This window comes from Gemmobacter nanjingensis (assembly GCF_014652195.1).
Classification (GTDB): domain Bacteria; phylum Pseudomonadota; class Alphaproteobacteria; order Rhodobacterales; family Rhodobacteraceae; genus Gemmobacter; species Gemmobacter caeni.
Genome location: NZ_BMYI01000001.1, coordinates 519,829 through 628,151, shown reverse-complemented (window position 1 = coordinate 628,151; position 108,323 = coordinate 519,829). Strand labels below are relative to the sequence as shown.

121 protein-coding genes and 3 tRNA genes (2 of these 124 only partly in view) are annotated in these 108,323 nt (G+C 64.6%); 58 read left to right on the top strand and 66 right to left on the bottom strand.

Features of this window, described 5'->3' with window-relative positions:
• The 5 genes in view from IE126_RS03235 to IE126_RS03215 are tightly spaced (at most 12 nt apart) and all read left to right on the top strand, a layout consistent with a single transcriptional unit that may run on beyond the window.
• Positions 1-148 carry the final stretch of an NADH-quinone oxidoreductase subunit M gene (locus IE126_RS03235; protein WP_054302295.1) on the top strand. Its footprint begins 1,394 nt before the window's first position, so the window shows 148 of its 1,542 coding nt (coding positions 1,395-1,542); its start codon lies off the left edge, out of view; its stop codon occupies positions 146-148.
• A gap of 10 nt (positions 149-158) precedes the next feature.
• Positions 159-1,595 carry an NADH-quinone oxidoreductase subunit NuoN gene (gene nuoN, locus IE126_RS03230; RefSeq protein ID WP_054302294.1) on the top strand — a complete coding sequence of 479 codons (1,437 nt, stop codon included), beginning with the start codon at positions 159-161 and terminating at the stop codon, positions 1,593-1,595.
• A complete protein-coding gene (locus IE126_RS03225; RefSeq protein WP_108128219.1) occupies positions 1,585-2,349 on the top strand; it encodes a biotin--[acetyl-CoA-carboxylase] ligase in 765 nt (254 codons plus the stop codon). Before nuoN ends, IE126_RS03225 begins: the two co-directional genes overlap by 11 nt.
• 12 nt (positions 2,350-2,361) lie before the next feature.
• On the top strand, positions 2,362-3,141 hold the full coding sequence (locus tag IE126_RS03220) for a type III pantothenate kinase (RefSeq protein ID WP_054302292.1): 780 nt from the start codon (positions 2,362-2,364) through the stop codon (positions 3,139-3,141).
• On the top strand, positions 3,138-4,817 hold the full coding sequence (locus IE126_RS03215) for a ribonuclease J (RefSeq protein WP_054302291.1): 1,680 nt from the start codon (positions 3,138-3,140) through the stop codon (positions 4,815-4,817). Before IE126_RS03220 ends, IE126_RS03215 begins: the two co-directional genes overlap by 4 nt.
• A 51-nt stretch (positions 4,818-4,868) precedes the next feature.
• Here IE126_RS03215 and IE126_RS03210 read toward each other — a convergent pair whose 3' ends face one another.
• The 4 genes from IE126_RS03210 to IE126_RS03195 form a co-directional block, all read right to left on the bottom strand.
• Positions 4,869-6,410 (bottom strand): DEAD/DEAH box helicase, encoded by a 1,542-nt coding sequence (locus IE126_RS03210; protein WP_189380137.1) that lies wholly within the window; start codon positions 6,408-6,410, stop codon positions 4,869-4,871.
• Between the two features lie 118 nt (positions 6,411-6,528).
• Positions 6,529-7,557, bottom strand: a complete 1,029-nt coding sequence (locus IE126_RS03205; RefSeq protein ID WP_054302289.1) for a glycosyltransferase family 2 protein — start codon at positions 7,555-7,557, stop codon at positions 6,529-6,531.
• Between the two features lie 64 nt (positions 7,558-7,621).
• Positions 7,622-8,239: a hypothetical protein gene (locus IE126_RS03200; protein ID WP_189380136.1), complete on the bottom strand. Its 618-nt coding sequence runs from the start codon at positions 8,237-8,239 to the stop codon at positions 7,622-7,624.
• Entirely contained in the window at positions 8,236-9,834 is a 1,599-nt protein-coding gene (locus IE126_RS03195) for a peptide chain release factor 3 (RefSeq protein ID WP_108128223.1), read from the bottom strand. Before IE126_RS03195 ends, IE126_RS03200 begins: the two co-directional genes overlap by 4 nt.
• Positions 9,835-9,980: 146 nt before the next feature.
• Here IE126_RS03195 and IE126_RS03190 point away from each other — a divergent pair, with 146 nt between their 5' ends.
• Positions 9,981-11,339, top strand: coding sequence for an esterase-like activity of phytase family protein (locus IE126_RS03190; protein ID WP_189380135.1), 1,359 nt, complete (start codon positions 9,981-9,983; stop codon positions 11,337-11,339).
• Between the two features lie 15 nt (positions 11,340-11,354).
• Here IE126_RS03190 and IE126_RS03185 read toward each other — a convergent pair whose 3' ends face one another.
• Together IE126_RS03185 and IE126_RS03180 are read right to left on the bottom strand one after the other, a co-directional pair.
• Positions 11,355-11,780: a hypothetical protein gene (locus IE126_RS03185; RefSeq protein ID WP_145693525.1), complete on the bottom strand. Its 426-nt coding sequence runs from the start codon at positions 11,778-11,780 to the stop codon at positions 11,355-11,357.
• A 77-nt stretch (positions 11,781-11,857) separates the two neighbouring features.
• Positions 11,858-12,862 carry a Hint domain-containing protein gene (locus IE126_RS03180; RefSeq protein ID WP_229825195.1) on the bottom strand — a complete coding sequence of 335 codons (1,005 nt, stop codon included), beginning with the start codon at positions 12,860-12,862 and terminating at the stop codon, positions 11,858-11,860.
• A gap of 184 nt (positions 12,863-13,046) precedes the next feature.
• Here IE126_RS03180 and IE126_RS03175 point away from each other — a divergent pair, with 184 nt between their 5' ends.
• Both IE126_RS03175 and IE126_RS03170 read left to right on the top strand, forming a co-directional pair.
• Positions 13,047-13,826, top strand: coding sequence for an SDR family oxidoreductase (locus IE126_RS03175; RefSeq protein WP_189380134.1), 780 nt, complete (start codon positions 13,047-13,049; stop codon positions 13,824-13,826).
• Positions 13,827-13,943: 117 nt separating this feature from the next.
• A complete protein-coding gene (locus tag IE126_RS03170; protein ID WP_054301698.1) occupies positions 13,944-15,035 on the top strand; it encodes an ABC transporter ATP-binding protein in 1,092 nt (363 codons plus the stop codon).
• Here the strand turns inward: IE126_RS03170 and IE126_RS03165 are convergent.
• Positions 14,983-15,708: a helix-turn-helix transcriptional regulator gene (locus IE126_RS03165; protein ID WP_108128226.1), complete on the bottom strand. Its 726-nt coding sequence runs from the start codon at positions 15,706-15,708 to the stop codon at positions 14,983-14,985. The two genes, IE126_RS03170 and IE126_RS03165, sit on opposite strands and share 53 nt — an antisense overlap.
• Before the next feature lie 33 nt (positions 15,709-15,741).
• On the bottom strand, positions 15,742-16,068 hold the full coding sequence (locus IE126_RS03160; protein ID WP_108128227.1) for an antibiotic biosynthesis monooxygenase family protein: 327 nt from the start codon (positions 16,066-16,068) through the stop codon (positions 15,742-15,744).
• A gap of 156 nt (positions 16,069-16,224) precedes the next feature.
• Between IE126_RS03160 and tatA the strand changes: the two genes are divergently transcribed.
• From tatA to IE126_RS03140, 4 genes are read left to right on the top strand one after another with little or no spacing between them, the layout of a single operon-like run.
• Positions 16,225-16,446, top strand: a complete 222-nt coding sequence (gene tatA / locus IE126_RS03155) for a twin-arginine translocase TatA/TatE family subunit (protein WP_054301700.1) — start codon at positions 16,225-16,227, stop codon at positions 16,444-16,446.
• Positions 16,447-16,485: 39 nt separating this feature from the next.
• Positions 16,486-16,977 carry a Sec-independent protein translocase protein TatB gene (gene tatB, locus IE126_RS03150; protein WP_108128228.1) on the top strand — a complete coding sequence of 164 codons (492 nt, stop codon included), beginning with the start codon at positions 16,486-16,488 and terminating at the stop codon, positions 16,975-16,977.
• On the top strand, positions 16,974-17,837 hold the full coding sequence (gene tatC, locus IE126_RS03145) for a twin-arginine translocase subunit TatC (protein WP_054301701.1): 864 nt from the start codon (positions 16,974-16,976) through the stop codon (positions 17,835-17,837). Before tatB ends, tatC begins: the two co-directional genes overlap by 4 nt.
• Positions 17,834-18,673 carry an ATP-binding protein gene (locus IE126_RS03140; RefSeq protein ID WP_054301702.1) on the top strand — a complete coding sequence of 280 codons (840 nt, stop codon included), beginning with the start codon at positions 17,834-17,836 and terminating at the stop codon, positions 18,671-18,673. The genes tatC and IE126_RS03140 overlap by 4 nt, the downstream gene beginning before the upstream one ends.
• Before the next feature lie 189 nt (positions 18,674-18,862).
• Here the strand turns inward: IE126_RS03140 and IE126_RS03135 are convergent, their stop codons facing one another.
• The 11 genes from IE126_RS03135 to IE126_RS03085 all read right to left on the bottom strand — a co-directional run bounded on the left by IE126_RS03135 (position 18,863) and on the right by IE126_RS03085 (position 27,316).
• On the bottom strand, positions 18,863-20,110 hold the full coding sequence (locus tag IE126_RS03135; protein ID WP_189380133.1) for a M23 family metallopeptidase: 1,248 nt from the start codon (positions 20,108-20,110) through the stop codon (positions 18,863-18,865).
• 69 nt (positions 20,111-20,179) lie between these two features.
• Entirely contained in the window at positions 20,180-20,845 is a 666-nt protein-coding gene (locus IE126_RS03130; RefSeq protein WP_054301704.1) for a protein-L-isoaspartate(D-aspartate) O-methyltransferase, read from the bottom strand.
• Complete coding sequence (gene surE / locus IE126_RS03125) at positions 20,842-21,630, bottom strand: 5'/3'-nucleotidase SurE (protein ID WP_054301705.1); 789 nt, start codon at positions 21,628-21,630, stop codon at positions 20,842-20,844. Before surE ends, IE126_RS03130 begins: the two co-directional genes overlap by 4 nt.
• A 105-nt stretch (positions 21,631-21,735) precedes the next feature.
• The gene (gene ureG, locus IE126_RS03120; RefSeq protein ID WP_054301706.1) at positions 21,736-22,356 is read right to left on the bottom strand and encodes an urease accessory protein UreG; all 621 of its coding nucleotides are present in this window, start codon (positions 22,354-22,356) and stop codon (positions 21,736-21,738) included.
• The gene (locus IE126_RS03115) at positions 22,353-22,994 is read right to left on the bottom strand and encodes an urease accessory protein UreF (RefSeq protein ID WP_189380344.1); all 642 of its coding nucleotides are present in this window, start codon (positions 22,992-22,994) and stop codon (positions 22,353-22,355) included. Before IE126_RS03115 ends, ureG begins: the two co-directional genes overlap by 4 nt.
• Entirely contained in the window at positions 22,987-23,496 is a 510-nt protein-coding gene (gene ureE / locus IE126_RS03110) for an urease accessory protein UreE (RefSeq protein ID WP_189380132.1), read from the bottom strand. The genes IE126_RS03115 and ureE overlap by 8 nt, the downstream gene beginning before the upstream one ends.
• A 59-nt stretch (positions 23,497-23,555) precedes the next feature.
• The gene (gene ureC / locus IE126_RS03105; RefSeq protein ID WP_108128233.1) at positions 23,556-25,262 is read right to left on the bottom strand and encodes an urease subunit alpha; all 1,707 of its coding nucleotides are present in this window, start codon (positions 25,260-25,262) and stop codon (positions 23,556-23,558) included.
• Positions 25,263-25,568 (bottom strand): urease subunit beta, encoded by a 306-nt coding sequence (locus IE126_RS03100; protein ID WP_189380131.1) that lies wholly within the window; start codon positions 25,566-25,568, stop codon positions 25,263-25,265.
• 4 nt (positions 25,569-25,572) lie between these two features.
• Positions 25,573-26,151, bottom strand: coding sequence for a HupE/UreJ family protein (locus IE126_RS03095; RefSeq protein ID WP_054301711.1), 579 nt, complete (start codon positions 26,149-26,151; stop codon positions 25,573-25,575).
• A 23-nt stretch (positions 26,152-26,174) separates the two neighbouring features.
• The gene (locus tag IE126_RS03090) at positions 26,175-26,477 is read right to left on the bottom strand and encodes an urease subunit gamma (protein WP_054301712.1); all 303 of its coding nucleotides are present in this window, start codon (positions 26,475-26,477) and stop codon (positions 26,175-26,177) included.
• Positions 26,474-27,316, bottom strand: a complete 843-nt coding sequence (locus IE126_RS03085; RefSeq protein ID WP_054301713.1) for an urease accessory protein UreD — start codon at positions 27,314-27,316, stop codon at positions 26,474-26,476. The genes IE126_RS03090 and IE126_RS03085 overlap by 4 nt, the downstream gene beginning before the upstream one ends.
• A 238-nt stretch (positions 27,317-27,554) precedes the next feature.
• Here IE126_RS03085 and IE126_RS03080 point away from each other — a divergent pair.
• Positions 27,555-27,630 (top strand) — tRNA-Thr (locus tag IE126_RS03080).
• Between the two features lie 38 nt (positions 27,631-27,668).
• Here the strand turns inward: IE126_RS03080 and IE126_RS03075 are convergent.
• A complete protein-coding gene (locus tag IE126_RS03075) occupies positions 27,669-28,190 on the bottom strand; it encodes a gamma-glutamylcyclotransferase (RefSeq protein WP_054301714.1) in 522 nt (173 codons plus the stop codon).
• A gap of 61 nt (positions 28,191-28,251) precedes the next feature.
• On the opposite strand from IE126_RS03075, the gene IE126_RS03070 reads away from it, so the two are divergent.
• The gene (locus tag IE126_RS03070) at positions 28,252-29,247 is read left to right on the top strand and encodes a DUF2125 domain-containing protein (protein ID WP_054301715.1); all 996 of its coding nucleotides are present in this window, start codon (positions 28,252-28,254) and stop codon (positions 29,245-29,247) included.
• Here IE126_RS03070 and IE126_RS03065 read toward each other — a convergent pair.
• The 3 genes from IE126_RS03065 to gloB form a co-directional block, all read right to left on the bottom strand.
• Positions 29,224-30,171, bottom strand: coding sequence for a M23 family metallopeptidase (locus tag IE126_RS03065; RefSeq protein ID WP_189380130.1), 948 nt, complete (start codon positions 30,169-30,171; stop codon positions 29,224-29,226). The genes IE126_RS03070 and IE126_RS03065 overlap by 24 nt on opposite strands.
• Entirely contained in the window at positions 30,168-32,489 is a 2,322-nt protein-coding gene (clpA, locus tag IE126_RS03060; RefSeq protein ID WP_054301717.1) for an ATP-dependent Clp protease ATP-binding subunit ClpA, read from the bottom strand. The genes IE126_RS03065 and clpA overlap by 4 nt, the downstream gene beginning before the upstream one ends.
• A 178-nt stretch (positions 32,490-32,667) precedes the next feature.
• A complete protein-coding gene (gene gloB / locus IE126_RS03055) occupies positions 32,668-33,432 on the bottom strand; it encodes a hydroxyacylglutathione hydrolase (RefSeq protein WP_229825191.1) in 765 nt (254 codons plus the stop codon).
• A 63-nt stretch (positions 33,433-33,495) separates the two neighbouring features.
• Between gloB and IE126_RS03050 the strand changes: the two genes are divergently transcribed.
• The 7 genes from IE126_RS03050 to IE126_RS03020 all read left to right on the top strand — a co-directional run bounded on the left by IE126_RS03050 (position 33,496) and on the right by IE126_RS03020 (position 39,862).
• Positions 33,496-34,263, top strand: coding sequence for a class I SAM-dependent methyltransferase (locus IE126_RS03050; protein ID WP_189380128.1), 768 nt, complete (start codon positions 33,496-33,498; stop codon positions 34,261-34,263).
• 297 nt (positions 34,264-34,560) lie between these two features.
• Positions 34,561-35,121 (top strand): F0F1 ATP synthase subunit delta, encoded by a 561-nt coding sequence (locus IE126_RS03045; RefSeq protein ID WP_054301720.1) that lies wholly within the window; start codon positions 34,561-34,563, stop codon positions 35,119-35,121.
• The gene (gene atpA / locus IE126_RS03040; RefSeq protein ID WP_108128239.1) at positions 35,121-36,659 is read left to right on the top strand and encodes a F0F1 ATP synthase subunit alpha; all 1,539 of its coding nucleotides are present in this window, start codon (positions 35,121-35,123) and stop codon (positions 36,657-36,659) included. The genes IE126_RS03045 and atpA overlap by 1 nt, the downstream gene beginning before the upstream one ends.
• 23 nt (positions 36,660-36,682) lie before the next feature.
• Positions 36,683-37,552, top strand: coding sequence for a F0F1 ATP synthase subunit gamma (locus IE126_RS03035; RefSeq protein ID WP_054301722.1), 870 nt, complete (start codon positions 36,683-36,685; stop codon positions 37,550-37,552).
• 21 nt (positions 37,553-37,573) lie between these two features.
• Positions 37,574-38,998 carry a F0F1 ATP synthase subunit beta gene (gene atpD, locus IE126_RS03030; protein ID WP_054301723.1) on the top strand — a complete coding sequence of 475 codons (1,425 nt, stop codon included), beginning with the start codon at positions 37,574-37,576 and terminating at the stop codon, positions 38,996-38,998.
• Between the two features lie 10 nt (positions 38,999-39,008).
• Complete coding sequence (locus tag IE126_RS03025; RefSeq protein ID WP_054301724.1) at positions 39,009-39,401, top strand: F0F1 ATP synthase subunit epsilon; 393 nt, start codon at positions 39,009-39,011, stop codon at positions 39,399-39,401.
• 110 nt (positions 39,402-39,511) lie between these two features.
• Positions 39,512-39,862 carry an H-type lectin domain-containing protein gene (locus tag IE126_RS03020; protein ID WP_054301725.1) on the top strand — a complete coding sequence of 117 codons (351 nt, stop codon included), beginning with the start codon at positions 39,512-39,514 and terminating at the stop codon, positions 39,860-39,862.
• Positions 39,863-39,897: 35 nt separating this feature from the next.
• Here IE126_RS03020 and IE126_RS03015 read toward each other — a convergent pair whose 3' ends face one another.
• Positions 39,898-40,917, bottom strand: coding sequence for a ribose-phosphate pyrophosphokinase (locus tag IE126_RS03015; protein ID WP_189380127.1), 1,020 nt, complete (start codon positions 40,915-40,917; stop codon positions 39,898-39,900).
• Between the two features lie 109 nt (positions 40,918-41,026).
• On the opposite strand from IE126_RS03015, the gene IE126_RS03010 reads away from it, so the two are divergent.
• Together IE126_RS03010 and IE126_RS03005 are read left to right on the top strand one after the other, a co-directional pair.
• Entirely contained in the window at positions 41,027-41,623 is a 597-nt protein-coding gene (locus IE126_RS03010; RefSeq protein WP_108128240.1) for a 2-hydroxychromene-2-carboxylate isomerase, read from the top strand.
• Positions 41,623-42,405: an alpha/beta fold hydrolase gene (locus IE126_RS03005; protein WP_189380126.1), complete on the top strand. Its 783-nt coding sequence runs from the start codon at positions 41,623-41,625 to the stop codon at positions 42,403-42,405. The genes IE126_RS03010 and IE126_RS03005 overlap by 1 nt, the downstream gene beginning before the upstream one ends.
• Here IE126_RS03005 and IE126_RS03000 read toward each other — a convergent pair.
• From IE126_RS03000 to IE126_RS02970, 7 genes are all read right to left on the bottom strand, one after another.
• Positions 42,402-43,421, bottom strand: coding sequence for a threonine aldolase family protein (locus tag IE126_RS03000; RefSeq protein ID WP_189380125.1), 1,020 nt, complete (start codon positions 43,419-43,421; stop codon positions 42,402-42,404). The genes IE126_RS03005 and IE126_RS03000 overlap by 4 nt on opposite strands.
• 22 nt (positions 43,422-43,443) lie before the next feature.
• Complete coding sequence (locus IE126_RS02995; RefSeq protein ID WP_189380124.1) at positions 43,444-43,890, bottom strand: YcgN family cysteine cluster protein; 447 nt, start codon at positions 43,888-43,890, stop codon at positions 43,444-43,446.
• Positions 43,887-44,810 carry a bifunctional riboflavin kinase/FAD synthetase gene (locus IE126_RS02990; RefSeq protein ID WP_189380123.1) on the bottom strand — a complete coding sequence of 308 codons (924 nt, stop codon included), beginning with the start codon at positions 44,808-44,810 and terminating at the stop codon, positions 43,887-43,889. Before IE126_RS02990 ends, IE126_RS02995 begins: the two co-directional genes overlap by 4 nt.
• Positions 44,811-44,839: 29 nt before the next feature.
• A complete protein-coding gene (locus IE126_RS02985; protein ID WP_054301732.1) occupies positions 44,840-45,283 on the bottom strand; it encodes a MaoC family dehydratase in 444 nt (147 codons plus the stop codon).
• Between the two features lie 116 nt (positions 45,284-45,399).
• Positions 45,400-46,281 (bottom strand): TIGR01459 family HAD-type hydrolase, encoded by an 882-nt coding sequence (locus IE126_RS02980; RefSeq protein ID WP_189380122.1) that lies wholly within the window; start codon positions 46,279-46,281, stop codon positions 45,400-45,402.
• 125 nt (positions 46,282-46,406) lie between these two features.
• Positions 46,407-47,324, bottom strand: coding sequence for a manganese-dependent inorganic pyrophosphatase (locus tag IE126_RS02975; RefSeq protein WP_108128245.1), 918 nt, complete (start codon positions 47,322-47,324; stop codon positions 46,407-46,409).
• Between the two features lie 102 nt (positions 47,325-47,426).
• Complete coding sequence (locus IE126_RS02970) at positions 47,427-47,801, bottom strand: GFA family protein (protein ID WP_189380121.1); 375 nt, start codon at positions 47,799-47,801, stop codon at positions 47,427-47,429.
• A 146-nt stretch (positions 47,802-47,947) separates the two neighbouring features.
• Here IE126_RS02970 and IE126_RS02965 point away from each other — a divergent pair, with 146 nt between their 5' ends.
• Complete coding sequence (locus IE126_RS02965) at positions 47,948-48,490, top strand: hypothetical protein (protein ID WP_189380120.1); 543 nt, start codon at positions 47,948-47,950, stop codon at positions 48,488-48,490.
• A gap of 147 nt (positions 48,491-48,637) precedes the next feature.
• Here the strand turns inward: IE126_RS02965 and IE126_RS02960 are convergent, their stop codons facing one another.
• Positions 48,638-49,654, bottom strand: a complete 1,017-nt coding sequence (locus IE126_RS02960) for a TraB/GumN family protein (RefSeq protein WP_189380119.1) — start codon at positions 49,652-49,654, stop codon at positions 48,638-48,640.
• A 181-nt stretch (positions 49,655-49,835) separates the two neighbouring features.
• Here IE126_RS02960 and IE126_RS02955 point away from each other — a divergent pair, with 181 nt between their 5' ends.
• The 3 genes from IE126_RS02955 to IE126_RS02945 all read left to right on the top strand — a co-directional run bounded on the left by IE126_RS02955 (position 49,836) and on the right by IE126_RS02945 (position 52,829).
• Positions 49,836-50,123 carry a co-chaperone GroES gene (locus IE126_RS02955; protein ID WP_054301737.1) on the top strand — a complete coding sequence of 96 codons (288 nt, stop codon included), beginning with the start codon at positions 49,836-49,838 and terminating at the stop codon, positions 50,121-50,123.
• 72 nt (positions 50,124-50,195) lie between these two features.
• Complete coding sequence (gene groL, locus IE126_RS02950; RefSeq protein WP_189380118.1) at positions 50,196-51,833, top strand: chaperonin GroEL; 1,638 nt, start codon at positions 50,196-50,198, stop codon at positions 51,831-51,833.
• Positions 51,834-52,004: 171 nt separating this feature from the next.
• Positions 52,005-52,829, top strand: a complete 825-nt coding sequence (locus IE126_RS02945) for a DMT family transporter (RefSeq protein ID WP_189380117.1) — start codon at positions 52,005-52,007, stop codon at positions 52,827-52,829.
• Between the two features lie 130 nt (positions 52,830-52,959).
• Here the strand turns inward: IE126_RS02945 and IE126_RS02940 are convergent, their stop codons facing one another.
• The 3 genes from IE126_RS02940 to IE126_RS02930 form a co-directional block, all read right to left on the bottom strand.
• On the bottom strand, positions 52,960-54,027 hold the full coding sequence (locus tag IE126_RS02940; protein WP_189380116.1) for a 5-(carboxyamino)imidazole ribonucleotide synthase: 1,068 nt from the start codon (positions 54,025-54,027) through the stop codon (positions 52,960-52,962).
• Positions 54,028-54,073: 46 nt separating this feature from the next.
• Positions 54,074-54,559, bottom strand: a complete 486-nt coding sequence (gene purE / locus IE126_RS02935) for a 5-(carboxyamino)imidazole ribonucleotide mutase (RefSeq protein ID WP_054301741.1) — start codon at positions 54,557-54,559, stop codon at positions 54,074-54,076.
• A 68-nt stretch (positions 54,560-54,627) separates the two neighbouring features.
• Positions 54,628-54,846, bottom strand: a complete 219-nt coding sequence (locus IE126_RS02930) for a YdcH family protein (RefSeq protein WP_054301742.1) — start codon at positions 54,844-54,846, stop codon at positions 54,628-54,630.
• Positions 54,847-55,050: 204 nt separating this feature from the next.
• On the opposite strand from IE126_RS02930, the gene IE126_RS02925 reads away from it, so the two are divergent.
• Both IE126_RS02925 and IE126_RS02920 read left to right on the top strand, forming a co-directional pair.
• Positions 55,051-55,506 (top strand): Hsp20 family protein, encoded by a 456-nt coding sequence (locus tag IE126_RS02925; RefSeq protein ID WP_054301743.1) that lies wholly within the window; start codon positions 55,051-55,053, stop codon positions 55,504-55,506.
• A 12-nt stretch (positions 55,507-55,518) separates the two neighbouring features.
• Positions 55,519-55,746, top strand: a complete 228-nt coding sequence (locus tag IE126_RS02920) for a DUF1150 family protein (RefSeq protein ID WP_108128250.1) — start codon at positions 55,519-55,521, stop codon at positions 55,744-55,746.
• Positions 55,747-55,864: 118 nt separating this feature from the next.
• Here the strand turns inward: IE126_RS02920 and trxB are convergent, their stop codons facing one another.
• Positions 55,865-56,803 (bottom strand): thioredoxin-disulfide reductase, encoded by a 939-nt coding sequence (gene trxB, locus IE126_RS02915; protein WP_108128251.1) that lies wholly within the window; start codon positions 56,801-56,803, stop codon positions 55,865-55,867.
• 193 nt (positions 56,804-56,996) lie between these two features.
• Between trxB and IE126_RS02910 the strand changes: the two genes are divergently transcribed.
• The gene (locus IE126_RS02910; RefSeq protein ID WP_054301746.1) at positions 56,997-57,497 is read left to right on the top strand and encodes an Lrp/AsnC family transcriptional regulator; all 501 of its coding nucleotides are present in this window, start codon (positions 56,997-56,999) and stop codon (positions 57,495-57,497) included.
• Between the two features lie 483 nt (positions 57,498-57,980).
• Here the strand turns inward: IE126_RS02910 and IE126_RS02905 are convergent, their stop codons facing one another.
• The 4 genes from IE126_RS02905 to lgt form a co-directional block, all read right to left on the bottom strand.
• A complete protein-coding gene (locus tag IE126_RS02905; RefSeq protein WP_161805989.1) occupies positions 57,981-58,127 on the bottom strand; it encodes a hypothetical protein in 147 nt (48 codons plus the stop codon).
• A gap of 225 nt (positions 58,128-58,352) precedes the next feature.
• Positions 58,353-59,108, bottom strand: coding sequence for a peptidoglycan editing factor PgeF (gene pgeF / locus IE126_RS02900; protein ID WP_189380115.1), 756 nt, complete (start codon positions 59,106-59,108; stop codon positions 58,353-58,355).
• A complete protein-coding gene (locus tag IE126_RS02895; RefSeq protein WP_189380114.1) occupies positions 59,105-60,184 on the bottom strand; it encodes a class I SAM-dependent methyltransferase in 1,080 nt (359 codons plus the stop codon). The genes pgeF and IE126_RS02895 overlap by 4 nt, the downstream gene beginning before the upstream one ends.
• A complete protein-coding gene (gene lgt, locus IE126_RS02890; RefSeq protein WP_189380113.1) occupies positions 60,171-61,064 on the bottom strand; it encodes a prolipoprotein diacylglyceryl transferase in 894 nt (297 codons plus the stop codon). Before lgt ends, IE126_RS02895 begins: the two co-directional genes overlap by 14 nt.
• A 138-nt stretch (positions 61,065-61,202) precedes the next feature.
• Between lgt and IE126_RS02885 the strand changes: the two genes are divergently transcribed.
• Together IE126_RS02885 and IE126_RS02880 are read left to right on the top strand one after the other, a co-directional pair.
• Complete coding sequence (locus IE126_RS02885) at positions 61,203-61,448, top strand: accessory factor UbiK family protein (RefSeq protein WP_054301750.1); 246 nt, start codon at positions 61,203-61,205, stop codon at positions 61,446-61,448.
• Positions 61,449-61,506: 58 nt separating this feature from the next.
• Positions 61,507-61,580: transfer RNA gene (locus IE126_RS02880), tRNA-Gly, on the top strand.
• Between the two features lie 85 nt (positions 61,581-61,665).
• Here the strand turns inward: IE126_RS02880 and IE126_RS02875 are convergent.
• The 3 genes from IE126_RS02875 to fabA form a co-directional block, all read right to left on the bottom strand.
• Entirely contained in the window at positions 61,666-62,454 is a 789-nt protein-coding gene (locus IE126_RS02875; protein WP_054301751.1) for an enoyl-ACP reductase FabI, read from the bottom strand.
• A 26-nt stretch (positions 62,455-62,480) separates the two neighbouring features.
• The gene (fabB, locus tag IE126_RS02870) at positions 62,481-63,710 is read right to left on the bottom strand and encodes a beta-ketoacyl-ACP synthase I (protein WP_054301752.1); all 1,230 of its coding nucleotides are present in this window, start codon (positions 63,708-63,710) and stop codon (positions 62,481-62,483) included.
• 277 nt (positions 63,711-63,987) lie between these two features.
• Complete coding sequence (fabA, locus tag IE126_RS02865) at positions 63,988-64,497, bottom strand: bifunctional 3-hydroxydecanoyl-ACP dehydratase/trans-2-decenoyl-ACP isomerase (protein ID WP_108128256.1); 510 nt, start codon at positions 64,495-64,497, stop codon at positions 63,988-63,990.
• Positions 64,498-64,635: 138 nt separating this feature from the next.
• On the opposite strand from fabA, the gene IE126_RS02860 reads away from it, so the two are divergent.
• The 8 genes from IE126_RS02860 (at position 64,636) to IE126_RS02825 (ending at position 71,202) form a co-directional block, all read left to right on the top strand.
• Entirely contained in the window at positions 64,636-65,895 is a 1,260-nt protein-coding gene (locus IE126_RS02860; RefSeq protein ID WP_108128257.1) for an MFS transporter, read from the top strand.
• 85 nt (positions 65,896-65,980) lie between these two features.
• Positions 65,981-66,409, top strand: a complete 429-nt coding sequence (gene irrA / locus IE126_RS02855) for an iron response transcriptional regulator IrrA (protein WP_054301755.1) — start codon at positions 65,981-65,983, stop codon at positions 66,407-66,409.
• 195 nt (positions 66,410-66,604) lie between these two features.
• Positions 66,605-67,501, top strand: a complete 897-nt coding sequence (gene rpoH, locus IE126_RS02850; RefSeq protein WP_054301756.1) for an RNA polymerase sigma factor RpoH — start codon at positions 66,605-66,607, stop codon at positions 67,499-67,501.
• Between the two features lie 205 nt (positions 67,502-67,706).
• Positions 67,707-67,883, top strand: a complete 177-nt coding sequence (locus IE126_RS02845; protein WP_158640453.1) for a hypothetical protein — start codon at positions 67,707-67,709, stop codon at positions 67,881-67,883.
• A gap of 195 nt (positions 67,884-68,078) precedes the next feature.
• Positions 68,079-68,777, top strand: a complete 699-nt coding sequence (locus IE126_RS02840) for a phosphatidylserine decarboxylase (protein ID WP_189380343.1) — start codon at positions 68,079-68,081, stop codon at positions 68,775-68,777.
• Positions 68,778-68,780: 3 nt separating this feature from the next.
• Complete coding sequence (locus IE126_RS02835) at positions 68,781-69,539, top strand: CDP-alcohol phosphatidyltransferase family protein (protein WP_054301757.1); 759 nt, start codon at positions 68,781-68,783, stop codon at positions 69,537-69,539.
• Positions 69,529-70,146: a class I SAM-dependent methyltransferase gene (locus tag IE126_RS02830; RefSeq protein ID WP_054301758.1), complete on the top strand. Its 618-nt coding sequence runs from the start codon at positions 69,529-69,531 to the stop codon at positions 70,144-70,146. Before IE126_RS02835 ends, IE126_RS02830 begins: the two co-directional genes overlap by 11 nt.
• Before the next feature lie 72 nt (positions 70,147-70,218).
• Positions 70,219-71,202: a Gfo/Idh/MocA family protein gene (locus IE126_RS02825; RefSeq protein WP_189380112.1), complete on the top strand. Its 984-nt coding sequence runs from the start codon at positions 70,219-70,221 to the stop codon at positions 71,200-71,202.
• A gap of 128 nt (positions 71,203-71,330) precedes the next feature.
• Here the strand turns inward: IE126_RS02825 and IE126_RS02820 are convergent, their stop codons facing one another.
• Entirely contained in the window at positions 71,331-72,293 is a 963-nt protein-coding gene (locus IE126_RS02820) for an NADPH:quinone oxidoreductase family protein (RefSeq protein ID WP_189380111.1), read from the bottom strand.
• 330 nt (positions 72,294-72,623) lie between these two features.
• Here IE126_RS02820 and IE126_RS02815 point away from each other — a divergent pair, with 330 nt between their 5' ends.
• The 4 genes from IE126_RS02815 (at position 72,624) to IE126_RS02800 (ending at position 75,743) form a co-directional block, all read left to right on the top strand.
• Positions 72,624-72,986, top strand: a complete 363-nt coding sequence (locus tag IE126_RS02815) for a helix-turn-helix domain-containing protein (protein WP_054301761.1) — start codon at positions 72,624-72,626, stop codon at positions 72,984-72,986.
• A gap of 114 nt (positions 72,987-73,100) precedes the next feature.
• Positions 73,101-73,904, top strand: a complete 804-nt coding sequence (locus tag IE126_RS02810; protein WP_189380110.1) for an inositol monophosphatase family protein — start codon at positions 73,101-73,103, stop codon at positions 73,902-73,904.
• 121 nt (positions 73,905-74,025) lie between these two features.
• Complete coding sequence (locus IE126_RS02805; RefSeq protein ID WP_189380109.1) at positions 74,026-75,366, top strand: 8-oxoguanine deaminase; 1,341 nt, start codon at positions 74,026-74,028, stop codon at positions 75,364-75,366.
• Between the two features lie 59 nt (positions 75,367-75,425).
• Positions 75,426-75,743, top strand: a complete 318-nt coding sequence (locus IE126_RS02800) for a ribonuclease E inhibitor RraB (RefSeq protein ID WP_054301763.1) — start codon at positions 75,426-75,428, stop codon at positions 75,741-75,743.
• A 71-nt stretch (positions 75,744-75,814) separates the two neighbouring features.
• On the opposite strand, the gene guaD is transcribed toward IE126_RS02800, so the two are convergent.
• Positions 75,815-77,092, bottom strand: coding sequence for a guanine deaminase (gene guaD, locus IE126_RS02795; protein ID WP_189380108.1), 1,278 nt, complete (start codon positions 77,090-77,092; stop codon positions 75,815-75,817).
• Between the two features lie 122 nt (positions 77,093-77,214).
• Here guaD and mgtE point away from each other — a divergent pair, with 122 nt between their 5' ends.
• Together mgtE and IE126_RS02785 are read left to right on the top strand one after the other, a co-directional pair.
• Positions 77,215-78,591: a magnesium transporter gene (gene mgtE, locus IE126_RS02790; RefSeq protein WP_082400754.1), complete on the top strand. Its 1,377-nt coding sequence runs from the start codon at positions 77,215-77,217 to the stop codon at positions 78,589-78,591.
• Complete coding sequence (locus tag IE126_RS02785; protein WP_054301766.1) at positions 78,588-79,139, top strand: 5-formyltetrahydrofolate cyclo-ligase; 552 nt, start codon at positions 78,588-78,590, stop codon at positions 79,137-79,139. Before mgtE ends, IE126_RS02785 begins: the two co-directional genes overlap by 4 nt.
• 152 nt (positions 79,140-79,291) lie before the next feature.
• Here the strand turns inward: IE126_RS02785 and IE126_RS02780 are convergent, their stop codons facing one another.
• The 13 genes from IE126_RS02780 to IE126_RS02720 form a co-directional block, all read right to left on the bottom strand.
• Positions 79,292-80,605 carry a P-loop NTPase family protein gene (locus IE126_RS02780; RefSeq protein WP_054301767.1) on the bottom strand — a complete coding sequence of 438 codons (1,314 nt, stop codon included), beginning with the start codon at positions 80,603-80,605 and terminating at the stop codon, positions 79,292-79,294.
• Positions 80,606-80,668: 63 nt separating this feature from the next.
• Positions 80,669-81,157: a prepilin peptidase gene (locus tag IE126_RS02775; RefSeq protein WP_054301768.1), complete on the bottom strand. Its 489-nt coding sequence runs from the start codon at positions 81,155-81,157 to the stop codon at positions 80,669-80,671.
• A 7-nt stretch (positions 81,158-81,164) separates the two neighbouring features.
• Entirely contained in the window at positions 81,165-82,013 is an 849-nt protein-coding gene (locus tag IE126_RS02770) for a tetratricopeptide repeat protein (protein WP_054301769.1), read from the bottom strand.
• Positions 82,014-82,049: 36 nt separating this feature from the next.
• Positions 82,050-82,616 (bottom strand): tetratricopeptide repeat protein, encoded by a 567-nt coding sequence (locus IE126_RS02765; protein WP_054301770.1) that lies wholly within the window; start codon positions 82,614-82,616, stop codon positions 82,050-82,052.
• A gap of 12 nt (positions 82,617-82,628) precedes the next feature.
• Positions 82,629-83,600, bottom strand: coding sequence for a type II secretion system F family protein (locus IE126_RS02760; protein ID WP_054301771.1), 972 nt, complete (start codon positions 83,598-83,600; stop codon positions 82,629-82,631).
• Between the two features lie 9 nt (positions 83,601-83,609).
• Positions 83,610-84,578 carry a type II secretion system F family protein gene (locus IE126_RS02755; protein ID WP_054301772.1) on the bottom strand — a complete coding sequence of 323 codons (969 nt, stop codon included), beginning with the start codon at positions 84,576-84,578 and terminating at the stop codon, positions 83,610-83,612.
• A gap of 9 nt (positions 84,579-84,587) precedes the next feature.
• The gene (locus tag IE126_RS02750; protein ID WP_054301773.1) at positions 84,588-86,045 is read right to left on the bottom strand and encodes a CpaF family protein; all 1,458 of its coding nucleotides are present in this window, start codon (positions 86,043-86,045) and stop codon (positions 84,588-84,590) included.
• A gap of 24 nt (positions 86,046-86,069) precedes the next feature.
• Complete coding sequence (locus IE126_RS02745; protein ID WP_054301774.1) at positions 86,070-87,335, bottom strand: AAA family ATPase; 1,266 nt, start codon at positions 87,333-87,335, stop codon at positions 86,070-86,072.
• Between the two features lie 242 nt (positions 87,336-87,577).
• Positions 87,578-88,237 carry an OmpA family protein gene (locus IE126_RS02740; RefSeq protein WP_054301775.1) on the bottom strand — a complete coding sequence of 220 codons (660 nt, stop codon included), beginning with the start codon at positions 88,235-88,237 and terminating at the stop codon, positions 87,578-87,580.
• Positions 88,238-88,240: 3 nt separating this feature from the next.
• Positions 88,241-89,632, bottom strand: coding sequence for a type II and III secretion system protein family protein (locus tag IE126_RS02735; RefSeq protein ID WP_189380107.1), 1,392 nt, complete (start codon positions 89,630-89,632; stop codon positions 88,241-88,243).
• A 205-nt stretch (positions 89,633-89,837) separates the two neighbouring features.
• Positions 89,838-90,701, bottom strand: a complete 864-nt coding sequence (cpaB, locus tag IE126_RS02730; protein WP_054301777.1) for a Flp pilus assembly protein CpaB — start codon at positions 90,699-90,701, stop codon at positions 89,838-89,840.
• Positions 90,702-90,752: 51 nt separating this feature from the next.
• Entirely contained in the window at positions 90,753-90,929 is a 177-nt protein-coding gene (locus tag IE126_RS02725; protein WP_158640454.1) for a hypothetical protein, read from the bottom strand.
• Between the two features lie 111 nt (positions 90,930-91,040).
• Positions 91,041-91,226: a Flp family type IVb pilin gene (locus IE126_RS02720; RefSeq protein ID WP_054301778.1), complete on the bottom strand. Its 186-nt coding sequence runs from the start codon at positions 91,224-91,226 to the stop codon at positions 91,041-91,043.
• Between the two features lie 372 nt (positions 91,227-91,598).
• Here IE126_RS02720 and IE126_RS02715 point away from each other — a divergent pair, with 372 nt between their 5' ends.
• A complete protein-coding gene (locus tag IE126_RS02715) occupies positions 91,599-92,477 on the top strand; it encodes a lytic transglycosylase domain-containing protein (protein WP_054301779.1) in 879 nt (292 codons plus the stop codon).
• Here the strand turns inward: IE126_RS02715 and IE126_RS02710 are convergent.
• The 3 genes from IE126_RS02710 to IE126_RS02700 form a co-directional block, all read right to left on the bottom strand.
• Positions 92,474-92,764, bottom strand: coding sequence for a GNAT family N-acetyltransferase (locus tag IE126_RS02710; protein ID WP_189380106.1), 291 nt, complete (start codon positions 92,762-92,764; stop codon positions 92,474-92,476). The two genes, IE126_RS02715 and IE126_RS02710, sit on opposite strands and share 4 nt — an antisense overlap.
• A gap of 61 nt (positions 92,765-92,825) precedes the next feature.
• A complete protein-coding gene (locus IE126_RS02705) occupies positions 92,826-93,455 on the bottom strand; it encodes a CoA transferase subunit B (RefSeq protein WP_108128268.1) in 630 nt (209 codons plus the stop codon).
• Positions 93,455-94,159 (bottom strand): CoA transferase subunit A, encoded by a 705-nt coding sequence (locus IE126_RS02700; RefSeq protein WP_108128269.1) that lies wholly within the window; start codon positions 94,157-94,159, stop codon positions 93,455-93,457. Before IE126_RS02700 ends, IE126_RS02705 begins: the two co-directional genes overlap by 1 nt.
• A gap of 161 nt (positions 94,160-94,320) precedes the next feature.
• Between IE126_RS02700 and IE126_RS02695 the strand changes: the two genes are divergently transcribed.
• Together IE126_RS02695 and IE126_RS02690 are read left to right on the top strand one after the other, a co-directional pair.
• A tRNA-Leu gene (locus IE126_RS02695) sits at positions 94,321-94,404 on the top strand.
• A 102-nt stretch (positions 94,405-94,506) separates the two neighbouring features.
• Entirely contained in the window at positions 94,507-95,259 is a 753-nt protein-coding gene (locus IE126_RS02690; protein ID WP_054301783.1) for an SDR family oxidoreductase, read from the top strand.
• 32 nt (positions 95,260-95,291) lie between these two features.
• Here the strand turns inward: IE126_RS02690 and IE126_RS02685 are convergent, their stop codons facing one another.
• The 5 genes from IE126_RS02685 to IE126_RS02665 all read right to left on the bottom strand — a co-directional run bounded on the left by IE126_RS02685 (position 95,292) and on the right by IE126_RS02665 (position 99,403).
• Positions 95,292-95,852, bottom strand: a complete 561-nt coding sequence (locus IE126_RS02685) for a GNAT family N-acetyltransferase (RefSeq protein WP_189380105.1) — start codon at positions 95,850-95,852, stop codon at positions 95,292-95,294.
• Complete coding sequence (locus IE126_RS02680; RefSeq protein WP_108128271.1) at positions 95,849-97,168, bottom strand: TRAP transporter large permease; 1,320 nt, start codon at positions 97,166-97,168, stop codon at positions 95,849-95,851. Before IE126_RS02680 ends, IE126_RS02685 begins: the two co-directional genes overlap by 4 nt.
• Positions 97,161-97,670 carry a TRAP transporter small permease gene (locus tag IE126_RS02675; RefSeq protein ID WP_054301786.1) on the bottom strand — a complete coding sequence of 170 codons (510 nt, stop codon included), beginning with the start codon at positions 97,668-97,670 and terminating at the stop codon, positions 97,161-97,163. Before IE126_RS02675 ends, IE126_RS02680 begins: the two co-directional genes overlap by 8 nt.
• Before the next feature lie 53 nt (positions 97,671-97,723).
• On the bottom strand, positions 97,724-98,746 hold the full coding sequence (locus IE126_RS02670) for a TRAP transporter substrate-binding protein (RefSeq protein WP_108128272.1): 1,023 nt from the start codon (positions 98,744-98,746) through the stop codon (positions 97,724-97,726).
• 168 nt (positions 98,747-98,914) lie between these two features.
• Positions 98,915-99,403, bottom strand: a complete 489-nt coding sequence (locus IE126_RS02665) for a MarR family winged helix-turn-helix transcriptional regulator (protein ID WP_054301788.1) — start codon at positions 99,401-99,403, stop codon at positions 98,915-98,917.
• Between the two features lie 142 nt (positions 99,404-99,545).
• Here IE126_RS02665 and IE126_RS02660 point away from each other — a divergent pair, with 142 nt between their 5' ends.
• From IE126_RS02660 to ftsZ, 9 genes are all read left to right on the top strand, one after another.
• On the top strand, positions 99,546-100,496 hold the full coding sequence (locus IE126_RS02660) for a PDR/VanB family oxidoreductase (RefSeq protein ID WP_229825190.1): 951 nt from the start codon (positions 99,546-99,548) through the stop codon (positions 100,494-100,496).
• Positions 100,497-100,507: 11 nt separating this feature from the next.
• Positions 100,508-101,848, top strand: coding sequence for an aromatic ring-hydroxylating dioxygenase subunit alpha (locus IE126_RS02655; RefSeq protein WP_054301789.1), 1,341 nt, complete (start codon positions 100,508-100,510; stop codon positions 101,846-101,848).
• A complete protein-coding gene (locus IE126_RS02650) occupies positions 101,845-102,324 on the top strand; it encodes an aromatic-ring-hydroxylating dioxygenase subunit beta (RefSeq protein ID WP_054301790.1) in 480 nt (159 codons plus the stop codon). The genes IE126_RS02655 and IE126_RS02650 overlap by 4 nt, the downstream gene beginning before the upstream one ends.
• Entirely contained in the window at positions 102,321-103,049 is a 729-nt protein-coding gene (locus tag IE126_RS02645; protein WP_189380103.1) for an SDR family oxidoreductase, read from the top strand. The genes IE126_RS02650 and IE126_RS02645 overlap by 4 nt, the downstream gene beginning before the upstream one ends.
• Positions 103,050-103,091: 42 nt before the next feature.
• Positions 103,092-104,018: a UDP-N-acetylmuramate dehydrogenase gene (gene murB / locus IE126_RS02640; RefSeq protein WP_189380102.1), complete on the top strand. Its 927-nt coding sequence runs from the start codon at positions 103,092-103,094 to the stop codon at positions 104,016-104,018.
• A gap of 38 nt (positions 104,019-104,056) precedes the next feature.
• Positions 104,057-104,980, top strand: a complete 924-nt coding sequence (locus tag IE126_RS02635) for a D-alanine--D-alanine ligase (protein ID WP_108128276.1) — start codon at positions 104,057-104,059, stop codon at positions 104,978-104,980.
• Positions 104,968-105,924 carry a cell division protein FtsQ/DivIB gene (locus tag IE126_RS02630; RefSeq protein WP_054301794.1) on the top strand — a complete coding sequence of 319 codons (957 nt, stop codon included), beginning with the start codon at positions 104,968-104,970 and terminating at the stop codon, positions 105,922-105,924. Before IE126_RS02635 ends, IE126_RS02630 begins: the two co-directional genes overlap by 13 nt.
• Entirely contained in the window at positions 105,921-107,255 is a 1,335-nt protein-coding gene (gene ftsA / locus IE126_RS02625; protein ID WP_054301795.1) for a cell division protein FtsA, read from the top strand. The genes IE126_RS02630 and ftsA overlap by 4 nt, the downstream gene beginning before the upstream one ends.
• 213 nt (positions 107,256-107,468) lie before the next feature.
• Positions 107,469-108,323, top strand: the 5' portion of a protein-coding gene (gene ftsZ / locus IE126_RS02620) for a cell division protein FtsZ (RefSeq protein ID WP_108128278.1). It continues 795 nt past the right edge of the window; the window shows 855 of its 1,650 coding nt (coding positions 1-855); it begins with the start codon at positions 107,469-107,471; its stop codon lies beyond the right edge, outside the window.

Here is a 108,323-nt window from a genome sequence, read left to right as displayed (position 1 = left end):
CGCGCCGCTGGTGGTGATGACCCTTCTCCTCGGCGTCTATCCGTCGCTGGTGACCGATATCATCGGTCCTTCGGTCGAGACGCTGGTTTCCGACTACCATGCTGCCCTGCCTGCGTCTGCCGACGTGGCGGAAGCGGCTTCGCACTGAGGGCCCGCCCATGACCGGCACCGATTTCAACATCCTCCTGCCCGAGGTCGCACTTTCGATCTACGCCATGGCGGCGCTTCTGTTCGGGGTCTACACCACCAAGGACAAGGCTGCGGGCCTGATCACCTGGGTGACGGCGGGGGTTTTCCTCGTACTTGCCTTCTGGATCGGCACCAACGGCGAGGGCGCGCGCACTGCCTTCGGCGGCATGTTCAACGACGATCCCTTTGCCCGCTATGCGAAAATCACCATCCTGCTGTCGGCCGCCGCCGTTCTGGTGACGAGCTTCGACTACATGAGCCGTCGCGATCTCGCGCGGTTTGAATATCCGATCCTCGTTTCCCTGTCGGTCGTCGGCATGATGATGATGGTTTCGGCGGGCGACCTGATGGCGCTGTATCTGGGGCTGGAGCTTCAGTCGCTGGCGCTTTACGTCATCGCGGCCCTGCGCCGTGACAGTGCCAAATCCACCGAGGCGGGCCTGAAATACTTCGTCCTTGGCGCGCTGAGCTCGGGCCTGCTGCTGTACGGCGCCTCGCTGACCTATGGCTTTGCCGGCACCACGCTGTTCTCGGGCATCCTTTCGACGCTGGGTGGCGAGATCCCGCTGGGCCTTCTGTTCGGTCTGGTGTTCATGCTGTCGGGTCTGGCCTTCAAGGTTTCCGCGGCGCCCTTCCACATGTGGACGCCGGACGTTTATGAAGGCGCGCCGACCCCGGTGACGGCCTTCTTTGCAACCGCGCCGAAGGTTGCCGCCATGGCGCTGCTGGCCCGTCTTGCCTATGATGCCTTCGGTGCCATTCCGGGCGACTGGCAGCAGGTCATCGCGGTGATGTCGCTCTTGTCGATGTTCGTCGGTGCCATCGCGGCCATTGGCCAGCGCGACCTGAAGCGCCTGATGGCCTATTCGTCGATCGCGCATATGGGCTATGCGCTGCTTGGCCTCGCGGCGGGCACGGCGGCCGGGGTGCAGGCCATGCTGATCTACATGGCGATCTACGTCACCATGAACATCGGCACCTTCGCCTTCATCCTGTCGCTGGAGCGTGACGGCAAGCCGGTGACCGATATCGCGGCGCTGAACATGTTCGTGAAGCGTGAACCCATGAAAGCCTATGCCGTGCTTGCGCTGATGTTCAGCCTTGCGGGTGTGCCGCCCTTCGTCGGCTTCTTCGCGAAGTTTGCGGTGTGGCAGGCGGCGCTTTCGGCGGGGCTGACCTGGCTTGTGGTGGCCAGCGCCGTGGCTTCGGCCATCGGGGCCTTCTATTACCTGCGCATCGTCTACTTCATGTTCTTCGGGAAGGACGGCGAAACCGTTGAAAGCCGGATGAGCGCGCCGCAGTGGATCGCTTTCGTGGCGGCGGCGCTGATCATGCTGGTCGGGGCGGTCAACCTGTTCGGGATCGACCCTGCGGCGGCCGTGGCGGCCGAAGCCCTTGTCCGGTAACGCGGACCCGGTCTGGCCCGAGGGCGTGGCGCGCCATGCCCTCGATACGGTCGACAGTACCAATGCTTATGCGCTTTCCCTCGTGCCGGGCCTGACAGGTCCGGCATGGGTCATTGCGGGAGAGCAGACAGCGGGACGCGGGCGGCGCGGGCGGCCCTGGTCCAGCCCGCGCGGCAATTTCTACGGCAGTCTGGTGATGCGCCCCGAGGGGCGGCCCGAAACGGCGGCGCTGCGCAGCTTCATCGCGGCGCTGGCGCTGTATGACGCCTGTGCAGGGCTGACCGATCTGCCCGGTGCCTTCGCGCTGAAATGGCCCAATGACGTGCTGCTGAATGGCGGCAAGCTGGCGGGTATCCTGCTGGAAAGCGGCGGGGCAGGCGGGCGTGTCAGTCATCTGATCATCGGCATCGGCGTCAACCTGATCGGCGCTCCGCCGGTTGAGGCGGTGGAACCCGGTGCCGTGACGCCGGTCAACCTGCTGGCGGAGACCGGCCTGCGCATCACACCCGAACGGTTTCTGACCCATCTGGCTGCGGCCTTCGCGCTGTGGGAAACCCGCTTTCAGGCCGAGGGCTTCGCGCCCATCCGCGCCGCGTGGCTTGACCGGGCAGCGCGGCGCGGCGAGCGCATCCGTGCGCGCACCGGCACGACCGAACGGCACGGGATTTTCGAGACAATCGACGACAGCGGTGCGCTGGTCCTGAACATCGACGGACGGCGGGAGGCGATCCCCGCCGCCGAGGTCTTTTTCTGAAAGGCACCAGCCATGCTTCTGGCCATCGACTGCGGCAATACCAATACGGTGTTCTCGATCTGGGACGGGCGCGAGTTCATCGCCACCTGGCGCATCGCCACCGATCATAAGCGCACGGCGGATGAATACTTCGTCTGGCTGTCTTCGCTGATGATGCTGACGAAGACCGAGGCGCAGATTGACGAGGCCATCATCTCATCCACCGTGCCTCGCGTGGTGTTCAACCTGCGCGTGCTGTGCAACCGTTATTTCGATTGCCGCCCTCTGGTGGTGGGCAAGCCGGAATGCGCGCTGCCGGTGGCGCCGCGCGTCGATCAGGGCACCACGGTGGGGCCGGACCGGCTGGTGAATACCGTGGCAGGCTTTGACCGTCATGGCGGTAACCTGATCGTGGTGGATTTCGGCACCGCCACCACTTTCGACGTGGTGGATACCGATGGCGCCTATATCGGCGGGGTCATCGCGCCGGGTGTGAACCTGAGCCTTGAGGCCCTGCATATGGCCGCCGCCGCCCTGCCGCATGTGGATGTCACCAAACCGGCAACGGCCATCGGCACGAATACTGTGGCCTGCATGCAGTCGGGCGTGTATTGGGGGTATATCGGTCTGGCCGAAGGCATCGTCCGGCAGATCCGCGCCGAACGTGACCGGCCGATGAAAGTGATTGCCACGGGGGGGCTTGCACCTCTCTTTCAGCAGGGCACCGACCTGTTCGATTCGGTGGAGGACGATCTGACCATGCATGGGCTCGTTCTCATCCACCGCCATAACAAGGAACTGGAAACCGCATGAGCGTGAAGAACCGCCTGATCTATCTGCCCCTCGGCGGTGCCGGCGAAATCGGGATGAACTGCTATGTCTACGGCTATGGGCCGGAAGGGCGTGAGCGGCTGATCGTCGTCGATCTGGGCGTGACCTTCCCGGACATGGACACCACACCGGGCGTCGATCTGATCATGCCCGATATCGCTTGGCTGGAGGCGCGTGCCGACCGGATCGAGGCGATCTTTATCACCCATGCGCATGAGGATCACATCGGCGCGCTGGGGCATCTTTGGCCCAAGCTGAAGAAGCGGGTCTATGCCCGGCGCTTCACTGCTGCAATTGGTCGCCTGAAGTTCGAGGAACAGGGCCATCCGCTGGATGTGATCCATACGGTCGAGCCGCGCCCCGCGGTGGTCGAGGCCGGGCCGTTCCGCGTGCAGTTCGTGCCTATCGCCCATTCGATCCCCGAAAGCTCGGCGCTGGTGATCGACACGCCCGCAGGGCGGCTGGTGCATTCGGGCGACTTCAAGCTGGACCCGACCCCCATCGTTGGCGAGGGCTGGAACGAAGCCGCGTTCCGCGCCATTGCCGACGAAGTGCCGGTGAAGGCGCTGATGTGCGATTCCACCAACATCTTCTCGCCTGCGCCGGGCCGGTCGGAGGCGACGCTGGCCGATCCGATCCATGGCCTGATTGCCAATGCGGGTGGCATGGTTGTGGCGACGACCTTCGCGTCGAACGTCGCGCGGCTGAAAACGCTGGCTGAGGCCGGGCGGGCAGCGGGCCGGTCTGTCTGTCTGCTGGGCCGCGCGATGCAACGCATGGTCAAGGTGGCACAGGAAACCGGCGTGCTGACCGATTTCCCGACCATCATCCCGTCGGAACAGGCCACGGAAGTCTCGCGCCAGAACCTCATGCTGATCGTCACCGGCAGTCAGGGCGAGCGGCGTGCGGCGACGGCGCAGCTGTCGCGCGGCAAGTATCTGGGGCTGGAGCTGAAAGAGGGCGACATGTTCCTGTTTTCGTCCAAAACCATTCCGGGGAACGAACGTGATGTGCTGCGCATCATGAACAGCTTCTCGGAAATGGGCGTCGATGTGGTGGATGATACGGGCGGGCGCTACCACGTTTCGGGCCATGCCAACCGCCCGGATCTGGAAAAGATGCATGAAGTCCTGCATCCGCAGATGCTGGTGCCGATGCATGGGGAACACCGCCACCTGCGCGAGCATGTGAAACTGGCGGAGGCGCGCGGTATCGCCGGTGAGATTGCCACCAATGGCATGATGCTGGATCTGAGCGGTGATGCCCCCGAGGTCGCGGAATATATCGAGACCGGGCGGCTTTATCTGGATGGATCGGTGCTGATCGGTGCGATGGATGGCGTGGTGCGCAACCGCATCCGCATGGCGCTGAACGGGCATGCCATGGTCAACGTCATCCTGGATGAACAGAACGAGCCGCTGGGCGAGGCCTGGGTGGAACTGATGGGCCTGCCGGAAACCGGCAAGCGCGGGCAGCCGTTGGCCGAGGCGATGGAGGCGGAGCTGACGCAGTTCCTTGAAACCGCGCCACCCAAGATCATGCGCGACGATGAAAAGACCGAAGAGGCGATCCGTCGGATCGTGCGTCAGGTCGCGGTCGAGGAGATCGGCAAGAAGCCCGAGGTCACCGTTGTGGTCAGCCGCCTGTCAGAGGAATGACAGGCGCTGCCAGACCGGAAATGAAAAGGGGCGCCGCGCGGCGCCCCTTTCTTATTCTGCGGTGGCGTCTTCCACCTGCGGCTCTGCCGTCTCGTCTGCGGGGCGTTCCTTCAGCTTGAAGCTGCGCATCAGGAAGTCCGGCACATGATCGCCCATACCGACAACACGGTCGTCGCGGTCATTGCGGCGGCGGTCGTCGCGACGGTCCTCACGGTGGTGATGGTGATGATGCCCGGTGCCATGGGTATGGACCTGCGCCGGGGCAGGGGCGGGCGCCGGGCTTGCGGGCTTGCGGTCTTCCACCACCTCGGGTTCGCGCGGCGATGCCTCACGCGGAGTGGCCTCGCGCTGCGGCTTCGGCCCCTTGCCCTTCGGGCCACGGTCGTCGCGGCGGCGGTCATCCTTGCGGCGGTCATCCCGCTCGCGCGGTTCGGGCAGGGTAAAGCCCTCGGGCAGGCTGCCGCGCGGGATTTCCTGCTTCACCAGCAATTCGATATTTGTCAGGTATTTCTCGTCATGCGGCGTGGCAATCGAGAACGCCTTGCCCTTGCGCCCGGCGCGGCCGGTACGACCGATGCGGTGGACGTAATCCTCGGGATGCGAGGGCAGGTCGAAGTTGAACACATGGCTGACCGATGGAATATCCAGCCCGCGCGCCGCCACATCCGAGGCGACCAGCAGTTGCAGAGACCCGTCGCGGAAGCCATCCAGCGTTTTCATGCGCTGCGACTGGTCCAGGTCGCCATGGATCGGGGCCGCGTTGAACCCATGCGATTTCAGCGACTTGGCGACCACATCCACATCCATCTTGCGATTGCAGAAGATGATGGCATTGGTGCAGCTCTCACCCTCGGCCCGGATCAGGGCGCGCAGGACGGCGCGCTTTTCGGCAAAGCTGCGGTCCTTGCGGCTGGGCGTGAACTGCACCAGCGCCTGTTCGATGGTTTCCGAGGTGGTCGATTGCCGCGCCACTTCGATCTTCACCGGGTTCGACAGGAAGGTCTTGGTGATCCGCTCGATCTCGGGCGCCATGGTGGCCGAGAAGAAGAAGGTCTGCCGGGTGAAGGGCGTCAGATTGAAGATGCGTTCGATATCGGGAATGAACCCCATGTCCAGCATCCGGTCGGCCTCGTCCACCACCATGATCTGCACGCCGGTCAGCAGAAGCTTGCCGCGTTCGAAATGGTCCAGCAGACGGCCAGGGGTGGCGATCAGCACGTCCACGCCGCGGTCGATCAGCTTGTCCTGTTCGCCGAAGGCCACGCCGCCAATCAGCAGCGCCTTGGTCAGCTTGGTGTGCTTGGCATAGGTGTCGAAGTTTTCGGCCACCTGCGCCGCCAGCTCACGCGTCGGGCACAGCACGAGGCTGCGCGGCATCCGGGCGCGGGCTCGGCCCTGACCCAGCAGCGTGATCATCGGCAGCGAGAAGCTCGCTGTCTTGCCGGTGCCGGTCTGGGCGATGCCCAGCACGTCGCGGCCTTCAAGGGCGGGCGGAATGGCCTGCGCCTGAATCGGGGTGGGAGTTTCATAGCCGGCTTCGGCGACGGCTTGCAAAACGCGCGGATCGAGCGCGAGATCGGAGAACTTGGTCATCAACGTCCTGTCACAGCGGGATCGGCCCGCGGGGAGGTGGAGGGACGCTGCTTGTCCGGGCGCCCCGGCGTCATGGCATACTTTGCCTTCCGCCCCCTACCGGAAATTTGATCCGTCGTCAAGTTGGCCCGCCATGTTCCAGCACATCCTTGTAACTGCCCAGCAGGGGGATATTGCCTTCGAATTTCATGCATTCGCGGCGCAGCTGGCGCGCCTCGGGGTCTTCCATGACCTCTTCGAACTTCCGCTTGTGAATGGCGACCGACTGGCGCCGCAACCGCTTCAGCCGGTCATAGGTCGCATCGTTCAAGGCGTTGAACCGATCCACCAGTCGCGCCCGCCAGGGCGCCATGCTGTCATCCTCGACATAGTTCTTGTTGCGCAGCGCCCAGTATTTGAGCCCGACCTCGCGGTCATCCTGATGGGCGGAGCCCCTGCGGGTCTTGACCATGAACGTATCCAGATCGCGCACGATGTAATGGTTGATCTGCGCAAGGCTTTGTCCACCCGGATCGGTGGAGTTGTAATTCTTGATCTGATATTGCCCCGGCACCAGCCCCGAACCGTTGACGACACGCAACGCGTCTTCATCCACGCCCTCGCGGGGATTGGGGCGGTGGACGCCCGGGCGTTCAAAATATTTCGGGCGGAACAGACATTTATAGGCGTTGAACCGTTCGTCGTCGGCCATCACATAATCGGCCATGGTGAAGCGTTCGGTCTGCATGCGGAAGCTTTGCAGCCGCTTGCCGGAATTGCCGAACAGCCGCCAGTTGATCTGTGCCACGTCGAAGGGCGGGCTGGCCGCAACGAAATCCTCCAGCCGCCCGTTGCCGGTCTTGATCACCAGAAACTCGTCAAGATCCAGAGCCATGGCAAAATCGGCCTCGGCATAGGATTTCAGGCGTGAAGCGCGGATATAGGCCCGCACCTGATGGGTGCCGCGCGCGGCGGCGCTATTGTCGAAATACCGGATGGCACCCAGCTTTTGCAGCGCCGTCAGGATGTCCTGCGTCAGATCGTCGGAATCGTTCTGGTAGATCACGATGTCGGTGAAGCCGACTTCCATGTGATGGGCGACCCATTCAAGAATGAAGGGGCCTTCGTTCTTCGCAGTGGCAACCAGAAAGGCACGGGGGGCGGACATGGAACCTCCTGTCGGACGCGGCCAGTCTGGCGCGATTAGGCAGGGGCCGCAAGGGCGCCTCCGGTCACACTCCGGTCAGGCCGGGATGCGGGAGGGGCCGGTAGCCTGCTGCCAGTATGGCGACCAGCGGGGCAGGGGTCAGCACGGTTGCAGGGCCATCTGGCACGGGCCGGGCAGGGCCATAGCCGTGGTCGGGCGTCCAGGGATGCAAGGCGCCTTGCCATATCAGGCCGGGCTGGTCTTCGGTCAGGATCATGGCGCCGTCAGGCAGGTCGGGTGAGGGTGCCTGATGGCGGCATTGCTGCGCCGGGCGTCCGGCCAGCCGGGCCTTGTGCAGGGCCGCGTCGATGGCTTTCGCATCCGCCGGGCCGAACAACCGTTCCCAGATCCCGCGAAAGCGGTTGTAATCCTCGCGGCGGCATTCGGCGCAGGGGCGGTGACCAGCAGCCAGCGCCTGCGGCTCGTCATAGAAGAACAGTTCGGTATAGCTATGAGGCGCCATGAGCGGGCGCTTGCGGCCCTTGAAGGCCAGCTTGCAGCAGATCCAGTTCTTGTGCCGCCAGCGCGCCGGGCCAGGCTGGCCCGCTGCATCGTGCAATATCCCGCGATTGCCCATCCATGCGCCGCGAAACGGCAGCGCCGCGATCTCGCCCGTTGGCAAGACGCGGTTTTGCCGCGTCACGCCAGCATTTCTTTCGTCGCGGTCAGCTTCAGCTCGGGGTAATCGCGCTGGATGCGATCAATGTCCCATTGCAGGCGGGTCAGGTACACCACGTCGCCATCGTGGTCATGGGCGATATGGCCCTTGTTCACGTTGAGGAACTTGTCCATTTCCGCCTTCGGCCCCGCCACCCAGCGGGCAGAGGTGAATTGCGACGCCTCGAACCGCACGGGCAGCGCATATTCCTGCTCGATCCGGCTGGCCAGCACGTCGAATTGCAGTGCGCCCACCACGCCCACGATGAAGCCCGAGCCGATCATCGGCTTGAACACTTTCGCGGCGCCTTCCTCGGCGAATTGCATCAGCGCCTTTTCCAGATGCTTGGCCTTCATCGGATCGGCGGCCCGCACCCCGCGCAGCAGTTCCGGCGCGAACGACGGGATGCCGGTAAAGCGCAGATCCTCGCCCTCGGTCAGCGCGTCGCCGATGCGAAGCTGCCCGTGGTTCGGAATGCCGATGATGTCACCGGCCCAGGCCTCTTCCGCCAGTTCGCGGTCGGCAGCGAGGAACAGCACCGGATTCGACACCGCCATCGGCTTTTTCGACCGCACATGCAGCAGCTTCATGCCCCGTTCGAAATGGCCGGAGGCCAACCGGATGAAAGCCACGCGGTCGCGGTGCTTGGGGTCCATATTGGCCTGCACCTTGAACACCACGCCGGTCACCGGCGTTTCCTCGGGCGCGACCTTGCGGCTGGCGGTGGGCTGCGGTTGCGGCTCCGGGCCGTAATTGCCGATGCCATCCATCAGTTCCTTCACCCCGAAGGAGTTGATGGCAGAGCCGAACCAGATCGGCGTCATATGGCCTTCCAGAAACGCCTTGCGGTCGAAAGCGGGCAAGAGCTCGCGCGCCATTTCCAGCTCTTCGCGCAATTGCGCCAGCATCCCGGCCGGGACGTGCTGCGCCAGTTTCGGATCGTCCAGCCCCTTGATCTCGATGGTTTCGGCGACGCGGTTACGGTCGGCGCGGTCCATCAGTTCCAGCCGGTCGTTCAGGATGTCGTAGCAGCCCAGAAACTCGCGCCCCGAGCCGATGGGCCAGCTTGCCGGTGCCACGTCGATGGCCAGGTTTTCCTGAATCTCGTCGATGATCTCGAACGTATCGCGTGCCTCGCGGTCCATCTTGTTACAGAAGGTCAGGATCGGCAGGTCGCGCAAACGGCAGACCTCGAACAGCTTGCGGGTCTGGCTTTCCACGCCCTTGGCGCCGTCGATCACCATGATCGCCGCATCCACCGCCGTCAGTGTGCGATAGGTATCTTCCGAAAAATCGCTGTGGCCGGGCGTATCGACCAGATTGAAGCGGAACTCGCGGTAGTCAAAGCTCATCGCCGAAGCCGAGACCGAGATGCCGCGATCCTGTTCCATCTTGATGAAATCCGACCGCGTGCGCCGCGCCTCGCCCTTGGCCCGCACCTGACCCGCCATCTGGATCGCGCCGCCGAACAGCAGGAACTTTTCGGTCAGCGTGGTTTTTCCCGCATCCGGGTGCGCGATGATCGCGAAGGTCCGGCGGCGGGCGATTTCGGGCGGGAGGGTGGGGCGATTGTCCAGCATGGCCGCGCTTTAGCTCAAAGTGGGCCTGCCGTCCACTGGCGCGAAAGCCCGTCACGCAGCCGTCACCGAAGCTTTGTCTGTGCGCCATCTTCCTGCAATGCGGTGCGGCCAGAAGCGGCGCAGCAACACCCAAGCAGGAGATTCCCATGCTGTCGCGCCTTCTGTCCGCCACCGCCCTTTGCGCCACGCTGATCGCCGCACCGGCACTCGCCGAAACCACCTTCCCGGCAGTGCTGAAAGGGCAGGCCGTGCTGCCCGCCCTGACGCTGATCGACCCGCCGGCCGATGCCCCTGCGGATGCGCGCGTATCGGGCAAGTTCACCGGCGCTGCCCGCAATGATGTGGCCGAAAGCGTGGCCGGCGATACCGGCGCGATGCATGGCAAGCGCCCGACCGGGCTGAACCTGCCGTTCAACGGCCAGCCGCTTCAGGGCTTTTCCGGTTTCGCCATGCAGCAGGCTGAGGATGGCAGCACCTATGTGCTGACCGACAACGGCTTCGGCACCAAGCTGAACAGCCCCGATGCGCTGCTGTTCTTCAGCCGGATCATGCCCGATTTCACCAGCGGCAAGGTCGAGGTGAAGGAAACCGTGTTCCTGCACGACCCCGACCGAAAGGTGCCGTTCCGCATCGCCTATGAAGGCTCGGACAGCCGCTATCTGACCGGCGCGGATTTCGACCCTGAAAGCATCCAGATCATCAATGGCGAGGTCTGGATCGGTGAAGAGTTCGGCCCCTTCCTCATCCGCGCCACGCTCGATGGCAAGGTGCTGGCGGTCTATCCGACCATGCAGGGTGAAGAGGTCATCAAATCGGTGGATAACCCGGCCAATTCCGGCACCTCGGTGGTCGGCAAGGACTGGATCGTGCCGCGCTCGGGCGGGTATGAGGGCATGGCACATCAGCCGGGCACCCCTCTGCTGTGGGCCATGCTGGAAAAGCCGGTGATGACTGCCGAGGGACAACCCGAAGGCGCCTTCCTTCGCGTCATAGCGTTTGACACGGCAGCGGAAAAGTGGACGGGGCAGGGCTTCAAATTCCGTCTGGCGGAAGGCGCAACCGCGATCGGTGATTTCAACTTCATCGACGAGACCCGTGCGCTGGTGATCGAGCGTGACAACGGCGAGGGCGATCCGTCGCTGAAATGCGCCGGTGATCCGGCGCCCGATTGCTTCCCGCTGCCCGCGCTGGTGAAGAATGTCGTGCTGATCGACACCGCCAGCGTCGATGCCGAGGGCTTCGTGCGCCGCATCGGCCATATCGACCTGATGGACATTGCCGACCCCGAGGGCGTGAACCGTCAGGAAACCCAGGCTGCGCGCGATCTGACCGGCAAGCACACCTTCCCCTTCTTCACCATCGAGGATGTGATGCGGGTGAGCGATACGCAGATCATGGTGGCCAATGACAACAACCTGCCGTTCTCATCGGGGCGCAAGCTGGATGCGGCGGCGGATAACGAAGTGATCCTGCTGGACGTGGCCGAGATGCTTTCGGCAAAGTGAGCCGTTGCGCCTGCCTCACTTCAGGGGCAGGCGCATCTCCGAACTGCCGGACGGGCAGCAATGCGGGTCGTCCGGCTGGTAGCTGAACAGCGTCAGAACCAGTTCGCGGCCTGCGGCGGTGGTGTCCAGCCGGGCGGATTTGATTCCGTCCGGCGCCACGAACTCCTGCCAGATGGTCCAGCTTTCGCCGTCCCGCCGCAACACCATCTGCCGCAGCACAGCGGCATTGCCGCCATCGCCCGCCGTATAAGCGCCCTGCGCCAGCAGGTCGGCATCACCGTCGCCATCCAGATCCCCCTGCCAGCCAAGTACAAATTCCGGCGCTTCGGTTTCCGACAGGATCGCAAGTGCCCCTTCGGGCAGCGGATCGACGGGTTGCAGATCCTGCGCGGCCAGCGGGGTGGCGGCGATCAGCAGAGCGGCGGGCAGCAGCAGGCGCATCGGCGGGGTCTCCGGTTCTGGCGCCAGCATCGTCTGTGGCGCGTCAGGGTCAAGCCCCTGGGGCTGCGACAGGTTCCCTATTTTCCACCTGCGGATTCGCGGCGACCGAGGCCGATCTCCTCCAGTTCCTGCCGTCCGGCCTCGGTCCCGAAATGCTGGTTCTGGCTCAGGCCGGGGAATCGCGCCCGCACTTCGGCCGACAGCTCGACCGGCAGGCGGTTCACCACCGCCTCTGTCACCATCAGGCTTTCGGCGGGTACACCTTCGGCATAGATGATCTCGTGGCGTTCGAACACCAGGCTGAAGTAATCGACGAAGGCGCCTTCGCGCAGGAAGATCGTTTCGCCGTTCACCAGATGCTTGGCCTGCACCAGCAGTTCCGAAGTTGGCAGGCCCGGCGTCCGCTGACGCTGGTACAGGAACATGCGGTGATGCTGACTGACGATCAGATCGCCCGCATTGCCCATAGCGCCGGAGGTAATGACGACCGGCGCGAAGGCCCCGACGGCCCGCAGGGTGGCATTCCCGACCCAGCGGACCGGCTGCGGCCCGTGGTCGCGCGTCAGAACCCGGTCCCCGGCGGTCAGTGTCTCGATGGGACGTTGCGAGCCATTCGCCATGGTGATCATCGTGCCGCGCGCAAAGCTCACGCACAGAAGATCGGACAGCGGCGTTTCCTCGGGCGCGTCCTCGACCTTGACCAGCGTATAGCCAAGCCCGGCGGCCATGGGTGACAGCGGCAGCGCGAACAGCCCGTCGCCCGAACCCTCCAGCGCCAGTAGCAACAGTTCGACCCGGTTCGCATCGTCGCCCATCAGCGTGTAGCGCGCGACGACCCGCACCGGATCGCCCGGTTGCCCCAGACCGGAGCCCGTCGCCACCTGCTGCGCCTTTGCGGCACGCGCCACCACCAGGCGCAGCGGCTCGGTGCCGGGTTCAAGTTCGTAGACATCGCCCGCGCAGACATCGTCTGGCAGACCCAGCCCGTCACCCATGTTCACGCCATGCGCGACATAAACCGCATCGGCGGGGAAGACCATGCAGGCCTGTCCGGGCAGAAGGCGGGTCGGTACGTCGGTCATGGCAAAAGGGCTTTCCGGGGCTGTGCGAAAGGGACGGCAGGCGCAGGCCGGCCGCTATGCAGTTTTCTGCATCAAGTCACGGAAATGTGCCAGCATTCGGGCAGAAGTAAGGGCCGATTGGTGCGCCTTGGCAAGTCGGGGGCCGCTTGCTACGGTCGGGCCGCATTATAACGGAGAACGCGCGATGGATCTGGGCATCAAGGGGAAAAGGGCACTGGTCTGCGCCTCGTCCAAGGGGCTGGGGCGTGGCTGTGCCGAGGCGCTGGCTGCCGCCGGGGTCGAACTGGTGATGAACGCACGCGGGGCCGAGGCGTTGCTTGCGACTGCCGATGACATCCGCACGCGCTTTGGCGTGCCGGTCACCACGGTTGCCGCCGATGTGACGACCGAATCCGGTCAGGTCGAGGTTCTGGCGGCGGCGAAGGATGTCGATATCCTCGTCACCAATGCGGGCGGCCCGCCGCCCGGCCTGTGGTCGGACTGGAGCCGCGACGATTTCATCCGTGCGCTGGAAGCCAATATGCTGGCGCCGATCGCGCTGATGAAGGCCCTGTTGCCGGGGATGATCGAACGCCGCTGGGGGCGGGTCATCAACATCACCTCGCAATCGGTGAAGGCGCCCATTGCCCAGCTTGGCCTGTCGAACTCCGCCCGCGCCGGGTTGACCGGCTATGTGGCGGGCACCTCGCGGCAGGTGGCGCCTTTCGGCGTGACCATCAACAACCTGTTGCCCGGCATCCACGATACCGACCGCGCGACCGCGCTGGATGGCGGGGTGATGCAGACACGCGGCATCAGCCGGGACGAGGCACGGGCCGAACGCATGGCGACGATTCCCGCCCGCCGCTATGGCACGCGCGAGGAATTCGGCGCGATGTGCGCCTTCCTTGCCTCGCAGCATGCAGGCTTCATCGTCGGGCAGAACATCCTGCTGGACGGCGGCGCCACCAACGCGACACTGTAAGCCGCGCCCCGCCGGGGCACCCCCCGGCGGGGTTGCCTTGGCGGGGTTGGGTTGCTAAGGGACGAGGGAAACCCAATCGTTTCAGTCGAGAAATCTGCCGGACTGAAAGACGCCATCGTGACCAGCCTGCCTCCCCGTCTCGAAATCCGGGACATCGTGAAACGTTTCGGCGCCCGCCGGGTGGTGGACGATGTGTCGCTGACCGTGATGCCGGGGCAGGTCACTTGCCTTCTCGGGCCTTCGGGCTGCGGCAAATCCACGACGCTGCGCATCATCGCCGGGGTCGAGATGCAGGACAGCGGCACCATCCATCTGGATGGGCGTCTGGTCTGCGACACGGTGACCCGCGTGCCGCCGGAAGGGCGGGGCATCGGGCTGATGTTTCAGGATTTCGCGCTGTTCCCGCATCTGACAGTGGCACGCAACGTGGCCTTCGGGTTGAAGGGCGACCGTGCTGCTCAGGCGCGTCGGGTGGACGAACTGCTGGAGAAGGTGAACCTCTCGGGCTATGGCGACAAGCATCCGCACCAGCTTTCAGGTGGGGAACAGCAGCGCGTCGCACTGGCCCGCGCGCTGGCGCCTCGCCCGCGGCTGATGCTGATGGACGAGCCGTTTTCCGGCCTAGACAACCGGCTGCGCGACGGTATCCGCGACACCACGCTGGCGGTGCTGAAGGAAGAGGGCGCGGCGGTCCTGCTGGTCACGCATGAACCTGATGAGGCGATGCGCATGGCTGACGAGATTGCGCTGATGCGGGATGGCCGGATTGTGCAGCAGGGATCGCCCTACAATGTCTACACCCGGCCTGCGGATCGGGCGGCGGCGGCTTTCTTCAGTGATGTCAATGTGATCCGGGGCGTATCGCGCGGGGCGCTGACCCTGACCCCGTTTGGCGAGTTCCTGACCCCCGGTCATACCGATGGCGGCGAGGTGGAAATCGTCATACGGCCGCAGCATCTGAAGATTGACTTTGATCGTGCCGGGCGCGGGCCAAACCCGACGCCGATGGATGGCACGCCCGCACGCGGCACGGTGCAGCGCGCCCGGTTCATGGGACGCGAGAGCCTTGTGGAATTCGTGATGGATTACGACGGCTCGACCCTGACCGCTGCCGTGCCGGGGGTGTTTCTGCCGAAACCGGGCACGGCGTTGTGGCTTATGATCCGGCGGGATCGCTGTTTCGTGTTTCCGGCGCATCGGCGGGCGTAAGTTCGGCGGCGATGCGGGCGCGGTAATCCTCCAGCCTTCGCCCCGGCTCGTCGGGATAGGTTTCGCCCGTTTCGGTGATGGCGACGATCCGGTCTACGCGGAAGCTGCGGAAATCGGCGCGCGCCTCGCAGAAGGCGGCCAGCGTCCAGACCCGGCCCCAGAATTCCAGTTGCAGCGGGCGGATGTCGCGGTGCGTCTCGGCGCCGTGCGGGTCGATATAGGTGATGGCCAGCCGCTGCCGCGCGCGGATCGCCTGCCGCAGGACCGGCAGATGCGGCGCGGCGCGCTGGGTTTCATCGGCGGAATAGACGAACAGATCGTCGGGCTCGGGCGTCGCCGGGGCAGGGACCACGGCGGCGATTTTCGCCGCCAGCCCGCGTGCCGCGCGCGCCAGCCCCGGATCGGCACCTTCCGCCACCAGCCGCACCCCGAGCCGCAGCGCCTCCATCTCGGGCGGGGTCAGGATCATCGGTGGCAGGGTGATCGGCGCGCGCAGGATGTATCCCACCCCGCGCTCTCCCTCCACAGGCAGGCCCGAAGCCATCAGCGTGGCCATGTCGCGCCAGATCGTGCGCACCGAAACCTCAAGCCGCTCTGCCATTTCCGAGGCGCGGTGCAGCCGCCCGTCGCGCAGGATCTGGATAAGTTCGAAAAGGCGGTCGGTGCGGCGCATGATGGCACAGGCTGACGGCTTGGCGCCCCGGCGTCAATCCGCCAGAGACCAGATCACCCGGTCATGGCGCATCCGCACGCTGGCGCCGTCGATCAGGGCCATGAACGGGGCGAAGGCCGGGTCTTTCACCACGGCTGTGGCGGCGGTCCGGGCCGCCGTGAGGTCGGCCCAGAGCACGAGGTCCGTCCAACTGCCATCTTCGCCCTGCATCAGATGCCGGGCGAGGAATCCGGGCTGCGCTTTCACCAGCGCTGCGCTTCCCTTTGCCGCCGCAAGAAACTGCGCGGTCTGTGTGCCTTCAACCAGATGAAATTGCACGATTTCGGCGATGGCAACCGGGGTGGATAGGGTCTGTCGCATGGGAATCTCCTGTTGTTGCGATGGTGCTTTCTCGCAGAGGGCAACTGACATATAGCTGTCAGCAATCCGCCGCATCGCAGCGGATTCGGGGCTTACGCCGGGCGACGGCTTGGGTAAGCCTGTGGCCAAAGACACTTCCCATTGGAGGAATTCGACATGCAGATGGGACCCTGGCAACTGCTGCTTATCGCCGTCGTGGTGCTGGTTCTGTTCGGCCGCGGCAAGGTCAGCTCGCTGATGGGCGAGGTCGGCAAGGGCATCACGGCCTTCAAGAAGGGCGTGAAGGACGGCGCGAGCGAGATCGAGAACGCCGCCGATGACACCGTGAAGGCCGACAGCGCGAAAGACGTGACCCCGGCCGACAAGGACAAGGTCTGAGCCGCGCAACAGGCAGGCGGGTTCTGACGGGGGAAAGCGATGTTCGATATCGGATGGACCGAGCTTCTGGTGATCGGCGTCGTGGCGCTGATCGTCATCGGGCCGAAGGATCTGCCCATGATGTTCCAGCAGCTTGGCCGGTTCACCGGCAAGCTGCGGCGCATGGCGCGCGAGTTTCAGGGCGCGATGGAAGATGCCGCGCGCGAGGCAGGCGTGAAAGAGGCGGCGGATGATCTGAAAAAGGCCACCAGCGCCAAGTCGCTGGGCCTTGATGCGGTGAAGCAGGCGGCTGACAGGTTCGAGAAATGGGACCCGCTGAAGCCGACCACAGGTCCGGCCAGGGCGCAGCCCGACCCGGATGCGGCCGCGCCCGCCGACGCACCCGCGCCCACGCCGCCGGCAACCGGCACAGAAACGCAGGCGCTGGCAGAAAAGCAGGCCGCGCGCCGTGCCATCCTGAACGAGACCGGTGACAGGCTTCGCGCGTTGAAAGACGGCGAGACCCCCGCCGAAAAGGCCCCTGACGCATGAGTGCGAACGACCACATCGACGACAGCGCGGCGCCGCTGATCGAACATCTGAAGGAACTGCGGACCCGTATCCTTTATGCGATCGGGGCTTTCGCCGTCTGCTTCATCATCGGCTATCTGTTGTGGAAGCCGATCTTCGCCTTTCTGGCCCGCCCGATGTGCGTCGTGCTGGCCGAGCGCGGGCAGGAATGCCAGCTGATCCTCGTGAAGATGCAGGAGGGCTTCTTCGTCGCCATCCGCATCGCCATGTGGGGTGGCTTTGCGCTGGCCTTCCCGATCATCGCCTATCAGCTGTGGCGCTTCGTGGCGCCGGGGCTGTATCGATCCGAGAAAAAGGCCTTCCTGCCGTTCCTCGTGGCCTCGCCCGCGATGTTCCTGATCGGCGCGGCCTTCGCCTATTTCATCATCCTGCCTTTCGCTTTTGGCTTCTTCTTGGGCTTTCAGGACCAGTTCGCCAGCGATCTGGGGGGCGGCGACCTGACAGCGCCTCCGGCGGGGGTGGTTTTCCAGGGCTCGATGGAAAGTTATCTGGCGCTGACCATGACCTTCGTCATGGCCTTCGGTCTGTGCTTCCAGCTGCCCGTGCTGCTGACGCTGATGGGGCGGGCGGGGCTTATCTCCTCCAAGGGGCTGAAAGCCATGCGGAAATACGCGGTGGTCGGCATCCTTGCCGTGGCCGCTGTGGTGACGCCGCCGGATATGTTCAGCCAGATCATCCTCTTTGCGGCGATCTATCCGCTGTATGAAATCTCGATCTTCCTTATCGCGCGGTTCGAACGCGAACGTGAGGCGCAAGCCCGTGCCGATGGCACCTGGGTCGAGGAAGAAGACGACGACCCCGAAGGCGAGGATTACAAGTGACCGACCCTTTGCTGCGTATCGCCGAGGCGCTGGAGCGTCTGGCGCCGCCACCGCAACCCGCGCCGGATATCGGCGCGGCCCCGGCCTTCATCTGGCACACCGGCCCCGACCGGCTGGAGCCGGTGACGAAAGTGGCGCGGGTGGATCTGGATCTGCTGATCGGGGTCAACCGGGCGCGTGACACGCTGCTGGCGAACACCCGGCATTTTGCGCAGGGTCTGCCTGCGAACAACGCGCTTCTGTGGGGCGCGCGGGGGATGGGGAAATCCAGCCTCGTGAAGGCGATCCATGCCGCCGTGCGGGCCGAGGGACAAGACCTGAAGCTGGTCGAACTGGCGCGCGAGGATCTGCCTTCGGTCGGGCGTCTGCTGAACCTCCTCCGCGCTTCCGATGCGCGGTTCGTGCTGTTCTGCGACGACCTGTCGTTCAGCCATGATGACCAGCATTACAAGAGCCTGAAGGCGGTGCTGGATGGCGGGATCGAGGGGCGGCCGGAGAATGTGATCCTTTACGCCACATCGAACCGCCGCCATCTGATGCCACGCGACATGATCGAGAACGAACGTTCGACCGCGATCAGCCCGAGCGAGGCAGTGGAGGAGAAGGTGTCGCTCTCCGACCGTTTCGGGCTGTGGCTAGGCTTCCACCCGTGTTCGCAGGACGATTATCTGGCGATGATCGACGGCTATTGCGCGGCTTATGGCGTGCAGGTGGCGCCCGAGGTGCTGCGGGCCGAGGCGATCGAATGGCAGGCCACGCGCGGCGCCCGCTCGGGCCGGGTGGCCTGGCAGTTCTTCACCGATCTGGCGGCGCGTCACGGCGTGCGCGTATCCTGAAACCGGCGTCCTGAACCAAGGGACGGCGCGCCGGGGGCATCGAGCCCCCGTCACCCCGGCTGGCGCGGAAGGTGGCCCGGCCTGATGCGGGACGGCGGGCGGCGGAGCCTTCGGTGGGAATATTGGGGCCAAGATAAAGGGCGGGTGCTGTGCGGCACCCGCCCTTTGCGTTTATTGCAGGTAGGATGCTTATTGGAGGTAGGACATGGGATCGACGGAGTCGAAGCCTTTGCGCACCTCGAAATGCAGGAAGGACGGGCTTCCGGCGCGGACTTTGGCGATTTGCTGGCCACGCTTGACCGAGGCGCCCTTGGCCACTGCCACCGCGTCGATGCCGCCATAGACCGTCAGCAGGTTGTTGGCATGGCGGATCACGAGGATCGGCACGCCATCGGTGTTCTTGGTGATGGCGGCCACGGTCCCGTCAGCAGCCGAGACCACGCCGGTGCCCGCGCTGGCACCGATGTCGATGCCTTCATTCTTGCCCTTGGCGTAGGGGCGGATGACCTGACCGCTAACCGGCATCGCCAGCTTCGAAGCCGAGGCGCTGCTGCGGTTCGCGCCGAGATCGGCGGCGGGTTTCTGCGCCGGGGCGGGGGCCGCACTGCCGTCAGGCTTCTTGGTGGCGACGGGCGGCTCGTCCTTGGCGGGCAGCGGCTTGGCGGCCGAGGGCGGCACCGGCGTCGGCGAACCGGCACCGGGCTGGGTGACAGGTTCCGGCGCACGGGTGGCCGGGGCCGGGGTGGCGGCGACCGGGATCAGCAGATACTGCCCCTCGCGCACCGTCATGTTGGCATCCAGCCCGTTCCAGTCGGCCAGCGCCTTGGCAGAGACGTTGTAGGCCCGCGCGATGATGAAGGCGGTTTCGCCACGCTTCACCTGATGGCGGGCAGGTTCGACGCCGGGCGCCGCAGCAGCGGAATCGGCGCCTTTCTGCCAGCCCTGCGGCGCGGCGGCAGGTTTCGGCGCGGCGCGGTCGATGGCGGCGCTGGCCAGAGGGGCCACGTCGATGGAGCCTGACTTGATCGGAGCACCGACAATCGCGCCGGTGGCCGGTGCGACCGGCGTAGCACCTTCCGCGACGCGGCGCGGCAGGGCAAGGATTTCGCCCTCGCGCACGGGGTCGTTCGGGTTGACGGCATTGTAGCGCGCCAGTTCGCCGGGGTCGATGCCGACGCGGGCGGCGACGCTGGCCACGGTATCGTTGCGCCGGGCAACGGCTACCTGATAGCCGGGATAAGAGATTATACCGCGCGCGTCAGGGCTGGGCCTTGCGGCGGTGGCGGCACGGGCGGCATCGGCGGTAGAGACACCACCGGGCCGGAAATCCCAGTCGAAGGGTTTGCCGCCGCCATTGCCGCAGGCCGCGACGAGCAGAAGGCTGCCGCCAAGGCCGAGGGCGCGGAGCGGGGGCAAGGTAAGAAAGGTCGATCGCATAGCTCTGCCTCGTTCCTGCCCGGTTGATCCGGGTCGCGTTGCGTTACGCTTCATATAGTGCGCGCCAGACTATTCGGACGCAAGCCCTTCGACCAGAGGAACGAAACGAACCGGCCGCAACTCTTCGTAATCGAAACCGTTGGGCAGGCGTGTGACCTTGATCAGGCTCTGCACCGCATCGGATTGACCGACCGGCAGCACCATGACGCCGCCGGGTTTCAGCTGTGCGAGCAGCGGGCCGGGCGGGTCTTCGGCAGCGGCCGTGACAAGGATGCGGTCGAACGGGGCCTGTTCGGGCCAGCCAAAGCTGCCATCCCGCGCCACGGCGGTGATGTTGGTCAGGCTGAGCTGGCGAAACAGTTCCGAGGATTCACGCACGAGGCGGCGGTGGCGGTCGATTGTATAGACCCGGCGCGCCAGCTGGCTGAGGATCGCGGCCTGATAGCCGGAGCCGGTGCCGATTTCCAGTACCACATCGCGCGGCTGGACCCCCAGCGCCTGGGTCATCAGCCCGACGACCGAGGGTTGCGAAATGGTCTGCCCGCAGGAGATGGGCAGCGGCATGTCCTCATAGGCGCGGTCGGCGAACAGACCTTTGACGAAAAGGCCACGGTCTATCCGCTCCATCGCGGTCAGAACGCGGGCATCGGTGACGCCACGCGAGCGCAGGGCAAAGAGAAAGCGCATCTTGCGTTCGGCCGGGTCGTCCTCGTGATCCGGCGTCCCTGTGGTCATGCGAGACCTGCCGCCAGATCGGCCAGAACATCATGGGCGGTCAGATCGGCCCGCATCGGTGTGACCGAGATATAACCGTCCAGATTGACGGCGGCATCGGTGCCCGGCGCGGTGGGGCGATGTTGGGGGCCGCCCTTGATCCAGAGGAATTTCTTGCCGGAGGGCGAGATATGCGGATCAGCGGAAAAGCTGGTATCGCGGCGGAACCCCTGAGCGGCGGCGCGGATGCCTTTCACGGCGGCGCCCCCGACGGGCGGGAAATTCACGTTGTAGAACAGCCGGTAATCGGCCTCGGGCTGCCAGAGCCCGGTGTCGAGGATACGGCGCACCACTGCCGCACCGTGCTGGCGTGCAGCCTGAAACGGGTCATCCAGTTCGGCGGTCTGCGGCCCCATGAACTGCGACAGTGCAATGGCGGGGATGCCTTGCAGCGCCGCCTCCATCGCGCCGCCGATGGTGCCGGAGTAAAGCGTGTTCTCGGCGGCATTGTTGCCCCGGTTCACGCCCGACAGCACCAGATCGGGGGCAGCCCCCTGCAACACATCATAAAGCGCGGCCAGAACGCAATCGGCAGGGCTGCCCTCGGTGGCGTAACGGCGCGGGCCAAGCTTGGCGATCAGCATGGGATGGGTATAGCTGATGCAATGGCCGACGCCGGATTGTTCGAAGGCGGGTGCCACGGTCCAGACTTCGCCCTCAGGCCCCGCGATTTCGGCGGCGATGGCGGCAAGCACCTCAAGTCCGGGGGCGTTGATACCGTCGTCGTTCGTAATCAGGATGCGCATTCGGAAAGCCTTTCGTTGGCATCCTGATTAGACGAGCCCGCCGCATGCGGCAAGCGCCGGGACGGGATTTCGCAGCGGGTGCCGCATGCGGGCCACGCCCGCCGCTCAGGCCAGCGCGAGACCGCCTTCCTCTTGCAGGAAGCGCACGACATCGGTGACGCCGCGACCATGGCGCAGCTCGGCCATCACATAGGGCCGCGGGCCACGGGCGCGGGCGGTGTCTTCCTCCAGCAGAATGCGATCCACCCCGACATGCGGCGCCAGGTCGGTCTTGTTCACCACCAGCAGGTCCGAGCGCGTGACCCCCGGCCCGCGTTTGCGCGGAATGTCCTGCCCGGCGGCGGTGTCGATGACATAGATCGTCAGATCCGCCAGTTCAGGGCTGAAGGTCGCGGCCAGATTGTCGCCACCGGATTCGATGAGGATCAGATCGAGGTCGGGGAAATTGCGGCGCAGATCCGCCACGGCGGCGAGGTTGATCGAGGCATCCTCGCGGATCGCGGTATGGGGGCAGCCGCCGGTTTCGACGCCCCGGATGCGATCCGCTGGCAACACCTGCGCGCGCATCAGGTATTCGGCATCCTCGCGCGTGTAGATGTCATTGGTGATGACGGCCATGGAGCAGCGGCCGGCCAGCGCGGCGCAAAGCTTTTCCGTCAGCGTTGTCTTGCCTGCGCCCACCGGGCCGCCGATCCCCACCCGCAGCGGGCCGTTCATGCTGGTCATGTTCTGAAAATCCTGATGTCCATGGTTTCGTGCCGCATTGCCGCCAGATCGGCGCCGGGGGTGAAGCCGGAAATGTCGTCCAGCGGGGTGCTGGCCAGTTCGGCGGCGAGCGTGGTCAGGCCGGGGGCAAGCTCGCGCAGCAGGCGTTGCCCCGCGCCTTGCCCCAAGGGGACGAAGCGCACGGCGGCCGACATAAGCTGCGCGGCAAGGCCATGCAGCCAGAGCGTCAGAACCTCCTCCGTTGTCACGCGAAGGGGGCGGGTCGCCAGCCCCACTGCCACCGCATAGGGCAGGCCCTCGGGCAAGACGATGCCGGTCATCGCCAGATGCGCACGGGCGAAAGCGGCGCCCTGTTCCAGCATCTCGGTCTCGCGTTCGGCTGCGGTGGCGAAGGCCAGCGCCAGATCGGCCAGCATCTGCGGGTCGTCGCCCGTGCGGGCCCGCGCCAGCAGGATGCCATCGACCCGCCCGCTGCCATGATGCAGCACCGCCCGCACCCAGGGGTGCAGCGTCTCGATGCTGGTCAGCCCGCCCTCGGCAATCGCCCATTCCAGCCCCTGCGAATAGGCGAAAGCGCCGATCGGAAAGGCGGGCGACAGCCATTGCACCAGATGCAGCCGGTCGGTCGCCTCAGCCATGGACATGGAACTTGCCGTCGCCATGGTGATGGCCGAAGGGGCCGTGATCGTGGCCCCCATGATCATGCCCCATGGTGCGGCCATGGCCATAGGCACCGCCCTCTGGCCGGAACGGCGCGGTCGAGGGCGTCAGCTCCGCCCCCAGCCCGGCGAGCATCTTTTCCAGCACATGATCGCGGCGGATCGCCAGATGGGTGGCGCTGATCTGGCAGGGCGTATGGCGGTTGCCGATATGCCAGGCCAATCGCGGCAGATCGCCCCGCACCTCGATGATCTCCTCCGCAGCCGCGATGACGACGATCAGCCGCCCGTCGGAAAGCTGGAATGCATCACCCTGATCGAGGCTCGTGGTTTCCGCCAGATCGACGAGGAAGGCGCCGCCATTCTCCGCCACCAGCCGCTTGCGCCGCAGGAACCGCGCGTCATAGCCCAGCACGACGCGGCCGTCGGCCTTCAGCCACTGGCCGCTGCGAAGAATGCCCTGAGCCACGGGGATATTCATGGTCTTTCAACCTTTTGCTGTCTGAGTGAGGGGAGGGGGCGCCGATGCCGGATCACGGATCAGAACAGGAAGTATCGCTGCGCAAGCGGAAGGCTTTCCGCTGGCTGGCAGGTCAGCAATTCACCATCCGCCCGCACTTCATAGGTTTCCGGGTTCACCTCGATCAGGGGCGTCGCCGCGTTCAGAACCAGATCGGATTTCGTCACCTTGCGCGTGCCCTCCACGCCGTGAAGCTGTTTCTGAAGGCCAAGCTGCGCACCGACCCCGTTGGCGATGGCCGCCTGCGACAGGAAGGTGGCACAGCTTTCATAGCGGGCGCGGCCAAGGGCGCCGAACATGGGCCGCGAATACATCGGCTGCACGGGGATCGAGCCGTTGGGATCGCCCATCTGCGCCAGTACGATCATGCCGCCCATCAGCACCATATCGGGCTTGGCGCCGAAGAAGGCAGGCGACCACAGCACCAGATCGGCACGCTTGCCGACCTCGACGCTGCCGATATGGCGCGACAGGCCATGCGCCAGCGCCGGGTTGATGGTGTATTTCGCGATATACCGGCGCACGCGGAAATTGTCGTTCGCGCCGGTTTCCTCGGCCAGCCGCCCCCGTTGCAGCTTCATCTTGTGCGCGGTCTGCCAGGTGCGGGTGATGACCTCGCCCACCCGTCCCATGGCCTGACTGTCCGACGACAGGATGGAAAACGCCCCCATGTCATGCAGAATGTCCTCGGCGGCGATGGTCTCCTTGCGGATGCGGCTTTCGGCGAAGGCCACATCCTCGGGGATCGAACGGTCGAGGTGGTGGCAGACCATCAGCATGTCCAGATGCTCTTCTACCGTGTTGACGGTGTAGGGCATCGTCGGGTTCGTCGACGAGGGCAGCACATTCTGGCTGCTGACCACCTTCATGATGTCGGGCGCATGGCCGCCGCCCGCGCCCTCGGTGTGGAACGCGTGGATGGTGCGGCCCTTGATGGCGGCCAGCGTGTTTTCCACAAACCCGCTTTCGTTCAGCGTGTCGGTGTGGATCATCACCTGCACGTCCATGTCATCGGCCACCGAGAGGCAGCAGTCGATTGCGGCGGGGGTGGTGCCCCAGTCCTCATGCAGCTTCATGGCGCAGGCTCCGGCCTCCACCATCTCGACCAGCGCTGCGGGAAGCGAGGCATTGCCCTTGGCCGCGATCCCGAAATTCATGGGGATGGCATCCAGCGCCTGCAACATCCGCCCGATATGCCAGGGGCCAGGGGTGCAGGTGGTGGCCAGCGTGCCATGCGAGGGGCCGGTCCCGCCGCCCAGCATGGTGGTCACGCCGGAATGCAGCGCGTCCTCGGCCTGTTGCGGGCAGATGAAGTGGATATGCGCATCCATCCCGCCAGCGGTGACGATGCGGCCTTCGCCCGCGATGATGTCGGTCGCCGGACCGATGGGGATGGTGACGCCGGGTTGCGTGTCGGGGTTGCCCGCCTTGCCGATGGCCGCGATCAACCCGCCCCGCAGGCCGATGTCGGCCTTGTAAATGCCGGTATGATCGACGATCAGCGCATTGGTAATCACCGTGTCCGGTGTGCCCTCTGCCCGTGTCAGCTGGCTTTGTCCCATACCGTCACGGATGACCTTGCCGCCGCCGAACTTCACCTCCTCGCCATAGATCGTCAGATCACGCTCGACCTCGATCACCAGGTCGGTGTCGCCAAGGCGCAGCCGGTCGCCCGTGGTCGGGCCATACATCGCCGCATAGGCGGGGCGCGAGATTTTCACGGCCATTCACAGATCTCCCATGACCTTGTGGTTGAAGCCGTACACCCGGCGCGTACCGCCAAAGGGCACCAGCCGAACCTCGCGGCTTTGCCCCGGTTCAAATCGCACAGCAGTGCCCGCCGCGATGTCCAGCCGCATGCCGCGCGCTGCCGCCCGATCGAATCTGAGGCCGGGGTTGGTTTCCGCGAAATGGTAATGGCTGCCGACCTGCACGGGCCGGTCGCCGGTATTGGCGACCATCAGGGTCAGGCTTTCGGCGCGCTCGTTCAGGATGATGCTGCCGTCGGCTGGAAAAATCTCTCCGGGGATCATGGGCTTACCCCGCGATGGCAAGCGCGAGGCCCGCCATGGCCGTCACGCCGCCGAGGCCGCGCACCACCGCTGCCCGGGACAGCCGGATCAACCCGAGGCCCAGCCCGACCCCGGCCAGATGCAGCGCGATGGTCGCCAGCGCGAAGCCCGCCGCATAAAGCGCCAGTCCAGCTGCGGGGCCTTCCGCGCCATGGGCATGGCCGTGGAACAGGCCGAACAATGCCACCGCCGCCATTGCATGCGCGAGGGCTGGGCGCAGTGCCAGTGCTGCGGCGGCACCCAGCGCAACGATGGAGGCAAGGATCATCGGCTCCACCCCTGGCAGCGGCAGGCCAGCCGCCCCGGCGAGGCCGCCGACAAGCATGGCCGTGACGAAGGCCAGTGGCAGCGTCAGCATGGCCCGCCCGCCCATCAGTGCCGCCCAAAGGCCGACGGCAACCATCGCCAGAACGTGATCGGCCCCTCCGAGTGGATGCCCGATCCCGGCGGCGAAGACGTCACCGCCGATATGGCCGGGATGCGCCAGCGCCATGCCGGGCAGGAACAGCGGGAACAGGCTTGCGGACAGAAGAATGCGGTTCATGGGCGGCCTCTCAGGGTAGCGGATCAGCGGATCGGGTGATGGACGGTGACGAGCTTCGTGCCGTCGGGGAAGGTGGCCTCGACCTGCACGGAATGGATCATTTCGGGCACGCCCATCATGCATTGCTCTGCGGTGATGACATGGGCGCCCGCCTCCATCAGATCGGCGACGCTGCGCCCGTCACGGGCGCCCTCGACCACGAAATCGGTGATCAGGGCGATGGCTTCGGGATGGTTGAGCTTCACGCCGCGCGCCAGCCGGTTGCGCGCGACCATGGCGGCAAGGCTGACCAGTAGCTTTTCGCGTTCGCGCGGGGTCAGGTTCATGCGATATCTCCATTCATCTGCCAGACCCGCGGCAGCGGGCCGGGGCGAAGTGCGCGGATTGCCCTTGCGAGCTGTCGTTTCAGTGGCCAGCCGTCGCGCGCCCTGAGACGCGCGATGCAACGGCCGTTCCAGCCGGAAGCGGCGGCCTCGACACCCGGTTCGCACAATTCGGCGCGCAGGCGGGGCAGGGCAGCCTCTGCCCCCGGCGCAATCAGCGCCAGCACGGCGAAGGCGCGCGCATCGCCCAGCAAGGCGGGCGTAGCGGCTTCGGCCAGAACCCGGCTGTCGATCCGCGTTGTTTCGGCCCAGACCGGACGACCATCGCGGAGAATGCGGCGGCGATCTGTCAGTTGCGCATGAAGCGGAGCCTCGCCCATGGCGTGCCGCCCCAGAATGACCGACTCCGCCAGAAGAAGTCGGGCGCTTCCCGTCAGATGCACTGTAGTTTCTCGTTGCAACATGCTGTGTTCGAACAGGATTGTCTCTTGCGGCAGCCAGGCCAGTTCAGCATCGCTGTCCAGTCGGGCGCAGATTCGGACTGTGGCTGCTGTGCCACCGCTGGCATAGGCACGCTCGGCCGTTTGCGTGGTGGCGCAGAGCGATACCCCGGCGCCCAGTTTCAGATCGAAGCCAAGGCGGTCACCGCCCGTCAGTCCGCCGGATGTGTTCAGAAAAACAGCCTCGGGGACCGGACCCGCAACATGGGGCAGCATGATCTTGGCCGAGCCACGCTGCCGCAAGAGCCCGAGTCGCGGATGCCCGTCCCGGCATGCGACGGACAGCGCAGCCTCGCCTTGGCTCCGCTGCATGCGGATTTTCTGAAAACCCCCATCGGCCATCCTGCCCGGTACCCTCCCCATGCCCCTGTCGGCTACCGGTTGACTGTGCAGCCCGACGTCTCATCGTTTGCCCGCGAGCAGGCGAGGGCAACGGGGTGGGGGCATGGAGGTGAACGGCTTTGCGGCAAGGGGCGGCAATTGCCCGCTGTCCGGGCGAAGTGATCATTTATTAAGCAGTATTAAGCTGCCCAGTCCGCCATTGCGCAGCCCGGGCCGAATTGCTAAATGCCGGTGCAAGGCCCCTATAGCTCAGCTGGTAGAGCAGCAGTTTTGTAAACTGACGGTCGGCGGTTCGAGTCCGTCTGGGGGCACCATTTCCTTGCATCCATACCGGACTGTCGGGCCTGTGCCGTTACGCGGTCAGCTCGCGTACCCGTCGGGACAGCCATTCCAGATCAGGGTCGGCGATGCCGAGATCGGCGAGGTGGCTTGCGGTGTTCCACAGGTATTCGCGGTTGGGGCCGCGGCCGCCATGGGCATGAGCGATGATGCGGGCCTGCTCTTCCAGCGCCAGCCCGCCGCAGTACTGCACATGGTCGGGGTCGATCACATAGGCGAGGCAGTCGAAACGGTCGGCTCCGCTTTCAACCGGCACATGGGTTTCCAGATAGGCCGAGGAAATCAGCTCGCGTTCGCGCAGCGCGGCCAGCGTCTCGGCTTCCGCGCCCGCCGCCACGCGGAAGGCGACACCGGTGCAGGCGGCGCCCTCGGCCCGGTCAAGCGCGAGAACCAGCCCCGGCTCGTCTTCGGTACCGCGATGATGGATCGACCTCATGCAGAAGCTGCGATGCCAGCCCTCAGCGCGTGCAATGCGCTGCTCGGCCACCGGAAAACCCGGGTGCCAGATCAACGAACCGTAACCGAATACCCACATCTCTGGCTCTCCTTCCGCAGTCTGGTGTAGACGGAGGGACAGGCAAGGGAAAGGGGCGGCCATGCGGGTGTTGATCTGGATCGTTCTTGCGGCGGGGCTGCTGTATGGCGGCTACTGGTTCGTCGGCGCGCGTGCGGCAGAGCGCGGGGCCGAAGCGGCACTGGCGCAGATGCAGGCGCGGGGCTGGCAGGTGCAGCAAAAGGGCGTGTCGATTGCGGGCTTTCCCAGCCGGTTTGACCTGACCGTCACGGAACCGGACCTGTTCGACCCCGTGCGCGGCATCGGCTGGCAGGCACCGTTTGCGCAGGTCTATTCGCTCAGCTACAGTCCGTGGAAGCTGATTGCGGCGCTGCCCGAGGATCAGGTGCTCACTCTGCCCGGGCAGAAGGTCACCATCGGCTCAACGCGGATGCGGGCCTCCCTGTTCATGAAACCGTCCGGCGATCTGCCGCTGGACCGGCTGGATGCAGTGACCGAGGGCATCAGCCTGCGGTCGGATGCCGGTTGGGCGATGGCCCTGGGATCAGCTAACCTTTCTGTAATCGCGGGCGAGGGCGATCAGGTGCAACTGGCGCTGCGCGGGCTGGAAATCGTGCCGGATCAGGCGGTGACCTCGGCGTTAACCGGGACTGATCTGCCGGGGCAGATTGCGCGGGTGGATCTGCTGGCTGATGTGCAGCTTGCCGCGCCGATCCTGCTGCGCAATCCGGCGCCGCCCGTGGTGCGCAAGGTCAATCTGACCGAGGCCAATCTGGTCTGGGGGCCGGTCAGTGCCAAAGCCGCGGGCGAACTGGTCGCCGATCCGCAAGGGCAGGCCGAGGGGCTGATCACTGTGACGGTGGACAACTGGCAAACCGGGCTGGCGGCGGCGGAGGCGGCGGGACTGGTGCCCGAGCGGTTCCGGGTCGCGCTGCGGTCCATGCTGTCGAGCCTGGCCGATCAGGGAGGCGATGCCAACCGGCTGAGCCTGCCGCTGGCCATGCAATCGGGGCGGATGATGCTTGGCCCGCTGCCGCTGGGACCTGCGCCGATGCTAGGGCAAGGTCAGCCGGGCTGAGATGCGGGCGATCTGTCGCCCGTCGCGCTGCAGGCTGGCGATCCCGTCATAGTTCCCGGCGGGCCAGCCTGCCCCGCGCAATTTGCGGCCAATGGCGCGCATCGCGCGGGCCTGCGTGCGGTCAAGCGCCACATCCTGCGCCGCGATTTCGCCCTCGGGTCCGGTCAGCACCAGATGCAGCCTGTCGCCTGCCCGCGTGCCAAAAAGATTGGCCCAGAACACCAGAGCAGGAGCCTGCACATCGGGCGAGGTCACGGTGCCCGCGTTGATCATCGCGTAATCGGGTATCGCTGTGGCAAAGCCCGCCGAGACAAAGCCTCCGGGCTGATAGGCGATGTCGTCGCGCCAAAGATTGGCCTGCGTGGCGCCACAGCTGCTCAGATCCGACGTGGCGAATGGGTCGATGACGGCGCCTGCATGGCGCACCGACAGATGCAGATGCGGAAATTCGGTATTTCCCGACAGGCCGACCAGCCCGAGCATGTCGCCTTCCGCCACGCGGTCACCACTGCGCACACGGACGGAACCCTGACGCATGTGGCAATACTGCGTCTCCCAGCCGTCGCCATGGTCGATCACCAGCCCGTTGCCGCAGTCGCGTCCTTCGAGCGGAGGGGCCGCGGGATCACCTGCGCGGATATCCGGCATGCCATCGCGCACGCCCTTCACCGTACCGGCGGCGGCGGCGCGCACGGTGACACCTGCCTGCATCGCGGCATCGTCGGGCAGGGCGAAATCGGTGCCCTTGTGCCCGTCATAGGCGAGGGAGCCGCAAGTGAAATCCCGTGCGCCGGGGCCAGGGTCACGATCAGTATATTGCTGGATGAAACAGGTTTCACCCAGGGTGCAGTCAATGGGCTGCACAAGTTCGAAAGCCCCCGCCGAAGCGGGGGCCAGCAGCAGCGCCAGAAGCGCGGCCTTCATTCCGCCGTCAGCAGCGGGGGTTTCTGCCCGGTCAGCTGCGGCTTGCCAGGCTCTTCGATGATGAGGTCGATCCTGTCGTCCTTCACCTTCACCCGGACGACGCCGCCCTTCTGCAACCGGCCGAACAGCAACTCCTCCGCCAGCGGTTTCTTCAGGTGCTCCTGGATCACCCGGCCCAGCGGACGCGCGCCCATCTTGTCGTCATAGCCCTTGTCGCCCAGCCAGCGCGCGGCTTCATCCGAAAGCTCGATATGGACGTTGCGATCCATGAGCTGTGCTTCCAGTTGCAGCACGAATTTCTCGACCACTTGCATGATGGTCTCTTTCGTCAGCGGGGCGAAGGCGATCACGGCGTCCAGACGGTTGCGGAACTCCGGCGTGAAGGTCCGCTCGATTGCCGCAGTATCCTCACCCTGCCGCTTGTCGCGGCCAAAGCCGATGGCGGCGCGCTGCATGTCCGAGGCACCCGCGTTGGTCGTCATGATCAGGATGACATTGCGGAAATCGACCTGCCGCCCGTTGTGATCGGTCAGCTTGCCGTGGTCCATCACCTGCAGCAGGATGTTGTAGACATCCGGGTGGGCTTTCTCGATCTCGTCGAGCAGCAGCACGCAATGCGGATGCTGGTCCACACCATCGGTCAGCATGCCGCCCTGATCGAAGCCGACATAGCCGGGCGGGGCGCCGATCAGACGGGAAACCGCATGTTTCTCCATGTATTCTGACATGTCGAAGCGCAGCAGTTCCACCCCCAGCGTGCTGGCAAGCTGTTTGGCCACCTCGGTCTTGCCGACGCCGGTGGGGCCGGCGAACAGGTAGTTGCCGATGGGCTTTTCGGGTTCGCGCAGACCGGCGCGGGCCAGTTTGATCGAGGCAGACAGCGCCTCGATGGCCTTGTCCTGCCCGAACACCACACGCTTGAGCGTCTTTTCCAGATCGCGCAGCACTTCGGCATCGTCCTTCGAGACGGTTTTCGGCGGGATGCGGGCGATCTTGGCCACCACGGCCTCGATTTCCCGGATGCCGATGGTCTTGCGCCGCTTGTTGGCGGCCACCAGATGCTGCGCCGCGCCCGCCTCGTCGATCACGTCGATGGCACTGTCGGGCAGCTTGCGGTCATTGATATAGCGCGCCGCCAGTTCCACCGCCGACTTGATCGCTTCGTTAGTATAGCGCAGGTCGTGGTGCTGTTCGAAATGCGGCTTCAGCCCTTGCAGGATCTTGATGGCATCGGGCACCGAAGGTTCGTTCACGTCGATCTTCTGGAACCGGCGGGACAGCGCGCGGTCCTTTTCGAAATGCTGGCGGAACTCCTTGTAGGTGGTGCTTCCCATGCAGCGCAGCTTCCCGCCCTGAAGCGCGGGCTTCAGCAGGTTGGAGGCATCCATCGCGCCGCCCGAGGTAGCACCGGCGCCGATGACGGTGTGGATCTCGTCGATGAACAGGATCGCGTCGGGGTGATCCTCCATCTCTTTCACCACGGCTTTCAGCCGCTCCTCGAAATCGCCGCGATAGCGGGTGCCGGCCAGCAGAGCGCCCATGTCGAGGCTGTAGATCGTGGCATGGGCGAGGATTTCCGGCGTCTCGCCATCGACGATCTTCTTGGCCAGACCTTCGGCGATGGCGGTCTTGCCGACGCCCGGATCGCCCACCAGCAGCGGGTTGTTCTTGCGGCGGCGGCACAGCACCTGGATGCAGCGTTCCACCTCGCCCTCGCGGCCGATCAGCGGGTCCACATCCCCCATCCGCGCCTTCACGTTCAGATCAACGCAGTATTTGGACAGGGCGGATTCCTTCGCCTCGCCCGCCTCGCCCTTGGGCGTTTCGTGCTGATGCTCTTCCGATCCGCTGACCGGGCGGCTTTCGCCATAGCTCGGGTCTTTTGCCACGCCATGCGCGATGAAATTCACCGCGTCATAGCGGGTCATGTCCTGCTCTTGCAGGAAATAGGCGGCATTCGATTCCCGTTCGGCGAAGATGGCGACCAGAACATTGGCCCCCGTCACCTCGCTGCGGCCCGAACTTTGCACATGGATCGCCGCGCGCTGGATCACGCGCTGGAAGGCGGCGGTCGGCACCGCCTCGGACCCTTCGACCGAGGTCACGAGCGTCGAAAGGTCATCGTCGATGAAATCGGTCAGCGTCTTGCGCAGGTCGTCCAGATCGACGGAACAGGCTTTCATCACGCGGGCGGCCTCGGGCTCGTCGATCAGGGCGAGCAGCAGGTGTTCCAGCGTGGCCAGCTCGTGACGGCGCGCATTGGCGATCGCCAGGGCGGCATGAATGGCCTGTTCGAGTGTGGTCGAGAATGATGGCACTGTTCGGTGCTCCTGTCCTGCGGGCCGGAGGGTGCGACACCCGGTCCGACCGTGGCCTCATAAGATTAAAGTTCGGTTTTCTGCGCGAGGCTTCAAGTGCTATTTGACAAAAACGTCCGTTTCCCCGGAGGTGGTTGCAAAATGTGATCGGCCCGGGGTGGCGGCTTCCGGCGGGAGGTCAGAATTTGTCCTTTCGCGCCCTGATTTCCGCGAAAACCGCAGCATCTTGTGCATCGGTCATCCCCAGCGCGGCTTTCATCGCCGGGTCACGGGCGCGCAGAAACGGGTTGGTGGCAAGCTCTTCGGCAAGGGTGGAGGGCACGGTGGGCTGGCTGGCGGCGCGGGCGCGTTCGACCCCTTCCATCCGCAAGATAAGTGCCGGCGGCACATCTTCAAGGCTCAGCGCGAAACGGCCGTTGGACGTGGTATATTCATGGCCCGAACAGATCAGCGTATCGGTCGGCAAGGCGGCCAGCCGGGTCAGGCTGTCCCACATCTGGGCGGGGGTGCCCTCGAACAGGCGGCCGCATCCCAGCGCCATCAGGCTGTCGCCGGTAAAGGCCATCCTGCTGTCCGGAAAGTGGAACGCGACATGACCGACGGTATGGCCGGGCACGTCGATCACATCGACGGTTTCGCCGCAGATGGTGATGCGGTCACCGGGGCTGACCGAGCGGTCCAGCGGTGGCAGGCGGTGGGCATCCGCGGCGGCCCCGGTGACTCGGGCGCCCGTCGCCGCGACCAGGGCGGCAGTGCCGTCGATATGGTCCCAGTGGTGGTGCGTCAGCAGGATGTCGTCCAGCCCCCAGCCATGCTGGCGCAACGCGGTCAGGATGGGCTCGGCGTCCGGCGCATCGACCAGCGCGGTCTGGCCGGTGACGGAATCATGCAGAAGAAAGGCATAGTTGTCCGCAAGGCAGGGGACGGTGACGAGTTGCAGCATGGCGTTTCCTGTCTGATCGGCTAAGGTCGTGGTCCAGATTGGCCGTGAACGGACCTGCCCGCAATGCATCTCGACGTGCTCGACCTGCGCAACTTTTACTACCGTACCGCTTTGGGCCGGGTGGCGCAGCGGGCCATCCGCGATCAGGTGGTGGCGATGTGGCCGCCGATGACGGGGCAGACCGTGGCGGGATTCGGCTTCGCGGTGCCCCTGCTGCGCCCCTATCTCACAGAGGCCCGGCGGGTGATCGGCCTGATGCCCGGGCCGCAGGGCGTCATGCCCTGGCCTGCCGGAATGGAGAATGTAAGCGTGCTGTGCGAGGAAACCGCATGGCCGCTGTCGACCGGCTTTGTCGACCGGCTTGTCCTGATGCATGGTCTGGAAACCTCGGAACAACCCTCTGCCGTGCTGGAGGAAGCGCATCGCGTACTGGGGCCGGGAGGGAAGGTACTGTTCGTGGTGCCCAACCGCTCCGGTCTCTGGGCGCGGGGCGATGGCACGCCCTTCGGCTTTGGTCGTCCCTATTCGCTGGGTCAGGTGGAGGCGCAGCTGCGCCGTGCGGGTTTCACGCCGGAACGGCATGTCGCGGCGCTTTACGCCCCGCCGTCAACCAAACGCTTCTGGCTGCGGACCGCGAATTTCTGGGAACGCACGGGCCGCCGCTTTGCGCCCTGGATCGCCGGCGGCGTGCTGATGGTGGAGGCCTCGAAACAGATCTATGCCCCGACGCGCGGCGGGCTGGGGGCCGTGGTGAAGAAGCCGCTGCGGGTCTGGGAGGGGGCGGGGGCCGCCGCGCCGGAACCCGCGATGCGCACGGGGGAGGGGGCCTGAGTCGCCCCTCGCGCGGGCGCGCGGTCTATAGCTGCGAGTCCGTGTCGGAGGTGCCGAAAGAAGTGGCGATTCTGGCCGGGCTGTCATTGTAGCGACACAAACGAAGGACCGGCTGCGAAAGCCCGGTATGTTTGCGACAAACAAGCCCGATTCTGGCGCTGTTCACGGTTGCGGCATTAGGGCACCTCTGTTAGAGACGCGTCGAATTTGAGACGCATGTGCAAACATGCGCCACAGGAAGCCTCTGGCCTGCGCCCTCCCGCGCCGGCATGGGGCACAGCCAGCGGAAGGGTTGACGTGTCCGAAACAGCTTCGATCTCCTCCGGCATTGCCGCGCGTTACGCAACTGCCCTGTTCGACCTCGCGAAAGAGGCGAAGGGCCTGAAGGCTCTGGAGGGGGATGTCGATGCGCTCGACGCCGCTCTCCAGTCCAGCGCTGACCTGCGTGACCTGATCGGCTCGCCGCTTTACTCGCGCGAAGATCAGGGCAATGCCATTGCGGCCCTTGCCGCCAAGATGGGTCTGTCGACCCTGACCGCGAATACGCTTGCCCTGATGGCGTCCAAGCGCCGTCTGTTCGTTCTGCCGCAACTGGTGGCGAACCTGCGCGATGCCATCGCCGCTGAAAAGGGCGAGATGACCGCCGAGGTCACCTCTGCCGCCGCCCTGTCGTCGGAGCAGGCCGCCAAGCTGGCCGCCACGCTGAAAGCGCGTGTGGGCAAGGAAGTGAAAGTCAAAGTCGCCGTCGATGAAAGCCTCATCGGCGGTCTTGTTGTCCGCCTGGGCTCGACCATGATCGACACCTCGATCAAGTCCAAGCTCGCGGCTCTCCAGAATGCAATGAAAGAGGTTGGGTGATGGGAATCCAGGCTGCTGAGATCTCTGCGATCCTCAAGGAGCAGATCAAGAACTTCGGCACTGACGCTGCCGTGGCTGAAGTCGGCCGCGTGCTGTCGGTTGGCGACGGTATTGCGCGTGTGCACGGGCTGGACAACGTCCAGGCCGGTGAAATGGTGGAGTTCCCCGGCGGCATCCGCGGGATGGCGCTGAACCTCGAAGTCGACAACGTCGGCGTCGTGATCTTCGGCTCCGACCAGGACATCAAGGAAGGCGACACCGTCAAGCGCACCAAGTCCATCGTGGACGTGCCGGCGGGCGAGGGCCTGCTGGGCCGCGTGGTTGATGGCCTTGGCAACCCGATCGACGGCAAGGGCCCGATCGTGGCGACCGAGCGTCGCATTGCCGACGTGAAAGCGCCGGGCATCATTCCGCGGAAATCGGTGCACGAGCCGATGGCGACCGGCCTGAAAGCCGTTGACGCCATGATCCCGATTGGCCGTGGCCAGCGCGAGCTGATCATCGGTGACCGTCAGACCGGCAAGACCGCTGTCGCGCTGGACGCCATTCTGAACCAGAAGTCGTACAACGAGGCCGCCGGTTCGGACGAGTCGAAGAAGCTCTACTGCATCTACGTCGCCGTCGGCCAGAAGCGCTCGACCGTGGCACAGCTGGTGAAGAAGCTCGAAGAAACCGGCGCCATCGACTACACCATCGTCGTGGCCGCGACCGCCTCGGACCCGGCGCCGATGCAGTTCCTCGCCCCCTATTCGGCGACTGCCATGGCGGAATACTTCCGCGACAACGGCCGTCATGCGCTGATCATCTATGATGACCTGTCGAAACAGGCCGTGTCCTACCGTCAGATGTCGCTGCTGCTGCGCCGTCCGCCGGGGCGTGAAGCCTATCCGGGCGACGTGTTCTACCTCCACTCGCGCCTGCTGGAGCGTTCGGCCAAGCTGAACGAAGACTTCGGTGCCGGTTCGCTGACCGCGCTGCCGATCATCGAAACCCAGGGCGGCGACGTGTCGGCCTTCATCCCGACCAACGTGATCTCGATCACCGACGGCCAGATCTTCCTTGAAACCGAACTGTTCTACCAGGGCATCCGCCCGGCCGTGAACACCGGTCTCTCGGTGTCGCGCGTGGGTTCGTCGGCGCAGACCAACGCCATGAAAACCGTGGCGGGCCCGGTGAAACTGTCGCTCGCCCAGTATCGCGAGATGGCCGCTTTCGCCCAGTTCGGTTCGGACCTTGACGCCTCGACGCAAGCCCTGCTGAACCGTGGTGCGCGCCTGACCGAGCTGATGAAGCAGCCGCAATATTCGCCGCTGACCAACGCGGAAATCGTCTGCGTGATCTACGCGGGCACCGCGGGCTTCCTCGACAAGGTTGCCGTCAAGGATGTGGGCCGGTTCGAGGCCGGTCTGCTGTCCTATCTGCGCGGCCAGCGCAAGGACATCCTGGAATGGCTGACCTCGGCCGACCCGAAGATCAAGGGCGCGGATGAAGAGAAACTGAAGGCCGCTATCGCCGACTTCGCCAAGACCTTCGCGTAAGCGCGGGCTGAGAGGACAGGGATATGCCCAGCCTTAAGGACCTGAAAAACCGGATCGGAAGCGTCAAGAATACGCGGAAGATCACGAAGGCCATGCAGATGGTTGCCGCGGCGAAACTTCGCCGCGCGCAAGAGGCCGCCGAGGCCGCCCGCCCCTATGCGGATCGCATGAATGCGGTCATCGCCGGGCTGGCCACTTCGGTCGGCAGCTCTGACGGCGCGCCCCGGCTTCTGGCCGGGACGGGTGCCGACAAGGTGCATCTGCTGGTGGTGATGACGGCGGAACGCGGTCTCTGCGGCGGTTTCAACACGACCATCGTGCGGCTTGCCCGCGCGCGGGCCAACGAGCTTCTGGCCCAGGGCAAGGTCGTCAAGATCCTGACCGTCGGCAAGAAAGGCCGCGAACAGCTGCGCCGCGATCTCGGCGATCATTTCGTCGGCCATGTCGATCTGTCGGACGTGAAGCGTGTGGGCTATGTCAATGCCCAGGAAATCGCCCGCGACATCCTCAACCGCTATGACGCGGGTGAGTTCGATGTGGCGACGATCTTCTTCAACCGCTTCCAGTCGGTGATCTCGCAGATCCCGACCGCCCAGCAGATCATCCCCGCCCAGCCGGGCGAGGCGGTGGTCACGAACACGCTCTACGATTACGAGCCGGGCGAAGAGGCGATCCTCGCCGACCTGCTGCCGCGCGGTGTCGCGACGCAGATCTTCACCGCCCTTCTGGAAAACGGGGCTTCCGAACAGGGGGCCCGGATGAGCGCGATGGACAATGCGACCCGCAACGCGGGCGACATGATCAACAAGCTGACGATCCAGTACAACCGGAGCCGTCAGGCCGCGATCACCAAAGAGCTTATCGAAATCATCTCGGGCGCCGAGGCGCTCTGACGACCCGAACGGAGAAACGACATGGCACAAGCACAAGGCAAAGTGACGCAGGTCATCGGCGCCGTTGTGGACGTTCAGTTCGATGGCGCCCTGCCGGCCATTCTGAACGCCCTTGAAACCGACAACAACGGCAAGCCGCTGGTTCTGGAAGTTGCCCAGCACCTGGGTGAAAACACTGTCCGCACCATCGCCATGGACGCGACTGAAGGTCTCGTCCGCGGCGCCAGGGTGAGCGACACCGGCGCGCCGATCTCGGTGCCGGTGGGTGACGCCACCCTCGGCCGCATCCTGAACGTCATCGGCGAGCCGGTGGACGAAAAGGGCCCGGTCGTGGCGACCGAAAAGCGGGCCATCCACCAGAAAGCCCCGGATTTCGCGTCGCAGGCGACCGAAAGCCAGGTTCTGGTGACCGGCATCAAGGTCATCGACCTGCTGGCCCCCTATGCCAAGGGCGGCAAGATCGGCCTGTTCGGCGGCGCCGGCGTGGGCAAGACCGTTCTCATCATGGAACTCATCAACAACATCGCCAAGGTGCACTCGGGCTACTCCGTGTTCGCCGGCGTGGGTGAGCGGACCCGTGAAGGCAACGACCTGTATCACGAGATGATCGAATCGGGCGTTATCAAGACCGACGACCTGACCGCCTCGAAAGTGGCGCTGGTCTACGGCCAGATGAACGAACCGCCGGGCGCGCGTGCCCGCGTGGCGCTGACCGGCCTGACGCTGGCCGAACAGTTCCGCGACCAGTCGGGGACGGACGTGCTGTTCTTCGTGGACAACATCTTCCGCTTCACCCAGGCCGGTTCGGAAGTGTCGGCTCTGCTGGGCCGTATTCCTTCGGCCGTGGGCTACCAGCCGACGCTGGCGACCGACATGGGCGCCCTGCAGGAGCGCATCACCTCGACCAAGAACGGCTCGATCACCTCGGTGCAGGCGATCTACGTTCCGGCCGACGACCTTACCGACCCGGCGCCCGCCACCTCCTTCGCCCACCTCGACGCCACCACGGTGCTGTCGCGTGCGATCTCGGAGCTTGGCATCTACCCGGCCGTTGACCCGCTCGACTCGACCTCGCGTCTGCTGGACCCGTCCGTGATCGGCGAAGAGCACTACAACGTCGCCCGTCAGGTGCAGGGCATCCTTCAGCGCTACAAGTCGCTTCAGGACATCATCGCCATCCTCGGGATGGACGAACTGTCGGAAGAGGACAAGCTGACCGTGGCCCGCGCCCGGAAAATCCAGCGCTTCCTGTCGCAGCCCTTCGACGTGGCGAAGGTCTTCACCGGCTCGGACGGCGTTCAGGTGCCGCTGGAAAAAACCATCGCCTCGTTCAAGGCTGTGGTGAATGGCGAATACGACCACCTGCCGGAAGCCGCCTTCTACATGGTCGGCGATATTGAAGAGGTGAAGGCCAAGGCCCAGAAGCTCGCCGCGGCTGCGGCGTAAGGGGGCGTAAATGGCCAACACCCTGCAATTCGACCTGGTGTCGCCAGAGCGGAAGCTTGCTTCCGCCCAGGTGACCGAGGTGCAGATCCCGGGGGCCGATGGCGACATGACGGCGATGGAAGGCCATGCGGCCACCATCACCACCCTGCGCCCCGGCATCCTGAAGGCGGTTTCGCCGCAAGCCACGCTGGCCTTCGCGGTCACCGGCGGCTTCGCCGAAATCACCGCCTCGGGCGTGACGGTTCTGGCAGAGCGGGCGATCCCGGTCAGCGACCTGACCGGCACCCTGCTGGATGAGATGATCCAGGAGGCGCGCGACCTTGCGGCTATGGCCGACGACAAGGATGCCGCTGACAAGATCGTCAATGATCTTCAGGCCCTGCGCTACGCCGCGACCCACTGATCGCGGAACCGGCATCAATCGAAAGGCCCCGATCTTTCGGGGCCTTTTTCATTATGTTACCAATTTTTTGACGAGATTCTCGCGGAGCATGGCCGCGAAAAGGAGGCCAGATGCGACGTTTCAACACCGGATCATTCGGGGTCGATCAGGGCAGCCGCGTGCTTTTCTCGGATTTTGCCGATGGCGGTGTGATGTGGACGGGGCAGGGGCCGCGTGAAAGCCGTTTCATCGTCACCTTCAAGGAGCCGTTCCTTGATCCGCCCGTGGTCTCGCTGGGCGTGTCGATGTGGGATATGGACCACAAGCACAATTCCCGCGCGGACCTGACGGCCGAGAACGTGACAGAGACCGGATTTCACATCGTCTTTCGCACCTGGGGTGATACGCGCGTGGCACGGGTGCGGGCCGACTGGATGGCCATTGGTCCGGTGCAGGACGAAGATAACTGGCAGCTTTACTGAAAAGGCCGCCCGGTGGGGCGGCCTTTCGGTCTGTCTCAGCCGCGCTGGTAAAGCCCCTCGTAGATCGGGACCAGCGTTTCGGTTTCAAACAGCGACGACACGCTGGTGCCGTGCCAGATATTGAGGATTGCCTGCGCGAACATCGGCGCTGTCGGCACGATGCGGATATTGGGGCAGTTCTTCACCGCTTCGGTCGGTTCGATGGAATCGGTGATGACCAGCGATTTCATGACCGAATTCTGCACCCGTTCGACGGCGGGGCCGGACAGCACGCCATGGGTGATGTAGCTGTGGACCTCGGTCGCGCCGTTCTCCAGCAGCACCTCGGCGGCCTTGCACAGCGTTCCGGCGGTATCGCAGATGTCATCGACGATGATGCACTTGCGGCCCTTCACGTCGCCGATCACGGTCATCCCGGCGACTTCGCCCGCCTTTTCCCGCCGCTTGTCCACGATCGACAGCGGCGCATTGATGCGCTTGGCCAGCTCGCGCGCCCGGGCCACACCGCCCACGTCGGGCGAGACGATCATCAGATCGTCCATCTGGCTCTTGAAATGGTGCTCGATATCCAGCGCGAAGATCGGGCTGGCATAAAGGTTGTCGACCGGAATGTCGAAGAAGCCCTGGATCTGCGCCGCATGCAGGTCCAGCGTCAGGATACGGTCGATCCCGGCTTCGGTCAGCAGGTTGGCCACCAGCTTGGCGCTGATGGGGGTGCGGGCCTTGGCGCGGCGGTCCTGGCGGGCATAGCCGAAGTAGGGGATCACAGCGGTGATGCGGTCGGCGGAGGAGCGGCGCAGCGCATCGGCGATGATCAGCAGCTCCATCAGATTGTCATTGGCCGGGCGCGAGGTCGGCTGGATGATATACATATCCTCGCCGCGCACATTCTCGAACACCTCGACGAAAACTTCGCCGTCATTGAAGCGTTCAACCCGTGCATCCACCAGCCCGACCTGCATGCCGCGGTGCATCGACATGCGCCGCGCGATGGATTTCGCAAGCGCGCGGTTGGCATTTCCGGCGATCAGCTTGGGTTCGGTGGTGGCAGCCATGGGAGGGGTCCTGTAAAGAGCGGCGGATTCGCGACCGTCCGGTAGCGTTGACACCGCTTACCACCGGGTTACGGTCGGCGCAAATCTTCACGCCCTCGGGGAGGCCGCCATGCCGCATATCGACTATTACTTTGCCGCCGTATCGCCCTTCGTCTACCTGGCGGGGCAGCGGCTGGAAGAGATTGCCGCGCGACACGGTGCCTCGATCAGCTACAAGCCGCTGGACCCGGCGGGGCTGTTCGCGCGGACCGGCGGGCAGCCGCTGGCGCAGCGGCATGAAAGCCGCCGTGCCTATCGCTTGCAGGAGTTGCGCCGCCAGTCGCGCAAGCATGGGCTGATGCTGAACGAACAACCGCTGTTCTGGCCGGTCAACCCGGCGCCCTCGGGCTATGCGATCATCGCGGCGCAGGCGGCGGGGGGCGGCGATCTGGGGGCACTGACGCATGGGCTGGCCCGTGCCTGCTGGGCGGAGAACCGTGACATTGCCGATGACGCGGTCATCGCCTCGGTCATGGAACAGGCGGGTTTCGACCCGGCTGTGGCGCAGCGCGGTATGCTGGCGGCGGCGGAAACCTATGCCGTCAACCTGGAAGAGGCGGTATCGCGCGGCGTGTTCGGCGTGCCCTTCTATCTGGTGGATGGCGAAGGCTTCTGGGGGCAGGATCATCTGCAAGACCTTGATCTGCATCTGTCGGGCAAGCTCTGATGCCGGAGACCATCGCAGGCCATCCGACGGCCTATCGGCACTGGGGGCAGGGCGGGCGCCCGGCCCTGGCGCTGCATTGCTCGCTGGCCCATGCGGGGGCGTGGTCGGGTGTGGCGACCGGGTTGCCGGAGCTTTCGCTGACTGCGCCGGATCTGCCGGGCCATGGCCGCAGCGCCGACTTGCCGCCGGGGGGGGATCTGCATGGCCTTGCCACGGCGATTGCCGCCGAACTGGCAGAGCGTGCGGACGGTCCGGTCGATCTGTTCGGGCATAGTTTCGGGGCGACCGTGGCGCTGCGTCTGACGGTGGAACGCCCCGATCTGGTCCGCCGTCTGGTGCTGATCGAGCCAGTGCTGTTCGCCATCGTGCGCGGCACGCCGGAGTTTGACGACTTCGCGCGGGTCTATATGGCGGTTGACGCGCAGATGGATGGCGATCCTTTCGCCGCTGCCGCATTGTTCCACAAACACTGGGGTGTCGGCGATTTCGGCAGCCTGCCGGAAATGCAGCGCCGCTACATGGCGGATCGCATGCCGCTGGTGCGGGCACAGAATCCTGTGCTGCTGGAGGACCGTCCGGGTCTGACAGCGCCGGGGCGGCTGGAGGCGATCAACGTGCCGGTTCTGCTGTTGGAAGGGGCGGAAAGCCCGGCTGTGATCGGAGCGATCCATGGCGCGCTGGCAGCACGCATTCCGGGCGCGCGGCGGGTCTCGGTGCCGGGAGCTGCGCATATGGTGCCGATCACCCATTCTGCCGCTGTGGTCGCGGCGATCCGAGGCTAGATCAGCGCAAGAAAACGATCCACATCCGCCTCGGTCGTGGCCCAGCTTGTCACCAGACGGGCGCCCTCCTGCCCCTCGGGCGCGGGCATGTCATAGAACATCGCCCCGCCCGCGCGCAGCCGGGCCGAGGTTCCCTTGGGCCAGAGCGGGAACAGGATACTGGCCTCGACCGGGTGGCGCAGTGCGACGCCGCGCGCCACCAGCCCTTCGGCCAGCCGGGCGCCCATGGCATTGGCCTGCGCGGCCCAGTCCAGCCAGCGCCGCCCTTCCAGCATCGCTGCCATCTGCGCCGCCAGATAGCGGCCTTTCGACAGCAGATGCCCGCCGCGCTTGCGGCGCAGCTCAAATTCCCAGGCGCGGGCGGGGTCGAAGATCACCACCGCCTCTACCCCCATAAGCCCGTTCTTGGTGCCGCCGAAGGACAGCGCATCGACCCCGGCGCGCCATGTCAGATCGGCGGGGCTGGCGCCTGTGGCCACAACCGCATTGGCAAAGCGCGCGCCATCGAGATGAACCGGCATCCCGGCGCCGCGCGCCATTCCAGCCAGTTGCGCGGTCTGCGCGGCGGAGTAAACAGTGCCCGCCTCTGTCACATTGGTCAGCGACAGCGCGCCGCGCTGGCTGTTATGGACGCTCGCCCCTGTGGCACCCAACGCCTGCACCAGTGCCTCGGGCGCGATGCGGCCATGCGCGCCCGCGCAATGCACCAGCTTCGCGCCATGGGTGAAAAACTCGGGCGCGCCGCATTCATCCTCGGCGATATGGGCCTGCGGATGACACAGCACCGTGCCCCAGGGCGGGCAAAGGCAGGCCAGCGCCAGCGCATTGGCCGCCGTGCCGGTGGCGACAAGGAACACCCGCGCTTCGGGCGCTTCGAGCACCTCGCGCAGCCGCGCCTCTACCGCCAGTGACAGGTCTTCAGCGCCGTAGCCCTTGGTATATCCGGTGTTCGCCCTGGTCAGCGCGGCCAGAACCTCGGGCGGCACACCGGCGGCATTGTCAGAGGTGAAATACATCGGGCGGCCTCCGCTGGCAGGGTCAGGGCGTTTCGTCGATGACGTAATCGTCCCAGTCTTCTTCGGGAACTTCAAATTCCGGCACCGTCCAGCCGCGCACGCTGGCGCCGGCCTCGTGCACCGATTCCGGGTTGCCAGTCAGCAGCGGGTGCCAGTCGGGCAGCGGCTTGCCTTCATAGAGCAGGCGGTAGGCGCAGGTTCGGGGCATCCAGTAGGCGATATTCGGCAGCGTTGCGGGTGTCAGCTGCACGCAATCGGGCACGAATTGCTTGCGGATCGGATATTGCGTGCAGCGGCAGGACTCGCCGTCCAGCAGGCGACAGGCGATGCGGGTGAATTCCACCTCGCCGGTGTCTTCATATTCGATCTTGTTCAGACAGCACTTGCCGCAGCCGTCGCACAGCGCTTCCCATTCCTCGGGGCGCATCCGGTCCAGCGGCACGGTTTCCCAGAAGCCCGGGCGCATCATGCCCCCGCCAGAATGTCGCGCGCGCGGGCGCAATCAGTGTTCATCTGGTCGATGAGAGCAGGCAGGCCGTCGAACTTCATCTCCGGTCGCAGATAATCGACCAGCGCGACGGAAATGTGCTGTCCGTAAAGATCGCCCTTGAAATCAAAGATATAGGTTTCAAGGTTCGGGGTGTTTTCCCCGAACATCGGCCGCACGCCAAGGCTTGCCGCGCCACCATAGCTGCCAGCCTGCGGCCCGGTCAGCACATCGACCTTCACCGCATAGACGCCAAGCTTTGGCAGATGCAGGCCCGCCACGCTCATGTTCGCGGTGGGAAAGCCCAGTTCGCGGCCGCGCTTTTCGCCATGCAGCACTTCGCCGTCGATCCGATGCAGGTGGCCCAGCATGTCGGCGGCATCGCGCGGGCGGCCTTCGGCCAAGGCGGTGCGGATGGCGGTGGAGGAGACTTCCTGCGCACCGATCTTCAGCAGCGGTGCGACGGTGACGCCAAAGCCCAGTCGCGCGCCCTCTGCCTTCAGATCCGCGACCGTGCCGCTGCGACCTTTGCCAAAACAGAAATCAGCGCCAACGGTGACATGGGCGGCACCCAGACCGCGTGCCAGCACCTCTTCGGCGAATTCCGCCGGGGTGAAGGCCGCCATGGTGCCGTTGAACGGCAGTTCGTAAAGATGGGCTACGCCCAGCTTGGCCAGCCGGTTGGCCCGCGCCTCGGCATTCATCAGCCGGAAGGGCGGGGCGGCGGGGGCGAAAAACTCGCGCGGGTGAGGCTCGAAAGTCAGCACGCCCAGCGGCCCGTGCGCAGCCGCCGCCTCGATCACCGAGCGGTGCCCCAGATGCACGCCATCGAAATTGCCCATGGCAATCGACGCGCCGCGATCCTGCGGTGCCAGCCCCTGCCAGTGCCTGACTATCTTCATGCGACCCCGTGGCGAGGGCCGTCCTGCCCTCAGTCGAACTTGCGGCTTGGCGCCAGAACCAGCGCCTCGCCCTTCAGCACCACGGTATTACCCACGGCGCAATGGGTTTCAAGGGTCACACGGCGCTTCGCATGGTCAATGGCCGTCACCTTGACCTCGGCATAGACGGTATCGCCGGGGCGCACGGGCGCCATGAACTTCAGCGACTGGCCCAGATAAACCGTACCATGACCGGGAAGCTGTTCGCCGATCACCGCCGAAATCAGCCCGGCGGTCAGCATCCCGTGAGCAATCCGGCCTTCAAAGATGGTGTCCTGCGCATAGGCATCGTCCAGATGCACCGGGTTCCTGTCGGTCGAGACCTCGGCGAAGAGTTCGATATCCCGGTCGGTCACGGTTTTCCGCAGATGGCGGCTCATGCCGATTTCGATGTCTTCAATGCAGATCGTCCCGCGGGGCATGTTGTCGAGCATCCTGCGAATCCTCCGGTTCCTGCGCTGCAACGTAGCATATGCTGCGTCGCAGCGCAATTGCGCGGGTAATTATTTGGCGCAGGTGCGACAAAAGTGGTAATAATGTTGCTGTGCCGTCAGGCCAGGTGCGGCATGGCATAGGTAGGTGACAGCCCCTCCGCCTCCAGCCAGCTTTCCAGCAAAGCCTTGTCAGGATTGGCGGAATCCGCGCCGAACCGATCTGCCACAATCCCGCCGGTGATGAACAGCGTGTCGATCCCTTCGTTCTGGCCACCCAGAATATCGGTCCAGGGTCCGTCGCCAATGCACAGGATGTCGTCATTGGACAAAGGTTCGGCGGTTTCGGCCATTTTCCGGCGGGCGAGATCGTAGATCGGCGGATGCGGCTTGCCGAAATACAGCGCGGTGCCGCCGCGTTCCTCGTAATCCTTCGCCAGCGCCCCGGCGCAATAGACCCGCTTGTCGCCCATATCGACCACGATATCGGGGTTGGCGCAGAGCATGGTCAGCCCGCGCGCCTTGCCGAGTGCCAGTTCGGTCCGGTAGTCTTCAGGCGTCTCGGTCAGATCGTCGCGCAGGCCGGTGCAGACGATGCCCTCGGCCTCGGCCATCGGCACAAAGGTGATCGGGTCATTGCCCTTCAACTCGGGTGGCAGGTCGGTGAAGAAGGGCATGTCCTTTTCCGCGCCAAGGAAGGCCACGCGGCGCCCGACCGCGCCGCTGACCAGCGCCTGCTGAGCGGCATCACCCGAGGAGACGATCATATCATAGCAGTCACGCGGTGCCCCGATCCGGTCAAGCTGTGCCGCGACCGAGCCGAAAGGGCGCGGTGCATTGGTCATCAGGACGACGAAGCCACCGCTTGCACGGAATTGTTGCAAGGCGGCGACGGCGGTGGGGAAGGGGGTCTTGCCATTGTGCAGGCAGCCCCAGAGATCGCAGAACACCGCACGGTAACGGCCGGAAATTTCGGAAAGCGAGGCGATCATCTGGGTCATGGCAGGCCTTTCAGGGGAGGATCGGGCGCAGTCTGGCGCAAGGGCCCGACAGCTTTGTGACAGCAGGGGCGGAACGGCGACGGGCCGGGGAGGGTTCCCCGGCCCGGTCGTGAATCGGCAGGTGATCAGAGCGTCAGCGACGGGATGATCTGCTTCTTGCGGCTCATGATGCCCGGCAGCACCACGCTGTCACCGGACACAGCGCAGCCAAACGAGGCTTCGGCCAGTTGCTTCACCAGATCGTTCGGCACCAGCAGCGTCGCTTCTTCCTTCAGGATGTCGATGATGAACAGCAGCACCTGATCGGCGCCATCTTCCTGCGCGACGGCAGGCATCGAGGCCATCAGGCTGTCCTTGCGGTCCAGCAGGATCTTCGGCGCGGTGGTTTCCAGCACGCTGACGCGCAGTTCCTTGCCGGCGACATTGTATTCTTTCGAATCCATCCGCAGCAGTTCGGCATCCGAGAAGGCGGAGACATCGGATTTCGCTTCGAACATGGCGGCGGCGAATTCGGGGATCGAGACACCCAGATCTGCGGCCAGCGCCTCAGCCACCTTACGGTCATGGTCGGTGGTGGTCGGGCTGCGGAATTCCAGCGTGTCCGACAGGATGCAGGACAGCATGGCACCCTTGATGCCGCGCGGCGCGCGCGCCACGTCGGCGCCCATCAGATCGTAGAGGATGGTCGAGGTGCAGGCCAGCGGCCGCATGGTAATGTCGATCGGCGTCTTGGTTTTGATGCCGCCGACCAGCATGTGATGGTCGATGATGCCAAGGATCTTCGCGTCGTTCACCGAGGGCGGCAGTTCGGCGGGGTTGTTGGTGTCGACGATCACCACTTCCTCACCCGCCGCCACATCGGCGATGATCGCGGGTTTCGGCAGATCCCAGTGCCGGAGCACGAAGGCCGCCTCGGTATTGGGTTCTCCCAGCAGCACGGCCTCGGCCGGGGTGCCTTTCACCTCGGTCAGATACCAGGCCCAGGCGATGGGCGAGCCGGTGGAATCGGTGTCGGGGGATTTGTGGCCGAAGACCTTGATCATGAATCTAACCCGTGGATGGAATGGTTTCGCGCGCCTTATAGGGAAGGAAAGCGCGCTTGTCACGGGAGGCCGGGGGCGGGGTGACAGCTTGCCGCCGATGGGTCACTCGTCGCGGTCCTGCGGATAAAGCCGCGTGCCGGGGAAGGGCGGCAGCCAGCTTTCGCGGCGGATGGTCCAAAGCTCGTAGCCGGGCACGAACTGGTCGGAGGCATCCAGCGTGCCCAGATGCACCTCCACCTCGGTGCCGGTGCGCGAAAACACCGGCGAACCGCAGGTCGGGCAGAAAAACCGCCCGGCATAGCCCTGCGCCCTGCCGGTCACGGTGACCGCCGTTTCGGGAAAGATCGCCGAGGCATGAAACAGCGCCCCGTGATGCTTGCGGCAGTCAAGGCAATGACAAACCCCCACCCGCAACGGCCGCCCCCGCGCCTCGATCCGCAAGGCCCCGCAAAGGCATCCGCCGGTGATGGAGGGCATGAGGTTGGCTCCGTTTGGTTGGAAGGGGGCAGGTTTGTGTTGGCTGTCAGCCTGCAGTGTCGCAGCATACTACATTGGGCGATAGGCCGAAAGATTGACGATGCATAATGGACAAAAACGTAGTCCGGCATTAAAAGGGGAAGGGCGTGCCACGAGTTTTGATTATGTTGAAAAATAAGTTGCGGATTGCAATACTGTATGCGGTATCCTTCTCGGTAAATCCTCTGTTCGCTGATGAGGTCAAGCTTTCAAAATATGCAATCGAGGCTTTGAGGCAGGCAGGAGAGATACCTGATGTATTCTCACCGAAAGATTTGCCCGGTCTTATTGCGGCCTTTGCGGAGCGCAACAATATTCCTGTTCGCAGGGAAGCAATACACAGAGTTTTGGTGGGCAGGGCCGCGCACAGATCTCTTCCTGCGTCCCCGAGGGTCATTGATGATGCGTTGCAGGAAATTGGCAAGTATGATCCTCAAGCGCGAGGATATAATTTCGATAGCTGGTGGGTCTACAAAAGCTTTGAGGGTCGAATGGCTGTTTGTGGCAGCTACGAAGATGTGAGAGGCGTGCAATTTATTCGATTGCGGGTTCATTTTTTTAGTGAATCTGAGTGGAAATTTGAAAGAGGTCTCGAAACGGGAGATCGGGCCGCGGGTATGTGTCTTTTCGCGGTTAGTGATTTGAAGTAAGGGAAATGCGCTAATATGGTGATTTAGCAAATCTGACTGTCTGATAAAGTTTCAGACTTTAATATCACTAACTTTAATGCTGAAACCTCATAGCATTCTAACCACGACTGACGTCAACATAGCTATCTCAACGTTCGTGTGAGGGTATTAACCCTCCGACGGCAGCGCGATCCGCTCCACCGTCCAGCCCTGTTCGGTCAGCAGGTTCAAAACGCCGGTCTTGCCTGCCAGATGCAGGGCGCCGAAGGCCGCGAAGGTGGGGCCGGTCGCGGTGGCGTCCTCGATCACAGGGATCCACGCCTTGTTGCGGCGGGTCATCAGGATGTCTTCCATCCGGGCAAACTCCGCCTCGGCCTTTTCCGGCGTGTAGCCGGGGGCATCGTGGCTCGACAGCCGCATGTATTCCCAGATGCGGCGGGTGTCGCCGGCGAAATAGCCGTCGGCCATGGTGGTGGCGAAATCGGCGATCTGCGGCTCCATCTGAAGTGTGGCGCGCAGCATGTCGATCTGTTCCTCCATCGACAATTCGTCGAAGATGGCGAACAGCGTGGTGTAGGGTTCCAGCGCCCGCACCGGCACCCCGGTTTCCGCCGCCTGTTCCATCACCAGATGATCCAGCCCGCGGCCCGCCTGCGCCTCGGCCATGTCGCAGGGCGCGATGCCCAGCATGGTCGCCAGATACCAGGGGCGCATCTTGGCCGCCATGACGGCGGGAATCTTGCGCGCCTCCAGCGCTGCGGCAACACCGGCCCATTCCTCGGGGCCAAAGCGTTCCAGCAGGCTTGGCCCCTCGGTCAGGAACAGCAACCCCGGATTGCTGGCAATCTCGTGCTTCAGCGCACGCTCCTCCTCTGGCCCTGCCTCGACCAGCAGGGTATCGACCCCGGCCAGTAGTGGCGTCACCTCGGCCAGGGTGGCGGCGTGCCGGGCATCGGGCATGTGATAGGTGCCCAGCAGATAGATCTGACGGTCGCCTTTGGTGGCCTGCCACAGATTGCCCTGCGCATAGGGCTGCGCCGCTGTCGCATCGGCCAGTTCCGCCGATTCGGCGGCGGGCAGGTCGGCCAGCAGGTTCTGCCCGGCACAGCGGGCGACCGCGTCCTGGGGCAGGGCGAAAAGGGCCAGCGCAAGCGCGGCGGAGCGGAACAGGGAAAGCTTCAACATATGCGCAGCCTTGCACAGGGGGCCGGTCTCGGGAAGGCAGCGCGGGGTAAAATTTTTCGTCGAAAATTTCGGATGCAGGCGTTGACAGCCCGGCGGACCATGCCTAACTCTCGCGGCGTTGGCACTCGCTGACGGTGAGTGCTAACCGGATTTCTAACTGGAACCTAGGGAGTGTATCCAGATGGCTTTCAAACCGCTTCATGACCGTGTTCTGGTCAAGCGCGTCCAGAGCGACGAAAAGACCAAGGGCGGTCTGATCATCCCCGACAGCGCCAAGGAAAAGCCCGCAGAGGGTGAAGTCGTCTCCTGCGGCGAAGGCGCCCGCAAGGATTCGGGCGAGCTGATCCCCATGACGGTGAAGGCGGGCGACCGCATCCTGTTCGGCAAATGGTCGGGCACCGAAGTGACGCTGGAAGGCGAAGAGCTTCTGATCATGAAGGAAAGCGACATCCTCGGCGTCATCGCCTGAGGTCGGTCTTCCTGATCCGGGGGCCGGTGACGGACCCCATTTTCTGAAATTCAAGACAACTGGAGCAAGCACATGGCTGCCAAGGACGTCAAGTTCGATACCGATGCCCGCGACCGCATGCTGCGCGGCGTGAACATCCTCGCCGATGCCGTGAAAGTGACCCTCGGCCCGAAAGGCCGCAACGTGGTCATCGAAAAGTCGTTCGGTGCCCCGCGCATCACCAAGGACGGCGTTTCCGTCGCCAAGGAAATCGAACTTCAGGACAAGTTCGAGAACATGGGCGCGCAGATGGTGAAAGAAGTCGCCTCGCGCACCAATGACGAGGCCGGCGACGGCACCACCACCGCGACCGTGCTGGCGCAGGCCATCATCAAGGAAGGCCTGAAGGCTGTCGCCGCGGGCATGAACCCGATGGACCTGAAGCGTGGCATCGACATGGCCACCACCAAGGTCGTCGAGACCATCAAGGGCGCCGCGCGTCCGGTGAAGGACTCGGACGAAGTCGCTCAGGTCGGCACCATTTCGGCCAACGGCGAAGCCCAGATCGGCCGCTTCATCGCTGACGCGATGCAGAAGGTCGGCAACGAGGGTGTGATCACCGTCGAAGAAAACAAGGGCATGGATACCGAAGTCGAAGTCGTCGAAGGCATGCAGTTCGACCGCGGCTACCTGTCCCCCTACTTCGTCACCAATCCCGACAAGATGGTCGCGGAACTGGAAGACGCACTGATCCTGCTGCACGAGAAGAAACTCTCGTCGCTGCAACCGATGGTCCCGCTGCTGGAAGCGGTGATCCAGTCGCAAAAGCCGCTGATCATCGTGGCTGAAGACGTGGAAGGCGAGGCTCTGGCCACGCTCGTCGTGAACAAGCTGCGTGGCGGTCTGAAAATCGCTGCCGTGAAGGCGCCGGGCTTCGGCGACCGTCGCAAGGCCATGCTGCAAGACATCGCCATCCTGACCGGCGGTCAGGTGATCTCCGACGATCTGGGCATGAAGCTCGAAAATGTCACCATCGACATGCTCGGCCGCGCCAAGAAAGTCTCGATCAGCAAGGACAACACCACCATCGTTGATGGCGCCGGTGACAAGTCCGAGATCGAAGCCCGCGTGGCCCAGATCCGCACCCAGATCGAGGAAACCACCTCGGACTACGACCGTGAGAAGCTGCAAGAGCGCGTGGCCAAACTGGCTGGCGGCGTTGCGGTGATCCGCGTCGGCGGTGCGACCGAAGTCGAAGTGAAAGAGCGCAAGGACCGCGTGGATGACGCGCTGAACGCGACTCGTGCCGCCGTTCAGGAAGGCATCGTTGTCGGCGGTGGCGTGGCGCTGGTTCAGGCTGGCAAATCGCTGGACGGTCTCACCGGCCAGAACAGCGACCAGAACGCCGGTATCGCCATCGTGAAGCGCGCTCTGGAAGCGCCGCTGCGTCAGATCGCCGAAAACGCCGGTGTCGACGGCGCCGTGGTGGCTGGCAAGGTCCGCGAAGCGAGCGACAAGAACTTCGGCTTCAACGCTCAGACCGAAGAATATGGTGACATGTTCACCTTTGGCGTGATCGACCCGGCCAAAGTGACCCGCACCGCGCTGGAAGATGCGGCTTCGGTCGCCTCGCTGCTGATCACCACCGAAGCCATGATCGCTGACAAGCCCGCCGACAAGTCGGCACCGGCAATGCCGGGCGGCATGGGCGGCATGGACGGCATGATGTAATCTGCCGGACCATCGGTTCGGGGAAGGGCGCCCTTCGGGGCGCCCTTTTCTATTCCGGCACCGAAACGCTGCCTTTCCCGCCTGCGCCGCACCCTTCGCTGCGGGAGGAAAGACCGCTGCCGCGCCGAACATCCCTTGCAGGCGGCGCCGCCGCGCGCGTAGCGTGGCGCCATGCGGCTCTTCTGGTTGACCCTGCTCACACTCTGCGCCTTCGCGGCGAACTCACTCCTGAACCGGGCAGCACTGGCCGGTGGCGGCGCCGATCCCCTGGCCTTCGCCGCGATCCGGGTTGCGGCAGGGGCCGCGACGCTTCTGGCGCTGGTGCAGGTGCGGGGCAAGCGGCTGCCCGCATTGCGCCCGGTGCCGGTGCTGGCGCTGGCCGCTTATATGCTGGGCTTCTCGCTGTCCTATCTGGAACTTGCGGCGGGAACCGGCGCACTGATCCTGTTCGGCGGCGTGCAGATCACCATGTTCGCAGGTGCGCTCCTGTCAGGAGAGAAGGTGCCGCCCAGGCGCAGCCTCGGTGCCGCGCTGGCCTTTGCCGGGCTGGTCTGGCTGATGTTGCCCTCGGCTGGCGCGGTGCCGTCCTTCCGCGCCGCAGCCCTGATGCTCGCCGCCGCGCTGGGGTGGGGGATTTATTCGCTGGCCGGGCGTCGCGTGGCTGATCCGCTGGCCTCAACCGCCGCGAATTTCCTCTGGTGCCTGCCATTGGCCGCGTTGCCGTTGATCTGGCCCGGCGCCACGCTGCCGAATGCGCAGGGCTGGCTGCTGGCACTTGTTTCAGGCGCGGTCACCTCCGGCCTCGGCTATGCCCTCTGGTACGCACTGGTGCTCCAACTTGGCGCAGGACGCGCGGCGGTGGCGCAGATGGCGGTTCCCGTGATCGCCCTGCTCGGAGGCGTCGCACTTCTGGCCGAGGTTCCGGGCCTCCCTGCACTGGCGGCCTCGGCCATCGTAATGGCGGGCGTCGCTCTCGCCACCCTGCCACGCCGCTGAGGCTTTTGCTTCTTGGCCAAATACTCAAGCCGCCGGTGCCGCCATTCCGGTGCCGGGCGCAGGCACGCGTTCACCGCAGGCCATGGCAATGCCGGGCGAGGGGGCTCGATGCCCCTGAGACCGGCGCTGCTTAGCCCTTGATCCGGTTCACATGGCCCATCTTGCGGCCCGGCCGTGCCTCGGCCTTGCCATAGAGATGCAGCGCCGCGTTGCGTTCCCCCGCGATCTGCGGCACCCGCAGCACGTCATCGCCGATCAGGTTCTCCATCACCACATCGGCGTAGCGGTTGCCATCGCCCAGCGGCCAGCCAGCCACTGCGCGGATATGCTGCTCGAACTGGTCGACCGCGCAGCCATTCTGCGTCCAGTGGCCCGAGTTATGGACCCGCGGTGCGATCTCGTTCACCAGCAGGCCCTGCGGTGTCACGAACAGCTCCACCCCCATCACGCCGACATAGTCCAGTGCGTTGAGGATACGGGCCGCGATCAGCACCGCGTCGGCGCGCTGCGCGGCACTCAGCCGGGCGGGCACGGTCGTGGTGTGCAGGATGCCGTCGCGATGGACATTCTCGCCCGGATCATAGCAGGCCACCGCCCCGTCGATGCCGCGCGCGGCAATCACCGAAACCTCGTGGCTGAAGTTGACGAACCCCTCCAGCACCGCCGCAGCGCCGCCCATGGCGGCAAAGGCCGCCTCGGCATCCTCCGCCGTGCGGAGCCGCGCCTGGCCCTTGCCGTCATAGCCCAGCCGCGTGGTCTTGAGGATTGCCGGTGCGCCGATCCGCCCCAGCGCGGCGTGCAGATCATCCAGGCTGTCCACCGCCCCATAGGGCGCGACGCTGAGGCCGAGGCCGGTCAGAAAATCCTTTTCCGCAATCCGGTCCTGGCTGACGGCCAGCGCCCGGCGGTTCGGGCGGATCGGTTTCGCCGCCTCCAGCAGATCCAGCGCGGCGGTGGGGATGTTCTCGAATTCATAGGTGATGACATCGACGGAGGCCGCAAAGGCCGCCAGCGCCGCTGCGTCGTCATAGCCCGCCGTCGTCACCCGGTCCGCCACATGGGCGGCGGGCGGATTGGCGGCGGGTTCGAACACATGGCTGCGGAACCCCAGCCGCGCTGCCGCGACGGAAAGCATCCGGCCAAGCTGGCCACCGCCCAGAATGCCGATGGTGGCGCCTTGCGGAAGGGGAGAGGTCATGCGGTCACCTGCCCCTGACAACCCGAGGCGCGGCCCCCGGACGGGGTTATTCGTCGGCGGGTTCGTCGGGAATGGAGGCCGAAAGCGCGTCGCGCCATGCGTCCAGTCGCGCGGCCAGTGCCGGGTCGTTCAGCGCGAGGATGCCCGCTGCCATCAGCCCGGCATTGGCCGCCCCGGCCGCGCCGATCGCCATGGTCGCCACCGGAAAGCCCCTGGGCATCTGGACGATGGAATAAAGGCTGTCCACGCCCGACAGCGCGCGGGTCTGCACGGGCACGCCGATCACCGGCACGCGGGTTTTCGACGCCATCATGCCCGGCAGATGCGCCGCGCCACCGGCGCCCGCGATGATGACCTTCAGCCCGCGCTCTGCGGCGGTCTTGCCATAGCTCCAAAGCCGGTCGGGGGTGCGATGGGCCGAGACGATCTTTGCCTCATAAGGGATGCCCAGCTCGTCCAGAATCGCCGCTGCCTCGCGCATCGTCGGCCAGTCGGACTGGCTGCCCATTATGATTCCGACTTCGGTCGCCATCAGCTTCCCCCTTGGTTTGCAGGGGCTTTAGCGTGCGGCGTGCCAAGGGGCAAGCACCGAAGCCGGGCTCAGGCGATGATGTCGGGGATCAGCTGATCCTCGATCTTCACGATCTGATCCTTCAGCGCCAGTTTCTGCTTCTTCAGCCGCCGCAGGGTCAGCTGATCGGGGCGGCCCGTCGCCTCCAGCGCGGCAATCGCCTCATCGAGATCGCGGTGCTCACGCCGCAGCACCTCAAGCTTGATGCGCAGCATCTCGTCGAGGTTGAGTTCCATCGAGGCGTTCATGGCAATCCTGGCGTCGCTCTGGTTTGAGTCGTGGGCTTCGGGTTTGAGAAGTATAGTCTTTTTCCTGCTCGAGGGGAAGAAAACTGCGCGGACCGATCCGGGCGCGCGGGCTTGCGCCGGAGGCGGTGGCGCCCCATATTCAGGTCTGGGCCGGATGCCTGACAGGGGCCGGCGCGATATGTCGCTTCATTCAAGGGCAAGTCGATGACCAAGATCAGTTTCGGATCGCATCCCTATCTTCTGGGCTTCGAACAGCTTGAACGGCTGGTCGAACGCACCGCCAAGGGGTCGGGCGAGGGCTATCCGCCGTTCAATATCGAGGCGGTGTCGGAAAACGCCTATCGCATCACGCTGGCCGTTGCCGGTTTCCGCGAGGATGAGCTCGCCATTACCGTCGAGGACCGCCAGCTCGTCATTCGCGGACGCCAGGCCGAGGATGAGGGGGACCGCGTGTTCCTGCACCGGGGCATCGCCAGCCGGGCCTTCCAGCGCAGCTTCGTGCTGGCAGATGGGGTTGAAGTTTCGGGCGCCCATATGGAACACGGCCTGCTGCATGTCGATCTGCGCCGTGTCGTGCCCGAGGCGGTCGTGCAAACCATCCCGATCCGCACCTCCCGCAGCGCCGCCGAGGCGCCGGTGAAGCGGATCGAGGCGAAGTGAAGGAGACGGGTCATGGATGTGAAAGTTGATCTTTTCCCGGAAACCGCAGATCGCATCGTCTATGTGCGTCCGGTTGCCGTGGCGGAACTGCCAGAGGAAATCCGCAATCAGGCAGGAGGGATTGAGACCCTCTATGCGGTCCATCGCCCGGATGGCGAAAGACTGGCCCTTGTGCGTGACCGGGCACTGGCTTTTGCCCTGGCGCGGCAGAACGATCTGGCCCCCGTCAGCGCGCATTGACCGCTGTGCGCAAGACCTGGCGCCGGTGCCGGATGGGGCGCGGCGGAGTTGAGTATTTTTGCAAGAAGCAAAACAGGAAGACGGGAAGGGGCGGCGACCGGGCCGCCCCTGTGTCGTTTCAGTGTCCCGCAAGCCAGCGTTCGGCGTCCAGCGCGGCCATGCAGCCCATGCCTGCGCTGGTGACGGCCTGGCGATAAACGTGATCGGTCAGGTCGCCCGCCGCGAAGACACCGGGGATCGAGGTGCGGGTCGAGCCGGGTTCGACCTTCACATAGCCGCCGTTGTGCAGCTCCAGCTGATCCTTGACGAGTTCCGAAGCCGGGGCGTGCCCGATGGCGACGAAGAAGCCTGCGCAGGGCACATCGGTGGTTTCACCCGTCTGCACATTGCGCGCACGGACGGCAGTGACGCCCAGCGGCGCTTCGGTGCCCAGAACCTCGGTCACCTCGTGATGCCACAGGAGTTCGACCTTGGGGTTCTTGAACAGGCGGTCTTGCAGGATCTTTTCGGCCCGCAGGGAGTCGCGCCGGTGGATCAGCGTTACCTTGCTGGCGAAATTGGTCAGGAACAGCGCCTCTTCCACAGCGGTGTTGCCGCCACCGATCACCACGACCTCTTTCCCGCGATAGAAGAAGCCGTCGCAGGTGGCACAGGCCGAGACGCCGAAGCCCTTGAATTTCTCCTCGCTGGGCAGGCCCAGCCATTTGGCCTGCGCGCCGGTCGCCAGGACCACCGCATCGGCGGTGAAGGTGGTGCCGCTGTCGGCATGGGCCACGAAGGGGCGTTTGGACAGGTCAAGCGTCGCGATATAGTCGCTGACGATGTCGGCCCCCATGGCGCGGGCGTGGGATTCCATGCGGACCATCAGATCGGGGCCCTGGACCTCGGTATCGCCGGGCCAGTTCTCGACCTCGGTGGTGATGGTGAGTTGTCCGCCTGGCTGAAGGCCCTGGACCAGAACCGGCTCCAGCATGGCGCGCGCGGCATAAACGGCGGCGGTATATCCTGCCGGGCCGGAACCGATGATGAGGAGGCGGGTATGCCGGGAGTCGCTCATGGAAACCTCGTTGAAAGCGTTCCCCCCATATAAGTGCGCCATGCCGGGGTGGCAAACCCGCAGGGCCAGAGGCGTGGATCGAATTTCAGTGATGTGGCGAAATAATATTGCGTCTGAGGCTGCAAAATCCTAATGTCCGCGCAAAACGTCGGACCACATGCCACGATGGCCCGCGCAGCAAGGATATCTGTACATGGCCGGCTCCAAACTGGACCCAATCGACCGTCACATTCTGGCCGAACTTCAGGCCGACGGGCGGATGACCAATGTCGAGTTGGCCAAGCGCGTGGGCATATCGGCGCCGCCCTGTCTGCGCCGGGTGCGGACGCTGGAGGAATCGGGCTACATCAAGGGCTATCATGCCGATGTGGATGCGCGCGAACTGGGGTTCGAGGTGCAGGTTTTTGCCATGGTGCGGCTGCAAAGCCAGGCCGAGGCGGATCTGAGCGCCTTCGAGGCGCGCTGTCGTGCCTGGCCGCTCGTGCGTGAATGCCACATGCTGAACGGCGAGATCGACTTCATCCTGAAATGCGTCGCACCGGATCTGTCGACGTTTCAGAGTTTCCTGACGGCCGAACTGACCGCCGCTGACAATGTGGCCAGCGTGAAGACCAGCCTTGTCATCCGCTGTGCGAAGGACGAGCCGGGCCTGCCATTCGACGTTCTGGAAGCACGTCTGAGCAAGAGCGCCTGAAGCCGGGGCATATGTTGTTCCGGGGGGAGGCCTTGGTCGCCCCAACCGGAGCATCCGACCGCACTTTGAGGATTGGCCGGATGTTCCAGCCGACAGGTGGCAGCTGAAACACTCAGGCGGCCCCTGATGCTGCGCAGAGGTTCGCAGCGGGGCCGCCCGTACTGAGCTACACAACCTGTTGCGGATGGCTGGGAGCCAAATTGGGGCAAGGACTTACCCGCCACCATCCGTTCTCGAGGACTAAGGCAAAGGTGGCTGAAATCTGGCGTCTTGTCAAAGTTCCAGCGCTTTTGTGGCGGTGCTGGCAAAGGTTGTGAAGAGGCACACGGGATTGTTTCGCAATCTCGCCGAAAACGGGGAGGCATCGGGCAGATCTTTCCCCTTGAAGCGGATATCCCGCCCGAATCACCCAAAACGAAAGGCCGCACCCGACGGGGCGCGGCCTTTTCGATCTGAGAGGGGTTTACGGCCGGAACGCGTGGTTCAGCGCGCGGCCTGAGCCCGCGGGGCCGGGGTGGTCGCTTTCACCGCGGCGGGTTTGCGACGGGCGCCGCGCTGCCACGGCATCGCGGGTTGCGCGGTTTCCGAAGCGGCGATCACCGATTTCAGCCAGCGACGTTCTTTCTTCATGTGCAGCTCCTGCATCCTGCATGTGCCCGAACCTGTGGGCCTTTGATGCTGCGAAGATGCCGGAAATTTGCGGCGGGCTTGCGGGAGGATTGTGGCATTTTCTCTGATTGGCCGCGCCGGGCCAGCGGAGAGATTGTGGGGAATTTTGTTATTTTCCGTATCCCGGAAACAGCCAATACCGACTGTTTCACAAATTGCGGCAAATCGCAGGCCGTTCTGCCGCAATCACAACCGGATACAGGAGATCAGCCGCCCGTAATCTGCCTCGCCGCGGTGGGTCGTGCGGCGGTAGGAGTAGAATCGCTCGGCGTCGCTGTAGGTACAGTGTCGTGTCCATTCGGCCTCGCCCACGCCCGCCGCGCGCAGGCGCCACAGCGCATAGCCCGGCAGATCGAACAGGGCGCGGTCGCCCTTGCCATTGGCGAAGAAACGGGCGGTGTCGCGATCATCGTCGATGAAGCTTTCGACGAATTCGGGGCCAACCTCATAGGCCGCCTGGCTGATGGTCGGGCCGATTACGGCGCGGATGCGTGTGCGGCTCGCTCCCAGGGCCTCCATCGCGTCCAGCGTCGCCTCCAGCACGCCGTCTTTCGTGCCACGCCAGCCCGCATGGGCCGCCCCGATGACCTGCGCCTCCGGGTCGGCGAACAGCACCGGCTGGCAATCGGCGGTCAGCACGCCCAACACCAGCCCCGGCTGGCGGGTCACCATTGCATCGGCGCGTGGCAGCGGCCCCTCATGGGGGCCGGTGACCGTGATCACATCCGGCGAATGCACCTGATGGACACTGACCAGCGCCTCGGGTTCGGCGCCCATGGCCTGCGCCACGCGGCAGCGGTTGATCGCAACCGCCTCGGCCAGATCAGAGGAGCCGTTGCCGCAGTTCAGGCCTGCGAAGATACCGGAGGAAGCTCCGCCTTTGCGGGTGAAAAAGCCGTGCCGGATGGGGGCGAGGGTCGGGGAGGTGATGATCTCGATCATGGCATGTCTCGGGGCGATTGCGGCGGAAAGCCCGGCGGCGGCGCGGTGCCGGGGCGGTGCAGGGCCAGCGCCTTGAACAGCGTTCCCATTTCTTCGGGGTGGGTCAAGCGCCGAGTTGCGGCGATATGGGCCTGAAGCGCCGTGCCGTCCAGCCTTTGCGCCAGCGTGGCCGCGCGTGCCTCGATCCCGAGCGCCACAAGCAGCGCGCCTTGCGTGGTATAGGCGGCGGGGCAGGCTGTGGCCTGCGCCAGCGCCGCGAAATCGACATGGGCGGTCAGGTCTGCGGCACCCGGATCGGCCAGCGGATCGGTGAAAGCATGGTTGCGCAGCGCCTGAAACGTGTCGCCTCGCGAGTGCCAGTTGCCATAGTCAAGGATCAGCGCCACGCCGCCATGCCGCGTGATACGCTCTCCAAGCATTGACATCACCGGGATGGCGGCGGGGCAAATCTCCACCACCTCGCCGGGTGCTGTGTCGGCCAGACGGTGATCCAGCGCCGCAATCGGCAGGGCAGGGCCGCGCGCCAGCGCCAGCCGCCCGTCGCGCAGGGTGACCACGGTTTCCTCCCAGCCACCTGTTGCGCGGGTGAACTGGCGGATCGGCAGCGCATCGAAGAATTCGTTGGCCAGCAGGAACAGCGGCGTCTCCGGCAGATCGGCGGCGCTGTCCAGCCATGTGACCGGATGCGCGCCCAGCGTGACACGCTGGCGCGCGCGCAGAGCGGGTGAGGCCTCGACCAGTGTGACCTGTGCCGCCGCATGAAAGCCCGGCACCCGCGCGGTGGCGCGCAGCACATCGGCCATCAGCGTGCCTCTGCCAGGCCCAAGCTCGGCCAGCGTGAAGGGGCTGGGCGCGCCCAGGTCCAGCCAGCTTTGGGCGAGGCACAGGCCCAGCAATTCGCCGAACATCTGGCTGATCTCTGGCGCCGTGATGAAATCCCCCGCCTGCCCGAAGGGCTCGTGCGTGGTGTAATAGCCGTGCTCGGGGTGCAGCAGGCATTCGGCCATGTAATCGGCAAGCGTCATTGGCCCGGTCGCAGCGATGCGGGCGCGCAGGATCGGCTCAAGCGGGGTCATCGGCGGACCGGCGGGCTTTAACGATAAAGTAAGCTCCGGCGAGGATCATGGGCAGCGAAAGCAACTGACCGGCCGTCAGACCGTAACCCCCCAGATGGAGGTAAAGACCCAGAGGATTGTCAGCGGTGATGAATTGCGCATCGGGCTGGCGGACGAATTCCACCAGAAAACGTGCAAGACCGTAGCCGGCAATGAAGGTGCCTGCGATCAGGCCGGGGCGGCGGAACGCGCTGGCGGCGCGGAATGCCAGCCACAGCAGCAGCGCGCCGAGGATCAGACCCTCCATCCCTGCTTCGTAAAGCTGGCTGGGGTGGCGGACACAAGGCATATCCAGCGTGGCGCAGGATTGTGCGGCCTCACCGGGAAAGGCCACGCCCCAGGGCAGGGTGGTTGGGCGGCCCCAAAGCTCGGCGTTGACGAAATTCGCCAGCCGCCCAAGCAGCAAGCCCGGCGGGGTGGCCAGCGCCAGCAGATCAGCGGTGGGCAACATCGGGATGCCTTCGCGCCGGCAGAACAGTGCCGCAGCGACGATGACGCCCAGAAATCCGCCGTGGAAGGACATGCCGCCTTCCCAGACCCGCAGGATCTGCGCGGGATGCTGGAGGTAGAAACCCGGCTGATAGAACAGCACATAACCCAGCCGCCCGCCCAGCACGACGCCAAGGATGATCCAGGTCAGCAGGCGGTCCAGCTGCTCTGCGGTCATCGGCGGGGAGACGGGCCAGAAACGCGGCGTGGCCAGCGCCCGTGTCACAAGCCGCCAGCCGATCAGCAGACCGGCGATATAGGCCAGCGCGTACCAGCGCAGCGCGAAGGTGACCCCGAACAGATCGACCGAGAATACCTCGGGTGACAGGTCGGGGAATGGAATGTAGCTCATACCGGCCTCCGTGACCCCGGCGCAGGCGGGGCCTTTCGCTTGTGTTGCGGGGCTGCGGCATTGTCAACCGCGCCCGCCCCGGCCCTTGATGCGCCGGGCGACAGGCCGCATATAGGGCCGAAGAACAGGAGTAGCCCGATGCAGACGCGCAGCAAGTTTCTGGACGACATGTCGCAGCTGATGACCAACGCCATGGGCGTGGCTCAGGGTGCGAAGACCGAGGCGGAGACGGCGATGAAAAGCCTGATGGATCGCTGGATGGCCGACCGTGATTTCGTCAGCCGCGAGGAATTTGACGCCGTGCGTGCCATGGCCCAGAAAGCCCGCGAGGAAAACGAGGCGCTTTCTGCCCGGATCGCGGCGCTGGAAGCGAAGCTGAAGTAAGCTGCGGTTTTCGGGGTTGCGAAGCGCCCCGTGCCGGTGTTAATCGGTCAGCAGAGCGGCGGGTATGGTGTAGTGGTAGCGCCTCAGCCTTCCAAGCTGATGGGGCGGGTTCGATTCCCGCTACCCGCTCCAGTTTTCCTAAAATATGATGATTTTCCGCGCCTTAAGGGCCGCAGAAGTCTTACGCAGGGCCATGCCGGATGGCCCTGCTTTCGCGTCAGAGATTGTCGGCCTGCGGCATGCCGAGAACGTGGAAGCCGCCATCGACCCGCACCACTTCGCCCGTGGTGAAAGCGCCGTAATCCGAACACAGCCAGACCGCCGTGCCGCCCACCGCCTCCAGCGTCGCATTCGACCGCAGCGGCGCGTTCTGTTCGGTGTGCCGGTAGGTCGCGCGGGCGCCCCCGATGGCCGCACCCGCCAGCGTCTTCATCGGGCCGGGCGAAATGGCGTTGACGCGGATCTTCTGCGGGCCAAGGTCATTCGCCAGATAGCGCGTGGCGCTTTCCAGCGCGGCCTTGGCCACGCCCATCACGTTATAATTCGGCGTGACGCGGTTCGACCCCTGGAAGGTCAGGGTGATCAGGCTGCCGCCTTCCGGCATCATTTCGGCCGCGCGCCGGCTGACGTCGATGAAGGAAAAGCACGAAATATCAAGCGAATGCTTGAAATTGCCGCGGCTGGTATTGATGAACCGGCCCGTCAGCTCGTTCTTATCAGAGAAGGCGATGGCATGGACGAGGAAATCCATCGTGCCCCAGCGATCCTTCAGCGCGCCGAAACAGGCCTCCAGACTTTCGTCATCGGTCACATCGACATCCACAAGGAAATCGCTGCCGACCGAGGCAGCCAGCGGTTCGACCCGCTTGCCGAAGGCCTCACCCTGATATGAAAACGCCAGTTCTGCGCCTTCATCGGCCAGCGCCTTCGCGATGCCCCAGGCAATAGAGCGTTCGTTCGCGACACCCATAACGAGGCCGCGTTTGCCTTTCATCAGTTCCGCCATGCCGGCTCTCCCTGAAACGGGGGCATTCAGCCCCGATATTTGCTCATGACCAGCGTGGCATTGGTGCCGCCGAAGCCGAAGCTGTTGGACAGCACGGAATCCAGTTCCACCCCTTCGCGGTAGGTGGTGGCGATTTCCTCGGGCTTCAGTTCGGGGTCAAGCTGGGTGACATTGGCCGAGGCCGCGATGAAATTGCCGTCCAGCATCAGCAGCGAATAGATCGCCTCATGCACGCCCGTCGCGCCGAGGCTGTGCCCGGTCAGAGATTTGGTCGACGAGATCGGCGGCACATTGCCTTCGCCAAAGACGCGGCGGATCGCCTTCACCTCGGTCACGTCGCCCGCCGGGGTCGAGGTGCCGTGGGCGTTGATATAATCGACCTTGCGGCCTTCCGGCAGCGTGGCGACCGCGAGGCGCATCGAGCGTTCGCCACCTTCGCCCGAGGGCGCCACCATGTCGTGACCGTCGGAAGTGGCGCCATAGCCGGTAACTTCGGCATAAATCTTCGCGCCACGCGCAAGAGCGTGGTTCAGCTCTTCCAGCACCACGACGCCGCCGCCGCCCGCAATGACGAAACCGTCACGGGTGGCATCAAAGGCGCGGCTCGCGGTGGCGGGGCTGTCATTGTATTTCGACGACATGGCGCCCATGGCGTCGAACAGGCAGCTCAGCGTCCAGTCAAGTTCCTCGCCGCCACCGGCGAACACGATGTCCTGCTTGCCCATCTGGATCAGTTCGGTGCCATTGCCGATGCAATGCGCCGAGGTCGAGCAGGCCGAGGTGATCGAATAGTTCACACCCTTGATCTTGAACGGCGTGGCGAGGCAAGCCGAGTTGGTCGAGGACATGCAGCGCGTGACCATGAAGGGGCCCATGCGCTTGGGCGCGCCCTTCTCGATCACGATCTGATGCGCCTGGAAGAAGTTGGAGGTCGAGGGCCCGCCGGAGCCCACGATGATCCCGGTGCGCTCGTTCGACACGTCGCCCGCCTCCAGCCCGCTATCCGCGATGGCCTGCTGCATGGCGAGGAAGTTATAGGCTGCACCCGGCCCCATGAAGCGCAGGTCGCGCTTGTCGATATGGTCTTCCAGCACGATCTGCGGCATGCCATGAACCTGGCTGCGGAACCCGTGCTCGGCATATTCCGGCGCAAAGACGATGCCGGATTTCCCGGCGCGCAGGCTGGCTTCCACCTCGGCGGCATTGTTGCCGATCGGCGAGACGATTCCGATCCCGGTGATGACGACGCGACGCATGGGGCCTCCCTCAAAATCTCAAGCCTGTTTAGGGCAGCGGGCCGGAAGGGGCAAGCGGGAAGGGGGCTTCCGGGGGCGGGGCAGGGCCTGTTGCAGGAGCGCCCTGCCGATATTACGCACGGATGCGGGCATCGTACCGGGGGTGGCCGGGGCGTGCGCGGACCGCGCTCTGACCTGCCCAAAGCCCTGACCTGACGCATGTCAGGATGCGGCTTCGGAACTAAAATGCCGGGCCTTTGCTTCAGGCCCGGCACAACACGCGCGATCTGACAGATGTTCAGTTTGCGCTGAGCGCGACTTTCATGTCGGTGACCTGATAGATGACCTCGCCATCGGCCTCGACGATGCCGTTGGCCACGCCCATGGTCAGGCGGCGGGTCTGGATCGCCTTGGTGAAATCGACCTTGTAGGTCAACAGCTTGCGGTCGGGCCGCACCATGCCGGTGAGCTTCACCTCGCCCACACCCAGCGCATAGCCGCGCCCCTGCCAGCCGCGCCAGCCGAGGTTGAAGCCGGTGAGCTGCCAGAGGCCGTCAAGGCCAAGGCAGCCGGGCATGATCGGGTTGCCGGGGAAGTGGCATTCGAAGAACCATAGGTCGGGCGTGATGTCGAATTCGGCAACAACATGGCCCTTGCCGTGTTCGCCGCGATCTTCCGAGATGTCGGTGATGCGATCCATCATCAGCATGGGCGGCGCCGGAAGCTGCGCATTGCCCGGTCCGAACAACTCGCCCCGTGCGCATTTCAGCAGATCGTCCTTGGTGAAGCTCGTCGGAAATGCCGCCATCTGGCCCTTTTCTCCTTTTATCCTTGGACCCCTCTATCACCCCGGTCTCTGCCGTGGCAAGGGTGGCGGACCCTGCCTGCGTGGGTTCCGCCGGGATCGCCGCGGCCGGGCAAGCGGTTTGTGGTGCGGGTGCGGGAAATGCGCAGTTATCGGATGTTTCTGGCGGCTTCCGGGCTGGCCAACCTTGCGGATGGGGTGGCGACGGTGGCCTGGCTGTGGGTCGCCACGCTGCTGACACGGGATGCGGCGCTGATCGCGCTTGTTCCGGTGGCCTTGCGGTTGCCCTGGGCGCTGTTCGCGTTGCCTGCCGGGATCGTCGCGGACCGGATGGACCGGCGCAGGCTGATCGTGGCGATGGATGGCCTGCGCGCGGCGGGTTTTGGGGCCGCTGCGATTGCCCTCTGGCTGGCCGCCCCGCTGCCGCCCGCCCCGGACAGCGGTGTGACCTCGCTGCCGCTGTTTGGCGCGCTGTGCCTGTCGGCGCTGATCGTCGGCGTGGCCGAGGTGTTTCGCGACAATGCCGCACAATCCTATCTGCCCGCCCTTGTCCCCTCGGAGGGGCTGGAACGCGCCAATGCCCGGCTCTGGCTGGTTGAGAGCGTCGGCAATGCACTGGTCGGCCCGGCGCTGGGGGCGGCGGCGCTGGGGCTGATGCTGGCCCTGCCTTTCGCGGGTAATGCGCTGGCTTACGCTCTGGCGGGGCTGATCATCGCGGGGATCGCCGGAGGCCCTGCATCCCCGCGCGCGGCAGCGGAGCGCAACTGGCGGCGCGAACTGGCCGAGGGCTGGGTTTTCCTGCGCGGCTCGCCGCTGCTGCGGATGCTCGCGGTGGCGACCGGGTTCTGGAACATGTTCGACAGCATGGTGATGTTCGCACTTGTGCTGCTGGCGCAGGAGAAGCTGGGCCTGCCTGCCGGGCAATACGGGCTTGTGCTGGCAGCGGCGGCGGTCGGGGGGATCGTTTCTGGCCTGATCGGGGACCGGGTGGTCCGCGCCATGGGGGCGGTGCGGCTGATGCGGGTCGCGCTGTTTTCCGGCGCACCCTGCTTTGCCGCCATGGCGGTAGCCCCCGGCCCGGTGACCGTGGGGCTGGCGCTGGGAATGGCGTGGTTCTGGGGCCTGACCTGGAACATCGTCTCGGTCTCGACCCGGCAGCGGTTGGTGCCGGATGCGATCCGGGGGCGGGTGAACAGCCTTTATCGCCTGATGGCTTGGGGCATGATGCCGGTCGGCTCGGCGTTGGCCGGGCTTGTCATCGGCCTTGCCGAAGCACCGCTTGGCCGCATCGCCGCGCTGGAGGCGTCGCTCTGGCTGGCCGCCGCCGGCACGCTGATCCTGACGCTGCTTGTCTGGCGACCGCTTGGCACCTATCTCCCACAGGCATTGTTGCAAAAGTGACGGTCGGGGGCGCAGGACGGGGAATGGGTTTGAAATCCCCGCCCGGCGGGCTTAGACTGCAAGGATCATTGGACCGGAAGGCAAGATGACCGAGACCGCAGACGATATGGTGATGGCGCGCGCAACCGGCTGGCTTGCGCAGGGGGGCTTGCGGCCGACGCGGCAGCGGCTGGCGCTGGCCTCGCTTCTGGTGGGGGATGGCGCGGATCGCCATGTCACCGCTGAAAGCCTGTTTGCCGCCTCGATGTCGGGCGAGGAGAAGGTCAGCCTCGCCACTGTCTACAACACCCTGCGGGCTTTCTGCGAGGCCGGGATCATGCAGGAGGTCGTGGTCGACGGTTCGAAAAGCTATTTCGATACCCGTATGGACGATCACCCGCATTTCTATTGGGAAGACGACGGCCGGCTGACCGATGCGCCCGCCGATCAGCTTGAGATCACCCGACTGCCCGATGCACCGGAAGGGGCCGAGATCGCGCGTGTCGATGTGGTGATCCGCCTGCGGCGGCGCTGATCGTTAGCGCAATCACGGAACCTGTCGCGCACGACACAGTTGTGTGAAGAGCTGACACAAAGCTCGAAATCACGACGGAACATGAACATCTGACGTAAAAAGTATGGCATTGCCTTGCGACAGCACCGCATGCCGCCTAGATTTTGCTGCCTCGTGCGGGGGATGACATTCCGCAGGGGCCAAGGGGGTCAGACGATGAGCACCTATACCAACCTTCCCGCACCCAGCCCCGAACAGGGGCTGAACCGCTATCTTCAGGAAATCCGCAAGTTTCCGCTGCTGGAACCCGAAGAGGAATACATGCTGGCGAAGGCCTGGGTCGACCGTCAGGATTCGACGGCGGCGCACAGGCTGGTGACCAGCCACCTGCGGCTCGCCGCCAAGATTGCCATGGGTTATCGCGGCTATGGCCTGCCGCAGGCAGAAGTGATTTCCGAGGCGAATGTGGGCCTGATGCAGGCGGTGAAGCGCTTCGATCCCGAAAAGGGCTTCCGCCTTGCCACCTATGCGATGTGGTGGATTCGCGCGGCCATCCAGGAATACATCCTGCGGTCGTGGAGCCTTGTAAAACTGGGCACCACCTCGGCGCAGAAGAAGCTGTTCTTCAATCTGCGCAAGGCCAAGGCCAAGCTTGGTGCGCTGGAGGAGGGGGATCTGCGCCCCGAAAACGTGGCCCAGATCGCCAAGGATCTGTCGGTGACCGAGGAAGAGGTCATCGCGATGAACCGCCGCCTTTCGGGCTCGGATGCCTCGCTCAATGCGACGGTCGGGTCGGACGGCGATGGAACGACGCAGTGGCAGGACTGGCTGGAGGATGAAGACAGCGATCAGGCCGGCGCCTATGAGGAACGTGACGAACTGGACGCCCGGCGCGAGCTGCTGGCGCAGGCCATGGCTGTGCTGAACGACCGTGAAAAGGACATCCTCGTGCAGCGCCGCCTGACCGACGAGCCGGTGACGCTGGAGGATCTGTCGGAAAGCTACGGCGTCAGCCGCGAGCGCATCCGTCAGATCGAGGTGCGCGCCTTCGAGAAGCTTCAGTCGCGCATGAAGGATCTGGCCCGTGGCAAGGGCATGTTGATCGACGCGTGATCTTCCGTCGGGGCGACCCTCGGGCCGCCCCTTCAACCGCTGCGGTCCGATCCGCTGTGGCCTGGGCGCTACTCTGCTACATTCCCGCTGATTTCGGGAATTTCCCGCATCCAGAATGCATTAAACCCGCTGGACCAAATCACGGGCTGATGGCACGATCCTGAAGGCGCTGGTGGGTGCGCCTTTTTCCAGGATTTTTATTATCATGAACAATCCGAAACAGACGCTGGTGATCGGCATGGCAGCCGTGGCCATTTCCGGCGCGATGATCCTCTTCGGTTCCGACGGTGCGAGTCCCGCGTTGCGGACGCTGCAATATCTTTTCTGTGCTCTTGGCCTTGCCGGAGTGATCGGGGCCCTTGTGCAACTGTCCCGGCGGTAGCGTGATGCGGCGGTGCAGCGCCTAAGTCGGCAGGGCAGCGATGCGGGGGCTTTACATCGCGTCGCTTTTCCCGTTCAAAGCGTCGCAATACGACTCTGATGCCGCAGGACGCGGGGCCCGCTGCGGCTGGGCGTTGCGTGCGCGGGCGCGTGTCATTACCTAGGGCGCAAACGAACAAGGACCGGACCCATGTCGATGCCCTCGGAAATGCTCAAGACCTTCCTCAAGCCGATGCACCCGGAGGGCTACAAGTTCGTCGCGGCCTTCGCCGTGGTGACTCTGGTGCTGTTCTGGATCTGGGAACCGCTGGGCTGGATCGGCACGGGCCTGACTGTCTGGTGCTATTACTTCTTCCGCGATCCCAAACGCGCCGTGCCGCAGGGGGAGGGGCTGATGGTTTCGCCTGCCGACGGCATGGTCTCGCTGATTGAACACGCCGTTCCGCCGCCGGAACTGGGCATGGGGGATACGCCGATGCTGCGTGTCTCGGTCTTCATGTCGGTGTTCAACTGCCATGTGAACCGTGCGCCGGTTGCCGGACGGGTGGTGAAGATGGCCTACCGCCCCGGCAAATTCCTCAATGCCTCGCTCGACAAGGCCAGCGAGGATAACGAGCGCAATTCGCTGTGCTTTGAACTGGCGGATGGCCGTCGCATCGCGGTGGTGCAGATCGCCGGGCTGGTCGCGCGCCGCATCGTGCCCTTCGTCAGCGAGGGGCAGGGCCTCAAGACCGGCGAGCGTTTCGGGCTGATCCGCTTCGGCAGCCGGGTTGATACCTACCTGCCGGAGGGCGTAGCGCCGCTGGTGGCGCTGGGCCAGACCTGCGTTGCGGGCGAGACGGTGATCGCGGAACTGGGCCGCGACCTGCCGCAGCGCCTGGCAAAGATGGTGTAAGCCATGGCCACACCGCGCCGCCTGTCCATCGCCGGGCTTTTGCCCAACATGTTGACCGTCGGCGCGCTGTGTGCGGGCGTGACGGCGATCCGCTTCGCTATCGAAGGCTGGTATCGCACTGCGTTGCTGCTGATCCTGCTGGCGGCGGTTCTGGATGGTCTGGACGGGCGCATCGCCCGACTGCTGCGCAGTGAAAGCCAGATCGGCGCCGAACTGGACAGCCTGTGTGATTTCGTGAATTTCGGTGTGGCGCCGGGGCTGATCCTCTGGCTCTGGGCCTTGCAGGATGTGAAGGCGGCCGGCTGGATCGCGGTGCTGATCTATGTGGTTTCGTGTCTCCTGCGGCTGGCGCGCTTCAATCTGGGCAATCGCGCCATCGACAAGGTGGCCGAGAAATCGGGTTTTCAGGGCGTGCCTTCGCCCGCCGGAGCCATGCTGGCCTTCCTGCCGATGTTCGCGGCCTTTTCCTTCGGCGGCAGTGGCGAAAGCCTGCCCGGCGGGGTCGTCGCCTGCTACATGGCGCTGGTCGGCGCGGCGATGATCGGTCGCTTCCGCACGCCCTCGTTCAAGAAAGTCACCTTCGAGGCGCAATATGTGCGCTATGTCGTCGTTGGCTTCGCCGGTCTGCTGGCCGCCTTGCTGGCCTATCCCTGGGCCACGCTGGTGGCTCTGGATCTCGTTTATATCGGAGTGGTGGTGTTCAGCCTGTTCCGCCGCCCCTCTGACCCCGAACCGCTGGAGGAGCCCACGGATGGAGCTTGAGGCCATCGCAAAATCCTATGCCCGCTGGGCGCCGGTCTATGACCGGACTTTCGGTGCCGTGACCAATGCCGGGCGCCGCCGGGCCACCGGCTTTGCCAATGCCGTCGGTGGCGAGGTGCTGGAGGTGGGCGTGGGCACCGGCCTGGCCCTGCCGTTCTATGCGTCACATCTGGCGGTGACGGGGGTGGATTTCTCTGAGGCAATGCTGGCCAAGGCGCGGTCGAAAGTAGCCGAACAGCATCTGACCCAGGTGCGCAGCCTGCGGCAGATGGATGCGCGCGAACTGGATTTCCCGGATGCCAGTTTCGACACGGTCTGCGCCATGCATATCATGTCGGTCGTGCCGGAACCTGAACATGTCCTTTCGGAAATGGCGCGGGTCTGCCGTCCCGGTGGCCATGTGCTGATCACCAACCATTTCGCGGCCGAGGGCAAGGGCGCGATGGCACGGTTAGAGCGGCTGTTCGCGCCGCTGTCGGATCTGCTGGGCTGGCACAGCGATTTTGCGCGCGCCCGCGTGCTGGGCGATGCCCGGCTGGAACTGGTGGAAGAAGACGGCCTGCCGCCGCTGGGCCTGATGACCTATCTGCGTCTGCGCCGCCGTTGACTCTGTCGCGGGCGTTGTCGCGCGGCGGCCCTGTCTTTATGATGTTAGCGAAAACATCGAAAGGGCAGGGCAATGGCGATCACCCGCTGGGGCATTCTGGGGGCCGCGAAATTCGCGCGCGAACATATGGGGCCGGCGATCCATACCGCCCGCAATGCCGAACTGGTGGCGCTGGCCAGCAGCTCGGCTGACCGGGCCGCGCCCTTCGCGGCTTTTGCGCCGGGCTTGCGCCTGCATGACAGCTATGAGGCGCTGTTGGCCGATCCGGGCATTGATGCGGTTTATATCCCGCTGCCCAATCACCTGCATCTGGAGTGGACCTTGCGCGCCATCGCGGCGGGTAAGCATGTGCTGACCGAGAAGCCGATGGCGATGCGGGCGGGCGAGTTCGACCGGCTGATCGCGGCGCGCGATGCTTCGGGGCTTCTGGTGGCCGAGGCCTATATGATCGTCCATCATCCGCAATGGCAGAAAGTGCGCGCCCTGATCGCGGAAGGCGCCATCGGGCGGATCGAGCATGTCGATACCGCCTTCAGCTATGACAACCGCGCCGATCCCGGCAATATCCGCAACCGCCCGGAAACCGGCGGTGGCGGCTTGCGTGACATCGGCGTCTATACCTTTGGCTGCACCCGCTTTGCCACCGGGGCAGAGCCTCTTGCGCTGAGCGCACGGGTGAAGCTGGAAAACGGTGTTGATACATGGGCTCAGGTGGTGGGCGAAATGGAGGGGCCGACAGGCCGCTTCACCTGGTCCTCCATCACCTCGATGCGGTTGTTTCCGCGGCAGGAGGTGGTGTTTCAGGGCGAAACCGGCCTGATCCGGCTGAGCGCGCCTTTCAATGCCGGGCTGTTCGGCGAAGCGCAGGTGGAACTCCACCGCGCGGGGAACATGCGCGAGTTGTGGCGATTTCCGGCGGTGAACCAGTATGTGCTTCAGGTTGAGGCCTTCGGTCGCAGCCTGCAAGAAGACGTACCCTACGCCTGTCCGCTGGAGTTCTCGCGCGGGACGCAGGGCATGATCGATCAGGTCTTTGCGGTGGCCACAGAAATCTGACCGCGCAGGGGGCTTTCCGCCCCCTCTTGCCTGCGGCAATTCACCCCCGAGGATATTTTTACCAAGATGAAAGCAGGCCCGTTTTCCCTTGGTCCCGCTATCCTCGGGGGGCAAAGGCCCCTGAGGCATCAGCCCATGGTGACCACGATCTTGCCGGTGGACTTGCGCTCGCGCAGGCTGGCCAGCGCCTCGGGCAGTTGCTCCATCGGGAAACACTGGCTGACATGGGGGTGCAACTCGCCAGCGGCGATCCAGCCGGCCAGCGTGGCAAGGCTCGCCGTCAGCACCTCGGGGCGGAAGCGCAGATAGCCGCCCCAGTACAGGCCCATCACGCTCAGGTTCTTCACCAGCAGCAGGTTGGCGGGCACCTGTGGCACCTCGCCCCCGGCAAAGCCGATGGCCAGCAGGCGGCCTTCGGGGCGGGTGGCGCGCAGGGCCTCCATGAAGGCGGGGCCGCCGACGCTGTCATAGACCACATCGACGCCGCCCAGCTCCTTCAGGCGGTCCCGCAGGCCCGGCGCTTCGCTGTCGATGACGACATCCGCCCCGGCCTGCGCCGCCGCCGCGCATTTCGCGGCGCCCCGCGCCGAGGCGATCACCCGCGCGCCCATCCGTTTGCCGATCTCGACCGCCGTCAGCCCGACGCCACCCGCCGCGCCGGTGACGAACAGGGTTTCATCGGGCTGAAGCCGAGCCTTGTGGTCCAGTGCCAGATGCGAGGTGCCATAGGCGATCTGGAACGCGGCGCCAGTAATGGCATCCATCGCGTCGGGCAGCTTCAGGCAGCGCCCGGCCGGGCAGAGTGTATAATCGGCCAGCCCGCCGATGCCGGGAAAGGCTGCCACACGGTCACCTGAGGCAAAGCCGGTCACATCGGCGCCGACCTCGGCCACTTCTCCTGCAATCTCCATCCCGAGCGTGCAGGGCAGGGCGGGCTTTTCCTGGTACTTGCCCTCTATTGTCAGCAGATCCGCGAAATTGAGCCCGCAGGCCCCAGTGCGGATCAGCACTTCGCCGGGACCGGGCACGGGGCGCGGAAGGGTTACAAGCCGGGGTGGGGTGCCGGTTTCGGCAAGGCGCCATGCACGCATCGGTATGCTCCTGTCCTGTCCCGGTCCCGGCGGCGCGCCCCTGCGCGACCCTTGCCCGGATGATTCCCTTTTTCCGGTTGAGCGGTACAGGTCTGCCGCACGTTGCGCAATAATATTGCGCATTGGTGTCCTGGCCGTGATTTCCGCCCAACAAAAGCGGGGAAATTCACAATATACCTATCCATTCGTATAGCAATCCATATACAAAAGGCACGATTTGTGATCATAAGCGTGGTAGAAAAAAATCAGGTCTTCGCGTATCGTGTTCAATCATACCGCGAAGGGTGGGCCCGAAAAACGCGGCTTTGTAATTGCTAGGGGAGTACGAAGATGAAGCATCCCGTGGACGCGCATGTTGGCAAGCGCATCCGTCACCGCCGCTGGATGGTGGGAATGACGCAACAGCAACTGGCGGAGCGGGTTGGCATCAAGTTCCAGCAAATCCAGAAGTATGAAACCGGCATGAATCGCGTCAGCGCGTCCCGCCTGTGGGACATCGCGGAAACGCTGGGCGTGAACATCAGCTTCTTCTTCGAAGGGATCGACGAGGCACGCGAGGTGCCCACTCCGGTCGAAGGCGACATCCTGGCCGACAAGGAAGCGCTGGAGCTGGTGCGGTCTTACTATGCGATCCCCGAGGCGCAGCGCCGTCGGCTGTTCGATCTGGCCCGCGTGCTGAGCGACGCTGCCTAGCTGCCCCTTCCGCGCTGACGCGACGCCCCGCTTGCGGGGCGTTTTGCTTTTGCGTGGCTTGACCGGAGCAGGGTCGCGGGGTAGCGCCTTGGCATCCGAGGCAGGAGAGCGATGATGACCGTGATAGCCCCCGATCTTTCGGCCGACCTGGTTTCGGTTGCGCATGATATGGCGGAGGCCGGGCGCAAGGCGATCCTGCCGCATTTCCGCAGTGTCGGTTTGACAGCGGACAGCAAGGAAACCGTGCGATTTGATCCGGTTACGGTGGCTGACCGGGCGGCAGAGGTCGCGATGCGCGCGGTGCTGGCACAGCGGCGGCCGCAGGATGCGATCCTCGGGGAGGAGATGGGGCAGCAGGCCGGCAGCAGCGGGCTGACCTGGGTGCTGGACCCCATTGATGGAACCCGTGCCTTTCTGGCGGGGATGCCCACCTGGGGTGTTCTGATCGCGGTGGCGGGCGCGGGCATGCGGCCGCTTTATGGCCTGATCGACCAGCCCTATATCGCGGAACGTTTCGAGGGCGGGCTTGGCCTGGCCCGGATGCAGGGGCCGGGGGGCAGCCGTGCGCTGGCCACGCGCCCGGCCCGGCCGCTGGACGAATGCATCATCATGTCGACTTTCCCCGAAGTCGGCAGCGCGGAGGAGGGGGCCGCCTTCCATCGTCTTGCCTCACAGTGCCGCCTGACGCGCTATGGGGCGGATTGCTACGCCTATGCCCTGCTGGCGGCGGGGCATATCGACCTTGTGGTCGAGGCCGGGTTGCAAACCTATGATGTGCAGGCCCCGATCGCAGTGATCGAGGCCGCTGGCGGGGTCGTCACCGACTGGACGGGGGCACGCGCCGATATGGGCGGGCGGCTGCTGGCGGCCTCATCTCCCGAGGTCCATGCGGCGGCGCTCGCTGCACTCAGAGGTTGAAAAGCCGCTTGCTGCATCTGCACAATCTGCGCTAGGTTTCGGGCGACGTCGCGAGTCCTTCCCCCCTTCTGTCGCACGTCCTCGTCTGTACCGAAGGGGCGCCAGAGGGGGAGGCGCCATCATGCCTGAAATTCTTGTTCGCAATGCCGATGTCCTTGTGACCATGGACGGCACCCGCCGCGAGATCGCGGGCGGTGATCTGTTGATGCGGGACGGTGTGATCGTTGCCGTCGGGCAGGGGTTGACCACCTCGGGCATGGTTGTCGAGGCGCGGGGCTGTGTGGTGACGCCCGGTCTGGTGAACACGCATCATCACCTTTATCAGACGCTGACGCGGGTGGTGCCGGGCGGGCAGGATGCGCTGCTGTTCGGCTGGCTGAAGACGCTTTACCCGATCTGGGCGCGCTTCGGACCGGAGGAGATGTTCGTCTCTGCCCAGATCGGGCTGGCGGAACTGGCGCTTTCGGGCTGCACGCTGACCTCGGATCACTTGTATCTTTACCCCAACGGCGCGCGGCTGGATGACACGATTGCCGCCGCCCAAGAGGTCGGGCTGCGTTTCCACCCCACGCGCGGCGCCATGAGCATTGGGGAAAGCGCAGGCGGCTTGCCGCCCGACAGTCTGGTGGAGCGTGAGGCCGCTATCCTGGAGGACAGCATCCGCGTCGTCGATGCTTTCCACGATCCGCGCGAGGGCGCGATGGTGCGTGTGGGGCTGGCGCCCTGTTCTCCCTTCTCGGTCAGTCGTGATCTGATGCGTGAGGCGGCGGTCCTGGCGCGCGACAAGGGGGTGATGTTGCACACCCATCTGGCCGAGAATGACGAGGATATCGCCTATAGCCTCGCGCAGTTCGGCTGCCGCCCCGGCCAATATGCCGAGGATCTGGGCTGGACCGGCCCCGATGTCTGGCATGCGCATTGCGTGAAGCTGGATGGCGACGAGATCGGGCTGTTTGCGCGCAGCGCCACCGGGGTCGCGCATTGCCCCTGTTCCAACTGTCGTCTGGGCAGCGGTATCGCGCCGGTGCGGGCGATGCGGGATGCGGGCGTGAAGGTTGGGCTGGGCGTCGATGGTTCCGCCTCGAATGACGCGGGCAATCTGGTGGCAGAGGCGCGGCAGGCGCTTTTGTTGCAGCGGGTTGCGCGCGGGGCTGATGCGATGAGCGCGCGCGAGGCGCTGGAGATTGCCACGCTGGGCGGCGCGAAGGTGCTGGGGCGCGGCGATTGCGGCTCGCTGGAGCCGGGCAAGCGCGCGGATCTCGCGATCTGGGACATGCGCGGGATCGAGGCGGCGGGCGCCTGGGACCCGGTGGCGGCGCTGATGCTCTGCGGTCCGACGCGGGTGCGCGACCTGTTCGTCGAGGGGCGGCAGGTTGTGCGCGACGGTCAGATGGCAACGCTGGACCTGCCGCGGGCCATCGAGCAGCAGAACCGGCTGGCGCGGCGTCTGGCGGGGCTGTGAACGAAGCCGCTTGCGGCCTGCCGCGGCCTGAGGCATCACCGGGAAAAGCGGAGGGTTCCATGCGCCACGATTACAAATCCCAGCAGGCCGAGACCTTTGAAAGTTTCGAGGCTTTCGCGGCGGATGCGCCGGCCGAGGCGGTCATCACCTATCAGTTCTATCCCGAGGATGTGGACGCGAACTGGGATGGGGTGCAGAAAGCCTTGCAGGCCAAGGGCTTCCGCACCAACCGGGATGACGAGGACGAGTTGCTGGATGCGCTGGTCGGTCCGGTGAAGATCGACGCCGAGACGATCTGGAAGTTCGAGAAGCTGGCCACCGAAATCGCGCTGGAATTCAATTTCACCCCGGATGGCTGGGGCCTGCTGGAGGAATGACGGCAGGGGGCTTTCCGCCCCCTCGCCCCTGCGGGGCTCACCCCCGAGGATATTTTTGCCAAGATGAAGGCTCAGCCACGCGGTGTGCCGCCAATCCAAACGGCACGGATGGCGCGGTCGTCACCCAGCATGATGGTGGGGAACAGTGCCTGCCAGATCGTTTCGGCGCGTGTGCTGGCCTGTGCGATGGCAGGTGTGGAGCCGAGGTCGATCACCACGAGATCCGCCTCCATACCCGGCTTGATATTGCCGATGCGGTCATCGGCCAGCAGGCTCCGGGCGGACCCTTGGGTGGCGAGCCACCAGAGTTCGGCCGGATGCAGGGCGTGGCCGCGCAACTGCCCGATTTCGTAAGCTGCGGCCATGGTGCGCAGCATGGAAAACGACGAGCCACCGCCGGTATCGGTGGCAAGGCCGACCCGGTGACCTGCCGCCTTCAGCCCGCCCATGTCGAAGAGGCCCGAGCCGATGAACGTGTTCGAGGTCGGGCAATGGATCAGGCTCGCATCCACCTCGGCCAGCCGGGCTTTCTCGCGCGGCTCCAGATGGATGGCATGGCCGTAAAGCCCGCCCCGGCCCAGCAGGCCATGCGCCTCGTAGGTATCCAGATAATCGCGGGCATTGGGGTAAAGCCCCTTTACCCAGTCGATTTCGTCCAGTTGCTCGCTCAGATGCGTCTGCATCAGGCAGGACGGGTTGGCGGCCCAGAGCGCCCCAAGCGCCTCAAGCTGTTCGGGGGTCGAGGTGGGCGAAAAGCGCGGCGTGATGACATAGGACAGCCGGTCCACCCCGTGCCATTTCGCCAGGAGGGCGGCGCTGTCGTCATGCGCCGATTGTGCGGTATCACGCAGGCCTTCGGGGGCGTTGCGATCCATGCAGGTCTTGCCTGCCCAGATCCGCTGCCCGCGCTCCTGTGCCTCTGACATCAGCGCATCGACGGAAGCCGGATGGATGGTGCAATAGGAACAGACCGAGGTCGTGCCATTGGCCAGTGTCAGGTCAAGATACCGGGCCGCAACCTCGGCTGCATAGGCGGGATCGGCAAAGCGCATTTCCTCGGGGAACGTATAGCTGTTCAGCCAGTCGATCAGCCGCTTGCCCCAGCTGGCGATGATGGCGGTCTGCGGGTAATGCGCGTGGGCGTCGATGAACCCGGCCGAAATCAGGTCGCGCCCGTAATCGGTGACGCGCGCTTGCGGCCAGGCGCGGCGCAGCCCATCCGCCGCGCCCACCGCCACGATGCGGCCTGCCTCGATCACCAGTGCCTCGTCCAGTCGCGCGGCCTCTGGCCCCGCCTCGAACGGATCGGCGGCGAAGCTCAGCACCTGTCCCAGCAGCAGTTCGGTCATCTCGGGCCTCCTGTTCAGCCGGATCAGCCTAAAGTCTTTCCGCTCGCAGGTAAATTTCCGCCACCACCCTGTTTCTTTGAAACAGCTTATCATAAGGTCGCGGCAATCGGCGCGGAGGCATGATGGCGGAACACGAGGCGATCCCGGCAGAGGATGAGGAAGAGCTGGACACGCGGCGCGTGTCAGCGATTCTGGATGCGGTGGAGGCCGGGGACAGTGCGCGATTGCGCGAACTGGTCGATCCGCTGCACGCTGCCGATATCGCCGACCTTCTGGAACAGATCGGCCCGTCCGCCCGCCGCGACTTCCTGCATCTCTACTCGCCCGAGATCGACGGCGACATCCTGTCGGAACTGGACGAATCGATCCGCGAAGAGGTGATCGAGGCGCTGCCGAAAGAGGTTCTGGCCGAGGCGGTCCGCGAGCTGGAAACCGACGATGTCGTCGACATCCTTGAGGATCTGGAGGAACCGCAACAGGCCATCATCCTCAGCGCACTGGCCGATTCCGACCGTGTGGCGGTCGAACAGGCGATGGCCTACCCGGAGTATTCCGCCGGACGCCTGATGCAGCGCGAGGTGGTGGTGGCGCCGGAACACTGGACGGTAGGCGAAACCATCGACCACTTGCGCAGTGCCGAATGGCTGCCCGACCAGTTCTATCATGTCATTCTGGTGAACCCGCGGATGAACCCGGTGGGGTATGTCACACTGGGCCGGATGCTGGCCTCGCGGCGCGACGTGAAGCTGCGTGACATCGCCGAAGACAGTTTCCGCACCATCGAGGCGACCGAGGAAGAGGCCGAGGTCGCCTATATCTTCAACCAGTATCACCTGATCTCCTGCCCGGTGGTGGACGAAAACGACCGCCTGGTCGGTGTCATCACCATCGACGACGCGATGAATGTGCTGGATGAGGAACACGAGGAAGACATGCTGCGCCTTGCGGGCGTGGGCGATGAAAGCTCGATCTCGGACGGGGTGCTGGATACGGTGAAAAGCCGTATCCCCTGGCTGCTGGTCAACCTTGTCACGGCCAATATCGCGGCCGGGGTGATTTCGCTGTTCGAGGGCACGATTTCGGCGCTGGTGGCGCTTGCGGCGCTGATGCCGATTGTCGCTTCGATGGGGGGGAACGCTGGGACGCAATCGCTGACCGTAGCGGTGCGGGCGCTGGCGACGCGCGACCTCACCGGCTCGAACGCGCTCCGGGTGGTGCGACGTGAGGCGGGCGTGGGCCTGATCAACGGTGCGGTCTTCGCGCTGATCATGGGCGGTGTGGCCTGGGCATTGTTCGGGACGCCCCTGCTGGGCGCGGTGATCGGGGCGGCGCTGATCGTCAATCTGCTGGTCGCGGCGCTTGCAGGTGTCATCGTGCCGCTTTTGCTGCACCGCATGGGGCTTGATCCGGCTCTATCATCGGGAACCTTCGTGACCACGATGACCGATGTGATCGGCTTCTTTGCCTTCCTCGGTCTCGCAACCCTGGTGCTGCTGTGACGATCACCGAAATCAAGACCGAGGCGCGGGCGGCGGCCTTTGCCGCGCGCAAACTGGCCCATGCCGCGGGGCAGGGCCGCGCGGCTGCGCTTCTGGCCGATGTGCTGGCGCCCCATGCCGGGAAGCCACTGGCGGGCTATATGGCGATGCGGACGGAAATCGACCCCGCGCCGGCAATGGCTGCGCATACTGGCCCGGTCGGCGTTCCGGTGATCCTGGGCAAGGGGCTGCCGCTGCGCTTCCGCGCCTGGCATCCGGGCTGTGATCTGGTGCCGGGCGAGTTCGGTGCGATGATCCCCGCCACGGGTGACTGGATCGAACCCGAGGTGCTGATCGTGCCGCTGGTCGGCTGGGACCGGCGCGGTTATCGTCTGGGTTATGGTGGCGGTTTCTACGACCGCACACTGGAGGGCCTGCGCGCCAAACGCCCGACACTGGCCATCGGCTTTGCCTTCGCCGCGCAGGAACTGCCCGAAGTGCCGATCGAGCCGACCGATCAGCGGCTTGATATCATCGTGACCGAAACCGGGGTGCTGCGGCTCACCTGACCCAAGGCTGCACAGGCGGCCAGGCTGGAATTTGAGTATTTTTGCAAGAAGCAAGCACAAGGGCAGAGAGCCGTTCTCCGCCCCCTTGCGCCTTTGCCTCTTGCTTCTTGTCCAAATACTCGAACAAGCCCACCACCGCGCATCCGCCTGGGTTACTTGGCGATCTTTTCGTCACGCACGAACATGTTCGCCCAAGCGCGGTCGATCAGCTCCGGGGTCATCTGGTAGGGGATGCCCTCGAATTCGCAGATCGCGATCATCTGGTCGATCAGGAACACCGGCTGGTAATTGGCGAAATTCATCTCGATGGTCGGGTATTTCACTTTCAGCAGGTGAATCAGCGCCTTTTCGTCCAGTGGCATCTTCTTCTTGCGGGCGACCATGGCAAAGATCTTCAGGAAGTTTTCCTGGTTCGGCCCGTCGATCTTGATCTTGAAGAAGATCCGGCGCAGCGCCGCGCCGTCGAAGATCTCGTTCGGGTGGAAGTTGGTGGAAAAGATCACCAGCGTGTCGAAAGGCACGGTGAACTTTTCGCCCGATTGCAGTTGCAGGATGTCGCGGCTTTCTTCCAGCGGCACGATCCAGCGGTTGACGAGCTTCTGCGGCGGTTCGGACTGGCGGCCAAGGTCGTCGACGATGAAGATGCCGCCATTCGATTTCATCTGAAGCGGCGCCTGATAGGTGCGGGCGACCGGGTTATAGGTGAGGTCGAGCATGTCGAGCGTCAGTTCGCCGCCGGTGATGACCGAGGGGCGCTGGCAATAGACATAGCGCTGGTCGAAGCGGTTCGAGGTGCGACGCAGGCTGTTCGGATCGTCCAGCGCCTCTTCGGCGGCGGAATGGACAATCGGATCATAGACGGTGATGACCTGACCCGAATATTCCACCGCGCGAGGGATATAGATCTTGTCCCCCAGCGCGTCGCGGATGCCGTTGGAGATCGAGGATTTGCCGTTGCCGGGCGGGCCATACATCAGGATCGACCGGCCCGAGCCGACGGCGGGACCAAGGTTGCCGATCAGGTTTTCCGGCAGGATCAGATGGCCCATCCCGCTCATCAGCTGGTCGCGGGTCAGTTTCATGTTACGGACCGACTGGCGCTTGACCTGCTGGGAATAGGTCTCCAGCGGCACAGGCATGGCGCCATAATATTCCGACTGCGCCAGCGCATCCAGCGCGCGGGCCTTGCCGCCGTCGGTCAACTGATAACCCATCTCGTTGCCGCTGGTGGCATGCAGGGTGCCCGTCGCCTCCAGCAGACGCTGGCTGCGGGCGAGGTCGATCAGTTCCTGTGTGGCCGGGATCGGCAGGCAGACGAGGCGGGCCAGGTCCGATACCAGATTGGTATTCGTGCGGAAGATCGTTTTCAGCAGGATATCCCGCATCATCACGATGGAAAGCCCGGTATCAGCCAGCGTGCGGGGGGCTGGTGGGGCGATCACATTGGGCGCGACCTGCACGTTCATGGCGTTCCTCGGCTTGGCAAACGGGCGCCGGACACCGGCGCGGATGTCACCGAGGAAAGCTGATCATTTGGCCAGAAATGGGGCGAGAAGGTAGAAAATCAGCGTTCCTGCAAGGGCAAGGCCCATGGGAAAATCCTTACGGTTCCAGCTTTCCCAATCGGGAAGCGCGCGACGCAGTGGCGGCACGGCACGCGCAAGGCGGTGGGTGGCGAAGGCGCCCAGCAGGCAGGCCGCGAACAGGGCGAAGATCAGGCGCGGATCGCCGGTGGCAAAAACCGGGGCCATGGCGGCGGCAAATTTCGCATCCCCTGCGCCCACCAGACCGATGGCATTGGCAAGGAACCCCGCCACCAGCACGATGCCCAGTACCGCCCAGCCCCAAAGGTAGGCGTTCATCGGGAAGGCCAGAAACCCCACCACGGCCCAGACAGCGGCCATCACCATCACCGCCTTGTTGGGGATCTTCATGAACTTCATGTCGGACCAGGCCACCCAGACGGCGACGGGCAAGCAGAACGGCAGGAACCACAGCGCGGCGGTGGGAGCGATCATCACGGAGCTAGCCTTCCAGCGCGGCAAGGCTGCGGGCGGCGGCCTCGAAATACTGCGGATGGGTTTCGACGGCATCCTGCAAAAGGTTACGGCCTGCTTTCACATCCCCTTGCTTCACGGCGGCAAGGCCAAGAGTATACAGCAGTTCCGCCCGTTCCTTCTGGGTCATCTGCACGACAGGCAGATCGTATTTGCGCTGCGCGCCGCGCGCCAGAACGAGGTTGTTCTTGGCGGTGAACATGGTCGGGTCGTGGGTCAGCGCCTCAAGAAACAGCTTCTCCGCCCCGGCATATTCGCCGCGCGTCAGCTTGGAAAAGCCCCAGTTGTTCAGCACGCTGGCGGGCTTCGTCGTCAGGCCGGCCGCGATTTCATAGAAACTGTCAGCCTTCTTCCACTGCTTCTTGCTGTCGGCGACCATCGCTTCCAGCCGGTAGCGTTCGTAGGTTTCGTGGGTTGGCGGGATGAGATTCAGCTGTGCCTCGGCCTGCGCCCAGTCATTCGCCCGGATCAGCGCATCGGCATAGCCCACGCGGTCGTCATTGGTCCCCTGACCGGAATTGACCAGCGACGCCCAGACCTTCGCCGCCTCGGCCGGGCGATTGGCGCGCACCAGCGATTTTGCGAGGCCGCGTTTCAGATCGGGCCGGTCGGGGTTTTGTTGCAGCGTGTTGGTGAAATAGGTCACCGCCTCGTTCGGATCGCCCACCGTCAGCATGATATCGCTGAGGTTGCTTTCGTCGATGACGTTCACATCCTTCAGCGCCTTCTGGACCTCGGCATCCGAGGTGCCGCGTCCGCAGGCGGAAAGCAAGACCATGCCGCCAAGGCACAGCGCAACGGTGACAGGGTGGCGCATTTCGCGTCCTTTTTACTGCTCGGTCCGGCCCGCAGCCTAGAGCGACGACAGCAGGACGAATTCGCCCTGACCCCGCCGCACCAGATTGAAGCGGTGCGGTTCTTCTTTCTCGTTCGGTTCAGAATAGATGGAATTCTCGGTCATGGCTATTGCGCGTTTCAGATTGTCGCGGATCGAGTCCGTCTTGCCACTGTCCTGCGCGAAGGCCTGCTGGAACACCACGCGGGCCTCGGGCACCTTGCCGCGCTCCATCAGCACGACACCAAGGTTGTTCTGAGCGGGCACGAAGGAAGGGTCGAGTTCCACCGCGCGGCGCAGAAGCTGTTCGGCCTGACCCAGCCGCCCGAGCGAGAGATTGGCTGACCCCAGCGCAGACAGGACATCGACGCTCATTCCATCCTCGGCTGCGGCACGAAGATAGGCCTTCAGCGCCAGTTCCGGTTCATTTGCGGCCATCAGGCGGTGGCCGACCAGCAGGCCGTCCACCCCCTTTTCACTGCCATCGGCGGCAGGGGGGGCGTTCAGCGCGGGGTTCAAAGCAGTCTGGCCGCCCGTTTGGCAGGCGGCCAGCATCAACAGACACATCACAAGTGCGGGTTTCATTCGGGTCCGGTCTCAGCCCCCGCCAAGCTGGGTTGCGATGCCATAGATCGACGGGCCGATCAGAATGATCATCAAGGGCGGCAGGGTGAACAGCATTGTGCCCAGTGTCAGCTTGGTCGGCAAGACGTTTGCCTTTTCTTCCGCCCGCATCACGCGCTTGTCACGCATTTCAGCGGAATAGACCCGCAGCGCCTCGGCGATCGAGGTGCCGAAAGTGGCCGATTGCACGAGCGTCGTGACGAAGGAGGCGACATCCGGCACGCCGACCCGTTCGGCCATGTCTTTCAGCACCTGCACCCGTTCCTTGCCGGCCTTGACCTCCTGACTGACGATTTCGAACTCTTCCGACAGGGCGGGATAGCCCGCACGGGTTTCCTTGGCGACGCGGTTGATGCACTGGTCCAGCGACTGACCGGCCTCGACGCAGACCAGCATCAGGTCCAGCGCATCGGCAAAGCCCTGCACGATTTCCTGCTGGCGGGTCTGCAACCGGCGCTGCACCCAGTATTGCGGCAGATAATAGCCCGCCGCTGCGGGCAGGATCGTGTAAAGGATCAGCGTCTGCGTAGACAGGTTGCCATGCTGCGTTTTCAGCATCATCGCATAGGCAAAGCCCAGCACCAGCATACCGATGCCCAGCGAGAACTGCGCGAAGTGGAACATCCGCACCGCATTCTTCTGCCGATAGCCCGCGCGCATCATCTTGAGCCGCGAGGCCGTCATCGTTTCGGCATCCTGTGGTTCCAGGAAGGCCGCGTATTTCTCCAGCTTGTCGGCAGCGTCGCGTTGCCGCAGCGCCTCGGCCTTGGTTTCGCTCGCGCGCTGCGTCCGCTGCTCTCGCAGCTTGTCCAGCGGATCGCTGCGCTTCTTCATCAGAGTGGGCAGCGTGGCGGCGGCCAGCAGGATACCCAGCGCCAGAAGCACGATCACCGGGCCCAGCGGCCCGAAAGCCTCGACCAGCATCGCATTGATATTGTCGAACATGACCGGGCCTCAGACTTTGATATTGACCATGATGCGCATGTAAATGATGTTCAGGATCAGGAAGACGCCGACCGCCAGCGCTGCGGGAATGAAGACCGAGGTTTCCTGAACTTCGTCAAAATAGTCGGGCTTCAGCATCAGGATCATCACCAGCGCCAGGATGGGGAAGGACGACAGGAACATCCCCGACCATTTCGCCTCGGCGGTGATGGCCTTGACCCGGCGGAACAGCTTGAACCGCGAGCGGATGACCTTTGACAGCCCTTCCAGGATCTCGGCCAGGTTGCCGCCGGATTGCTGCTGGATCGTCACCGCCACCGCAAGGAAGCGCAGATCCTGATTGTCCATCCGTTCGGCGAAGGCTTTCAGGCTTTCGGCCACGTCGCGGCCATAGGCGGCCTCGTCACCGATCAGGCCGAATTCGGTGCCCAGCGGATCAGGGACTTCCTTGGCGACGATTCCCATGGCTGAGGCAAAGGGATGCCCCACCCGGAGCGAGCGCACCATCAGCTCCACCGCGTCGGGAAGCTGTTCCTCCATCAGCGCCACGCGCTTCTTGGCCTTCTTGTTCACCCACATGTAGACGCCGCCGACGCCCATCACCACGGCAATCAGCGCCCGGACCGGGCCTTCGGCGGGTGTGCCGATAGCAAGGCCGAGATAGGCAAACACCGACAACCCGGCCATGATCCCGATGAGCTGGATCGGCGAGAAGGCGATATTCGCTTTCTGCGCCTTTGAGGCGAGGATCGAATAGACCGGGATTGACCGTGCCCGCATGTGCTGGCTCATCTCCTTGCGGAGCTGGGCCAGAACCTCTTCGCGGTTCTGGTTCTTTTCCATCAGCGCAAGCCGCCGCGACATGCGGCTGCTGAGGCTGATCGACTTGCCGAAGACGGTCAGATACAGACCTTCGACCAGCGCCAGCACCGCGACGAAGATCAGGACATAGACGATAACGGCGGGATTGATCGTCATGGGCGCACCTCAGGCAATCGGTTCGTAGATCGACGGGGGCAGGTTGAAGCCCCATTGTTTGAATCGCTCGGAATAGTGCGAGCGCACGCCGGTCGCATTGAAGCGGCCGATGATCTTGCCGTCCGGGGCCATGCCCAGACGCTCGTAGCGAAAGATTTCCTGCATCGAGATGACTTCGCCTTCCATCCCGGTGATCTCGGTGATCGAGATCATGCGGCGCGAACCGTCTTGCAGGCGGCTGGCCTGCACGATCAGGTTGACGGCGCTGGCGATCTGGCTGCGCACGGCCTTCAGCGGCATTTCGATCCCGGCCATGGCCACCATGTTTTCCAGACGGCTGATGCCGTCGCGCGGGTTGTTGGCGTGGATCGTGGTCATCGAGCCATCATGGCCGGTGTTCATCGCCTGAAGCATGTCGATGACCTCCTCGCCGCGGGTTTCGCCCACGATGATGCGGTCGGGACGCATCCGCAGCGCGTTGCGCAAGCAATCGCGCTGGGTCACCGCGCCCTTGCCCTCGACGTTGGCGGGGCGGCTTTCCATCCGGCCGACGTGGATCTGTTGCAGTTGGAGTTCTGCCGTATCCTCAATGGTCAGCACGCGCTCGGTATTGTCGATGAAGGAGGACAGCGCGTTCAGCGTCGTGGTTTTCCCCGAACCCGTCCCGCCCGAGACGATGACGTTCAGCCGGGTCGACACGGCGGCTTCCAGATAAAGCGCCATCTCCTCGGTGAAGGCGCCGAACTTCACCAGATCGTTGATGCCCAGCTTTTCCTTCTTGAACTTCCGGATCGACACCAGCGAGCCGTCGACCGCCACCGGCGGCACCATGCAGTTGAAACGCGAGCCGTCGGCAAGGCGCGCGTCGCAATAGGGGTTCGATTCATCGACGCGGCGGCCCACCGCGCTCACGATCTTGTCGATGATGCGCAGCAGGTGGCGTTCGTCCTTGAACGTGATGTCGGTCAGGGTCAGCTTGCCGCCGCGTTCCACGAAGATGCGCTGGGGTCCGTTTACGAGGATATCGCTGACCGTTTCGTCTTTCAGCAACGGCTCCAGCGGGCCAAGGCCCATCACCTCGTCATAAAGCTCCTGGTTCAGCGTGGCGCGGTCATGCGCGTTCAGCGCCACTGCCATCTCGTCCAGCGCTTCGGAGGAAATCGCAGCGATCTCGGCCTTGAGATTGGATTCCGACGCCTTTTCCAGTGCCGCGAGATTGAGGTTTTCCAGAAGCCGCTTGTGCAGTTCGACCTTCAGTTCCTGAAGCCGGTCCTTGCGCTTGCGTTCCTTGTCGGCGGCAGCGGCCTCGGCCGGGGCACGCGGCGCGTTGCGCGCGGGGGCAAGCCCCGGAGCCGCCGGTTTCGCCGGCTGCCCAACGGCTTTGGGCGCGGCGGTTGCCGCGCCTACGGGCGCCAGAGGGGCAGGCTTCGGGCTTGTGCCCTCAGGCTTCTTGAACCTTGAAAACATCTCGTTACTCCACTCGGCGACAGCTTAGCCGCGGCTGGTCTCGGCGGCCTTGTTCACCTCGAAAAGCTGCTTGGCCAGCTTGCCGATTTCCTTGCGCAGCGGGTTTTTCGCGGCGGTTTCCGACAGCGGCAGGCCGTGATCGTTGGATTGCGTCACCTGTGCGCCCCCGTCAGGCAGTTGCACCTCGATGCTGATATCCAGACTTTCGGCCATCCGCTTCACCCGGCTTTTCGCGGTCAGATCGGTGAACTTGGGCGCGCGGTTCAGCACGAAGCGCAGCTTTTCATGCGGCAGCCCTTCGGCTTTCAGCGCGCGGGTCAGGCGCAGCACATTCTGCGCCGAGCGCAGGTCCAGCTCCATCAGACCGAAATAGACATGGGCGCGCGACAGCACCGTCTCGGTCCAGGCCACGATGGTCTTGGGCATGTCGACGATCACGAAATCGAAATTCGCCATCGCCATGTCCAGCAGGCGCGACACATCCTCGGGGCCGATGATGTCCAGCGGCAGCATGTCGGAAGGCGCGGTGAAGACATGCAGGCGATCATTGAAGGTGATCATCGCCTGCAGGAAGGAATCGCTGTCGGCATGTTCGGTATCCTGAAGGATTTCAAACACCGCCTCGCGGCGCGGCAGGTCCAGATAGGTGGCGATGGCGCCGAATTGCAGGTCGAGGTCCAGCAGGCAGACCCGGGGCGGGTTCTGCTTGTCGATGGTCGCGAGTTCCCAGGCAAGATTCGCGGCAAAGGTCGAGGCGCCGGTGCCCCCGGCCAGGCCATGCACCGGCAACAGCACCGCGTCGCGGTCGCCCTTGGCCTTGAAGCTGGGCGTCTGGTGCGGCTCCTCGGGCTCGGCAGGCTGTTCGGCCGCCGGGGCAGGAGCGGGCTGGCGAATGCGTTCGATTGCTTCGTGCAGGGCACCTTCCGGCAGCGGATAGGGGACGAAGTCATCGGCCCCGAGGCGCAGCAGCTGATGCAGCGCGACCGGGCTGACCTGATCGGCAATCAGGACTACGCGGATCCCGCGCCCCTTGGCGGTGCGGATGATCTCGGTGATCCGGGTCAGATCGGCCTCGTCCTTGTCATCTACGGCGACTGCCACGAATTGCAGGCTGCCCGCATCCGGCTGTTCAAGGAAGATCGCGGCGTCCTCGAATGACAGATCGCCCCAGTTTTCACCCAGCTCCTGCTCCATGTCGTCGATGAGCAGTTCGAAATTCTGAACATCGCGCGAGATCGTGCATGCCACAACGGGCGCAGGATCGGGCTGAAGATTTGCCACACTCGTCATTGCCTCTGTCCTTCCTTGACCGGGCAGGCGGGGAACGGCGCCCCGCGCCGCGAATCCCGTAGCCGTCCCCGGGGCGCGTATGGACCGCGCCATTGGTTCGATTGCCCCGAAACTGGGGGTCAATATTGGCGACAATTGGGCCGAAAAGCCGTCAATCCGGGGCATTTGGACGGGCGAATCCGGCGCGGTGCCCAAAATGGAAACAGGCCCCGAAGGGCCTGTTCCGCATTCCGTTTCAAAGGTCAGCCGCCGGTGCCGACCGGCACCAGAACCGGCGTCATCTCGACGTTTGGCGGATGCTTGCGTTCCGCCAGCTTGACATATTCGCGCATGATCACGGCGGCATATTTGCCGTTCAGCGGCGCGGATTTGCCCTTCTGCACGAAGCCCGCGACCTCGGTCACAGTGCGGCGGTTCCGTTCTTCCGGGCTTTGGGTCATCACGACCGGCCGCGTCTCGCCATAAGAGACAAGCGCATCAAGACGCGACCGCGAGATGCCGCGGCTGCCCAGATAGGCGACAACAGCCTGGGCCCGTTTCTTGCCAAGCGATTTGTTATAGCCCGGCGAGCCCACGAGATCGGTATGACCATAGACCGAGAAGCGCAGTTCGGGGAACTGGCGCATCCAGTTGGCCTGATGATCCAGCACGCTGCGCGCCTCTGGTGTCAGCGCGGCAGAGTTGAACGGGAAGGTGATGGTCGAGGGCACTTCGCTGGCAAAGCGTCGCCCAAGCTGAATCCGGTAGTCGACAGCGCCGGTCTGGATCAGCGAATTGTTCATCGTCGCTTCGCCGAAATGGCCGTTGTCGACCTCGGCGCCCAGTTCCTTGTTCATGTCGCCGCAGGCCGACAGTGCCAGCAGCACTGCCGCCGAAAGGATGATCCGCATATGCCCCCGCATCGCTTACTCCATCACATAGCCGTAGGGGCTGGTGAAATCCTGCCGCGCGACCTCGCCAGCAGGGCCTTTGGCCCCCGCGACCTTGCCGAACAGGAACAGCTCTTTCTCGGTCGGGATGCGCACGCGGTCGGTTGGCAACGCCAAGGCCTCGCCGCGGGTGGGCGTTACCAGATGCGGCGTCACGATGATCACCAGCTCCGATTGCTGGCGCTGGTATTCGGCGCTGCGGAACAGCGCGCCAATGATCGGGATGTCGCCCAGCCACGGCACCTGGCCGTTCAGGTCGCGAAAGTCATCTTGCAGCAGACCTGCAATGGCAAAGCTTTCCCCGTCGCGCATCTCGACCGTGGTTGAGGTTTCGCGGCGCCGGAAAGCATTGACGCTGAAGCCTTCGTTTTCCACCGTCACCGTGCTGTCGATGGAGGAAACGGCGGCGTTGATCGTCAGGTTGATGTTGTCCCCGTCGACCACCACGGGGGTGAAGTTCATCTCCACGCCGAAGGGCTTGTACTCGACCGAGATACCATCTTTCGACACCACCGGGATCGGATATTCGCCACCCGCGAGGAACTTTGCTTCCTGTCCCGACAGGGCGGTCAGGTTCGGTTCCGCCAGAGTGCGGACCACCCCTTTGGATTCAAGGGCTTCCAGCAGCACCGCAAATTGCAGCGAACCTGCGGAAAACCCGAGGGCCAGCGCGGAATTCGCGTTTTCCCGCGCCGCGATATTGCCGTTGGAGATCCCGTTGTCGCCATTGAGCCAGGTGCCCGTCTCACCCTTGACGCCCACCTTGTTGCCGCCGGAGATGGCCAGAGAGGAAGACAGGTTCTTGGCGACCGAGCGCTGCATCTCGGCGAAGCGGACCTTGAGCATCACCTGCTGCGCCCCGCCGACGGACATCAGGTTCGACACCCGCTCAGGCGCATAGCGTTCCGCGAGGTCCAGCGCGCGATCCAGTTTCGCGGTCGAAGAAACGGTGCCCGACAGCACGATGCCGTCATTGGCGGTGCGGACCTCGATATTCTCACCCGGCAGGATCTGGCGCAGGCGTTCCTTGAACTCGGCCACATCGGGGGCCACCTGCACCTCGACGTTGGAGATCAGCTTGCCGTCGCCGGTCAGCAGCGTCAGCGTTGTGCGGCCGGGTGCCTTGCCCAGCACATAGATCGATTTGTCCGACAGGGTCGAGATATCGGCAATGCCGGGGTTGGCGATCGAGAGTTCCGCGAAAGGCGTATCACTTTCCACCACCACGGCGCGGTTCATCGGGACGTTCAGCGGCGCCGAGGCGCTGCCGGTCATGACGCGCAGGTTCTGGGCATCTGCCGTACTCGATCCGGCGGCGGCGAGGCACAAGCCTGCCAGAACCGCCGCGATAAACTTGTTCAACTGCATGTGACCTGCCTTTCCGATCACGCCTCGGGAACCGGGTCTTTTCGCCCTTTATTCGCATTCAAGATGCCGCAAGCGACATTTTATTGCAAGAATCAAACGCTTGTGCGGCGTTTCTGCTGTGGATAACCTGCAACAACCCACAAGCCGTAGCCGTAAACACTTACGGCAGCACCATTAATTGTGCTGCCGTCGAAGGTGTGGATGGTCAGTTGGTGCAGGGGATCGGGATTTCCAGCACATCTGCGCCCTTGCGGGTCTTGATGGTGCAGACCTTTTCCTCGACTTTTGGGGCCGCCGCCTCTTTCTGGATGCCCAGAAGCTGATCGTTATTGACCTCGATCGGGCCGGCCAGCGGTGTGTTGTCATCGCTTTTGGCGACCAGCGAGACCGAAAGCTGGCCGGTGGCCTGCCCCTGGGCCAGGCGCGCGACCTGCTGCGGGCTTGCGGCGACCGTCATGGCCTTGGGGGCCGACACGTCGGTTGCACGGGCATCTTCCTTGCCGGATTTGGTCGGCGGGCGGTCCACGGCGATAATCGCCAGCGAAGTTTCGATCATCTGCGTGACCTCACCGCCCATGCTGCTGACGCCGGTCCAGTAGACATCGACGCGGTTGCCCGGTTGCAGATAGCGCGAGGCGCCCGAGGCGTCATCGAATTTGATGGTAAAGGCGCGCTCTCCCGCAGCAAGCATGCCGGTCAGCCCCGCCACTTCGCCGGGTTCGGTGATTTTGACACCCAGAACCGGCTCGAATTTCTCCATCTGGCGCAGCACGAAGCGCGGCCGCGTTTCGCCTTCGGGGAACAGCGGATCGCCCGCCTTGAAGATGCCTTCGGGCAGGGCGCTTTGCGGCCAGTAGATCAGTTGCACGTCGTCGCGGGTCAGCGCGTCACCATAGTTGACCGCCCTGTTCACCACATAGACCTCGACCAGAGGTCCGGTTTTGGCCCGCATCTCGCGCTCTTTCGCAAGCTGGGCCTGGGTATGTCCGATGAAATTCTGGGCCATGTAAACCGCGAACCCGGCGAGAGCCAGCCCGAGCACCAGAACACCGGCAAAAATCATGCGCATTCTCGTTCCTCTCTCATTTTCTGCCTGTTCGGGCAGCAGATCGCCGCAAGACTAGCTGCGCGCCTCCAGAACCTTGTCGCTGATGCTTTCGGCGGCGTTTTCGTAAAGCGCCTGCGTCACGATCATGAAAATACCCATCGTCATGACAATGACTGCCGTGACCAGGACGACCCAGTCGACGGTGGCTGCGGCATCTTCGGCGCGCAGGAAGCCGGTGATCTTGTCCATGTCGGTCCTCGCGGTCCCTGAAGCGTCACGTGGAGCCTTGCAACGAAACAGGCTGCGGCTTGTGACCAAGCCGCAGCCCATGAAGTCTCGAAGTGTCCGAAGACGCCCGGATCAGTACGAGGCTGCGGTGTCCAGCTTGTCCGCGATGTTCGCGGCGGTCGCGTCGAGCGACGGCGAGATGGTTTGCATCACGACGAGGCCCAGGCCCACGATGGCGGCGGTCAGCACGACCCAGTCAACGGTCACGGCGCCCGATTCGTCGTTTTTGAAGGATTTGAAGATGTTCAGCAGTTTCATGGTCTTGGTCCCTTGGTTCAGGTGTTGCTCACTACTCGCCGCCGTTGCGTCTGACCGGCCTCTGTTCCGATCCGCTTCGTTGCGGCATGGGTGTATATAGCCCCCCGAAGGTGGCGGGAGTTGGGAGGCAATTTGACCGCTCGGGAAATCTGCGTAAAACCGAAAATAAAATCGCAATGCATTGAAATTAGTGGATATGTTTTTGAATTTTTCATGCCGAACGAAGGGCCCCACAGCCGCGCCCTGCCAAGTTGGGCAGGATTGCGGCAAAACTGCCACGATCTGACCGGGGGATTCGTCCCTTGCTGGAGCGATTCACGGGTTTCTGCGACAGTAGGGGGGCTAGAAACCGGGAAACGGGCAGGCATCCGCATGAGGCGGGCAGTATTGGTCACGATTCTGACAGGGGCGATTCTGCCCTTTCACTGGCATCCGGCGGGTGCCCAGACGCCTCCGGCGTTCGAGGATTTCACATTCCGGCGAATCAAGGCGCCCGGCTCGGGGGCTGGCAAGCGCATCACCGTGCAGATCGACCCCGAGGAACAGGCGCGCCGCCTCGCCGCCTCGCCCAAGGTCGACCGCGAGAAAGAGGCGCAGTCGGTGGCCGATGCGCCGCCGCCCGCACCGCTGGCTGATCCGGTGGCGAAACCCGCGTCTTCCTATGCATGGTTCTGGGAACAGGTGCCTGCGGACAGGGCGGCCGTGCAGGGGCGTTTCCCGCAGGCTCTGGCGGCGTTGTCGCAGGGGCCGGGCGGCAAGGCTGTCGCCGCGCCGCGTCTGCAAGCGATGCAGAATATCGCCTCGGCCTATGGCACTGACATCCTGAAAGCCACCATCGGCACCGAGGTTTCGCCCGCGCTCGCGCTGGCCGTCATCGGGATCGAAAGCGCGGGCCGCCCGGATGCGGTCAGTTCAGCGGGCGCGCAGGGGCTGATGCAGTTGATCCCCGCAACGGCCGAGCGGTTCGGTGTGACGGATTCCAAGGTGCCCGCGCAGAACATCAAGGGCGGGGTCGCCTATCTCGACTGGCTGATGAAGCGGTTCGACCGCGACCCGTTGATGGTGCTGGCCGCCTATAACGCGGGCGAGGGGGCGGTGGAGGCCAATGGCGGCATCCCGCCCTATGCGGAGACGCGGGATTATGTGCCGAAGGTGCTGGCAGCCTGGCAGGTGGCACAGGGCCTGTGTCTGACCCCGCCAGAGCTGTTTTCGGACCCCTGCGTCTTCAAGGTGATCGCGGCGGGGGGTTAGACCGCGAAGACATCCGCCCATTCGGGGTGGCGCTTGCGCTGTGCATTGACGAAGGGGCAAAGCGGCATGACCTTGAACCCCTCGGTCCGGGCATCCGCGACCAGACGCAGGACCAGCGCCAACCCGGCGCCGGTGCCGCGAAAGCTGTCGGGCACGCCGGTGTGATCGGCGATGACAAGCTGGGGCGAGGTGATGGAATAGGTCAGTTCGGCCTCCTCGCCGCCCTGACGAATGACATAGCGGCCCTTCGAGCCCGTGGTTTCGCGTGTGATCTCGAAGTCGCTCATGCAATCCTCCTGATGGTCGCAGGCGCCCCGCACAGGGCGGGGCAGCCAGATTCTTGCAAGGTCAGCCGACCAGCGTCGCCTCGGTGGCGGCGCGCAGATCGGCCTCGGTCACGCCATCGGCCAGTTCGACGATCTTCAGGCCGCCCGGCACCACGTCCAGCACGCCCAGATTTGTGATGATACGATCCACCACCGCCTTGCCGGTCAGCGGCAGGGTGCAGGCTTTCAGCACCTTCGACTCACCATGCTTCGAGGTGTGGTCCATCACCACCACCACGCGGCCCACGCCCGCCACAAGATCCATTGCGCCGCCCATGCCCTTCACGAGCTTGCCGGGGATCATCCAGTTCGCCAGATCGCCGTTTTCCGCCACTTCCATCGCGCCGAGGATCGCCATGGCGATCTTGCCACCACGGATCATGGCGAAGGAGGTCGCGCTGTCGAAATAGGCGGTCTGCGGCAGTTCGGTGATGGTCTGCTTGCCGGCGTTGATCAGGTCCGCGTCCTCTTCGCCCTCATAGGGGAAGGGGCCCATGCCCAGCATGCCGTTTTCTGATTGCAGCGTGACGTTGACGCCTTCGGGGATGTAGTTCGACACCAGCGTCGGAATGCCGATACCGAGGTTCACATACCAGCCGTCCTGAAGCTCCTGCGCGGCGCGTGCCGCCATCTGATTGCGATCCCAGGGCATCAGGCTTGCTCCTTCTTGCGGGTAGTGCGCTGTTCGATGCGCTTCTCGTGCTGGCCCTGCACGATGCGGTGGACATAGATGCCCGGCAGGTGGATGTGATCGGGGTCAAGGCTGCCCAGCGGCACGATTTCCTCGACCTCGGCCACGCAGACCTTGCCGCAGGTGGCGGCGGGCACGTTGAAGTTGCGCGCGGTCTTGCGGAACACCAGGTTGCCCGAGGGATCGGCCTTCCATGCCTTCACGATGGACACATCCGCCACGATGCCGGTTTCAAGGATGTATTCGCGGCCGTTGAAGACCTTCACATCCTTGCCTTCCGCGATCACCGTGCCAACGCCGGTGGCGGTGTAGAAGCCGGGAATGCCCGCGCCGCCCGCCCGCATCCGTTCGGCCAGCGTGCCTTGCGGGTTGAATTCCAGCTCCAGTTCGCCCGACAGATACTGGCGCATGAATTCGGCATTCTCGCCGACATAGGACGAGATCATCTTCCTGATCTGCCGGGTCTTGAGCAGTACGCCCAGACCGAAATCATCCACGCCACAGTTGTTCGAGGCGATGGTGATGTCCTTCGTTCCCGCCGCCTTGATCGCGTCGATCAGCAGTTCGGGGATGCCGCAAAGGCCGAAGCCTCCCGCCGCCATCGTCATGCCGTCGAACAGCAACCCCTCCAGCGCCGCTCCGGCGCTCGCATATGTCTTGTCCATGCGTCTCTCCCCGCAAACTCTCCGGGGTCAAGTTGTGGCGATTGCAACGGCCCAAGTCAATCGAACCCGTGCCGCATTGCAGCAGGGCCGCACGGAAAGCATGGGGCCGTGCGGGATGTGCCCTTTACCACGCCGCGCCGCCATGTAAGTTGCAGGCCAGTGCGGGTGTGGTGGAATGGTAGACACAGGCGACTTAAAATCGCCAGGGGTATCCCGTGCGGGTTCGAGCCCCGCCACCCGCACCAGAAGCGCGCTGGCCTGGCAGTCCGGCCTTTGCGCAAGAACCGGGTCGGTCGGCACATCCCGTTTTCCTAGACAGTTCTGAGCTTCAGGAAAGGAAGACGGAAATGCTACTGGATGGAAAGATCATCATTGTCACCGGCGCGAGCAGCGGGATCGGGGCGGCTGCGGCGCGGATTTTCGCTGCCGAAGGGGCAAGGCTGGTGCTGGGCGCGCGGCGTGGCGATCTGCTGGCCGATCTTGTGGCCGAGATCGCGGAGAAGGGGGGCGAGGCTGCCTTTCTGGCCGGGGATGTCGAAAACGGTGCCTATGCCGCTGATCTGGTGGCGCTGGCGGAAACCCGGTTTGGCGGGCTTGACGGTGCATTCAACAATGCCGGCATGACCGGAGAGCTGGGGCCGGTGCCCGACATGACCGAGGAAAACTGGCACAAGGTCATCGCCGTCAATCTGACCAGCGGCTTTCATGCGGCCAGGGCCCAGATTCCGGCGCTGCGCCGACGTGGCGCTGGCTCCATCGTCTTTACCTCGACCTTTGTCGGGCACACGGTCGGATTGCCGGGTATGGCGGCCTATGCGGCAGCGAAAGCCGGGCTGATCGGCATGACGCAGGTTCTGGCGGCAGAGCACGGGGCCGAGAACATCCGTGTCAACGCGCTGCTGCCCGGCGGGACGATGACGCCCATGGCCGGAGAGGATGCCGGATTCCATGACTTCGTGCGCGGCCTGCACGCGCTGAAGCGGATGGCGGAGCCTGCGGAAATCGCCAATGCGGCGCTGTTCCTGCTGTCTGACAAGGCGTCTTTCGTGACCGGCACGGCGATGCTGGCGGATGGGGGCAATTCGATCAGCAAGCTTTGAGCCTTGCGCGCTGTCCCGATGCGGGGCAGCGCTCAGCCCCGGTCGCGCCACTCGCGCCCCAGCAGGGCATAGATGAACTCGTCGCCCCAGACGCCTTCGAAGAAGTCGTTCTCCACCAGATGCGCCTCGCGGCGCAGGCCAAGACGGTCGGCAAGGCGCCAGGAAGCCTCGTTGCGGCTGGCGATGCGGGCGAAGATGCGATGCAGGCCGCAGGGACCGAAGCCAAGCGCCAGCATGGCCCCGGCGGCCTCGGTCGCGTAGCCCTGTCCGGCGAAATCGGGGTGGAAGATATATCCAAGCTCGCCCTGACGCGCGATGCGGTTGGCATATTTCAGCACCACCTCACCCAGCAGAGCCCCGTCCGTCTGGCGGCAGACCGCCAGCCGGAAGGCATCGCCCTCGTCCTCGAACCGCGGATCGCAGGCGCGGGCGAATTGCTGGGCCAGCGCCTCGCCCTCGGGCGGGGCGGTGTAAAGATGGCGATAAACCTCGGCCCGTCGGTGACAATCGGCATAGGCCGCGAAATCCTCGGGGACAAAACGGCGCAGCGAAAGCCGCGCCGTCTGGTGGGGCAGGGGCGGCAGCCCGCTCATGGCAGCATCTGCGAGGGCAGGAACAGCGTCAGCCCCGGGATCAGCAGCAGAAGCAGCAGGCGCAGGATGTCCATCATCCAGAAGGGCGTCACCCCGCGGAAGATCGTCGCGGTGGACACATTGCCGACCACACCTTTCAGAATGAACACGTTCAGCCCGACCGGCGGGGTGATCAGGCTGATTTCCGTCACCACCACCACGATGATGCCGAACCATACCGGGTTGAAGCCCATGCCGGTGACCAGCGGAAAGAAGATCGGCACAGTCAGCAGCAGCATCGACAGGCTTTCGAACACGCAGCCAAGCGCCACATAGATCAGCACGATCAGCGCCATGACCATCCAGGGGGCGAGGCCCATCTCCATCACGCCATTGGCCAGCGCCTCGGGCAGGCCCGCGATATTGACGAAGTTCGAGAAGATCCACGCCCCGATCAGTACCGCGAACAGCGAAGCGGTGGTCAGCGCGGTTTCCTCCAGCACCTCGCGGATGTCGGCGAGCGTCAGACCGCCGCGCGCCAGCGCGATCAGGAAGGCGCCCATCGCCCCCATGCCCGCCGCTTCGGTCGGCGAGAAGGTCAGATGGATCGGCCAGACATCCAGCGCGCCGTAAAGCCCGCCAATCACCAGCCCGAACAAGAGCAGCACCGACCAGACACCGCGCAGCGCCGCCAGACGTTGCCCCCAGGTCGCGCGCGGTCCCGCCGGACCGGCAGCAGGATTGCGCAGGACCGAGATATAGACGGCAGCCAGGTAAAACAGGATACCCAGTGCGCCGGGGATGATCCCGGCGATGAACAACTGCCCGATAGAGGTTTCGGTCAGCAGCCCGTAGATCACGAGGATGACCGAGGGCGGGATCAGGATGCCCAGCGTGCCGCCGGCCGCGATGGAGGCGGTGGAAAGGCTGTCGGCATAGCCGTATTTCCGCATCTCGGGCATGGCGACCTTCGACATGGTGGCGGCGGTCGCCAGAGACGAGCCGCAGATTGCGGCGAATCCGCCGCAGGCCACAATGGTCGCCATGGCAAGGCCCCCCCGGAAATGGCCCAGGAAGGCGTTCGAGACCTGATAAAGCTCGCGGCTGATGCCGCCCTTGTTGACGAACAGCCCCATCAGGATGAACAGTGGCACCACCGACAGGCCATAATCCTGGCTGGTGTCAATCACCAGCCGGGCCGCCATGGAGATGGCGCCGCGAAAGTTGGTTTCCAGCGCATAGCCCACAAGACCGACCAGACCCATGGCAAAGGCGATGGGCATGCGCAGCAATACCAGCACCAGAACGGCAGCGAAGCCGATGAGAGAGTCAGTCATGCCCGGCCTCCCACAGCAGGCGCGGGGCCAGCCAGATCATCAGGCCGCGTACAATCAGCACGGCAGCGGTGAGAAAGGTCATAATTGCGATGAACCATGTGACGGTGGAAACGGGAATGGCGAGGTATTCGGTCACGTCGCCATAGCTGCGGGCGCGTTCGGCCAGATCGACGATGCGCCAGGCAGGCCACAGCAGCATAACGCCCGACAGGGTGGTGACGATGCCGTCGCGCAGACGTTCAAGATGCAGCCGGGCGAAGATCGGGTCCAGCAGGTCCACCGCGATATGGCCGCCGCGCCCCGAAAGAACGGGCAGCGAGGCGAAGACGATGATGGCGATGGCGATACGGGTCAGTTCGGTGGCGGCCTCGATGGGCGCACTGAAGGCCGACCGCAGCACCACATCGCAGAAGGTCAGCACCATGAGCGCGAACAGAGTGACAGAAGCAAGAAGGACAGGCAGCACCGAAAGGCGCCGCATGAGGCGGATCAAGGGTATCATCAGGGGCTCCCGCAGGCGTGGGGCGCGCCGGTCCGGCGCGCCCTTGGGTCGCGTCAGTTGCCGGCGGCGGCGGTCATCTCTGTCATGACCATATCATAGGCTGCCTGTGCGTCGATGCCTGCGGCAGAAATCTGCGCCAGAACCTTTTCGCGCACCCGCGCGGCCATTTCGGCGAAGGCGGCCTGATCTTCCGCGCTGGCGGTCACGATCTTGTTGTCGGCCGCCGCTTCGGTCGCGGCGCGGGCGTCATTGTCGCTCTGGTCCCAGACGGCGCCCATCATGCGGCTGGCCGGTTCGCCGAACACCTTTTCGTCCAGCGCCTTCTGCACATCCTCGGGCAGGCTGTCGAAACGTTCCTGGCTCATCAGCACCGCGAAGGAGCCGCGATAGAAGCCGCCGGGCATTTCATAGACGTTCTTCGCCACTTCGTTCAGCTTGAAGCTGACACGTTCGCCCATGTTCATCGCCACCGCGTCTGCGGCGCCGGAGGCCAGCGTCTCATAGACCTTGGGCGCGGGCACCTGAATGCCGACGAGGCCAAGTTCGGCGCCCACTTCGGCCGAAACGCCGCCGCCGAGGCGGGTTTTCAGACCCTTCAGATCGGCCAGCGTATTGATTTCCTTGCTGGAGTGGATCTGGCCCGGACCATGGGTGGTCAGCGCGATCAGCTTGACGCCACGATGTTCGTCCAACTTGTCAAGGAAAGCCTTCTGCACATGCCAGTAGGCAACCGAGGCGGCCTCCGCATTGCCCGGATAGCCCGGCAGTTCAATGAGCTGAGTGCCGATGAACCGGCCCGGCTGGTAGCCGTGGAAGATCACCGTCATGTCGGCAGCACCATCCATCACCAGATCCATCTGGGCGGGCGGCGGGGCGAGGCCAAGCTTGATCTCGCCGGTGACCTGGCCGTCGGTGGCCTCTTCCATCATCTTCACCAGCCCTTCCAGCATGCCGGTGTTGATCGGGTGGGTCGGCGGCAGCCAGCTCGAGATGGTCAGCGTCTCGGTGGCATGGGCGGCGGCGGCGGTGCAGACGGCAACGGCGGCGCTGGCAAGAAGGCGTGCAATCCTGGTCACGGTGGTCTCCCTGTTGTGCGGCCCGACAGCTCCTCTTCCGGCGGGCTCATTATATGCAATTTCATGTATCCACAGAATCAGCCAGTTGTGAACTGATTTTTCATGTGAGGATGCGATGCGCCGCAATTTCTTGTGGCACAGGGATTTTCGGGGGATCTTCGGGGCGGGTCAGGCGTCCAGCGTCTCGGCCGGGGCCAGCCGGTCGATCAGCGCGCGCAGGGCTTGTTTGATTCGGGCGCCGTCGCTGCCTGCGAGGATATTCAGCAGATCGGCTTCGTGCCGACGGGCCTCGATCACCAGCGCCTCGGCCAGCGCGCGGCCTTCGGGCGACAGGTAAACCCGCGTGCGGCGGCGATCCTCGGGGTCGCCGCGCCGGGTGACGAGGCCGCGATCCTCCATCTGCGCGATGATCTTGGTCAGGCGCGACTGTTCGATCAGCGCGAATTGTGCCAGCCGGGTCACCATGGCGCCGTCACGGTCATGCAGACACGCCAGCACCCGCCATTCGGGCACGCGAAGACCTTCTTCGCGCACCCGCGCGTGAAACTGCGCGCTGGCGGCCTCGCTCGCGGCGGCCAGCAAATACAGCAGATAGCCCGAAACGAAAGTGTCTTTCAGTCCGGTCTCTGTCTCGGGCGCGGGGGTGGTGTCGGTCATGCAGTCCTCCGGTCTGGCAGAAGAACGCCGGGGCGGGGCAGGTTGTCAATGCGAAGGGCGGTCAGCGTCGCGCCGGGCGGTGAAAAAAACGCTTGACGAAATTTACATGAAATTTCATGTTTTGTGGAGGGGAGGACGAAACGTGCACAGCATCAAAGCCAGAATTACGGCCATCCAGCCACTGACCGACCGTATTCGCGAGTTCCGCCTGACCGGCGTGGCCGAGCGCCCGTTGCCGGGATGGGAGCCGGGCGCCCATGTCCGCGTCTCGCTGCCCGATGGCGACAGCCGGGCCTATTCGCTGATCGCGCTGGCCCGCGTGCCGGAGGCACCGGCGGAGTATCGCATCGCGGTGCAACTGGAACCCGAGGGCAAAGGTGGCTCGCGCTTCATGCACGGGCTGGCGGAAGGGGCGGAGGTCACGCTCAGCCTGCCAAAATGCGATTTTCCGCTGGTGGCCGGGGCGCCTGCTGCTCTGCTGGCGGGTGGCATCGGCGTGACGCCGATGATTTCCATGGCCACCGCGCTGAAGGCGGCGGGCACGCCCTTTGAATTCCATTACGCCGGGCGCAGTGCCGGGCTGATGGCCTATGCGTCCGCTCTGGCGGAAACCTTCGGCCCGGCCTTCACCGCGCATTGCGACGACGATCCGGCCACCGCGCTGAATCTGGACGCGCTGCTTGCCGCACTGGGCGACCGGCACATCTATGCCTGCGGCCCGCGCGGCATGCTCGACGCGCTGCGCCAGAAGGCCGAGGCGGCGGGCATCCCGGCCAGCCGTGTACATTTCGAACTGTTCGACGCCCCGCAGGCCGAGACGGGCGACACCGCCTTCGAGGTGGAGCTTGCCTCCACCGGCCAGACCTTCACCATCCCGCCCGACCGCAGCATCATCGAGGTGCTGGAGGAAGGCGGCGTCGATCTGGTCTACGACTGCCAGCGCGGCGATTGCGGCATCTGTCAGTGCGGCGTGATCTCGGGCGAACCCGATCACCGCGACGTGGTGCTGTCCGAGGCCGAGCGCGCGGCCGGGAAGCTCATGCAAATCTGCGTCAGCCGGGCGAAATCGCTGCGGCTGGTGCTTGATCTCTGAGGGAGGAAGCCATGACACGTTATACCGGCGACAAGGCGGCGGTCGCGGCTCTGGTGCAGGGGCATCAGGTGCATCGCGACGTCTATATCGACCCCGAAGTCTACCGGCTGGAGATGAAGCATCTCTTTGCCAATGCCTGGATCTTCGTGGGCCATGACAGCCAGACCCCGAACAAGGGCGATTATTTTACCACCATGGTCGGCGATCAGCCGGTCATCCAGGTGCGGCATACGGATGGCGAGATCTACGTTCTTTACAACCGCTGTCCGCACAAAGGCACCAAGCTGGTGATCGACCGCACCGGCAACACCGGCAAATTCTTCCGGTGCCCCTATCACGCCTGGTCGTTCAAGACCGATGGCTGCCTTCTGGCGATCCCGCTGAAGAAGGGCTACGAAAACACCGGGTTCGACCAGACCGACGCCGGCCATGGCATGAAATCCGTGGGCGCGGTGATGAACTACCGGGGCTTCATCTTCTGCCGTCTGGCGGAAGAGGGGATTTCCTTCGAGGATTTCTTCGGCGGCTCGCTGTCTTCCATCGACAATATGGTGGACCGCTCGCCCGCACAGCGGCTGGAGGTGGCGGGGCCGCCGCTCCGCTACATGCACAAGTGCAACTGGAAGATGCTGGTCGAGAACCAGACCGATACCTGTCACCCGATGGTCGCGCATGAAAGCTCGGCCGGGACGGCGGTGCGGCTGTGGAAGGAACTCGACATGCCCGAGGGCACGCCGCTGCCCCCGGCGATGGAGATCATCGCCCCCTTCACGTCGCCCTATGAATTCTTTGAGAATATGGGCATCCGTACCTGGCCCAATGGCCATGGCCATACCGGCGTGCATCATTCGATTCATTCGAACTACACCGAGATTCCGGGCTATCTGGACAAGCTGTCGGCCACCCATGGCGAGGAAAAGGCCCGCGCCATTCTGGGCGAGAACCGGCACAATACGGTCTATTTCCCGAACATCATGATCAAGGGCCCGATCCAGCAACTGCGCGTGTTCATTCCGCTCGCCGCTGACAAGACGCTGGTGGAAAGCTATATCTACCGGCTGGTCGATGCACCCGAGGAGCTGACCGCGCGCACCGCCATGTATAACCGCATGATCAACGCCCCCACCTCGATCGTCGGCCATGACGATCTGGAGATGTATGAGCGTGCGCAGGAAGGCTTGCAGGCCGATGGCATGGAATGGGTGAACATCCAGCGCCTCTACGACCCGGACGAGGATTTCGAACAGGAAAGCGTGCTGAACGGCACCACGGAAAAACAGATGCGCAACCAGTTCCATGCCTGGGTGAAGTTCATGACCCATGACATGCCGGCACGGGAGGCCGCGGAATGAGCGTGACGAAGGACGACATCATCGACTTCCTCTATGACGAGGCGCGGATGCTGGACGAGGGGCGCTATGACGACTGGCTGGCGCTCTGGCTGAAGGACGGGCACTACTGGATGCCGCTCGACTACAAGCAGACTGATCCGCTGAACGTGACCTCGCTGATGTATGAGGATATCTTTATGCTCAAGGTCCGGGTGGAGCGTCTGAACGGCGCGCGCACCTTCAGCCAGAAACCGAAAAGCCGCTGTCATCATGTGTTGCAACGCCCCTGGGTGGACGAGATCGATCTTGAGAGCGGGCGCATCCGCACCACGACGCAGATGCACTATATCGAGACGCGGCTGGATGAGCAGATGCTGCTGGCGCTGACCGCGCAGCATGATCTGGCGCTGATCGACGGGCGGTTGCGCATTGCCAACAAACGGGTCGACATCCTCAATTGCGACGCCGCCTTCGGCAATATCCAGTTGCTGCCATGAGCGCGGATTTCACCGCCGTCATCACCGGCGCGAGCAAAGGCATCGGCGCCGATCTGGCCGGGCGTCTACTGGCGCGCGGCTACCGGGTGATCAACCTGTCGCGCGGCCCGGCCGAATTCAGCCATGACCATTTGGAGAATGTGTCGGTTGATCTGCTGGACAGCGCGGCTGTGACCGAGGCCGCCGCCGCCATCGCCGCCCGGCATGAGGTGACACATGTCATCCACAACGCCGGGCTGGTCTGGCCGAAGCTGGTGGAGGAGGCGCAGCCCTCCGATATCACCGGCCTTGCGCAACTGCACCTTGGCGCGGCGCTGTCGCTGGTGCAGGCGGCCTTGCCCGCGATGAAGGCGCGGCGCTTCGGGCGTATCCTGTTCAATGGCTCGCGCGCGGCGCTGGGTGTGCCGACGCGCACCGCCTATTCCGCCAGCAAGGCGGGGATGATCGGCATGGCGCGAACTTGGGCGCTGGAACTGGCGCCGCATGGCATCACCGTCAATGTGGTGGCGCCCGGACCGATCCAGACCGACAACTTCTGGGGCATTGTGCCCAAGGGCAGCGAACGTGAGGCGGAACTGGCGAAACGCATTCCGGTCGGTCGGCTGGGCACGGTCGATGATGTCAGCAACGCCTTCCTGTTCTTCTGTGATCCGGCCTCTGGCTTCGTCACCGGCCAGACGCTTTATGTCTGCGGTGGCGCGAGCGTGGGAAGCATGAGCCTGTAGCCACGGCTTGCGCGGGGCAGGGCGGGCGGCTACCAGAGGGGTATGACCAAGCTTCCCACCCCGCGCGGCGCGCTGACGCCGGACCGTCCGCTTTCCGATCTGACCTGGCTGCGCGTCGGCGGCCCGGCCGACTGGCTGTTCCAGCCCGCCGACGAGGCCGATCTGGCCGAATTTCTGGCGGCGTTGCCGCCCGGGGTGCCGGTGTTCCCGATGGGGGTCGGGTCGAACCTCATCGTCCGTGATGGCGGTATCCGGGCAGTGGTGATCCGCCTCGGGCGCGGTTTCAACGGTATCACGGTAGAGGGCGGACGCGTCACGGCGGGGGCCGCCGCGCTGGACGCCCATGTTGCGCGGAAAGCCGCCGAGGCCGGGCGCGACCTGACCTTCCTGCGCACTATCCCCGGTTCTATCGGCGGGGCGGTGCGGATGAACGCGGGCTGCTACGGCCACTACGTCGCGGATTTTCTGGAGGAAATCCGCATTGTCACGCGGTCGGGGCAGATTGAAACCCTGCCCGCCGCTGCGCTGAACCTGCGCTATCGCCAATCCGACCTGCCGGATGGCGCCGTGGTGATCGGTGCCACCTTTAACGCGCCTGCGGGCGATCCTGCCGCGCTGGCGGCGCGGATGGAGGATCAGTTGGCCAAACGCGACGCGAGCCAGCCCACCAAGGACCGCAGCGCCGGTTCCACCTTTCGCAACCCGCTGGGGCGCAGCTCCACCGGCGCGGCGGATGACACGCATGAGCTGAAAGCCTGGAAGGTGATTGATGAGGCTGGCATGCGCGGCGCCCGCATGGGCGGCGCGCAAATGAGCGAGATGCATTCCAACTTCCTGATCAACGCCGGAGGGGCGACAGCCGCCGATCTGGAAAATCTGGGTGAGGAAGTACGAAAAAGGGTTTTCCAACACAGCGGGATCACGCTAGAGTGGGAAATCATGCGCGTCGGCGAACCGGCGACAAAATAACGAAGAATATCGGGGCAAAGACCCTGAAGAGGCAGTAAATGGCGGGCAAGTCGGGCAGGACGTGCTCCCGTGTAGCGGTATTGATGGGCGGCCGTTCCGCAGAGCGGGAGGTGTCGCTGTCGTCCGGGCGTGAATGCGCCAACGCTTTGCGGGTAGCCGGGTTTGAGGTGGTCGAGGTCGAGGCTGGCCCCGATCTGGCCGTGCGCCTGCATGAAATCTCTCCTGACGTCGTGTTCAACGCCCTGCATGGCCGCTGGGGCGAGGATGGTTGCGTTCAGGGTCTGCTGGAATGGCTGCGTATCCCCTATACGCATTCGGGTGTGCTGGCCTCGGCGCTGGCCATGGATAAAGAGCGCTCGAAGCAGACCTTCCGGGCCGCCGGGCTGCCGGTGGCGGAAAGCCTGATCGCCCCCCGCGACGAGGTGCGCACGCGCCATGTGATGCAGCCGCCTTATGTGGTGAAACCCTATAACGAAGGCTCTTCGGTCGGGGTCTATCTGGTGCATGAGGCCGCCAACGGCCCGCCGCAGCTTTCCGACAACATGCCCGAGCGGGTTATGGTCGAAACCTATGTGCCTGGGCGCGAATTTACCTGCGCCGTGATGGGCGACCGCGCGCTGGCGGTCACTGATATCATCACCTCTGGCTGGTATGACTATGACGCCAAATACAAGGCGGGCGGGTCGCGGCACGAGGTTCCGGCCAATATCCCGGCCGAAATCGAGGCGGCCTGTCTGGATTACGCGCTTCGCGCACACCGGGCGCTCGGTTGCCGGGGGCTCAGCCGGTCGGATTTCCGCTGGGATGAAAGTCGCGGGATGGCCGGGCTGATCCTGCTGGAAACCAATACCCAGCCGGGGATGACGCCCACGTCGCTCGCGCCCGAGCAGGCAGCCTTCCACGGCATCAGCTTCCCGGATCTCTGCCGCTGGATCGTGGAGGATGCGTCATGCGACCGCTGACTGCTGACCGCCGCTACCCCGATGCGCCGCGCGCCCGCGCGCCGCAGCAGGGCTATGTTCCGCAGGCGGCCTATACGCCCGCGCCGCGCCGGGACCCTGCGCCGACGCGCATGGCCTACCGGATGCAGCGGCTGTGGCTGACGCCCGCGTTCCGGGTGCTTATGCGGGTCGGGGTGCCGGTCCTGTGCGTGGCGGCCGTTGGCGCGATTGCCTTCGGTCCCGAAGCACGGCGCAATGCGATTTTCGCCCAGGTGGGCGAGTGGCGTCAGGCCATCGAGAACCGTCCGGAATTTCGCGTCTCGGTCCTGCAGGTCACCGGCGCCTCGCCTTCGCTGGATGCCGCGATCCGCGAGATGCTGGATGTGAAGCTGCCGGTTTCGCGCTTCGCCATCGACCTTGAGGCCGCGGCGACCCGCATCCGTACTCTGGATGCCGTGGCGCAGGCCGAGGTCAAGGTGGGGTCGGGGGGCGTGCTGTCGGTGCAGATCACCGAACGCAAGCCCGCGCTGATCTGGCGCAAGGAAGCCGAGCTTGACCTGCTCGATGCTTCGGGCCGCCGCGTGGCGCAGGTGCTGGAACGGGCCGACCGTCCCGATCTGCCAGTGGTGACCGGCCTTGGCGCCGACAAGGCCGCCGCTGAGGCGCTGGCCATCGTTGCCGCCGCCAAACCCGTGCTGCCGCGTCTGCGCGGCCTTGTTCGGATTGGCGAACGTCGCTGGGATCTGGTGCTGGACCGTGATCAGCGCATCCTGCTGCCCGCCGACAATCCGGTGCGGGCGCTGGAACGCCTTCTGGCGCTCGACAAGGCCGAGGATCTGCTTGGCCGTGACATCATCGCCGTGGACCTGCGCAATCAGGCCCGCCCCACCATTCGCCTTTCAGCCGATGCCCTGCGGAGCCTGCGCCGCGCCAAGGGGCTTGAGACCGTGGAGAACGCCCTGTGACCGATCTCTATCATTCGCAACGTGCCATGCGGAACATGCGCCGCGCCGCCATGCAGCGGGGCGTCGTCGCCATTCTCGACATCGGGTCGAGCAAGATCGCCTGTCTGGTCCTGCGCTTCGACGGGCCGGAGCGGCGGCGCGAAACCGATGGCGTGGGGTCCATGGCCGGTCAGTCGCAGTTCCGCATCATCGGCGCGGCGACAACCCGGTCACGCGGGGTGCGCTTTGGCGAGATCCACGCGATGAACGAAACCGAGCGCGCCATCCGCACCGCCGTTCAGGCGGCACAGAAAATGGCCAATGTTCGGGTCGATCACGTCATCGCCTGTTTTTCGGGCGCAGAGCCGCGCAGCTATGGTCTGGCGGGCGAGATCGAACTGGCGGACAGTGTTGTCACCGAACATGATGTGGCGCGCGCGCTGGCCGCCTGCGACATGCCCGACATCGGGCAGGGGCGCGAGGTGCTGCATGCCCAGCCTGTGAACTTCGCGCTGGATCATCGCACTGGCATGGGCGACCCGCGCGGACAGATCGGCAACCGTCTGGCCTGCGACATGCACCTGCTGTCGGTCGAGGCGAGCGTGGTGCAGAACCTGTTCTATTGCATCAACCGCTGCGATCTGGAGGTCGCGGGCATCGCATCCTCGGCCTATGTCTCGGGCATTTCCAGCCTCGTCGAGGACGAACAGGAGCTGGGTGCCGCCTGCATCGACATGGGGGGCGGGTCGACCGGCATCTCCATCTTCATCAAGAAGCATATGATCTATGCGGATTCGGTCCGCATGGGCGGCGATCACATCACCTCCGACATTGCCAAAGGCCTTCAGGTGCCGATGACGGTGGCCGAGCGGATCAAGACCAAACACGGCGGTGTGCATGCCACCAGCATGGATGACCGCGAGATGATCGAGATCGGCGGCGACAGCGGCGACTGGGAAAAGGATCGCCGTCAGGTCAGCCGGACCGAGCTGATCGGCATTATTCGCCCGCGCGTCGAGGAAATCCTCGAAGAGGCGCGCGTGCGGCTGGATGCGGCCGGGTTCGAGCATCTACCAAGCCAGCAGATCGTGCTGACCGGCGGCGCGAGCCAGATCCCCGGTCTGGACGGTCTGGCGGCGCGCATCCTGGGGCAGCGGGTCCGTCTGGGACGGCCCCTGCGCATCCAGGGCCTGCCGCAGGCCGTTACCGGACCTGCATTTTCCTCGTCGGTCGGGCTTTGCCTGTTTGCCACCCATCCGCAGGACGAATGGTGGGACTTCGACATTCCGGCCGAACGCTATCCGGCGCGGTCGCTCAAAAGGGCCATCAAATGGTTCCGGGACAACTGGTAACCCGCAACAAATTGCGGTCATGGCGAAATCCCGCTGAAATGGCGGCGTTATCCCCCATATTTTGTGGGTTTTGTGTGTTTTTTAGGTGACGGCGCAAGCCACTGTGGATAGAATTGCGGATAACTCAGGATCAAGGCGTGCGGGACAGGCACGGGCAAAATCCTGATAAAGAACGAGAAAACGGCGGCCCCAAGAAAAGCAGGCGGATTTGCAATGGCACTGAATCTGATGATGACCTCCCAGAGTGAAGAGTTGAAGCCGCGCATCACCGTGTTCGGTGTGGGCGGGGCAGGCGGCAATGCCGTTGACAACATGATCGAGAAGAACCTCGAGGGTGTGGAGTTCGTCGTCGCCAATACCGATGCTCAGGCGCTGCAACAGTCGCGCGCCGGGGCCCGCATCCAGATGGGGCCGCGGGTGACCGAAGGTCTGGGCGCGGGTGCGCGCCCCTCGGTCGGCGCCGCCGCCGCCGAGGAAACGATCGAGGCGATCGTGGATCATCTGGCCGGGGTCCACATGTGCTTCATCACCGCCGGCATGGGTGGCGGCACCGGCACCGGCGCCGCGCCGATCATCGCGCAGGCCGCGCGTGAACTGGGTGTGCTGACGGTCGGCGTTGTGACCAAGCCCTTCCAGTTCGAGGGCAACAAGCGGATGAAGCAGGCCGAGGACGGAATCGAGGCGCTTCAGAAGGTGGTCGACACGCTGATCATCATTCCGAACCAGAACCTGTTCCGCCTGGCCAACGAACGCACCACCTTTACCGAAGCCTTCGCCATGGCCGATGACGTCCTGTATCAGGGCGTCAAGGGCGTGACCGATCTGATGGTGCGGCCCGGCCTGATCAACCTCGACTTTGCTGATGTGCGTGCCGTGATGGACGAGATGGGCAAGGCGATGATGGGCACCGGCGAGGCGACCGGCGAAGACCGCGCCGTGCAGGCCGCCGAGAAGGCGATTGCCAACCCGCTGCTGGACGAGATCAGCCTGAACGGCGCCAAAGGCGTGCTGATCAATATCACGGGCGGCTATGATCTGACCCTGTTCGAACTGGATGAGGCCGCGAAC

What these genes read in the sequence shown, in the direction of transcription:
- IE126_RS02745 (WP_054301774.1), bottom strand. Translation starts at nt 87,335, where the DNA reads ATGACGAGTGTGGCAAATCTTCAGCCCGATCCTGCGCCCGTTGTGGCA.
- ureE (WP_189380132.1), bottom strand. Translation starts at nt 23,496, where the DNA reads ATGAATATCCCCGTGGCTCAGGGCATTCTTCGCAGCGGCCAGTGGCTG.
- guaD (WP_189380108.1), bottom strand. Translation starts at nt 77,092, where the DNA reads ATGACCGAACTGCTGCTGGGACAGGTGCTGAGCTTCGCCGCCGATCCG.
- IE126_RS02725 (WP_158640454.1), bottom strand. Translation starts at nt 90,929, where the DNA reads ATGGACAAGATCACCGGCTTCCTGCGCGCCGAAGATGCCGCAGCCACC.
- IE126_RS02905 (WP_161805989.1), bottom strand. Translation starts at nt 58,127, where the DNA reads ATGAAGAAAGAACGTCGCTGGCTGAAATCGGTGATCGCCGCTTCGGAA.
- IE126_RS03015 (WP_189380127.1), bottom strand. Translation starts at nt 40,917, where the DNA reads ATGGCTGCCACCACCGAACCCAAGCTGATCGCCGGAAATGCCAACCGC.
- IE126_RS02920 (WP_108128250.1), top strand. Translation starts at nt 55,519, where the DNA reads ATGGATGTGAAAGTTGATCTTTTCCCGGAAACCGCAGATCGCATCGTC.
- tatC (WP_054301701.1), top strand. Translation starts at nt 16,974, where the DNA reads ATGAGTGCGAACGACCACATCGACGACAGCGCGGCGCCGCTGATCGAA.
- IE126_RS03205 (WP_054302289.1), bottom strand. Translation starts at nt 7,557, where the DNA reads ATGTCCGCCCCCCGTGCCTTTCTGGTTGCCACTGCGAAGAACGAAGGC.
- IE126_RS02720 (WP_054301778.1), bottom strand. Translation starts at nt 91,226, where the DNA reads ATGAAACTGCTGAACATCTTCAAATCCTTCAAAAACGACGAATCGGGC.
- IE126_RS03005 (WP_189380126.1), top strand. Translation starts at nt 41,623, where the DNA reads ATGCCGGAGACCATCGCAGGCCATCCGACGGCCTATCGGCACTGGGGG.
- IE126_RS02740 (WP_054301775.1), bottom strand. Translation starts at nt 88,237, where the DNA reads ATGCGGGGGCATATGCGGATCATCCTTTCGGCGGCAGTGCTGCTGGCA.
- IE126_RS03035 (WP_054301722.1), top strand. Translation starts at nt 36,683, where the DNA reads ATGCCCAGCCTTAAGGACCTGAAAAACCGGATCGGAAGCGTCAAGAAT.
- mgtE (WP_082400754.1), top strand. Translation starts at nt 77,215, where the DNA reads ATGGCGGAACACGAGGCGATCCCGGCAGAGGATGAGGAAGAGCTGGAC.
- IE126_RS02665 (WP_054301788.1), bottom strand. Translation starts at nt 99,403, where the DNA reads ATGACCGACACCACCCCCGCGCCCGAGACAGAGACCGGACTGAAAGAC.
- IE126_RS02895 (WP_189380114.1), bottom strand. Translation starts at nt 60,184, where the DNA reads ATGACCCCGCTTGAGCCGATCCTGCGCGCCCGCATCGCTGCGACCGGG.
- IE126_RS02680 (WP_108128271.1), bottom strand. Translation starts at nt 97,168, where the DNA reads ATGACTGACTCTCTCATCGGCTTCGCTGCCGTTCTGGTGCTGGTATTG.
- IE126_RS02710 (WP_189380106.1), bottom strand. Translation starts at nt 92,764, where the DNA reads ATGAGCGACTTCGAGATCACACGCGAAACCACGGGCTCGAAGGGCCGC.
- IE126_RS03050 (WP_189380128.1), top strand. Translation starts at nt 33,496, where the DNA reads ATGCATCTCGACGTGCTCGACCTGCGCAACTTTTACTACCGTACCGCT.
- purE (WP_054301741.1), bottom strand. Translation starts at nt 54,559, where the DNA reads ATGGCGACCGAAGTCGGAATCATAATGGGCAGCCAGTCCGACTGGCCG.
- IE126_RS02845 (WP_158640453.1), top strand. Translation starts at nt 67,707, where the DNA reads ATGAACAATCCGAAACAGACGCTGGTGATCGGCATGGCAGCCGTGGCC.
- IE126_RS02995 (WP_189380124.1), bottom strand. Translation starts at nt 43,890, where the DNA reads ATGATGCGCCCGGGCTTCTGGGAAACCGTGCCGCTGGACCGGATGCGC.
- tatB (WP_108128228.1), top strand. Translation starts at nt 16,486, where the DNA reads ATGTTCGATATCGGATGGACCGAGCTTCTGGTGATCGGCGTCGTGGCG.
- nuoN (WP_054302294.1), top strand. Translation starts at nt 159, where the DNA reads ATGACCGGCACCGATTTCAACATCCTCCTGCCCGAGGTCGCACTTTCG.
- pgeF (WP_189380115.1), bottom strand. Translation starts at nt 59,108, where the DNA reads ATGATCGAGATCATCACCTCCCCGACCCTCGCCCCCATCCGGCACGGC.
- IE126_RS02945 (WP_189380117.1), top strand. Translation starts at nt 52,005, where the DNA reads ATGCGGCTCTTCTGGTTGACCCTGCTCACACTCTGCGCCTTCGCGGCG.
- IE126_RS02750 (WP_054301773.1), bottom strand. Translation starts at nt 86,045, where the DNA reads ATGTTTTCAAGGTTCAAGAAGCCTGAGGGCACAAGCCCGAAGCCTGCC.
- IE126_RS02735 (WP_189380107.1), bottom strand. Translation starts at nt 89,632, where the DNA reads ATGCAGTTGAACAAGTTTATCGCGGCGGTTCTGGCAGGCTTGTGCCTC.
- IE126_RS02760 (WP_054301771.1), bottom strand. Translation starts at nt 83,600, where the DNA reads ATGTTCGACAATATCAATGCGATGCTGGTCGAGGCTTTCGGGCCGCTG.
- cpaB (WP_054301777.1), bottom strand. Translation starts at nt 90,701, where the DNA reads ATGCGCATGATTTTTGCCGGTGTTCTGGTGCTCGGGCTGGCTCTCGCC.
- IE126_RS02985 (WP_054301732.1), bottom strand. Translation starts at nt 45,283, where the DNA reads ATGCTCGACAACATGCCCCGCGGGACGATCTGCATTGAAGACATCGAA.
- IE126_RS03215 (WP_054302291.1), top strand. Translation starts at nt 3,138, where the DNA reads ATGAGCGTGAAGAACCGCCTGATCTATCTGCCCCTCGGCGGTGCCGGC.
- IE126_RS03130 (WP_054301704.1), bottom strand. Translation starts at nt 20,845, where the DNA reads ATGACCACAGGGACGCCGGATCACGAGGACGACCCGGCCGAACGCAAG.
- IE126_RS03090 (WP_054301712.1), bottom strand. Translation starts at nt 26,477, where the DNA reads ATGAACCTGACCCCGCGCGAACGCGAAAAGCTACTGGTCAGCCTTGCC.
- IE126_RS03185 (WP_145693525.1), bottom strand. Translation starts at nt 11,780, where the DNA reads ATGCGCCTGCTGCTGCCCGCCGCTCTGCTGATCGCCGCCACCCCGCTG.
- IE126_RS02825 (WP_189380112.1), top strand. Translation starts at nt 70,219, where the DNA reads ATGGCGATCACCCGCTGGGGCATTCTGGGGGCCGCGAAATTCGCGCGC.
- IE126_RS02800 (WP_054301763.1), top strand. Translation starts at nt 75,426, where the DNA reads ATGCGCCACGATTACAAATCCCAGCAGGCCGAGACCTTTGAAAGTTTC.
- murB (WP_189380102.1), top strand. Translation starts at nt 103,092, where the DNA reads ATGACCAAGCTTCCCACCCCGCGCGGCGCGCTGACGCCGGACCGTCCG.
- IE126_RS02630 (WP_054301794.1), top strand. Translation starts at nt 104,968, where the DNA reads ATGCGACCGCTGACTGCTGACCGCCGCTACCCCGATGCGCCGCGCGCC.
- trxB (WP_108128251.1), bottom strand. Translation starts at nt 56,803, where the DNA reads ATGAGCGACTCCCGGCATACCCGCCTCCTCATCATCGGTTCCGGCCCG.
- IE126_RS02930 (WP_054301742.1), bottom strand. Translation starts at nt 54,846, where the DNA reads ATGAACGCCTCGATGGAACTCAACCTCGACGAGATGCTGCGCATCAAG.
- IE126_RS03075 (WP_054301714.1), bottom strand. Translation starts at nt 28,190, where the DNA reads ATGTGGGTATTCGGTTACGGTTCGTTGATCTGGCACCCGGGTTTTCCG.
- IE126_RS03100 (WP_189380131.1), bottom strand. Translation starts at nt 25,568, where the DNA reads ATGATCCCCGGAGAGATTTTTCCAGCCGACGGCAGCATCATCCTGAAC.
- IE126_RS02990 (WP_189380123.1), bottom strand. Translation starts at nt 44,810, where the DNA reads ATGAAGATAGTCAGGCACTGGCAGGGGCTGGCACCGCAGGATCGCGGC.
- IE126_RS03070 (WP_054301715.1), top strand. Translation starts at nt 28,252, where the DNA reads ATGCGGGTGTTGATCTGGATCGTTCTTGCGGCGGGGCTGCTGTATGGC.
- IE126_RS02650 (WP_054301790.1), top strand. Translation starts at nt 101,845, where the DNA reads ATGAGCGTGACGAAGGACGACATCATCGACTTCCTCTATGACGAGGCG.
- IE126_RS02955 (WP_054301737.1), top strand. Translation starts at nt 49,836, where the DNA reads ATGGCTTTCAAACCGCTTCATGACCGTGTTCTGGTCAAGCGCGTCCAG.
- IE126_RS03020 (WP_054301725.1), top strand. Translation starts at nt 39,512, where the DNA reads ATGCGACGTTTCAACACCGGATCATTCGGGGTCGATCAGGGCAGCCGC.
- rpoH (WP_054301756.1), top strand. Translation starts at nt 66,605, where the DNA reads ATGAGCACCTATACCAACCTTCCCGCACCCAGCCCCGAACAGGGGCTG.
- atpD (WP_054301723.1), top strand. Translation starts at nt 37,574, where the DNA reads ATGGCACAAGCACAAGGCAAAGTGACGCAGGTCATCGGCGCCGTTGTG.
- fabA (WP_108128256.1), bottom strand. Translation starts at nt 64,497, where the DNA reads ATGGCGGCATTTCCGACGAGCTTCACCAAGGACGATCTGCTGAAATGC.
- IE126_RS03180 (WP_229825195.1), bottom strand. Translation starts at nt 12,862, where the DNA reads ATGACCGACGTACCGACCCGCCTTCTGCCCGGACAGGCCTGCATGGTC.
- IE126_RS02675 (WP_054301786.1), bottom strand. Translation starts at nt 97,670, where the DNA reads ATGATACCCTTGATCCGCCTCATGCGGCGCCTTTCGGTGCTGCCTGTC.
- IE126_RS02810 (WP_189380110.1), top strand. Translation starts at nt 73,101, where the DNA reads ATGACCGTGATAGCCCCCGATCTTTCGGCCGACCTGGTTTCGGTTGCG.
- IE126_RS03025 (WP_054301724.1), top strand. Translation starts at nt 39,009, where the DNA reads ATGGCCAACACCCTGCAATTCGACCTGGTGTCGCCAGAGCGGAAGCTT.
- IE126_RS03165 (WP_108128226.1), bottom strand. Translation starts at nt 15,708, where the DNA reads ATGCGCCGCACCGACCGCCTTTTCGAACTTATCCAGATCCTGCGCGAC.
- IE126_RS02690 (WP_054301783.1), top strand. Translation starts at nt 94,507, where the DNA reads ATGCTACTGGATGGAAAGATCATCATTGTCACCGGCGCGAGCAGCGGG.
- IE126_RS02770 (WP_054301769.1), bottom strand. Translation starts at nt 82,013, where the DNA reads ATGCGCCACCCTGTCACCGTTGCGCTGTGCCTTGGCGGCATGGTCTTG.
- IE126_RS02805 (WP_189380109.1), top strand. Translation starts at nt 74,026, where the DNA reads ATGCCTGAAATTCTTGTTCGCAATGCCGATGTCCTTGTGACCATGGAC.
- IE126_RS03190 (WP_189380135.1), top strand. Translation starts at nt 9,981, where the DNA reads ATGCTGTCGCGCCTTCTGTCCGCCACCGCCCTTTGCGCCACGCTGATC.
- surE (WP_054301705.1), bottom strand. Translation starts at nt 21,630, where the DNA reads ATGCGCATCCTGATTACGAACGACGACGGTATCAACGCCCCCGGACTT.
- IE126_RS03175 (WP_189380134.1), top strand. Translation starts at nt 13,047, where the DNA reads ATGGATCTGGGCATCAAGGGGAAAAGGGCACTGGTCTGCGCCTCGTCC.
- IE126_RS03000 (WP_189380125.1), bottom strand. Translation starts at nt 43,421, where the DNA reads ATGTATTTCACCTCTGACAATGCCGCCGGTGTGCCGCCCGAGGTTCTG.
- IE126_RS03095 (WP_054301711.1), bottom strand. Translation starts at nt 26,151, where the DNA reads ATGAACCGCATTCTTCTGTCCGCAAGCCTGTTCCCGCTGTTCCTGCCC.
- IE126_RS02840 (WP_189380343.1), top strand. Translation starts at nt 68,079, where the DNA reads ATGCCCTCGGAAATGCTCAAGACCTTCCTCAAGCCGATGCACCCGGAG.
- atpA (WP_108128239.1), top strand. Translation starts at nt 35,121, where the DNA reads ATGGGAATCCAGGCTGCTGAGATCTCTGCGATCCTCAAGGAGCAGATC.
- groL (WP_189380118.1), top strand. Translation starts at nt 50,196, where the DNA reads ATGGCTGCCAAGGACGTCAAGTTCGATACCGATGCCCGCGACCGCATG.
- IE126_RS02980 (WP_189380122.1), bottom strand. Translation starts at nt 46,281, where the DNA reads ATGACCCAGATGATCGCCTCGCTTTCCGAAATTTCCGGCCGTTACCGT.
- IE126_RS02835 (WP_054301757.1), top strand. Translation starts at nt 68,781, where the DNA reads ATGGCCACACCGCGCCGCCTGTCCATCGCCGGGCTTTTGCCCAACATG.
- IE126_RS02830 (WP_054301758.1), top strand. Translation starts at nt 69,529, where the DNA reads ATGGAGCTTGAGGCCATCGCAAAATCCTATGCCCGCTGGGCGCCGGTC.
- IE126_RS02960 (WP_189380119.1), bottom strand. Translation starts at nt 49,654, where the DNA reads ATGTTGAAGCTTTCCCTGTTCCGCTCCGCCGCGCTTGCGCTGGCCCTT.
- IE126_RS02685 (WP_189380105.1), bottom strand. Translation starts at nt 95,852, where the DNA reads ATGAGCGGGCTGCCGCCCCTGCCCCACCAGACGGCGCGGCTTTCGCTG.
- IE126_RS03210 (WP_189380137.1), bottom strand. Translation starts at nt 6,410, where the DNA reads ATGACCAAGTTCTCCGATCTCGCGCTCGATCCGCGCGTTTTGCAAGCC.
- IE126_RS02755 (WP_054301772.1), bottom strand. Translation starts at nt 84,578, where the DNA reads ATGACGATCAATCCCGCCGTTATCGTCTATGTCCTGATCTTCGTCGCG.
- IE126_RS02875 (WP_054301751.1), bottom strand. Translation starts at nt 62,454, where the DNA reads ATGGCGGAACTGATGAAAGGCAAACGCGGCCTCGTTATGGGTGTCGCG.
- IE126_RS03065 (WP_189380130.1), bottom strand. Translation starts at nt 30,171, where the DNA reads ATGAAGGCCGCGCTTCTGGCGCTGCTGCTGGCCCCCGCTTCGGCGGGG.
- IE126_RS03195 (WP_108128223.1), bottom strand. Translation starts at nt 9,834, where the DNA reads ATGCTGGACAATCGCCCCACCCTCCCGCCCGAAATCGCCCGCCGCCGG.
- IE126_RS02780 (WP_054301767.1), bottom strand. Translation starts at nt 80,605, where the DNA reads ATGAACGTGCAGGTCGCGCCCAATGTGATCGCCCCACCAGCCCCCCGC.
- gloB (WP_229825191.1), bottom strand. Translation starts at nt 33,432, where the DNA reads ATGCTGCAACTCGTCACCGTCCCCTGCCTTGCGGACAACTATGCCTTT.
- irrA (WP_054301755.1), top strand. Translation starts at nt 65,981, where the DNA reads ATGACCGAGACCGCAGACGATATGGTGATGGCGCGCGCAACCGGCTGG.
- IE126_RS02765 (WP_054301770.1), bottom strand. Translation starts at nt 82,616, where the DNA reads ATGAAACCCGCACTTGTGATGTGTCTGTTGATGCTGGCCGCCTGCCAA.
- IE126_RS02700 (WP_108128269.1), bottom strand. Translation starts at nt 94,159, where the DNA reads ATGGACAAGACATATGCGAGCGCCGGAGCGGCGCTGGAGGGGTTGCTG.
- IE126_RS02775 (WP_054301768.1), bottom strand. Translation starts at nt 81,157, where the DNA reads ATGATCGCTCCCACCGCCGCGCTGTGGTTCCTGCCGTTCTGCTTGCCC.
- IE126_RS02860 (WP_108128257.1), top strand. Translation starts at nt 64,636, where the DNA reads ATGCGCAGTTATCGGATGTTTCTGGCGGCTTCCGGGCTGGCCAACCTT.
- lgt (WP_189380113.1), bottom strand. Translation starts at nt 61,064, where the DNA reads ATGAGCTACATTCCATTCCCCGACCTGTCACCCGAGGTATTCTCGGTC.
- IE126_RS02940 (WP_189380116.1), bottom strand. Translation starts at nt 54,027, where the DNA reads ATGACCTCTCCCCTTCCGCAAGGCGCCACCATCGGCATTCTGGGCGGT.
- IE126_RS02970 (WP_189380121.1), bottom strand. Translation starts at nt 47,801, where the DNA reads ATGCCCTCCATCACCGGCGGATGCCTTTGCGGGGCCTTGCGGATCGAG.
- ureC (WP_108128233.1), bottom strand. Translation starts at nt 25,262, where the DNA reads ATGGCCGTGAAAATCTCGCGCCCCGCCTATGCGGCGATGTATGGCCCG.
- IE126_RS02910 (WP_054301746.1), top strand. Translation starts at nt 56,997, where the DNA reads ATGGCCGGCTCCAAACTGGACCCAATCGACCGTCACATTCTGGCCGAA.
- IE126_RS02820 (WP_189380111.1), bottom strand. Translation starts at nt 72,293, where the DNA reads ATGCGTGCATGGCGCCTTGCCGAAACCGGCACCCCACCCCGGCTTGTA.
- IE126_RS02815 (WP_054301761.1), top strand. Translation starts at nt 72,624, where the DNA reads ATGAAGCATCCCGTGGACGCGCATGTTGGCAAGCGCATCCGTCACCGC.
- IE126_RS02975 (WP_108128245.1), bottom strand. Translation starts at nt 47,324, where the DNA reads ATGATCAAGGTCTTCGGCCACAAATCCCCCGACACCGATTCCACCGGC.
- IE126_RS02715 (WP_054301779.1), top strand. Translation starts at nt 91,599, where the DNA reads ATGAGGCGGGCAGTATTGGTCACGATTCTGACAGGGGCGATTCTGCCC.
- IE126_RS03085 (WP_054301713.1), bottom strand. Translation starts at nt 27,316, where the DNA reads ATGGCCGATGGGGGTTTTCAGAAAATCCGCATGCAGCGGAGCCAAGGC.
- IE126_RS03160 (WP_108128227.1), bottom strand. Translation starts at nt 16,068, where the DNA reads ATGCGACAGACCCTATCCACCCCGGTTGCCATCGCCGAAATCGTGCAA.
- IE126_RS02645 (WP_189380103.1), top strand. Translation starts at nt 102,321, where the DNA reads ATGAGCGCGGATTTCACCGCCGTCATCACCGGCGCGAGCAAAGGCATC.
- IE126_RS02635 (WP_108128276.1), top strand. Translation starts at nt 104,057, where the DNA reads ATGGCGGGCAAGTCGGGCAGGACGTGCTCCCGTGTAGCGGTATTGATG.
- IE126_RS03135 (WP_189380133.1), bottom strand. Translation starts at nt 20,110, where the DNA reads ATGCGATCGACCTTTCTTACCTTGCCCCCGCTCCGCGCCCTCGGCCTT.
- IE126_RS02655 (WP_054301789.1), top strand. Translation starts at nt 100,508, where the DNA reads ATGACACGTTATACCGGCGACAAGGCGGCGGTCGCGGCTCTGGTGCAG.
- fabB (WP_054301752.1), bottom strand. Translation starts at nt 63,710, where the DNA reads ATGCGTCGCGTCGTCATCACCGGGATCGGAATCGTCTCGCCGATCGGC.
- IE126_RS03010 (WP_108128240.1), top strand. Translation starts at nt 41,027, where the DNA reads ATGCCGCATATCGACTATTACTTTGCCGCCGTATCGCCCTTCGTCTAC.
- IE126_RS03220 (WP_054302292.1), top strand. Translation starts at nt 2,362, where the DNA reads ATGCTTCTGGCCATCGACTGCGGCAATACCAATACGGTGTTCTCGATC.
- ureG (WP_054301706.1), bottom strand. Translation starts at nt 22,356, where the DNA reads ATGACCAGCATGAACGGCCCGCTGCGGGTGGGGATCGGCGGCCCGGTG.
- IE126_RS02925 (WP_054301743.1), top strand. Translation starts at nt 55,051, where the DNA reads ATGACCAAGATCAGTTTCGGATCGCATCCCTATCTTCTGGGCTTCGAA.
- IE126_RS02705 (WP_108128268.1), bottom strand. Translation starts at nt 93,455, where the DNA reads ATGCCCTGGGATCGCAATCAGATGGCGGCACGCGCCGCGCAGGAGCTT.
- IE126_RS03115 (WP_189380344.1), bottom strand. Translation starts at nt 22,994, where the DNA reads ATGGCTGAGGCGACCGACCGGCTGCATCTGGTGCAATGGCTGTCGCCC.
- tatA (WP_054301700.1), top strand. Translation starts at nt 16,225, where the DNA reads ATGCAGATGGGACCCTGGCAACTGCTGCTTATCGCCGTCGTGGTGCTG.
- IE126_RS02885 (WP_054301750.1), top strand. Translation starts at nt 61,203, where the DNA reads ATGCAGACGCGCAGCAAGTTTCTGGACGACATGTCGCAGCTGATGACC.